The following is a 115,343-nucleotide window of genomic DNA, read 5'->3' as shown; positions in this document are numbered from 1 at the left end:
CGGCCGTAGCAAAGCGCTTGCCCAGGGTGGTGGCCTGCGCGGCCACGTTATGGGAGCGGCCGGCCATAACCAGAGACTGGTACTCGGCGGCATGACGGCCGATGCGGGAGACCACGGCAATGGCCTTATCGCGGATGATCTCCAGCGAGGTGTGGATTTGCAGCTGTTCCACGTTCTCGGTGAGATCACGGCTGGTCATGCCCTTGTGGATATGCTCATAACCGGCCAACGCATTGAACTCCTCGATGCGGGCCTTCACATCGTGGCGGGTCACGCGCTCGCGCTCCGCGATGGACTCGAGGTTCACGTCTTCCACCACGGCCTCGTAGGCATCGATGGCTTTGGAGGGGATGTCTACGCCCAAATCCTTTTGGGCGCGCATAACCGCAATCCAGAGCTTGCGTTCCAGGATGATTTTATGCTCCGGGCTCCAGATATTGGACAGCTCTGCGGAGGCATAGCGGGAGGACAGGACGTTGGAAATCTTCTTCTTTTCAGCCACGTGGCTATTATTCCATGCCTGCCCCACCGCGGGGTGAAGGGTTAGAGAGAAATCTCACCGTCTTCTGCTCGCTTGCCGATGTCCCGGCGGACAAAACCACCCGCAAACTCGATGCCGTCGACGGTGGCGTAGGCGTCTGCTCGCGCTTCAGCCAGCGTGGATCCCTTTCCCAGCACGCTAAGCACGCGACCGCCCGCGGTGTGGTAGGCCCCGTCGGTGTGAACGGTGCCGGCGTGCAGGACGCGTTGCGGATCATCCAGCGCAGCTCCGGAGATGGCATCGCCCTTGCGCGGGGAGGCCGGGTAGCCTTCTGCCGCCATGACTACGATAACGGCGAAGCCATCCTCCCATTCCAGCGGCGCGAGCTCGGCCAGGGTGCCAGTCGCGGTGGCGTGGAGGGCCTCTGCTAGTGGGGACTTGAGAAGGGAAAGCACGGCCTGGGTCTCGGGATCGCCGAAGCGGCAGTTGAACTCGACTACGGCCGGGCCTTCTTCGCCCCACGCCAAGCCGGCATAAAGCAGGCCGGAATATGGGGTGCCGCGGCGTACCATCTCCTTGGCCACAGGGACGCAAACCTCGTCCACGATGCGCTGCACGCCCTCCTCCGGCAGCCACGGCAACGGGGTGTACGCCCCCATGCCGCCGGTATTGGGGCCTTCGTCGTTGTCATAGGCGCGCTTGTGGTCCTGAGCTGGCAGCAGCGGGACGACGGTCTCGCCGTCAACCAGGCAGAAAAGCGAAATTTCAGGTCCATCGAGGAAAGACTCCAGCAGCACCGGATTGCCGGCGGCAAGGACGGTATCTACGTGAGCGCGGGCAGCGGCGCGGTCCGCGGTGACCACCACGCCTTTGCCGCCGGCAAGACCATCGTCTTTGACCACAAACTGTGGGCCGAAGCGGTCGAGCGCGGCCTCAATGTCTTCCTCGGCCGCACCTGGGCGCAGCTGTTCCGCGCGAGCGGTCTTAACGCCTGCCGCCTCCATGACGTCCTTGGCAAAGGCCTTGGATCCCTCGATCTGGGCTGCTTCCTTGCTGGGGCCGAAGACCGCGATGCCGGCGGCGCGCAGGGCATCTGCCACGCCAGCAACGAGCGGCACCTCGGGACCGATGACGACGAGATCTGCGGCGATATCCCGGGCCAGTTCTACCATGCGATCCACGTCATCTACATGGGAGTATTCCGGGTGGACCGTGGCGAGAGTGGACATGGCCGCGCTGCCCGGCGCGGCGTGGATTTCGGTGCTCTGGGGGTCGGCGGACAGGCCCTTAACAAGGGCGTGTTCACGGCCGCCCGAACCAATTACGAGAATGCGCATGCCCACCATCATAACCAGCGGGTAGCCTGGCACACATGGCTTCTGTATTTAGCAAGATCATTAACGGTGAACTACCCGCTCGCTTTGTCTACCGCGATGAGACCTGCGTGGCTTTCCTCTCCATCGAGCCGCTGCGCTACGGCCACACCCTGGTCGTGCCCATCGAGGAAGTAGATAAGTGGACCGACCTGGATCCGCAGACCTGGGCCCACCTCAACGAGGTCGCCCTGGAAATCGGCGGTGCCATCAAGACCGCGTTCAATACCCCGCGCACTGGCTATATCATCGCCGGATTCGACGTCCCGCATACCCACATCCATCTCTTCCCTACCGAGAAGATGGAAGAGTATGACTTTGCCAAGGCCTTCGACGCCGATAACACCGACGATGCCGCGATGGATGAGGCGGCCGCCCGCATCCGCCAGCACCTGGGCTGCAACGAGGAAGGCTTTCGGGAGGAGGACTAGGACTCAGAGGGGGCGTCGGCAAGCGCGGGCAGGCGCACCGTAAAGGTGGTGCCGCGGCCGAGCTCGGAGTCGACGCTAATGCTGCCATCGTGCTGTTCCACTAGGGAGTGGACGATGGCCAAGCCCAAGCCGGAACCGCCGGTATCGCGGGTGCGCGAGGTATCCGCGCGGTAGAAGCGCTCGAAGATATGCGCCGCATCTTCTTTGGACATGCCTTTGCCATCATCGATGACATCGACCAGCACGTCATTAGCTTCACGGCGCAGGCGCAGCGTCACCGTGGCCCCCTCGCCGCCGTGGCGGATGCCATTGGTCACTAGGTTAAGCAGCACCTGGTGCAGGCGGCTGGCATCACCATTGACCACGGGGATGGACTTGGCATCATTGGCCACCGAAATCTCGCGGCCGGGGAAGGCCGCACGCGCGGACGAGCCTACGGACAGGGCCAGTTCCAATAGATCCACCGGACGCAGGTCGAGGCGTGTACCCTCAGCGCGGGTAAGCGCCAGCAAATCCTCCACCAGCAGGGACATGCGCTTCGATTCATCATCGATCTTAGAAAAGACCATGTCCACGTCCTTGGTGGCACCGGAGCGATAAAGCTCGGTATAGCCGCGCAGGCTAGTAAGCGGCGTGCGCAGCTCGTGCGAGGCATCACCTACGAAGCGGCGCATCTGTTCCTCTTTGTCCTGCGCACGCACGACGGAGCGCTGTAGCTGCCCCAGCATAATATTGAGCGCGGCGGCCAGCTGGCCCACCTCGGTATGCAGCGGCCACTTGGGAACGCGCTTGTCCAGGTCGCCCGCCGCGATTTCCGACGCCGTCTTTTCCACCACCCGCAGCGGCCGTAACGCCCTGCGGATAAACCAGAAACCCACGGCCGCAATGGCGGCCAAGGCGATGGCGGCGATAGTCACCTGCACCATCGCCAGGCCGTGCAGGATTTCCTTTTCATGGGTCATGTCCTTGGCGATGACCGTGATGACGCCATTAGAATCCGCAAAAGCCAGCGCGCGCCACTTGGTATTGTTCTCGATGGACCCAACGGTGGTGGGATAGCCGCCAAGCGGGATATTCTCCGCATTCGGTGTGGTCGAAGACGGCCCCGAATAGCGGATGGTGCCATTGGGCAGGTAGTTCAGCACCACGTATTCGGTAGGCGGGCGCTTAGTGTGATCACCGATAAAGAAGTCATTGCTGATATCGCGTGCCCACGTAGTCGATGCGGAGCGCAGCTCATCATCGACGTTATTAAAGAGCACATTGCGCATAATGGAGTTCACCGCAAAGGACGAGCCTGTAATACCCAGCCCAGAGACTACGACAAGGAGGATGACCAACCACGTTCGCAGCGGCATTGCCTGCGGAATCTGGGAAAACATCCGCCGCTTGGAGGACTTGTCCTCCCCCTCGTCTTGCCCTAGGCCTTCATGCCACATGGATTGCGGGCGCGCTGCCGCTGGCGCAGGCGCCTGGCCCTGGGTCTCCTGTGAATCTTCCATTACTACAGCACTTTAGGAGCGCGGGGTGCGCAGTACATAACCCACGCCGCGCACGGTGTGGATCAACTGGGTATCGCCCGTATCAATCTTACGGCGCAGGTAGGAGATATAGGACTCGACCACGTTGCCATCGCCGCCGAAATCGTAGTGCCACACGTTATCCAAAATCTTGGACTTAGACAGCACCACTTCTTTGTTCTGCATGAGGTAGCGCAGCAGATTGAACTCGGTGGGGGAAAGCTCGATGAGCTCACCGGCCTTGGTGACCTCATGGGTGTCATCATTAAGCGTCAAATCTGCGTAGCTCATGGTGGCGTCGTTGGTGGATTCTTCCGCCGCACCACCGCGGCGCATGATGACACGCAGGCGGGTAATGACCTCTTCCAGGCTAAATGGCTTGGTCACATAATCATCCGCGCCGATGGTCAGGCCGTGGATGCGCTGGTCCACCCCATCCTTTGCCGTGAGGTACAGCACTGGGCCGTCCAGCCCCTCCTGACGCAGCTTTCCTAGCAGCTCGAAGCCGTCCATGCCCGGCATCATCACGTCCAGGATGTAGGCATCAGGGTTTACCTCACGGGCTACGCGCAGCGCCTCGTGGCCGGAATTGGCGCTGAAGACCTCGAAGTTCTGGAACTTCAACGATACGGTGAGCAGCTCCACGATATTGGGCTCGTCATCGACGACAAGAACCTTGGCGAGTTTTTTGTCTTCCATGTTCTCCTCAGACTCCCTTAAAGGTTGCGATTTTCTATCACGCAATCATGACACGCTTGCTTCCCAGCCTACTGAAGAGTTTCTGGCTGAATCCTGTGAACATAGATGCTCGCTCTGGTCGCCGCAAAAGAAAACCACGCCCCTCCCCTAGTGAGGAAGAGCGTGGTAGTTAGCGCGGCGCGCTATTTAGAAGTCCTGCGGGCGTGGGATATTGCGCAGGTTGGACTTTGCCATGGTGATCATCTGGCCCACACCACCGTCCAGAACGGTGCGGGTTGCAGCCTTGGAGAAGCCCATGAGCTGCTCGATGGTCAGCGTTGGTGGCAGGGACAGGGCGTTGGGGTCAGTAACGACGTCGATAAGAGCCGGGCCGTTGTAGGCCAACGCCTTCTTGATCTGCTCCGGAGCTTCCTTCGGATCCTCGATGCGGAAGTGCTTGATACCGGAAGCCTCTGCAATCTTGGCAAAGTTGACAGACTCGTGGTCGGTCTCGTGCTCTGGCAGGCCCTGCACCAGCATCTCCAGCTTGACCATGCCCAGGGAAGAGTTATTGAACACGAACATCTTGATAGGCAGGTTGTGGAGCTTTACGGTCAGCAGCTCACCCATCAGCATGGATAGTCCGCCGTCACCAGAGAAGGTGATGACCTGGCGGCCAGGGTTAGCGGCCTGTGCACCCAGCGCCTGTGGCAGGGCGTTGGCCATGGTGCCGTGGCGGAAGGAGCCAATCTGCTCGCGCTTGCCGTTGGCAGTGATGTAGCGAGCGCCCCACACGTTGCACATGCCGGTATCGACGGTGAAGATGGCATCTTCATCCGCGTTCCTATCAATGAGGTCTGCAACGTACTCTGGGTGGATCGGGGTGTGCTTATCCACGTTGGAGGTGTAGGCCTCTACAACGTGCTCCAGCTTGCCGTAGTGCTTCTTGAGCATCTTATCCAAGAAGGAGCGGTCCTTCTTCTCATCCACGTGCGGCAGGATGTTCTCGATGGTAGCGGCTACATCGCCGGTAACCGGATAAGAAATCTTGGTGCGGCGGCCGATGTGGGAGCCGTTGATGTCCACCTGTGCCACATTGGCATCCGGCAGGAAGTCGTTGTACGGGAAGTCGGTGCCCAACAGGATGAGCAGGTCAGCCTCGTGGGTGGCCTCGTGTGCTGCGCCGTAGCCCAGCAGGCCGTTCATGCCCACATCGAATGGGTTCTCGTACTGGATGTACATCTTGCCACCCAAGGCGTGGCCGATAGGAGCCTTAATCTTCTCCGCCAGCTTCAGCACCTGTTCGCGGGCATCCTTGACGCCAGCGCCAACGAAGAGGGTGACAGTCTTAGCCTCGTTGATGGCCTGGGTCAGGGCCGCAGCCTCGGCTGGGTCTGGGAAGACAACCGGGCGACCGGTAGAGATCTTGGACTCCACAAAGGAGTCATCGTCGGCGTCCTGCATGGAGACGTCGCCCGGGATGACCAGCACGGAAACACCGTTGCCCGCCATGGTGGACTGAATGGCGTGGTGCAGGACAACACCGCCCTGCTCAGCGGAATTGACCATCTCGCAATAACCAGAGCACTCCTGGAAGATTGCCTCTGGGTGGGTCTCCTGGAAGAACTTGGAGCCGATCTGGCGGGATGGAATGTGGGAAGCCAGCGCCAGAACCTTGGCGCCGTTGCGGTGGGCGTCATACAGGCCCTGGATGAGGTGAGTGTTGCCCGGACCGCAGGATGCAGCACATACTGCCAGCTTGCCGGTGGTCAGGGAATCTGCCTCAGCGGCGAAGGCTGCAGCCTCCTCATTGCGGACGTGAATCCACTCGATGGAGGAGCGACGAACTGCATCCACGATCGGATTCAGAGAGTCACCGACTAGGCCATAAATGCGCTCGACACCCTGCTTTTCTAGGGTGTCAACTAGCTGTTCTGCATAGTTACGTGCCATTAATTATCATCCTTAACTCTTAATTGGTGCTAATACCACTGTGCTACTTACACCGCAGGAAAGTCCACTATTCTCCTATACACTCACACACTGCGTCCAGCTGTGAGGAAGGTAATACTAACCTATCTTCGACTGTAAACTATAACGACCGTTCGGTACTGTTTACTCTGCTATGAGTATCCACCCGCCCCGCGCACGAAGCCGCACCGCTCCGGCCTCCACGGCCGCACAACGGTGGTCTTTCTGCGCCGTCATCTCTCTGGGGTTACTCATGGTTGGGCTGGATAATTCCATCCTCTACACCGCATTGCCGCAACTATCGCAGCAATTGCATACCACCGATACCCAGCAACTATGGATTATCAACGCCTACGCGTTGGCACTCTCCGGTCTCCTTCTCGGTACCGGCACGCTAGGTGATCGCACCGGCCACCGGCGGATGTTCCTCATTGGTCTGGCCATTTTTGGCGGCGCCTCCCTACTCGCCGCCTATTCCCCCAGCGCCTGGACGCTGGTCCTAAGCCGGGCCTTCCTCGGCTGCGGCGCCGCCATCATGATGCCATCGAGCCTTGCGCTTATCCGCCTTACCTTTCCCGATGAGGTGGAGCGCAACACGGCCATTGGCATTTGGGGTTCCGTCGCCGTCATCGGCGCGGCGGCCGGCCCCACCGTGGGCGGCTTCTTTTTGGAGCACTTCTGGTGGGGCTCAGTATTCCTACTCAATGTCCCGGTCGTGGCCCTTGCCCTCGCGTTGACCTTGCTCCTAGCTCCGCCAAACGCCCCAAATCCCCTTAAACACTGGGACTTTCCTTCGTCCCTGTATTCCCTTATCACTCTTACCAGCCTGGTACTGGCCATTAAATCCCTGCCACACGCGTGGCCGGTGAGCGTCGCTGCGGCTGCCGTCTTCGTCTGCGGCGCGCTCGCCTTTGCCCACCGCCAGACCCGCTTGGCAGATCCCCTTCTGACCTTCGACATCTTTGGTTCCCGCGTCTTCAGCGGCGGGGCCTTAGCGGCCGGCGGCGCCATGTTCGGAATGTCCGGCCTGGAGCTGCTCAGCACCCAAAAGCTGCAGCTTGTCGACGCCCTCTCCCCCCTCCACGCCGGCCTTATCATCTCCGCCATGGCGCTATCTGCCATCCCTACCTCCATCTTGGGCGGCGCCACATTGCATCGCCTGGGATTCCTCCCGCTCATAAGCGGCGGATTCCTCCTTATGGCCACCGGCATGATCCTGCTGCTCGCAACCCGAGGCGAGGCGCTTGCCCTACTCGTTGTCGCGCTCGTCCTCACCGGCCTAGGCGCGGGCCTTGCCATGTCCGTATCCTCAACCGCCATCATCAATGCCGCGCCCCTCCACCGCACCGGCATGGCCGCTGGCGTAGAGGCGGTCTCCTATGAATTTGGCACCCTGATTTCCATTGCCCTGACCGGCACCCTCGTGCCTTTACTCATGGCCCGCGAACTCCCACCTCACCTCGCAGAACTAGGAACCGACGCGCTGCATCACCCCGCTTCCCACGCGACCGCCGCCAGCGCCTACAATGCCGGGTATCTTTCCACCATCGGCGGCCTGGCTTGCTTCGCCTTACTCCTAGCCGCGATAACCGCCTGGTGCTTCCGCGATAACCCCAAATCAGGAGATCCCCATGCCGCGAATCAACAAAAAGACCGCAGCCCTTGAAGCTGCGCTCGACATCATCGCCGCCGAGGATGTCTCCGGCCTTACCTATGACTCCCTGGCGCAGGCGACCGGCATGTCCAAGTCCGGTCTCATCTACCACTTTCCTACCCGCCACAACCTGCTGGTAGATTGTCACCGCTTTTGCGCTGAGCGCTGGGAAGAAGAGCTCGAGCAACTAGCCGGCGGCCACCCTGCCAGCGAGCTCAGCTTGGCCGAGCGCTCCCGCGCCTTGGTGCTATCCATGGGTAAAAAAGATCCCCTCGTCAAGCTGTTGATGTGCGTGCACTCCCAGACCCACCCAGATTTTTCTGCCCAGTGGGCAGATGTGGATGCACGGTGGATGGTGGATCCTTCCGCCGCCGAGACGGACGAGGATGACCTACTCGTCATGTTGCTTAGTACGGGGCTGTGGGTGCACGATCACCTCAACCAGCGCAAGCTCTCCCCCGCTAACCGCCAACGCATGGTTGACCGGCTTTTGGGCTTATTGATGCCCCCACAAAACACCACGAAGGCTAGGCCCACGCTGGACCCAGCCTCCTTTTGAGCTGGAGACGAGACTTGAACTCGCAACCTACGCATTACAAGTGCGTTGCGCTACCAATTGCGCCACTCCAGCACCGCGGGAGATATCCCGCTCGTTGCATAGTACCCGAGCACCAACGCTAAAGGGAAAGCCGGTCCCCCATCTATGCATTGACAGGGTACAGGGGCTAAAGTTCAGGCAGAATCTATCCCACTTTCTCAGCGCTTTTTCGAGGGTTATTTCCGTGTCATTTTTGTCCGCTATGCGGGAGCGCCTGCGCGCTTCCTCGGGCCAAGTAGCCATCATCGACGCGGCTAAAGCCGCACCGCCGCCATCGCCACTCGCCCCGGTCGATCTCCATGATGCCGCCCAGGTCACCGGCGTCATGGAGATCGCCGCCCGCATTGGTGAAATCCTCATCGGCGCCGGTACGGCTAACTCGGATGCCCGCGCCCAGGTACACCTGGCGGCATCTTCCTATGGCTTGCACTACTGCCACGTGGATATCTTGATGAATACCATCACCATCCACACCACCATCGGCACCGGCGAGCAGCGCCAAAACCTGCACGTCTTCCGTGTGGTGCCGAGCATTGGCGTGGATTTTTCCAAGCTCTCGGCCGTCGATAAGCTCATTCGCTCTATCCACTCCGGCCAGATGCCACCGGCCATGGCGGAGCAGCGCCTCGACGAGATTGACCGCATGCCCGCCCCTTATAAGCCGGCCACGGTCATGCTCGGCTGGGGCGCGATGGGTGGCCTGATTTCCATGATGCTCGGCGGCGATCTGCTCGTCGGCGTGGTGGCCTTTGTGGTTTCCGCCTTCATCATGGGTCTGAACGCTTGGTTGGCCAACTATCGCTTGCCGCCCTTCTATCAGAATGTGGTCGGTGGCTTCTTCGCTGTCTTCCCTGCCGCCATTTTGTACAACGTGGCGGCCTCGTTCGGCATTAATTTCTCGCCGGCACAGATCATCGCCTCCGGCATCATCGTGCTGGTAGCGGGTCTAACCTTGGTGCAATCGCTGGTCGACGGCATCACGCGCGCCCCCGTAACCTCCTCCGCCCGCTTCTTTGAGGCGCTGCTGTCTACTGGTGCCATCATCGCCGGCGTAGGCGTGGGCATCCAGCTGGCTGATTCGCTGGGCTTTAATCTTCCGCCGCTGGCCACGCTGGCCCCGCCGGTCTACCACGAGATTCCGCTGCTGGTGGTGCTCGGTGGCACTGGCTCCGCCGCCTTTGCGCTAGCCTGCGGGGCTGCCTGGATCGAGATCACCATGTCGGGGCTTACCGCCGCGGCCGGCATGATCTTCTATTACTTCGTGGTGGTGCCGTTTGGCATCGGCCCGGTGATTGCCTCGGGCCTGTCCGCTGTGGTCGTCGGCCTGGCCGGCGGCTTGATGTCGCGCCGTTGGGGCATCCCGCCGCTTATCACCATGATCGTGGGCTATACGCCGATGCTCCCCGGCCTCATGCTCTACCGCGGCATGTACGCCTCGCTCAATGAGCAGATGATTACCGGCTTTACCAACATGGCAATGGCGCTAGCCATTTCCGGCGCTCTGGCCGCCGGAGTGGTGTTAGGCGAGCGCGTGGCCCGCCGCCTGCGCCGCCCGCAGTACTTCCGCCCCTACTCCGCTTTCAAGCGCATCGGCCGCTTCTCCTTCCACAAGGCCACGCACTTGGCCCGCAAGGCCCCACGTATCCCGCGCGTGCCCATGTCCCCGTTCGCCCCGCGCGTCAACCGTCCGGAGCTGCCCCCGCGACTCGGGCCGAAGCCGCCGCAGCAGCACCCGCGCCACGAGGCCCAAAACCACGGGCCGCATACCCGCTCCGCCGCGGACCTGTGGCCGGAGGATTCTCAGTGGCCGGCGCAGCCGCAGCAGCACGAGAAGACCACCTATACCGTGCCGGGCACCGAAACGTTTCGTGCCCAGAAACCGGAGCAGCCGGGCACCGAATCCGGACCCGAGCGGCTCTAAACGCCGCCGGTAGCGTACAATATTTGCTCTGATAGCTTTTCTTGCAAGCGCTTAAGTAGTTTCCACAACGTTCAGGAGGACACGTCGTGCCACCCAAGGTCCAAGACACCCACCCACAGGCTGACCAGAATCACGCCCTTGAGGAGGAGACCTCCCGCGCAGCCCGCCGCATCGTGGCCACCTACGCCCAGGACTTCCTCGACGGCGTGACCCTGATGTCCATGCTGGGCGTGGAGCCCAAGGGCTTGGTACACAAGAAGGTTCTGGCGGAACAGGCCGATGCCGCCCCGAAGAAGTCGACCAAGAAATCCAGCAAGAAGTCCACGAAGAAGTCGACCAAAAAGTCCACCAAGAAATCGACAAAGAAGTCGACCAAGAAGGCCACGAAGAAAGCGATGAAGAAGGCCTCTAAGAAGGCAACAAAGAAGTCTGCTAAGAAGTCTTAAGTTATTCTTGCACCATGAGTGAGCATGGCAATGACTTCGTGGTGGTGGCCAACCGCCTGCCGGTTGATCTAGAAACCCGGCCCGATGGCAGCCATACGTGGACACCCTCGCCAGGCGGACTGGTCACCGCCTTGTCCCCGGTCCTGGAGTCCCATCAGGGCTGCTGGGTAGGGTGGCCCGGCGTGACTGACACCGCACCTGAGCCCTTCCGCACCGATGCCGGCGTGCTGCTGCATCCGGTCAAGCTCACCGAGTCCGATTTCGAGGGTTTTTATGAGGGCTTTTCCAATGCCACCCTGTGGCCGCTCTACCACGATCTCATCGTCACCCCTACCTACGACCGCGATTGGTGGCACGCCTATCGCGAGGTCAACCTGCGCTTTGCAGATGAGGTAGCCGAGGTCGCCGCCGAGGGTGCCACCGTGTGGGTCCAGGACTACCAGCTGCAGCTTTTGCCCGGCATCCTGCGCCAAAAGCGCCCCGATCTCACCATCGGGTTCTTCTTGCATATCCCCTTCCCCTCTGCCGATCTCTTCCGCCAGCTGCCGTGGCGCGAGGAACTCGTGCGCGGGCTGCTCGGCGCGGATCTCATTGGCTTCCACTTGGAGGCCAATGCCCGCAACTTCCTCGAGCTCGCCCACCGCCACGGCCTCGACGTGGAAGGTGAGGCCAGTACCCGCGAGGTCACCGCACATATTCACCTACCGCAGGGACGCACCATCGGCGTGGGGGCTTTTCCCATCTCTATCGCCGCGAAGGACTTTGCCAGGCTCACTGCGGAGGATGAGCGGGACGTCGCCAAGCTGCGCGAAGAGCTGGGCTCGCACCAGCGCATTATCCTGGGAGTGGATCGCCTCGATTACACCAAGGGCATCCTGCAGCGGCTGACTGCTTTTGAGGAGCTGCTGGAGTCCGGAGCACTCGACCCGGAAGAAGTAGCAATGGTGCAGCTGGCCACGCCGTCGCGCGAGCGACTTGATCATTACAAGGCCACCCGCTCCAAGGTGGAAGAGGCCGTCGGCCGCATCAACGGGCGCTTTGCCCGCGTGGGACACCCGGTGGTGCACTACCAGCACCGGGGCGTGGCTAAAAGCCTGCTGCGCAGCTATTACCGGATGGCCGATGTCATGCTGGTCACCCCCTTCAAGGATGGCATGAATCTGGTGGCCAAGGAATACGTGGCCTGCCACGACGATGGTTCGGGCGCGCTAGTGCTCTCTGAGTTTGCCGGGGCTGCCGATGAGCTCAGCCAGGCCTACCTGTGCAACCCCTTCGATATCGAGTCCGTCAAGGCCGCCTTGCTCAATGCGCTCACCGCGCTTGACGACGCCCCCTCTGCCATGTCCCAGCGCATGCTCGCCATGCACCAGCAGGTCACTGAGCACGACGTACAGCTATGGTCCCAGTCCTTCCTGAGCTGCCTGCGCCATGCCGACGCCGAGGAGGCTGGCGCATGATGCCTCGCTGTGCCCGCCTCATTACTCCGCTCGCCGCTGCGTGCGCCGCCACGCTGCTAGTTGCCTGCGGCTCCGGCGAAGAAGAGCCCCAGGCCCCTGGTGATGAGCAGATCCTGGATAAACAGTGGCAGGTAGTCTCCATCAACACCACCCCGGATGCTGCCTCTACCATCCCCGAATCCATCCCGCAGGCACCCACGTTGAGCTTTGGTGAATCTACGCTGGTAGGCACCACCGGCTGCACCCAAATGGTGGGAAAGGTGACCTATTCCGCCGATGAGGAGCGCCAAAATATCCAGGACGGCAACCGCCTGCACTTTGATGAGGTGGATTATGACGAGACCGCCCAGGATTGCCATGGCGCGTCCGTGTGGGCCGATAACCTGCTGCGCAACTTGATTTCCACTGGCCGCGATTTCCACTACACCGTCAATAGCAATAACCAGCTGGTCTTAGAGCTGGTTACAGATGAGGTGGACTCGCCGTCTATCAAGTTGGTTTCCCTCGGCAATTAAATACGTAGGCTGGAAGCCATGACGCTTTCCACCACTATCAAGGCTCTTGCCGCCGCCGAGCACCTCGCGGTGGTCTCGGATTTTGACGGCACGCTCTCCCCCTTTGCCACGGCCATCTACGACGTCGAGATGAACCAAGACTCCCTGCGCGCCTTGGATAAGCTAGCCCACCTGCCGCATACCAGCGCGGCCGTGCTGTCCGGCCGCCACCTCGCAGGCCTGCAGCGCGTGTGTCCACTGCGCGAGCCCGTGCTATTCGGCGGATCCCATGGCGCCGAATCCTCTTGGGAAGAAACGGATCTAACTCCCGCGATGCGCGAGCATCTGGCCGCCAAGGAAACCGAGATCCGCGCAATTATGGAGCGCTTCCCAGGCGCGGATATCGAGGTCAAGCCTTTCCAGCGCGTACTGCACCTGCGGGCGCTCGAGGATACCGACCCAGAAGCTGCCGCCCAGGCTTATGAAGCCGGTCTCGCACTCGACCCGGGCGGCTTCCCACGCACGGCCGGTAAGTCCGTCGTGGAGTTTTCTGCCACTCAGGCCACCAAGGGCACGTGGTTAGACGAGCTACGCGAGCGTACCGGCGCCACCGCCATGGTCTTTTTGGGCGATGATGCCACCGACGAGGACGGTTTCCGCGCCCTCCACCAGCCGCCGGACGTCGGCGTCAAGGTCGGCGAGGGCGATACTGCAGCCGTAGTACAGCTTGCCGACGTCGACGCCGTCGCCCACTTCCTCACTGAGCTCGCCACCGCCCGCGCGGCCCATATAGGTCACTCCCGCGGCGACGACGCCTAGCCGGTAAACCCCGGCCTGCCCCGACTTAACGCGGTGGTGCCACGGTCCGCCCGGCCGCGAAATTCGTCCGCAGTACCCGCCGCGACACCGCCGGCACGGCCGCGGCCGCATTATCCGCGGCGGCGATGAGGTTAGAGAGCATGTGGCCGGCGGCGGCGCCTTTGGCCTTATTGGGCTGGATGATGGTCGTCAAGCCAAGGCGCTGCGCCGCATCGATGCCGTCGAAGCCGGTGACGGAAAGCTCGCCGGGGATATCGATGCCTCGTTCGCGCGCATAGGTCATCACGCCCAGCGCCATGGAGTCGGTGGTGCACAGGACTGCGGTGAGGTCAGGGTGGGCGTCGAGAAGCAACTGCGCGGCCGCCCGCGTGGTTTGCGCATCATTGATGTGCTGGGTGACCACGGGCACGGTTTCCGGCGCGATCCCCGCCTGCGCAAAGACGTCCATGGCGCCCATGACACGGGCGTGCTGCACGTGCATATCGGCCTCTTGCAACTCCTCCCAGGAAATGGGGCCATCGTGGCGCTCGCGTTTGAGGCGAATGGCCAGCACGCCAATCTTGCGGTGGCCGGCCTCCACCAGCGCGCGGGCGGCCGGAGCAATCGCGGCTCGGTCATCGATCCCTACAAAAGGCAGGCCCGAATCCGTCGGTTGATCGCAGACCACCACCGGCAGGCCGCGCCCGCGCGCCGCCTCCAGGTAGGCATCCCCAGCCGCCACGGAATAAACCACAAAGCCATCCACGGCAGCCGAGCCGACCAAGCTGGTCGCTTCCGCTTCCCCCTCCGGGCCGGCCGGGATGAGGGTAAGCATGCTTTGCGCGCCGGCCGAGGCCTCCGCCATGCCGGCCAAGAAATCCACCGAGGCCATGTCTTCGAAGGCATAGGACAGGTGCTCAGTCAGCAGCACGCCCACCGCGCCCGCACGGCGGGTGCGCAGGCTACGAGCCGTGGGGTCCGGCCCGGGGTACCCCCGCGCTTTCGCCGCTGCCAGAATGCGCTCGCGCGTCGCGGCCGAGAGCTGGTCCGGCCGGCTATAGGCATTGGACACCGTCGTGCGCGAAACACCCAGTTCGGCGGCCAGCGAGGCCAGCGTCTTGCGGGTGGGGCTGCGTTTCACCATGGCCGTAAGCTTACCCCGCGGCCGCGTTTTCAATACATATTCAATTGACAACAATTACCATCAACAGCACACTGGGAGCTATGCATAACTCACTTCGCGCAACCGCCGCCCTCCTCGCGGCCGGCGGCCTCCTCCTCACCGCCACCGCTTGCTCCTCCTCTGACTCTCAAGACTCGGCCGCCGAGCCCGGCGCTCAGAAGAAAATCTCTATCGTCGCTTCCACTTCTATCTGGGCCGATGTTGCCCAAGCCGTGGCCGATACCGCCTCCGGCGTGGACATTGAGGTCAAACCCATCGTGGAGGGCAATGGCGTCGACCCCCACCACTTCGAGCCTTCCGCGGCCGATATCGCCAAGGCCGAAGACGCGGACCTGCTCGTAGTCAACGGCGGCGGCTACGATTCTTGGATTTACCAGGCCGTCTCCGAGCAAGACAACATCATCTCCGCCCTGCCGCTGACCGACCACGGCAAGCTGGCCGATGACCCCAATGTCATGACCATCGACGCCGCCAAGGCCACCGCCAAGAAGGACCCAAAGAAGGTCACCAATATCGAAGGCAACGAGCACACCTGGTACGACCCAGCTGCGCTCGACGAGGTCGCCGGTAATATCGCGGACCAGATCAATGAGCTCAATACCGATGCGCACGCCAGCACCGAGCGCGTGGACTCCCACGTCAACCGCCTGCGCGACAAGCTCAAGGAGCTACCGGGCGATCTCTCCTACGCCCAGACCGAGCCGATTGCGGACTACATCATGAAGTACACCTCCGGCAAGGACGTCACCCCAGAGGGCTACCGCAAGGCCACCATTTCTGAGGGCGAGCCCACCGCGGCCGATCTTGCCGCCTTCACCAAGGCCATCAAGGACCACAAGGTGGACCTTCTCATCTTTAACCCGCAGACCGAAACCGATACCGCCGGCCGTATCAAGTCCGCCGCGGAGGATGCGGATGTCAATATCGTCGAAATCGGCGAGACCCCGCCGGATGGCAAGGAGTTCTGGACCTACTATGACGAGGTCACCGACTCCCTGGGGAAGCTCTAGTGCTCATCCAATTTCATGACGCAGCGGTTGCCCCGCTGTGGTCCAGCCTTAACCTCGCCGTTGACCGCGGCGAGTTTATCGCCGTTTTGGGCCCCAATGGCGTGGGCAAATCCACCCTGCTCGGCACCATCTTGGGCACCCGCAAACTCACGGCCGGCAGCGTCGACGTAGACTGCCGCGTCGGATTCATCCCGCAGCAGCGCATGTTCCCGGCCGACCTGCCCCTGCGCGCCCGCGACTTAGTATCGCTCTCCCTTGCGCACGGCGCTTTCCGACGCCGCCGCCCTCCCCGCCACCGCGTCGACGAGCTCCTCGCCGAGGTAGGTGCCACCGGCCTGCGCGACCGCCGCGTAGGACAGCTATCCGGCGGCCAGCAGCAACTTATCCGCCAGGCCCAAGCGCTGGCCAATGACCCAGAGCTCATCCTTGCCGATGAGCCGCTGCTCTCGCTCGACCCGGCGCGCCAGCAAGACACCGTGGAGAAGCTAGATGCGCTACGCCGCGAGCGCGGCACCTCCATCATCTTTATCACCCATGGCATCAATCCGGTACTCGGAGTGACCGATAAGGTGCTCTACCTTGCTCCCGGCGGCCATACCTTCGGCGCGGTAGATGAGGTCATGCGCTCCGATGTCCTTTCCGAGCTCTACGGTTCCAAAGTCAACGTCTTAAACGTCGATGGGAGGCTTATCGTTGTCTAGCTTCATAGAAGACACCCAGTACCTGCTCAGCGTTGATTTTGTACAATCCTCGCTCATCGCCTCCGCGCTGCTAGGCATTCTTTCTGGCGTGATGACCTCGCTCATCGTGCTGCGCCAGATGTCCTTTTCCGTCCACGCCACCTCCGAGCTCGCGCTCATGGGTGCCTCCGCCGCACTACTTTTCGGTCTCAACTTAGGCTTTGGCGCGGTCGCCGGGGCCATCGTGGCCGCCATCATCCTCGCCGTACTGGGCTTTAAGGGCCAACAAGACAGCGCCATCGGCGTGGTCATGAGCTTTGGCCTAGGACTGTCGGTGCTATTTCTGCACCTCTACCCCGGCAACGCGAATACCGCGATGACGCTGCTGACCGGCCAGATCGTCGGCGTATCCTCGGCCTCGGTATGGCTTTTGGCCGCAACCACCGTAGTCATCCTCTCCGCCGTAGCCATCCTGTGGCGCCCCATGCTCTTCGCTTCGGCCGACCCAGTTATGGCCCAGGCGGCCGGCGTGCCGACCCGTTTCATCTCGGTCGCCTTCGCCGTACTCGTGGGCCTAGCGGCCGCGCAGTCGGTACAAATCGTTGGTTCACTGCTCGTCATGGCGCTGCTTATCACCCCCGGCGCAGCGGCCGTGCAGATTACTTCCTCGCCCCTGCGCGCGGTCATGTGGGCCACCATTTTCGCCGAGGTGTCGGCCGTAGGCGGCTTCATCTTATCGCTCGCGCCTGGTCTTCCGGTCTCGGTCTTCGTCACCACCATTTCCTTTGTCATCTATCTGGTGTGCCGGCTCATCGGCTGGCGGCGCAATAAAAGCGCAGTGCGCGACGAGGTCGCCGCTAAACGCTTCCACGCCGACTGCCACACCACGGCCGAGGAGCACCACGCCGACTAAACTGGGCGGCTATGCACGTACACCGCCGCACCGCGGATGTGGATGGCCGCACCCGCCGCTTCCTCATCATCACGCCGGATAATCCCGGCCCGCATCCAGACCTGCTGCTCTTCTTCCACGGCTCGTTGCAATCCGGCAACGTGATGCGCCGCTTTACCAATGGCACCTTCGACGAGCTTGCCGATGCCACCAACACCATCCTCGTCTACCCCGACGGCGTGGATCGCCATTTCAATGATTGCCGCAGCATCCTACCGGTCACCGCCCGCACGGAGAACGTTGATGACATCGCCTTCGCCACGTATCTCGTTGAAGCTATGCAGCGCGAGTTCGGCACCGCGCGCACCTTTGCTTGCGGCTATTCCAATGGCGGTCAGATGGTGCTCCGCCTGCTTTTCGACGCTCCCTTTACCCTCACCCGCGCCTGCATCTTCGCCTCCACCTTGGGCGAGGGCGATAACCACGCGCCCAGCAACCCGGATGGCTACCGGCCCACGCCGCTGCTGTTTTTCCACGGCACCGCGGACCCATATGCGCCTTATGAAGGCGGTGTGGCCGGGCTGGACGCCGAGCGCACCCGCGGCCGCGTGCTCTCCGCTCCTGCCACCGCGGAGTACTTTGCGTTGGCCAATGGCTGCCAGCCACCGCGCGACTACCACCCCGCCCCGGCTGTCACCGCCACCGAATACGCCGGCGATTTTCCCGTCGAACTATGGACCATGGAGGGCCTTGGCCACGTGATTCCCTCTAGCATGAGAACCGACCCGCGCATAGGCCCCAATACAGATTCCTTCCGCGCTGTGGATAAGGTCCGCGACTTTTTCGGCCTCGGCACCGCGCAGTCCTAGTTATCCACAGCGGCGCGCCTTATCCCTCGCCTCTGGTCGCGTCCCGCACCTAATGTGTGGAGCCATGAACGCGCTGCACACTTTCTTGACAGGCCTAGCCGCCGGCATGGACATCATCGCCGACTGCCACGGCCTTTCCAAGCGCGCGCTTATCGACGCCGGCTGTCCCGATACCACCGCCACCCGCCTGCTCGCCCTCGCCGATACCTACTTCGGCCCAACCGCGTTTAGCCGCCTCCAGCGCGAATCCATCGCCGCCGCTCGCACCAATGGGCACAGCCTTACCGCGCTGCTGACCATCGAGCGCTACGCCACTCGGCTGAGAAATAAGCGTCAGGCCTGGGCGCTGCGTCGGGAGTTGTGTGGGATGAAGGGGGATGCCTCGGACGTCGAAAAACGGGGGCGTAAACGCGTGCGCGAGATTAAAGGCCCGCCGCAGCGCACACCCGGTGTCAAGCTCTACCGCCGCGCCGAGGGCCCCTGGACTATGACGATTACCGGCAAATCCGCCGATATTGCGGATATGCATGCCGCGCTGGATAAAGATGCCCCGCTAGATTCGGTGCGCAAGATTTTCCAGGGCAAGACCGCCGCCTCCGGTGCGTCCGTGACCACCAATGTGGTGCTGCGCTTGGACGAGCTCGACCGCGTCGTCGACTGCGCGGGCGATGACGTGACACTGCAGCTCACCAATGGCGCCCGGATGACCGGCGCAGACCTCGTGCGCCGCGCATTTACCGAGCATGGCTATGTCACCCTCATCCATCCCGTTAAAGGCCCGGTGAATCTGTATCGCACGGAGCGGCTCGCCTCACCCAAGCAGCGCACCATGGCGGCCGCGGAAAATCCCACTTGTCCTTGGCCCCAGTGCAATTATCCCGCCGACGAATGCCAAGTCCACCACCTCACCGCCTGGCGCCACGGCGGCGAGACAAACCCCGAAAACCTCACCATCGCCTGCCCGTACCACAACGGCGTCAACGACGATGACCCCAACGCCCCGCCAGTTCGCGGCCGCCTGGCCCGGGTGAATGGCACCATTAGGTGGCTGCCGCCCTGGGCAGAAGGCGGCTAGAAACTCTCGCTAGAGACTACTGGGCCGCGCGGCGCTGGCGTGCGAATTCGGAAAGCACAGAACCGGCCGCGACGGAAGCATTGAGGGACTCGACCCAATCCGTCATAGGGATGGACATGATGACGTCGCAGTTTTCCCGCACGAGGCGAGAAATCCCCTTGCCCTCGGAACCGATGACGATGACCACGGGGTCCGTCGCGCCGTTATATGTATCCAGCGTGTGCTCGCCGCCGGCATCTAGGCCGACGACCTGGTAGCCGCTCTTTTGGAATTGCTGTACGGTGCGGGTGATATTCGTCGCGCGGGCGACCGGCAGGCGCGCCGCCGTGCCGGCCGAGGTACGCCACGCCACGGCAGTCACGGATGCGGAGCGGCGCTCTGGGATGATGACGCCGTCGCCACCAAAAGCTGCCACAGAGCGAATCACCGCGCCGAGGTTGCGCGGGTCGGTGATGTTATCCAAGATGACGAACATGCCCGGACGGGCACTTTCGGCCGCACGGGAGATGAGCTCGTCGACATCGGCGTATTTATACGGCGGGATCTGCAGCCCAATGCCCTGGTGCATGCCGTTGCCGGTCATGCGGTCCATCTCGTGGCGCTGCACCTCGATGATGGGGATATTGCGGGTATTGCACATGGCCACGGCCTCAGACAGGCGCTTATCGTTGCGGGTACCGGCCACGATATAGAGCGTGGTGGCCGGAACCTTGGCATGCAGGCACTCGATGACTGGGTTGCGGCCCACGACCATCTCGGCGGTCTCCTTTTGGTGACGGCCGGAGTTGCGGCGGTCGCGCTCCAGCTTGGCCTTGTGCTTGGCGTGGTAAATGCGGTCCTCTGCCTTGGGCGTCGGGCCCTTGCCGGCCAAGCCCTTGCGGCGCTGGCCGCCGGAGCCCTTGGTTGCGCCCTTCTTATTAGTTTTGCGGATTCCCGCGCCACCGCGGCCGTGGGTACGTGCCATAGTTTATTGTCCTTTCGGAGTGCTTAACGCTGCGCCAGCGACCAGGTCGGGCCGTCTGGGGTATCGGTGATGGTGATGCCGGCGGCCGCGAGGCGGTCACGGACGGCGTCGGCAGTAGCGAAGTCCTTGTCCGCGCGCGCCTGGGTGCGCCGCTCCAGTTCAGCCTGCACCAGCGCATCCAACGCGGCATCCGCCCCGCTAGCTTGCGCTCCATCTTCCCACTCCAGCGGGTCAAAGCCAAGTACGTGTGCCATCGCCCGTACCTGGCCGGCCAGCGTGCGCGCCCCGGCTTCATCGCCGGCGGCAAGGGCCTTATTGCCGGCGCGAACGGTGGTGTGGATTTCCGCCAGCGCCTTGGGCACCGCGATATCATCATTCATCGCGTCTTCAAAGCCCTGCGTCCACTCGCCCAGCTCCAGGTCATCGAAGTGAGCGAGGAAGTCCTCGATGCGGCGGTAGCCTGCGGCGGCCTCGGTCAGCGCGGCCTCGGAATACTCCAGCACGGAGCGGTAATGCGCCGAGCCCAGGTAGTAGCGCAGCTCCACCGGACGCACCAGCTCGAGCATATTCGGAATAGAGAGCACGTTGCCCAGCGATTTCGACATCTTCTCGCCCGACATCGTCACCCAGTGGTTGTGCATCCAGTAGTTGGCAAACTTATCGCCGGCCGCGTGCGACTGAGCAATCTCGTTCTCGTGGTGCGGGAACTGCAGGTCCAGCCCGCCGCAGTGGATATCGAAATTGGAGCCCAGGTAATAGGTAGACATGGCCGAGCACTCCAGGTGCCAGCCCGGTCGGCCGTCGCCCCAGGGGGTGGGCCAGCTGGGTTCGCCCGGTTTCGCGGCCTTCCACAGGGCAAAGTCTTGGGCACCGCGCTTGGCGGAATCTTCGCCCTCGCCCTGTTCCATTTCTTCTACCTTGTTGCCGGACAGCGAACCATAATCCGAGCCTTCGGCCTTGGTCCATGCGGCAACGTCAAAGTAGACGGAGCCTTCGGCGGGGTAGGCAAAGCCGGCGTCGATAAGCCGCTGCATATAGTCGACCATCTGGGTGACAAAGCCGGTCGCGCGCGGCTCTACCGAAGGCGGAAGCACGCCCAGGGTGTTATAGGCCTTGGTGAACTCGCGCTCATACGTGGATACCCACTCCCACCAGGGGCGATTATTCTCGGCCGCCTTGGTGAGGATCTTGTCATCGATATCGGTGACGTTGCGCACCAAGGCTACGTTATAGCCCTGGGCGAGCAGCCAGCGGCGCAGGATGTCGAAAGCGACGCCGGAGCGCAGGTGCCCGATGTGCGGCTGGGCCTGCGGGGTGGCGCCGCACAGATAAATCGAGGCATGGCCGGGGCGGATCGGCTCGAAATCGCGTTGGCTGCGGGTGGCTGTGTCATAAATGCGCAAAGTACTCACGCCACTTAGTCTAATTGACGCGTGCGCGGGGTTAGTGCGGTGGGCTAGGCGCGCCAGACGACGGCCGTAGCAACCGCCGCACGCCCCTCCTTACGGCCGGTGAACCCCAGGTGGTCCGTCGTGGTAGCAGATACGGACACGGGGGCACCAAGGATTTCGCTCAGTACGGCCTCGGCCTCTTCGCGGCGCGGACCCATCTTGGGGGTCTGGCCGATGAGCTGGGCGGCGGCGTTGCCGATGATAAAGCCCTCAGATTCGAGGAGCTGGCGGCATTCGCGCAGCAACTTCGCGCCGGAAACGCCATCGTATTCGGGGCGGCCGACGCCCACGAAGGAGCCGAGGTCACCGAGGTGGGAGGCGGATAAAAGGGCGTCGACGAGCGCGTGCGCTACAACATCCCCATCGGAGTGGCCCTCGCACCCGTCAACGCCTTCGAAGAGCAGGCCGGCGATCCAGCAATCCTTGCCGGCCTCGATTTGGTGGGCGTCGGTGGCAATTCCAACGCGCGGGATAATCGGATTAGTCATGGGTCTCCTCGGTCAGGGCGTGGGCCAGGGTGAGATCGATGGGCGTGGTGATCTTGAAAGCCAGGGTATCGCCCGGCACGGTTGCCACGCGCTCGCCGTGCCATTCCATGAGGCTGGCGTCATCCGTGGCGGTAAATTCGGGCTGCTGGGCCCAATAATCGAGGTTGGCCTGGCGCAGCGCGGACAGGCGGAAGGCCTGCGGGGTTTGCACTGCGCGCAGGCGGGAGCGATCGGGGGTGCTCAACACGGCCTCATCCGCGACTTCCTTGATGGTATCGGCCACCGGAACCACCGGCACGGCCGCGGGAGCGCCTTCCAGCACCCGCTTGGCGACGCCCCGCACCATCGCCGGCGGCGTCAACGCACGGGCCGCATCGTGGATGAGCACCACGGCATCCTCGTCCGGGATTGCTTGCAGGCCGGCCCACACGGAATCGGCGCGCTCGCTGCCACCGTGAACGAGGCGAATCGGGGCGGCGCTTGCAGCGTCAGTAGCACCAACGGCGTCGATGCGGCCGATAATACGCGCGGCCTCAGCCTCCATGTCCGGGCTGACCAGGACGATAATTTCATCGACTACCCCGGAGGCCAGCAATGCTCGCACGGAGCGTTCCAAGAGGGTGCGGCCGCGCAGCTCGACATAAGCTTTGGGCACCTCGGCGCCGAGGCGAGTTCCCTGGCCTGCGGCCGCGATGAGCGCGATGACGCGCGGTTTAGTCTTCGTCGTCGAAGGAGAGGTCATCGAGATCGATGTCGTTGTCGATATCGGTGGTGATGGACTTATCATCTACCAATCCGGCGGCGCGGTGGCGCTCGATGGTGGCATCGATTTCTTCCATCATGGTGTCGGCCTTCTTCTCATCGACCGGCTTGGCCAGTGCGAGCTCACCTACCAGGATGGTGCGGGCCTTGCCAAGCATGCGCTTCTCGCCGGCCGAAAGGCCGCGATCCTGGTCGCGGCGCCACAGGTCACGCACGACCTCGGCGACCTTATTAATATCGCCGGAAGCCAGGCGCTCCTGGTTAGCCTTATAACGGCGGGACCAGTTGCCGGCCTCTTCGACGTCCTCGTCACGCAGCACGGAAAAGACCTTTTCTAGGCCTTCCTTGCCCACGACGTCGCGCACGCCGACGTTATCGGCGTTCTTGATGGGCACGCGGACGACCAGGTCGGACTGGTTGATGTGCAGCACCAGGTATTCGAGCGTCTCGCCGCCCATTTCGCGGGTCTCGATATCCTCGATGACGGCCGCACCGTGGTGCGGGTAGACGACGACCTCGCCGACCTTATACTCCATTGCCACTCCTTGTGTTCCCGATTTATCCCGGTTGACTAAGGCCGCTATTTTATCACGCACGGTCGCCCCGACTGCGGATACCCCCGTATACCCCCACGGTCTACCCGCCCGATTTGGGACAACTGTGTACTTTATTGCGAAAGGGACTAGGCTAAAGCGTTGACAAGCCCTGTGATCGCAATTGATGGAGGATGCTCAACGTGCAGTCCCTGAAGTCCGCCGCCCGCCGCGGTGCCATTATTTCCGTTACCGCCGTCTCCGCTCTGGCGTTGGCTTCTTGCTCGGCGGGTCATGTCACCCAGACCGCTGAAAAAGTGGCTGCGGTCGATGGCGCTTCTGCAAGCACGGAAGATAATAAGGCTGCAGTTCGCGATGTCACCATCCTGGTAGAGCCGGACGGCACTGCTGCACTGAAGTTCAGCGCCATTAACCAGGGCTACGACACCGATGTCATTTCCTTGGAGTCCGTGAAGGTCGATGGCCAGCGCGTTGAGATGAAGCAGCCACAGCCGCTGCACCGCGATGAGTCCATCATCGCTGATTCTCAGAAGAACCTGGAAGCTAACCCCCAGCAGGATTCCGAAACCGTCCAGTACATCGCCACCAAGTTGAAGAATGATGACTACGGCTACGCCGGTGACCGCCCGGTTACCTTCGAGTTCTCCAATGGCTCCATCGACGTAAACGCCACCATCGCTGCCACCCAGATGCAGTCCGGCGAGTTCGACCGCGACGTCGAGTCCTCCGAGGGCTACACCTCCGAGGCTCCGAAGAACTAAGACACACTACTTTCCAGCCCCGCTCCCAGCCCGTTTCGGGCTGGGAGCGTCTGTGTGTTTTAGGCTAGAAGCCATGGCCAAGAAAACCCGCCCCATCCATACCTGTTCCGAATGCGGCTACGTCTCGCCCAAATGGCTCGGGCGATGCCCGGACTGCGGTGCGTGGGGCACGTTGGAGGAAAAGGCGCCCGTGGTGGCGGGGACGGGGGCGTCGGCAAGCAAGGGCGTAGCCCCGTCGAGTCCGGCACAGCCGATTACCAAGATTGGGGCGCAGGCAACAAAGACGGTGCGCACCGGTATCGGCGAGTTGGATCGCGTGCTGGGAAGCGGCATCGTGCCGGGCTCGGTGGTGCTTATGGCCGGCGAGCCCGGCGTGGGCAAATCCACGCTACTGCTGGAAGTAGCCTCGCGGTGGGCACAGCTCGGCCGCACCGTGCTCTACGCGACGGCCGAGGAATCCGCCGGCCAGGTCCGCTCCCGCGCCGAGCGCACCGGCGCCTTGCAGGAAACTTTGTATTTGGCGGCCGAGTCCAACTTGGATGGGGTCTTCGGGCACGTCGATAAGCTGCAGCCTAGCCTCATCATCGTCGATTCGGTACAGACCATGCATGCCGTAGGTGTGGAGGGTGTATCCGGTGGCGTGGCACAATCGCGCGCGGTAACGGCCGCGCTGACGTCATTGGCGAAATCCACGGGCATTCCGGTGCTACTGGTCGGCCACGTCACGAAGGACGGCAACGTGGCCGGGCCACGCGTGCTGGAGCACCTTGTCGACGTCGTCTTAAACTTCGAGGGCGACCGCCAATCCAGCCTGCGCATGCTGCGCGGCATCAAAAATCGCTTTGGTGCCACCGACGAGGTGGGCTGCTTCGAGCAGACCTCCGGCGGCATTCGGGAGGTAGCGGATCCCTCCGGGCTATTCCTCTCGCACCGCGGTTCTACGCCGGATGGCTCGGCCGTGACGGTCGCGATGGACGGGGTGCGGCCGATTCTGGCGGAGGTGCAGGCGCTGACGGTGGACCCGGTGGCGAAAAACCCGCGGCGGGTGGTTACCGGGCTAGATTCCAACCGCGTGCCGATGGTGCTCGCGGTGCTCCAGGCCCGCGCCGGCCAGCGCACCAATGATAAAGATGCCTACGTCGCCACGGTCGGCGGCATGCGCATTACGGAAACCGCGACGGATTTGGCGGTGGCGTTGGCGACGTGGTCCTCGTTGCACGAGCAACCGCTGCCGGCCAAGACGGTTGTCATTGGCGAGGTGGGCCTGGCCGGCGAGTTGCGTCCAGTGCCCAATGTGGAGCGGCGCTTAATGGAGGCCGCGCGGCTGGGTTATAAGAACGCGATTGTCCCACGCGGGGAAATCGAGCCAGTAGACGGCATTCGCGTCCACCAAGCTGGGACGCTAGGGCAGGCCATCGCTGCGGTGGCGGGCTAGCGCCTAGCGCAGCGTGAAGTCCTGCGGCGGGGAGGAGTTATCGCCGATGATGGTGTGGGCGAAGTAGGCGCCTGGTTCAGCCGTTGGGCGATTGGTGCATTCGCCCGGCTTGGAGGCTTGGCGGGACCATTCGGCCTCGAATTTTACGTCCTTGCCGGCCGGGAAGGTCTGCGAGCCGGTCTGCACGGAAGCATAGCAATCCGTATCGGACCACACGCGCTCGTTATCGGCCATCTTGTAGACCTCGAAGCGCAGCAGGTTCTTGTCTAGGTCGATCTTGCAGTCTGCGGCCGTGGGGTTGGTGACTGTCATGAAGAACTTCGGCAGTTCGCCCTCCGGCACGGAGTAGTTCAGCATGGAGGTGCGCACCTGGAGGTCTGCCAGGTCGCAGGTCTTCTTTGCTGCCTCGGAGCTCGCGGCCGCGGAGCTGGAGGGCTCGCTTTCGGCAGACTCGCTTTCCGACGCCCCCTCGGCCAACGTCTCCGCGGAGGTTGCGGAGGTTTCTGGGGCAGCAGAAGATGAGGTCTGCTCCGGCGTAGGCGCGGGTGCGGCGGTATCGGCCGGCTCATCGCTGCTGCCCCCGAAAGCAGCCACAGCCGCCCAGATCAGCACCACGACCAGCACGAGTACGATGATGAGCGCCGCTACTCGTCGGCGCTTGTAAATCTCTTCTGGTAGGGGCTTTTTCTGCGTCACGCTGTCAATTTTAAGCGGTGGGCACGGGCCGGTGCGCTAAGCCCGCGCCGCGTGTCAGGCAGGCTAGTCCACCCCGAAGGTCTGCAGGGTTTCCACGCTGGAATCTTCCAGCAGGTAGCGCGCGCCGATAACGCCCAGGGCACCCTCGTCGAGCAGACGGCGGACGTTGGGCACGCTGGCCACCAGCTGGGCGACGGTCTGGCGGGTGTGCTCCCGCTCGACGTCGTCAGTCGTGGCATTTGGGCCCGCCACCAGTGCGGAGGCGGCAACCTTCTCGATGATGGGGCGCTGCAGGCCGGTGGGCAGCTCGCCGCCGGACACGAAACCGGTAGCCGCGCCCACCGCGCCGCAAGATTGATGGCCGAGGACTACCAGCAGGTTGGGCTTGAGGGCGGCGAGGGCGTAGTCGAGGGAGGCTAGGACGGCGTCGTCAAGAATGTGGCCGGCAGTGCGGATGACAAAGGCATCGCCGAAGCCGATATTGAAGACGTGCTCGATAGGGGCGCGGGAGTCGGAACAGGAAATAACCACCACGCGAGGGTCCTGGCCGTGAGTTAGGCCCTCGCGGTTATAAATCTCGCGCACGTCGACGGTCTCGCCGTCCAATACACGCTGATTTCCCGCCTTGAGGGCCTCCCATACGGCCTGCGGTTCGTGGGCAACATTACGTAAAGGCATAGGCCACATTCTAATGCCCTAGACTATCTCCCACGATGGATTCGCAAGCTCTTCTTTCCTGGTTCGATGCCAATGAACGAGACCTGCCCTGGCGCCGGCCTGGCACGAGCGCGTGGGGTGTGCTGCTCAGTGAGGTCATGAGCCAGCAGACCCCAGTCGCCCGCGTGGCTCCGGTGTGGGAGGACTGGATGCGGCGCTGGCCCACCCCGGCAGATTTTGCCCAGGCCACTCGGGCGGAGGTGCTGCGCGCCTGGGGCAAGCTGGGCTACCCGCGCCGCGCGCTGCGCCTGTGGGAGTGCGCGGCGGCTATTGGCGAGGGCGAGGTACCGGCGGACGTCGATGAATTGCTGTGCCTGCCTGGCATTGGGGATTACACCGCGCGCGCTGTGGCCTGTTTTCACTTCGGGGTAAACGTACCGGTGGTCGATACCAATGTGCGGCGGGTGTATACCCGCGCAGAAGAGGGCCGGTTCCTTGCGCCGCAGCCATCGAAGCGGGAGCTGGCGGCCGTGGCAGAGCTTTTGCCGGCCGAGAATGGGCCGCGCTTTTCGGCCGCACTCATGGAGTTAGGCGCGCTGGTGTGCACGGCGAAGAATCCCGCCTGCGAGCAGTGCCCGCTGCGCGCGAGCTGTGCGTGGCAGCTCGCTGGCCGGCCGCAGCCCAGTGCAGAGGAGCAGGCACAGGCGAAAAAGCGCGTGCAGAAATTCGTCGGCACGGACCGACAGGTGCGCGGCAAGATTCTGGACGTGCTGCGCGCGGCGGAGCGGCCGGTACCACAGTCCGAGATTGACGTGGTCTGGCCCGATGCGGCACAGCGCTCCCGGGCGTTGGCTTCGCTGCTTGCCGACGGCCTCGCCGAGCAAAACGACGCTGGCCTGTTCCACCTCCCTATTTAGGAGGTTAATAATGGCCAGCTATAATCGCAGGTCGCGATCCAGGGCGTGTGAGCTGGTTAACGCCAGCGGCCGCGGAAATTGAATCCGCCCGGCAGGTTCACCCACATGCCGCCGCGGGAATTAAAGGTGACCGGCCCTACCTTGGTAGACATCGACGCGCCGGATCCAGAGACGTTGATCCAGCTATTCTTGCCGGTCTTTTTTCTTGAACGATACTGAAGTCCCATAAGCATTTATTTTAGCAATTCCACTTCCACCGTTCCTACTGCGCAGTAGGTTTTGGATATGGAAAAGATTTGTATGAGACTCCTCACAGTTTGTTCACTAATCCTCGGGTCGCTCTTTCTGCCGCCAGCTGCAAACGCGGCGGTGACTTCAGCTCACCCGGCGCCGCACCTGGCAGAATCGGCGGGCCAGGCGCAGGTGTTTACATATGACACCACCACCGATGCCGGCAAGCCGGTGCAAGCCTCGGCTACCTTGTACGAGCCCACTGCACCGTGGCGTGGCAAGGGCGAGCGCCCGACCATCGTCTTCGGACCAAGCACGCGTGGGCAGGGCGACCAATGCGCGCCGTCGCGCGCGGGCATGCAGCTGGGGTCGGTGGGCCTGAGCAAAGTGGGCTCTCCCACCATTAATGCCAGCTACGAGTACTCATTTTATATGATGGCCCTGCGCCACGGGGCACGCGTTATCGTTGCCGACCTTATTGGGTTGGGCATGCCAGGACACCACACGTATGTAAACCACATTGAAGAAGCACACGCGCTTCTCGACGCCGCCCGCTCCGGCCTAGAACTCGCGCACGCCCCGAAGGACGCCCCTATTGGCTTTGCGGGCTATTCGCAGGGCGGCGGCGCCTCGCTCTCCGCAGCCGAGTATGCCGAACGCTACGCTCCTGACCTCAACGTAGCCGGCACATACGCTGGCGCGCCGCCAACGGACCTGCCGGAGACTATGCGCAGCATTGACGGTTCAGCTATCGCCCACGTGCTGGGCTATGCCATTAATGGCTTTTCTGAGCGTAGCCCAGAATTCCGCGATGCAGTGTTGGCGGAACTCAACCCACGAGGCATTGACTTCTTACGTTCCGCGGCCACCAGCTGCACGGGCGATTCTGTTCTCATGTGGGGCTTTACAAATACCCGAATGCTTACCCGCACCGGGGAATCCTTGTCCGAGATTGTGGAACGCAAACCTGTCGTTAAGGAAACTTTAGAGCGCCAAAACCTGGGCAAAGCGGTGCCAAATGCACCGGTAATGATGGCTAGCTCACCTAGTGATGATTTAATCTCTCATGACCAGGTACGCAGGACTGCTGGAGCGTACTGCTCTATGGGCGGAACCATCGATTTCGTAGCCGCACCCGGTACCGCAACGATTCCACGCACTGGAATCGACCACGCCGTGCCCTTGTACCTAGAGATGCCGGTCGGGTTGCAGTATCTCTTTGACCGCTTTGAGGGCAAACCGGCACCCACTAACTGCACAGCATAAATAGATTCCTGGGCGCAAATAAAGCCGCCCAGTTCTCGCAGGGAAAGCGAGGGCTGGGCGGCTTTAAGGCGCTATAGCGCCACTACATCGGCTGGCCGGCGCCTGCTGGCGGCGGGTTATGGCCATCATCATCGGAGTCGGAACCGGAGCCGGACTCTAGGTCGGTTCCGGCGGCGGTGGAGCCGCCATCGCCCGGAACGTCCGGGGTGATGGTGTCGGGCTCGCCGGCATCGGTGGAGTCGGCGTCGTTTTCGCGCACCTCGGCGTCGTCAAGCTGCGGCTCCTCGGTGTCCTCCGGCAGAGGCTTCGGGCGTGGGCTGAAGGTGAACTTCGCGCCAGTGTTGTCCTTGGACTCGCCGTCCCAGCCCTCGACGTCGACGGTGATGATCTCACCGGCGCCGATTTCGCCGAAGAGGATCTTCTCGGAGAGCTGATCCTCAATCTCGCGCTGGATGGTGCGGCGCAGCGGACGAGCACCCAATACTGGGTCGAAGCCTCGCTTAGCCAGCAGGTCCTTGGCCTTCTGCGTGAGCTCGATGCCCATATCGCGCTCCTCCAGCTGCTTGGCCACGCGGCCGATGAGCAGCTCGACCATTTCCACAATCTGCTCCTGAGTGAGCTGGTGGAAAACAACGATGTCATCGATACGGTTCAAGAACTCCGGGCGGAAGTGCTTCTTCAGCTCGTCGTTGACCTTCTGCTTCATCCGATCGTACTGAGCATCCGCATCATTTTCGGAAGAGCCAGTAAAGCCCAAGCCCACCGGCTTCGAGATGTCCTGGGTACCCAAGTTCGACGTGAAGATGAGAACGGTGTTCTTGAAGTCAACAACGCGACCCTGGCCGTCGGTAAGCCGGCCATCCTCTAGCACCTGCAACAAGGTGTTGTAGATCTCCTTGTGAGCCTTCTCAATCTCATCAAAAAGCACGACGGAGAATGGCTTGCGGCGAACCTTCTCGGTCAGCTGGCCGCCCTCTTCGTAGCCAACGTATCCCGGAGGAGCACCGAAGAGACGAGAAGCGGTGAAGCGGTCGTGGAACTCACCCATATCGATCTGGATGAGGTCATCATCCGAACCGAAGAGGAAGTTAGCCAGCGACTTCGACAGCTCGGTCTTACCCACACCGGACGGGCCAGCGAAGATGAAGGAGCCGGATGGACGGCGCGGGTCCTTGAGGCCTGCACGGGTACGGCGGATGGCGCGGGAGACGGACTTGACCGCCTCGTCCTGGCCAATGATGCGCTTGTGCAGCTCTTCTTCCATGTTGAGCAGACGGTTGGATTCCTTCTCCGTCAGCTTCAGGACAGGGATGCCGGTCCAGTGCGCCAGCACCTCTGCGATCTGGTCCTCGCCAACCTCGGCGATTTCCTCGAGGTCACCGGAACGCCACTGCTTTTCCTTCTCAGCGCGCTCCTCGCCCAGCTTGCGCTCCTTATCGCGCAGGCCAGCTGCCTTTTCGAAGTCTTGGGCATCGATGGCCGCTTCCTTTTCTTTGCGGACCTCCGCGATGCGGTCATCGACCTCGCGTAGGCCCTTTGGCGCGGTCATGCGCTTGATGCGCATACGCGCACCAGCCTCATCGAGAAGGTCGACGGCCTTATCCGGCAAGAAGCGGTCATTGATGTAGCGATCCGAGAGGGAAGCTGCAGCGTGCAGCGCCTCATCGGTATAAGACACGCGGTGGTGAGCCTCGTACTTATCGCGCAGGCCCTTCAGAATCAAGAAGGTGTCATCCAGGGAAGGCTCGTCTACCTTAACCGGCTGGAAACGACGCTCGAGGGCGGCGTCCTTTTCGATGTGTTTGCGGTACTCATCCAAGGTGGTAGCACCGATGGTCTGCAGCTCGCCACGGGCCAGCTTTGGCTTGAGCAAGGAAGCTGCATCGATAGCACCTTCAGCAGCACCAGCACCGACCAAGGTGTGGATCTCATCGATAAACAAGATGATATCGCCGCGCTGGTTAATCTCCTTGAGGACCTTCTTCAGGCGTTCCTCGAAGTCACCGCGGTAACGAGAGCCGGCCACCAGGGAGCCTAGGTCAAGCGAGTAGAGCTGCTTGTCCTTGAGGGTTTCCGGGACCTTGCCGTTGACGATGTCGAGCGCCAAGCCCTCGACCACGGCGGTCTTACCAACGCCCGGCTCACCGATGAGGACCGGATTATTCTTTGTGCGACGAGAGAGCACTTGCATGATGCGCTCTACCTCGGACTCGCGGCCAACGACAGGATCAAGCTTGCCGTCCTTGGCAGCCTGGGTGAGGTTGCGGCCGAATTGATCAAGCACCAGGGAATTGGAACGCTCACCGGAACCACCGGAGCCGCCACGAGCGCCGGCGCCAGCACCTGCACCGACTGGACCGGAGCCTTGACCATTGGAGGAGCCGCCCTCCTGCTGTCCACCTTCGTAGCCGGACAGCAACTGGATAACCTGCTGGCGCACGCGTGGCAGGTCGGCGCCGAGCTTGGTCAGCACCTGCGCGGCGACGCCATCGCCCTCGCGAATGAGACCCAGCAGCAAGAACTCAGTACCGATGTACTTGTGTCCCATCTGCAGGCCCTCACGCAGGGAGAGCTCAAGAACCTTTTTGGCACGTGGAGTAAAGGGGATGTGGCCAGTATGCGGCTGGCTACCCTGGCCGATAATTTCCTCGACCTCACGGCGGACATCCTCCAGGGAAATACCCATGGATTCCAGTGCCTTGGCAGCGACGCCTTCGCCTTCATGGATAAGGCCGAGCAAGATGTGCTCGGTGCCGATGTAATTGTGGTTAAGCATGCGTGCTTCTTCCTGCGCCAAAACGATGACGCGGCGAGCACGATCGGTAAACCTCTCGAACATGATTCCCCTATACTTTCGCTTCTAATGTGTCACCCACTCTAACGCGGCAATCCGCCGATCATTTCCGGTTTTACTCCCAGATGCCCGCAATACCGCGATAATTCCCCATCTTCGCAGCTCACACGGGTGTACGCCGGTAGCGAACAGGGGCACGGGCATGTAATCTGGAATCGTTTTATTGTTCCCCGCCCCTCTTCCGCACTGTTTAAGGAAATCTCCACCGTGCCGCAACTTCCTGAGTTCTTCGCCACCCAACACAACCTGCACGAATTGGCAGTAGTGGATGAAGCTCCTTCCTCCACGCTCTTCGCCGTGGAAGACGGGGCCACGCATCAGCCGTTGAGCGTGGAGATTTTCGCCCCAGGAATCACCGGCATGGTGGAAAAGTCCACCGCGTTACATGGATTGCATCACCCGGCTATCGCACCGCTGGTAGGCACGGGCACTACCGCAGACGGGCAAGAGTTTATTGTACGCGAGGGGTTTGTCGGCACCCAGCTTTCGCAAATACCCAATAATCTCAGCCGCACGGACGCGGCGGAGATCTTTGGCCCCCTGGCCGGTGCGGTGGACTTTTTGATCTCTCGCAAGCAGGCAGACTTTGCGGTCCATGGGCTGAGGGAGGCCCGGGTGGGCGTCGACAAGCAACGGCAGATTTCGGTACTGGCCGCGGCCGGCCCGTCTCCCGAGGAGCACGGCGAAGCGGTAGAGGCATTCGAGCAACTCGTCGCGCGCAAGTGCCCGGACTATAAGGCCACCGGCACGGCGGATAGCGCCAAGGATGTGGTGGCGCATCTGCGCCCGCAGGGAGAGTTCGATACCGCACAGATCCCGCGCGTGCAAGCCCCCGAACCGCGCCCCCAGCAGCAATTCGCCCCGCCGCAGCCACAGCCACAGCCGCAGCCGCAGCAGCAGGCGATGGCCCAGCCCATGGGGCAGCAACCCATGGGGCAACAGCCCATGGCGCCAGCGCCGCAGAAGAAGGGCAAGGGCGGTCTCATTGCGTTGATTAGCGTGTTGGCGGTGGCCGCGATTGCCGCCGCGGCGGCGCTGTGGTTCTTCTTGTCCTACCCCAGCTGGAATGACAAAGAACAAAACCTGGCGGATGCGTACCCGAACCTGGTGAGCTCCCGTAGCGGCCAGGAGGGCTTCGATGGGGCAAAGTGTTCCTCGCGTGAGCCGGAGTCTGGCCAGGAGGCCAAGATTTCCTGCGTGGGCGATGGGTTTAGCTATATCGTGACCTACTACCCCAGCATAGAAGAGCGCGATGCCATGCTTCCCGACGCCGAGCCGGTGGAGCTTTCCAATGACCAGTGCACCATCCAAAGCTATGAGACCACCGCGGATGTTCCTACCTACGTCATGGCCGTTGAAGGCACCCAATCCGCGTTCCTCGTGTGGGGCGATAAGGCTGAAAACGAGCGGCTGAACCTGCCGCTGTGCGCCTCTTAAATCGCACTCTCAGAGTTTCCGGCCCGCCGCGCATAGCGTGTGCGGGCCTTATTCCTGTCCTAGTGGCTACTCCGTCGACGGAACGCGCTTGAGGAAGGGGGCCAGCACAATAACCACCAGCGAGAGCACGCCTGCAAAAAGGAATGCCCAGTGCGCACCGTAAGCTGTGGCAGCAGCATCATTCATGCCTTGTGCCAGGCCAGACTTGGTGCCACGGCTAAGGAACGTCATCAAAAAGGCAGTGCCGGCCGCGCCCGCCAGCTGCTGCAAAGTATTAAGGATGGCGGAGCCGTGCGAGTAGAGCTCATCCGGCAGGGAGGCCAGGGACGTCGTCATCAGTGGCGTCATCATGAGCGCAATGCCGAGGGCGAATAGGACGTGCATAGCAATGACCATCCACACAGCGCTGTCCTCAGTGAACAGGGTCATCAGCCACGTGCCCGCGGCAAGGAGAAGGGCACCGGGAATCATCAGCGGACGGGGCCCGTGGACATCATAGAGGCGGCCTACCATCGGGGAGATGCCGCCTTGCAGCAAGCCGCCGGGCATGACGACGAGCCCGGTGACCAGGGAACTTACCGCCAAAGAGGTCTGCAGGTAGATGGGCAGGACATTGACCACGCCAAGCAATAGCCCGAACATCAAAAGCATGCCGAGTACCGCCACGGTGAAGTTCGGAACCTTAAATGGTCGCATATCCAGCAGGGCGCGATTGTCTTTAGCCAGGCGCACTTGCCGGAGGGTAAAAAGCGCCAAGGCCACAAGTCCTATGGCGAGGACGAGGATGTCTATGAGGCCTTCGCCCTCCAGAATATTTTCTAGGGACGATACGGCATATACCAACCCGCCAAAGGCAAGGACGGACAAAATAACTGAGGGGAAATCCAGCGGGGTATCGCGTTTATCGCCCACGTTGACTAGGCGGAGGTAGCCGGCGACGCCGATGAGGCCGAGCAGCGGAACCATGGTCCAGAAGATGACGTGCCAGGTGAACATGCTAAGAACCAGACCACCCACCGTAGGTCCGAGCGCCGGGGCCACGGAAATGACCACGGAGATAATGCCCATGACGCTGCCGCGACGCTGTGGCGGGACGAGGGTCATCGCCACCGTCATCAAGGTGGGGATCATCAACGCAGTACCCGCCGCTTGGAAAACGCGCCCCACCAGCAAGATGCCGAAGGCTGGGGCGAGTGCCGCAAAGACTGTACCGGCAAGGAATACACCCGCGGAGGCGAGAAAGATCTGGCGGGTGGTGAATTTATCCATGAGAAAGCCGGTGGTCGGGATGACCACGCCCATGGTGAGCAGGAAACCGGTAAGCAACCACTGGGCGGAGGTAGCCGGGATGTCAAAGTCCGCCATGATGGCAGGCAATGCCACCGAAAGGGCGGTCTCGTTCAGGATCATCACCATCGCACCAAGAACGAGGATGGTGAGGTTGATTTTTACCTCTGCGGAAATGTGCGGATCTGGTTTCTGAGACACCCAGATAGGATACTGAGGCCGCCGATATGGGGAAAGTCGGGGAGTATAATTTTAGTGTCTTCCTCCGCGCGGTCAGACCGCGCCACCCGAATATATAGAGAGGCCATCCCAGTGCGTTTTCTCCAGGATTCCCGCCCGCCGTACGAATTGACCTATTCCGATGTGTTCATGGTGCCCAGCCACTCCGAGGTGGGCTCGCGCCAGTCGGTGGATCTCACCACTGAGGACGGCACTGGCAATACCATCCCGCTCATCGTGGCCAATATGACCGCCGTGGCCGGTCGCCGCATGGCCGAGACCATCGCGCGCCGCGGCGGGCTCACTATCCTGCCACAGGACCTATCCCTGGATGCGGCCGCAGAGACCATCGCCTCCGTGAAAGCGGCTGACTTGGTCTATGACACCCCCATTATCGTGAAGCCGCACCATACCGTGGGCTATACCAGCAACCTTTTGCACAAGCGCGCTCATGGCGCGGCCATCGTGGTCGACGGGGACATGCCCATCGGCATTATCACACCGAAGGATCTGCGCGGGCAGGATAATTTCACCGCCGTCGGCCAATTGATGACCACGGATCTGGTGACGCTGCCGGTGGGCATTGACCCACAGGAGGCCTTCACCAAGCTGCGCAAAACCTCGCGGAAGTTGGCACCGGTGGTCAACCCGGATGGCACCCTGGCCGGAATCCTCACCAGGAAGGGGGCGGTGAGGGCGAAGATGTATAAGCCGGGCGTCGACAAGCAGGGCCGGTTACACATTGGTGCGGCCGTAGGCATCAACGGCGATGTGGAAGGCCGCGCCCGTGCGCTGGCGGAAGCCGGTGCTGACGTTCTAGTCATTGATACCGCGCACGGCCACCAAGCCAGCATGCTCAGCGCGCTGCGCAAGGTAAAGGCGCTGAATCTAGGGCTTCCCATTGCTGCCGGTAATATCGTCACAGCGGAGGGCGTGCGCGAACTGGCGGCCGCCGGCGCGGACATCATCAAGGTCGGCGTGGGCCCGGGCGCGATGTGCACCACCCGTATGCAAACGGGTGTGGGCCGCCCGCAATTCTCGGCCGTCCTGGAGTGCGCTGCGGCAGCCCGCGAGGTTGGCGCCCACGTCTGGGCCGATGGCGGCGTGCGCGACCCGCGCGATGTCGCCCTCGCCTTGGCCGCCGGTGCCTCCAATGTCATGATCGGCTCCTGGTTCGCCGGGACCTTTGAATCCCCAGGTGACCTGCACAAGGACGCCGATGGCGCCTTCTACAAGGAATCCTTTGGTATGGCTTCGCGCCGGGCAGTGCGCGGCCGCAACTCCGATACGGAGGCCTTCGAGCGCGCCCGCCGCGAGATGTTTGAAGAGGGGATTTCTACCTCTCGTATCTACCTCGACCCCGAGCACGGCGGCGTGGAGCATCTAGTGGACCGAATCATTTCTGGCGTCCGTTCCTCGTGCACTTACGCCGGCGCCAATTCCTTGGCTAGCTTCCACGAACGCGCCACTGTGGGCGTGCAGTCCGCCGCCGGGTTCGCGGAGGGGCAGCCGCGCGCCACGAACCGTTAATAGGCTGCATGCTACGTTGACAGATATGCTAACTCGCTATGACCAAGCGGCCTCCCGCGCGGCCGCACAGGTTATGGGGCGCTACTCCACCAGCTTCTCGCTGGCCACGCGGCTCTTGCGCGGGCGGGTGCGCGCCGATATCCGCCACTTATACGCGGTGGTGCGCATTGCCGATGAGCTTGTCGACGGCGCCGCTGCCCAAGCCCACACCGACCCCGCCGCCGCATTGGATGCCTACGAGAAAACCATCCTGGCCGCACCGCAGCAGCGACTGCACACGGATCTCGTGGTCCACGCTTATGCCTTGACCGCGCGTCGCTGTGGCTTCCCCCGCGAGTACCTTGCTGCCTTCTTTCACTCCATGCGCGCGGATCTTAAACAACGCGAGTATTCTTCGGCCGAGCTGCAAGACTATATCTACGGCTCGGCGGAAGTCATTGGGCTTTTGTGCCTACAGATTTTCCTAGCCGAGGAAAGCGTTTCACCCGCCGACCGCACTGCCATGGAACGCGGCGCCCGCGCGCTAGGTTCGGCATTCCAGAAGATAAACTTCCTGCGTGATTTGGGCGAGGATAGCTCTACTTTGGGGCGCACCTATTTTCAGCAGGCCCCATCCGGCCGGATTGATGAGGCCACCAAGTCCGCGCTCATCGCAGAGATCCGCCAGGAGCTTGCTACCGCCGCGCTCACCATCGACTTGCTACCTGCCTCCGCACGGGTTGGTGTGAGCGCGGCGGCGGATATCTTTGCCGAGCTGACCAATCGCCTCGCCGCAACCCCTGCTACGGACCTCGCCACCACGCGCGTATCCGTGCCCAACCACACCAAGGCTTGGTTAGCGGCCCGCGCAGTGCGCCGCCGCGGCCACAGCAAGCACGCCCCACACCCAGCCGAAGATTAAGGAGAACGTCATGCACGCCGTCGTCATCGGAGCCGGCATCGCTGGACTCGCCACCGCCGCCTTGCTCGGCCGCGAAGGATACGAGGTCACCGTGGTGGACTCGCTGGATGAGGTGGGAGGCCGCGCCGGCAGCTTTGCAGAAGACGGCTTTCGCTGGGATACGGGCCCGTCCTGGTATCTCATGCCCGAGGCTTTCGATCATTTCTTTGCGCTGTGCGGCACCTCTACCGAGGCGGAGCTAGATCTGGTGGACCTCTCCCCCGCCTACCGTGTTTTTCATGGGGATGCGCCCGTAGACGTGCACTCCGGCATCGAGGAAGTCACCGCGCTGTTCGAGTCCTTGGAACCCGGCGCGGGAGACAAGGTCCGGCAGTACTTGGCGCAGGCCAGCGATACCTATGACATGGCACTCGAGCACTTCCTCTACACCACCTTCTCCGCGCCGCTCAATTTGGTGCACCGCGATATTCGCGCTCGGCTTTCTCGCCTCGTGGCTCTGCTTTCGGCAAACCTGCAGCAGCACGTGGGCCGTAGCTTTGCTGATGCCCGCCTGCGCCAGATTCTGAGTTATCCGGCGGTCTTTTTATCCTCCGAGCCGGCCGCCGCCCCGGCCCTGTATTCCCTGATGAGCCACACCGACCTGGTGGAGGGGGTGCGCTACCCACAAGGTGGTTTCGCCGCCGTGGTCCAGGCCGTCTACCGACAAGCGAAGAAGTTTGGCGCCACCTTCCGTTTGGGCGAGGAGGTTACCTCCATCAAGGTATCTAATCGGCAGGTAACGGGCGTGCGCACGAACAAGGGCGCCATCCACGCCGATATCGTGGTCTCCGCAGCGGACTTGCACCACACCGAGACCCAGCTTTTGCCGCCGCAGCTGCGCACCTACCCGGAGCGTTACTGGGGCCGGCGCAATCCGGGCCTGGGTACCGTGCTCATCTTGGCCGGGGTGAAGGGCAAGCTGCCCGAGCTGGCACACCATACGTTGCTCTTTAGCAAGGACTGGGATCCGGATTTCCGCGCCGTCTATTCCGGCCCAGAGCCCTCCCGGCCGTTGGGGGCCTCCGAGTCCATCTACGTGTCCAAGACCTCCGCCACCGACCCAAGTGTCGCCCCCGAGGGCCACGAAAATCTCTTCATTCTGGTGCCGGTGCCGGCCGCGGAGGCGCCCGGGTTTGGCAATGCCTATCACGCTGAGGAGTCCGAGCGCGTTGCTGCGATTGCCGACGCCGCCCTCAACCGCATCGCGGCCACGGCCGGGGTGCCGGATTTGGTAGACAGGGTCGTCGTCAAGCGCACGCTCGGCCCCGCCGATTTTGCCGAGCGCTACCATGCCTGGTCGGCCGGCTCCATCGGACCGGCGCACACGCTACGGCAGTCGGCGTTTTTGCGCGGACGCAATGCCTCACGCAAAGTAAACGGCCTCTACTATGCGGGGGCTACCACCGTGCCAGGCGTCGGTGTGCCAATGTGCCTGATTTCGGCCGAGAACATCATTAAGCGCCTGCGGGGCGATAAATCCACCGGCCCACTCGTGCGCTAAAAACTTAGATATCCAGGAGAACTACTCGCCCGCTGCCACTCGAATCCACGCATTTGGGCAAGCGGTTTTCCGGCTTTGCGTCATCTAAGAACTTTGGCGCGGATACATCGCACGCCCAACCTTCGAGCCTGAGGAAGCCGCGGGTATTTACTTCCTCCGGCTTAAAGTCGTGGTTCACGTAGCTATCTACGACCTGCATAGCTTTGGTGCAGTTCGTGCCATCGACTTGCACGTAGACGTTCTTTCGTCCCCATTTTGTATCCATCTGCCCACAGATAGTGCCCATTTTGGCGTTGCCATTGGAATCGGGCTTAGGTGGGAAGGTATCGGAGTAGTACTGACCGTTGTCTTTTACGGTGAAATGATGTCCCTTCGCTGTGACCGTGAACTCATCCGAGTTTGGTGCCTCGAAGGTAACGCCTTCAATTTCTACCTTCTCCCCTGCCTTGAGCTGTTTCGACGGAGTCATATCACCTGGATCCACCGCGCCAGATGGGAAGAATCCCTCCCTCTTTTTGAAGCTGACCATATTAGCCTCCCACTGCGGCTGGTTTGGGTCTGGCATTAGGGGTGGATCTGCGAACTGCACGGTGCACCACGGGCCTGCGGAGAGCTCTTTAAAGGAGCACGAAACTTTTCCATCGGGACTTTTAACTCCCCACGCCTTCGACTGCGCGTATTCGGGGCCCTTCGCCAAAAAGTCCTCGGCCGAACGCATGGTCAGCCCCGAGGAATCCACCTTCTTTTCTGATTCGGTAGTTTCTTCCGCTGTGCTCTCTGGGGAGGAAGCTTCCGCCGAGCTAGTTGCGGTGCTTTCGGTCATCCGTGGACGGAATTGGGGCGCTTCCTCGTTACTGTCAGCAGAGGAACATGACGCAAGCCCAACGGCCAATACAGGTAGGGCAAGGATAGGGAGAATTCTTTTCATGCCTCGCATTTTTCCATGCGGTGAGAAACTGCGCTGGTCTTTTGCAGCAGGGGTGCAGGAACGAACATGAGCAGGAAATAGCAAAGCCGTCAGCCCGCGCGGGCTGACGGCCAAGCGATAGGACGCTAGGTGCTACTTCTGCTCGGGTTTGACCAGCGGGAAGAGCACGGTTTCGCGGATGCCCAGGCCAGTCAAGGCCATGAGTAGACGGTCCATGCCCATGCCCGTACCGGCTGTAGGCGGCATGCCCTGCTCCATAGCCGCGAGGAAGTCCTCATCCAGCACCATGGCCTCATCATCGCCACCGGCGGCCAGGCGGGCCTGATCCTCAAAGCGCTCGCGCTGGATAACCGGGTCCACGAGCTCGGAGTAGCCGGTTGCCAGCTCGAAACCGCGCACGTAGAGGTCCCACTTTTCGGTCACGCCCGGCTCGGAACGGTGCTGGCGGGTCAACGGGGAGGTCTCAACCGGGAAATTCTTGACAAAGATAGGGCCTTCGAGCTGGTCCTCGCACAGGACCTCCCAGATTTCCTCGACCAACTTGCCGTGGCCCCAGCCGCCGTCCTTAGGGACGTCGAGACCAATGACGTCTGCAATGCCCTTGAGCGTCTCGACGTCAGTATCGATGGTGACCTCCGGCTGGCCCGGGAACTTACGCTGCAGGGCCTCATTCAGGGAGGGGTACATCTCGATTTCCGGCCATTCTTCGCCACCGAAATCGAACTCGGTGCCATCGGCAAGGGTGACGGTGGTCGAGCCGAAGACATCGCGGGCAACAGCCTGGATGGACTCACGCGTCATGCGGGCACAATCGTTGTAATCGCCCCACGCAGCGTAGGTCTCCAGCATAGCGAACTCTGGCGAGTGGGAGCGGTCAACGCCCTCATTGCGGAAGTTGCGGTTGATTTCAAAGACGCGGTCAATGCCGCCCACGACCGCGCGCTTCAAGTACAACTCTGGAGCGATGCGCAGGTAGAGATCAATATCCAGCGCATTGGAGTGGGTGATAAACGGGCGAGCGGCTGCGCCACCGTGCAGGGTCTGCAGCATCGGGGTCTCGATTTCTACAAAGTCCTGGCTTTCCAGGTAATTGCGCAGCGCGCGCATAACCTTGACGCGAATCATGGCGTTCTTGCGGGCATCTTCGCGGATAATGAGGTCGTTATAGCGCTGGCGCACGCGGGTATCTTCAGCCATATCAGCGAAGGACACCGGCAACGGACGCAAGGACTTAGCGGCCATGGTCCATTCGGAGACCATGATGGACAGCTCGCCGCGGCGCGAAGAAATCACGCGGCCGCGCACGGAGATGAAATCGCCCAAGTCGACGTCGGACTTCCAGGCGTCGAGGCGCTCCTTGCCTACCTCGGCCAAAGAAAGCATGGCCTGCACCTGGGTGCCATCGCCATCTTGCAAGGTGGCGAAGCACAGCTTGCCGGTATTGCGCATAAAGATAAGGCGACCAGCAATTGCGTGGGTGACCTCGGTTTCCTCACCAGGGGCCAGGTAGGTTACGCCCTCTTCGTTGCCAGGCTCTTCGCCTTCAGCCACGACGCGGAAATCATGGCGCAAATCCTTTAAAGAGATGGTGCGCTCAACGGTTACCGGGTAGGCCTCTACGCCGGATTCCAGCAGGCGATCGCGCTTTTCGCGGCGGATGCGCAGCTGCTCAGGGACATCGTTTACTTCATTATTCTTCTGCTCGCTCACGTTAGCCAAGGGTAGTCGATCCCCACCGCAGCACGCGATTTAGCCCACGCCACCCTCTCCCGGGAAAGGATTTACGCATAATTCACTTCACTGTCACCTCGGGGTCAACACACAGTTACGAAGATGACCTTTTATATATGACTGTCCCCATATGTAATCAATATTTTTCGACATTTTTGGAGCACTACCCATGGCGCTTAAGGGCCGCAATCTTCTCTCTAGTCTCTTCACATCCTCTCGTTCCAGCCTGACTTGCACCTACAAGTGCGGTAATGCCTGCTTTGGAGAGTGCGAGAACAAGTCCGATAACCCGTACTTCGGTGACCAGTTCTCCCGTCGTACCGCCCTGCGCGCGGGCAGCCTGTCCGTCGTAACCGTCGGCGGCGGCGCCGCGCTGGCTGCCTGCTCTAGCCCAGACGATGCTTCTACTGAGGCGTCTTCTTCCGAGGGCAAGGGCGGCAAGACCTCTGAGGCGAACGTCGAGCTAACCTCCGCAGAGGGCATGAAGTTTGGCCCAGTACAGCCGAATGAAAAGGACGAAGTAGTCATCCCGGATGGCTACGAGCAGTCCGTGCTCATCGCGTGGGGCGATCCGCTGTTTAAGGACGCGCCGGAATTCGATGACAAGAATCAGACCGCCGAGGCAGCAGAGAAGCAGTTCGGATTCAACAATGACTTCGCCGGCCTCATCGAGCACCCGGACGATGACAACCGCCTTATCTACGTTTGCTCCCACGAGTACACCACCGAGCCGCAGATGTTCCCCAACTACGATGCGGACAACCCCACCGAAGAGCAGGCCAAGATTGGCTGGGCTGGCCACGGCCACTCCATCGTGGAAGTATCCAAGGTAGGAAACACCGGTGAGCTCAAGCGCGAGTTTGGCCCGCTCAACCGCCGCATTACCGCCACCACCGAATTCACCTTGGTCGGCCCGGCTGCCGGTTCCGATTTTGTAAAGACCTCCGCCGATAAGACGGGCAAGAAGGTCAAGGGCACTCTGAGTAACTGCTCCGGTGGCATCACCCCGTGGAACACCATGCTCTCCGGCGAAGAGAACTTTGACCAGTACTTCGCTCACGCCAAGCTGGATGACAAGAAGGCGCAGGAGTCCCTAGAGCGCTTCGGCATGGAAGATGGCGAGTCCCAGCGCAAGTGGGAGCGCTTTGATAAGCGTTTCGACGTCTCCAAGGAGCCGAACGAGCCGAACCGCTTCGGCTGGATCGTCGAGATTAACCCACTAGATCCTAAGTCCACCCCGGTCAAGCACACCGCTCTGGGCCGATTCAAGCACGAGGCCGCCAACATCCACATCGCCTCCGATGGCACCGTGGTGTGCTACGCCGGCGATGACTCCCGCTTCGAGTACATCTACAAGTTCATCTCCACCAAGAAGTACAAAGAGGGCGACATCGAGCACAACCTCACCATCTTGGACCACGGCACCTTGTACGTAGCCAAGGTAGAGGGCAACTCCCCAGCCGACGAGATTGACGGCTCCGGCGTACTGCCCGAAGACGGTGCCTTCGACGGCGAGGGCAAGTGGATTAAGCTGCTGACCTCCGATACGGAAAACAATAAGTTCGAGTCCCACGTCGACGGCATGTCTGCAGAAGAGGTTGCGGTCTACACCCGTGAGGCCGCCGATAAGGTGGGCGCGACCAAGATGGACCGCCCTGAGGATATGCAGGTCCACCCAGACTCGGAGAAGGTCTACGTTGCCCTGACCAACAATAAGTACCGTGGCGCTACCGGCGAGAACGCCAAGAAGAACAAGGAAGAGCCTATGGAATGGGCTCCTATCAAGGAGAACAAGAACGGCCTGGTCATGGAGATTGAAGATGACCACGCTGGCGAGAAGTTCACCTGGAACCTCTTCTTGGTCTGTGGCGATCCGAAGGAGGCTAATACCTACTTCGGTGGTTTTGACAAGGAGAAGGTCTCCCCGATTTCCTGCCCGGATAACCTGGCCTTCGATAGCCACGGCAATCTGTGGATCTCCACCGACGGTAACGCGTTGGAGTCCAACGATGGCCTCTACGCGGTGACCACCGAGGGCGATACCCGTGGTGAGCTGAAGTGCTTCCTTACCGTTCCGGCAGGTGCCGAGACCTGTGGCCCCATCGTCACCGATGAGCGCGTGATGGTCAACGTCCAGCACCCAGGTGAAACCGATGATGCCACCTTTGAAAAGCAGACCTCTCACTGGCCTGACGGTGGCAAGTCCACCCCACGCCCGGCAGTGGTTGTGGTGTGGAAGAAGGACGGCAATATCGGCGTCGATAAGAAGTAACCACCACCTGGTTTAAGTACCCACCGCGCGGCCCTTGTTCCTGCTCGAGCAAGGGCCGCGCTTTCGTCTATCCACGGCGACTGAACCAAAAGTCTCCGGGTACCCTTCAAATATAAATCCACCCATCGGTCTCCCCCACAGGCAAACACATATGTGAGTTATGACATACTATTCGCACGTGTGATGCACGACACCTGCCCGTCTATGAGGAGACACACACTATGAACTCTCTTGTCCTCGCCATCATCGGTATCGCGATGATGGTCGCCGGCTATCTGCTCTACTCCAAGTTCCTAGGGCGAAGAATTTTCCGGCTATCCCCGAAATACTCCACCCCGGCCCACACGATGGAGGACGGCGTGGATTATGTACCCACCAATAAATACGTCCTGTGGGGACACCACTTCACTTCCGTAGCGGGTGCAGCACCGATCATCGGTCCTGCCGTAGCCGTTATCTGGGGGTGGGTACCGGCATTTCTCTGGGTCACCATCGGCACCATATTCTTCGCAGGCTTGCACGATCTCGGCGCTCTGTGGGCCTCCCAGCGCCACAAGGGCCAATCCATTGGTACCTTGTCTGGGCGCTATATCGGCAAGCGCGGGCGTAACCTCTTCCTCATCGTCATTTTCCTGTTGCTTTTGATGGTGAATACTGCCTTCGCAGTGGTCATCTCCAACCTGTTGGTATCCACTCCCACGGCCGTCATTCCCACGTGCGGCGCCATCGCCGTCGCGCTGCTTATCGGCCAGGCCATCTACCGCCTGAAGTGGAACCTACCGCTGGTATCTATCGTGGGTGTGATCGCGCTCTACGCGCTGATGATTATCGGCGACCGCGTGCCCGTGGTCTTGCCAGATACCGTCCTGGGGATTCCCGCCAATGGCGTGTGGATCATCTTGCTATTCATCTACGCCTTCATCGCTTCGATGCTGCCAGTATGGGTGTTGCTGCAGCCACGCGATTACATCAACGGCCTACAGCTTTTCGTAGGTTTGGCCATCTTGTACGGGTCTTTCCTTATCACTCGGCCCTCGATTATGGCGCCAGCGTTGCGCGATAACGTACCAGACGGCACCCCGGGCATCTTTCCGCTGCTCTTTGTCACTATCGCCTGCGGCGCCGTCTCCGGTTTCCACGGCGTGGTGGCCTCCGGCACCTCTTCCAAGCAGGTGGATAAAGAAACCGACGTGCGCTTTGTGGGCTACTTCGGCGCCGTGGGCGAGGGCCTGCTCGCACTGGGCACCATCATCGCTACTACCGCTGGCTTCAAGACCGCCGCGCAGTGGGAAGAAATCTACTCCGAGTGGAACGCCGGCGGCGTGGACGCCTTCGTGCAAGGCGGCGGCGCGCTCATGAATGAGGGCTTGGGTATTCCTACCTCGCTTTCCGGCACCATCTTGGCCACCATGGCCGTGCTTTTTGCGGCCACCACTATGGACTCGGGTGTGCGCCTGCAGCGTTTGGTGGTCCAAGAAATCGGCGAAATCATAGGCGTACGCATCAAGGCTTTGGCCGCCACCGTCATTGCGGTGGGCTTGGCCTTTGGGCTGACCTTCTCCGCCGGCGTGGATGGCTCGGGCGGCATGACCATCTGGCCGCTATTCGGCACCACCAACCAGCTCATGGCAGGACTCTCCTTGGCCATCGTGGTAGTCATCCTCACCCACCTACGTCGGCCGACGTGGCCAGTGGTCATCCCGCTCATCTTCGTTACCGCCATGTCCCTGTGGGCCGCGCTCCTGCAGCTAAAGTCGCTATTTACTAGCCAGAACTGGCTGCTGTTCTGCATGGACGCCATCATCGTGGTCGCCACCATCTGGGTCATTGTGGAGGCCGTCGGTGCCATCTCTCGTGCCCGCAAGGAGGCCCCACTGGAGTGGTCCGATGATGATCTTGACGCCCCGCTGCCCGAGCATGCTCGACAAGCTTAGGGCGTTCGGGGCTGGTCTCAATGAGTTCTACCAGGCCCCGTACCGCGCCAGTTTTGCCAAAGCCCAGCAGCAGGAAGACGATCTCTTCATGATGCTGGTGGTCTCGGAGGCCCTGGGCATTCCCAACCCGGCCAGTTACTACACCCTGGAGCTTTTGCCGTTGGTCTATGAGGATTTCCACGCCTGGCATACGCGCATGGGAATGGAAAGATCCCCGCTGGAGAATATTCAATGTTGTTAGAGACTGCACCCATCATGTTCTTTGGGGGCAAGGGCGGGGTGGGAAAGACCACCCTGGCTACCGCCACCGCGCTGCGCCTGTCCCGCGATCACCGCGTCTGCTTGGTCTCTACGGACCCAGCGCACAACTTGGGGCACATCTTTGGCACCGCGCTTGGCGATGCCCCCGTGGCCCTCACCCCTTCCCTCTCCGCCATCGAGATCGACCCGGCGCGCGCCACGGAACAACATCTTGCGCAGGTAGGTTCTGCGATGCGCCGTTTCATGCCCGAGCATCTGCATGGCGAGGTCACAAAGCACCTGGACTTGGCCCGGCAATCGCCCGGCACGCAGGAGGCAGCACTATTGGAGCGTATCGCGGCGCTCGTCGGCGAAGAGTCCGACGTCGATTTCCTCATCTTCGATACCGCCCCGTCTGGGCATACCTCGCGGCTGATGGCTTTGCCAGAAATCATGGCCGCCTATACCGATGGCTTACTTTCCCGGCGCGAGAAATCCGATAAATTCGGCTCGCTAGTACGCGGAATGTCGCCCGGCAACAGCGCGAATAATGACCCCGTGGACCGGCGCAATCAGGAAATTCGCGCCACTCTTTTCCAGCGGCGCGAGCGCTTTTCCCAGCTGCGCGCGGCGCTGACTTCACCGCGCACGGTCTTCCATATTGTCCTTACCGCCGAGCGCCTGCCCGTACTCGAGTCAGCCGAGTTCCACGCGGACCTCACAGGAAATGGCGTGCGCGTGGGGTCCATGCTGGTTAACCGCCGTACCCCTGCCAACCAGGGAGAATTCCTCGCCGCCCGTCGCGCGGCCGAAGATGAGGCGCTCGCACTTCTCCGCGCCAAGCTCCCGCAGACCCCAGTGCGCGAGGTTCCGTGGCTGCCGGAGGAAGTGGGGACTCCGGGGGCCGTCGAAAAGCTGGCGGAATTTCTCTAGCTCTTCCCCCAACCAGCCCCATCAGGATTTCTAGTCTGCTAAAACCGAAATATGACTTTGCTCACCAAGGAATACCTGTCCCAGTTGCGCAAGGAGGCTGCGGCCGATTCACGGCAGCGGCTGGCCCGCAACGCCATCACCAACGTTGGCGCGGCCAAGGCGGCGCTTGACCGCGACCGCATTACCGCCTTATACCCCACCACGGAAACCAAGCTGGATAGCTTGGATGTAACGGATCAAAAGCGTTCCGGCCGCTGCTGGATGTTCGCTGCGTTAAACGTCTTCCGCCACCGCGCTGCGCAGGAACTCAACGTAGATAATTTCGAGTTTTCCTTCACCTACCTGCAGTATTTTGACAAGCTGGAGCGGGCCAACCTGGTTCTCAATCAGCTGCTGGATAAAAAGGACGCTGGTTGGGATGAGCGCACCGTGGCCGCAGTGCTCGACCACGCTGGAGCCGACGGCGGCTGGTGGTGCTTCTTTAGCAACCTGGTGGCCAAGTACGGCGTGGTACCTGCCGAGGTCATGCCGGAGGTCCGCTCGTCTGGACATACCGCGGAAATGAACCGCGATCTCGCCACGGTGGTGCGTCGCGCCGCCGCGCTAGATGGCCCGCGCGAGGACATCCTTGCTCAGGCACGCAAAGATTTCCACCGCATCCTGGCCATCCACCTGGGCACCCCGCCCGAGGAATTTACCTGGGCGTATCGCACCAAGGACGAGCAATTCGTGCGCCTGCACTCCACCCCGCGCGAGTTTGCCAAGAAATACCTACCCCACCTCGACGAGTTCGTGGTGCTGGCTGATGACCCCCGTTCCACCAACCCCAAGCATCGCGTATTTAGCAGCGCTGATGAAAGCAATGTGCTGGGTGGCGCGCCACAAGAGTACTTAAACATCACCGTGGAAGAGCTCAAGGAGACCGCCAAGCGCAGCCTAGCCGCCGGCGAGCCGGTGTGGTTTAGCTGCGACGTCAACCGTCAATTCTCTTTCCTCAACGGCGTATGGGACGAGGGACTGGTGGATACCGATGGCCTCTACGGCATCGATTCCACCATGACTAAGGAGGAGCGTTTTACCTCCGGCGAGACCGCGCCTACCCACGCGATGGCGCTCACCGGTGTGGATGGGGACCGAGCTTGGCGCGTGGAGAACTCTTGGGGCTCCAAGCCACCACGCAAGGAAGACGGCGAGGATGTGCCCGGCAAGGGCTTTGCCACCATGTCCGATGCCTGGTTTGACCAGAACGTCTTCCACATCGCCGTGCGCAAGGAGCACCTGAGCGATGAGCTTTCTCAGGCGCTAGATACCGAACCGATTGAGCTTCCCCTCTGGGACCGGATGAACTAAGGAGAATCGAGAAATGACCGAGATTAACCCGAACGAGGTTCATGCCGCCAATGCTGAGCTCGCCAGTGATGCCACGCTGCGCTTGGTACGCAATGGGGTGGCTCAGGAAGGCGTCGATAAGCTCAGCCTCGACCGCGAGGTACTGCACACCCTTAACCGGGTGACCAGCCATAAGCTAGATTCCTGGGGCGTGGCCGACCAGAAGGCTTCGGGCCGCTGCTGGATTTTTGCCGGCCTGAATTCCCTGCGCGGTGGGCTGATGGACAAGGCCAAGCTTAAAGATTTTGAGCTTTCCCAGACCTATATTTACTTCTTTGACAAGCTCGAGAAGGCCAATTGGTTCCTTAGCGCCATGGCTGAGCTGAAGGACCGCGATATTACGGACCGCACCGTAACCAAGCTCATGGATGATCCGATCGATGACGGCGGCCAGTGGTCCATGTTTGTCGCACTGGTGGAAAAATACGGTGTAGTACCGCAGTACGCCATGCCGGAAACCGCTTCTTCGGAGGCCACGGCGATGTTGAACCGTAACCTGCAGACCGTGCTGCGCCGCGCCGCGCACCGGATCCGCAGCGGCGAAGAGGGCGCGCACAAGCAGGCGCTTGCCGACGTCTACCGTATCCTCACCGCCAACCTGGGCCTGCCGCCGGAGGACTTTGTCTGGCAATATCGCGATAAGGATGATGAGTTCCACCGCGCGGGCACCTTTACCCCGCAGGAGTTTGCCAAGGAATACCTGCCCGCAGACCTCAGTGAGTACGTGTGCGTGGTCAATGATCCCCGCAATGCCTACGGCAAGCTCTACACCGTGGAATACCTGGGCAATGTGGCCGGCGAGCGCGTAACCTATCTGAACGCGCCGGTGGAGGTGCTGCGCGATGCCGCGCGTGACTCCATCAACGATGGCCAGCCAGTGTGGTTCGGCTGCGATACTGACCAGCAATCCGATGATGAGCACGGCGTGTGGGCCAAGCACCTGCACGATTATGAGGCCTTCTACGGCGTGGAGATGGATCTGGACAAGGCACAGCGTTTGCGCCTGCACGAGTCCATGATGACCCACGCGATGGTGTTTACCGGCGCCGATATCGCCGAAGGCGGCGCAGTACAAAGCTGGCGCGTGGAGAATTCCTGGGGTCCAAAGAAGGCCGATAAGGGCTTTTGGACCATGGCCGATGACTGGTTCGACGAGTTCGTCTTCGAAATTGCCGTACACCCTTCCCGACTGCCGGAACAATACCAAGCGGCTTTGCAGTCCGAGTCCGTGACTACCCTGCCGGCCTGGGACCCGATGGGTGCCTTGGCGCGCTAGGTCTGCGGTGAGCCCAAGCGCCGCACATAGAGCATGCACACCAAGTCGCGGTCCTCGTTGACCGCGATGGTGCGCTCGCCTACCTGGTTAAAGCCGCGGCTGTCATAAAACTGGTACGTACAGCCATCATCGGTAAACAGGTAGATATTCTTTCCCGCGTGGCGGGATTCGAAGGTCTCAAGCAGCGCGGTGCCCACGCCGCTCACGCCGGAGTTAGGGTCGGCAACGAGGAAACCGATCTCGCCATCAATGGGATGCTCGCCTAGGTACTTGAGCAGCATGTCCTTATTGGCAGCATCATAGTCATCGCGGTGCCCGCCGGGGCGTAGGTTATTGAAGATTTCCACCGCGTGGACATAAGCCTTTCGCCACCACGGATAGGGCAGCGCCGGCTTGCCTTTCATGGAGGCCAAAAGCACGCCGAGAAAGCGGTCACCATCATAGGCGGCCAAGATATCGGTGGCCTTGGCGCGCTCTAAATCCCAAAAATAGCGGCCATAGGCGCGCTCGAAGCGAGGATTTTTCACAAACCAGTGCAGATGCATGCCTTCAATGGCAAAGGAAATGGCCTGGGGTTCATCGCGCGGGTCTAGGTCGCGGATCTGGATATCGGTCATTTCTCCTCCGATAGCTGCTGAAAAGCGGCATCTTGTGCGCGCTGTTGCTCGCGTTGCTGCTCGCGCTCGAGCTCGGCCTTGGCTTCGTGTTCTTCGATGTTATTAAAGCCGATGCCCAGCGGCAGGCCCACATTATCGATGAGCCGGACGCCACCGATTGTCGCGGCAACAAGCAGGCGGGCATCACCTTCTACGGGAGGGGCCCCTAAATCTCGGCCGCGCACTTCGAGATACTCGGGTTCAACGCCTACGGCGCGAAGCACCTCCGCGGCAACCTCACGTACCTTCTGCGCACCGGTCTCGGCGGCATGCGCGCCAGCGGTGAGCGCGGCAGATAGTGCCGCGGCCTGCTCGCGGGATTCGGCCGGCACGTGGGTATTGCGCAGGCTCATTACCACACCGTCGGGCATGCGCACAGCGGGTACGCCTTGCACACGGACTCCTAGGTGAAAGTCCTGGACCGCGTGGTGGAGGGCAAGGAGAAGCTCGTAGTCCTTCTCGCCTAAAAGGACGTCGGTAGGCGAAAGCGTCAGGATGAGCGCAAGGTACAGCGAGAGATCCTCGCTAAGGTCCGGCTCGAGAGCGGTGGCGGCGTCGGCCGGTGCTACGGCGATGCGGCGTCCGTGTGGCCACAAGGACTCGGGCGAGTACTCCCACACGATGTCCACGCCCTCCGCCCGCAGAAGCTCAAGGTCCTGTTTCTGCGGGGACTGCAGGGCCACGACGGTAACGGCGCCCCGGATGCGCTTCGCTGCGCGCACCAGCGCGATATGACCGGCGTGCACGCCGGTAGTCAGCGGCACGAAGGCGACCGGGCGGCCAGTCTTGTGAAAAGCACTACCGACCATGCGGATGCGCTCAATATCGTTGATGACGGTAGCGTTTCCCAGCTCCAGGCTCATCGGCTCTCCTCTTGTAGGGCCCACATTTCTAGCTCTTCGCGGCCGTCCACCTCTCCTAGGCGGCGGGCAACTTCCACGTAGCTGCGCCGCAAGCCGGGGTCAGTGGCGCCGCGGTAGGCGGCGATAATTTCTTCGGTGTCCATGTCCTCACCCACCAGGGGTGGCTCTTCTGAGGGCGAGAGGAAATGAGCATCAACCGCCGCAGAGATATGCAAGCGCCGCAGCATTTCGGCATAGTAGGCGCGGGCGGCAAAGGGGGCACGTTCGGCGTCGGAAAGCGCTACGGTCTCTGCGTAAAACTCGGCGATATTAAGTTCCACCACGGTCTCGCCCAACTCATCCAGGGTGGTCACCGCCCAGCGCTTCAGTGTAAATGGGGCGAGCGCCGCGACAACGCAGCCGTGGGTTTCCAGGGGATCCAATACCTGCACTCCGCGCGAAAGGCAGGTGTGGAAGACGATTAGTCCGCGATGGACGTGTGGCTCGAGTAACTCCACGGTAGCTTCCAGACGGGCATCGCCCACGGCGATAATGAGAGTCTCGAAGGAAGAAAGCTCGGCTGGATCCGAGAGCATCTGCACCTCATGGCCGGCGCGTTCCATGGCATTGGCCAAGGTAAAACCAGCCAAGCTACGGCCAAAGAGAGCTACCCGCATGCGTGGCGGGCGCATTTATTTATCCTTCTTATTCTTTGCCTGGGCCAGCAGCTCGGCCACGGAGACCGCGCCCTCGCGCTTATCGTCGCTGCGGCGGCGGCCACGCGACTCCGGCTCCTCAGCAGCCGCGCGATGATGCGAGCGGGCCGCCTTCTGGCGTACTGGCTCGGACTTTTCTGGGGCCACGTGCTGGCCGGAGCCCGGGTACTCCGCGCGCTCATCGCGCTGCGATGCCGGCTGCTGCGGGATGTCCTGGGTCTCGTCATTGGCCGTGGTCGCAGCCTCCGGCTTACGGTGGCTGCCGTGGTGCTCGCTGGAGGCGGAAGCGTGGGTGGTCTTCAAGGAGTCATCGCCACCGGTATCCCAGCGCACGGCCTGGAAACCGCCGGTATTAAAGGTAGAGGCGCCAGAAGACTTGCCGGAGGTACGCTGCGCGCGCGTCTTTTCACTAATGATGTCATTGAGTGGGTTGGACTCAGCGTGCGCCGCGGACGGCTGGTTCCCCAGGCGGCCGGCGATAGCATCGGCGGACGGGGCGCCGGAAGAAGACTGGGTGAAGTCCACGTTGCCTTCCTCCGCATCCGGGCGCGCGGCGGCCGCGGTCTGGGCCTCCAGCTGCATGATGCGGCGGGCTTCTGCGTGTAGGGCGGCCGGTTCATAGGTGAAGTCGTGGCCGGAGAGATCCTCAATCTGCTTGCGGATGGAAGCGAGCTCGGTGCGGATCTCATCGAGTAGTTCCTGGTCCGGTAGGGGCTGGCCATCGGCCGCGCGGGCTTGCTTCAGCTCGGCGCGGTGGGCGCGCTCCTGCAATTCCAGCTTGGTCACGGATTCTTCGGCCTGGCGGCGGTAGCGCATCACCAGGAAAAATCCGAGCACGGCGGCCCACAGGGCAGCAATGAGCGCGATCTTAAGCGCTGCGGCAGAGCCGGAAATCAGCATGACGATGCTGGCTAGGACGGCCAGCACCACGAGGACGATGAGCCCGATCTGGCCCAGATCCGGCTTGGACGTCTTGGCGGAAGTAGTGTGCGAAGAAGAGCGCGGCTCAGTCATGCTCACTAATGTACCGTTTGTACCCCATCTGGTGGGGGCGGGGTCTCACAGTGTCGCTCCAGCCGCAGGCCAGCAGCGCACATGGCAAGGCCACCGAGCGCCGAGGCAATGACCCCCACCAGGTCATCGGAGGCGGCCGCAAGCGTGCCGGCGTTGGGGATAACGTAGACGGCCACGCCTGCATAGATTCCCCCCACGATGGCTCCGGTCCACGCCGAGGCCTTGCCCACCAGCATGAACTGCGTGATGGTCATGGGATTAAGCTGCGAACTATCTAGGCCGATGCCATGCTCGTCCTCGGTGGCTTGGTCCACCTTCCAGGTCAGCACTAAGCAGATGACCGCCATGAGCCACAGCGTGGCCGAAACCGTCACTGGGATGTGCAGCATGGAGCCATAAAAGCGCGTAGTGAGGATGGCCGCGGCGGCGGCAAAGAAGACCCCGGTGCCAATGAGGGCACCCAACGAGGTCCGTTTCATAGCTCCTCCATCATGCCCAACCGGCGAATATCGGCGCGCTCCTTCGGGTCGAGTGCTGCCACCCGCTTGGCGACACCCTCCCCACTCAACCTAGCACCACCATCGGCCGCCAACCAGGGAATCAGCACGAAGGCGCGCTCGTGGGCATAAGGATGCGGGACGGTGAGCTCCGGGTCATCGGAGGTGTATCCCTCGATGTCCACGATGTCTACATCTAACGTGCGCGGGCCCCAGTGACGCACCCGCACCCGCTCCGCGGCCTCCTCGAGCTTCTGCCCGCGGCGCAGCAGTTCCTTGGGTGACTCGTCCACATCCACAATGAGCACGGCATTGAGGAATTCATCCTGGTCCGTTACTCCCCACGGCGGGGTGGCATAGACCGGCGAGGCGGCAACAATGTCGCCGGCGAATTCGTCGAATACCGTGCGCAATAGCTTCACGCGGTCATCCATATTGGATCCGATGGATAGCACCGCGCGCATTAGAGCGTCCTCGCGTGCTTGCGGGAGCGGCGGGCGACCACGGCGACATCGGCAAAAGTGCGCGGAATCGGTGCCTTCGGCTTATGAAGCGTGACCTCGACGGCGTGCAGGCCCTCGAAGATGGCCATGATGGTATCGGCCACCTCGCTAGCGACGGTCTCGATGAGGTCGCGGGCGGGGCCTTCGATGATGTTTGCAGCGACGTCGGCAAGCTCGGCGTAATTGATGGTCTTGGTCAGATCATCGGTAGCGGCGGCCTCGGCGAAATCGGACCAACAGGTGATATCCACGATGAAAGGCTGGCCGGTACGCTTTTCTTCCTCAAAGACGCCGTGGTAGGCAAAGCATTCCAGGCCGGTGAGTTCAATGCGGTCTGCCATGATTTACTCCTCAGGTTTACGTGATAGAGCCGTGGACTTCATAATTCCATTGCCATCAGCGCCATTGCTATAGCTGCCGCTGGCGTTGACCCCGCCTGTGTAGTCATTGCCGGCGTTCCAAGCGGCCGCCACATCCACGGCGTCGCGGGAGACGGCAACCTCATGCACGCGCACACCCCACGCCCCCATCTGGGCGGAAATGGCGGTTACGGCCGCGGTAGCGGGATCGGCCAGCAGCGGGCTGGACTCCACGCCGCGATCCTCCCGAATGGCGGCCAGGAAGCGTTTACGGGATGCTCCTACCAGGAGGGGGAATTCGCCGCCGAGGAACTCCGGCAGGGCCTTGAGCAACGCCCAATTATCCTGCGGGGTTTTGGCAAAGCCCAAGCCCGGATCGAGCACGATATTATCGCGGCGCACGCCGGCGTCTAGCGCGTTATTCGCCAGGCGTTCTAGGGTTTCTCGCACATCGCGCACCACATCGCCGCCGTGATCCGCGCTGCCGGCCGCGGAGCCGAATGCGCCCTCCTGCAGCGTACGCCAGTGCATGAGGCACACGGGCACGCCGGCCTCGGCCATCGCGCGATACATCTCAGGATCCGCCAGGCCACCAGAGACATCATTAATCATGTCCACGCCGGCCGCTGCCGCCGCACGTGCCACCGAGGCGCGCATCGTATCCACGGAGGTGCGGATGCCGAGCTTGCTCAAGGCCTGAATGACGGGCACCACGCGGCGCTCCTCGACGTCCGCCTCCACGCGGACCGCGCCCGGGCGGGTGGATTCGCCGCCGACGTCAATCATGTCAGCACCCTGTGCCACGAGCTCGCGGGCGTGATTAATGGCGGCATCAAAGTCCAACCACCGGCCGCCATCGGAAAAGGAATCCTCCGTAACGTTGACGATGCCCATCACTAGAGTGCGATTGCTCCTGGTGAGATCCGAAACCGAGGTTGCCTGCTGCATGGCGTGCTCCTTAAGGCTTTTAATGGTGAACCGAATTTAGCTACGAATCAGGCTGAGTACCTCTGCACGAGAGGCGGCATTATTTTTGAAGCCTCCGCGCACCGCGGAGGTGGTTGTCGTCGCACCGGGCTTGCGGATGCCGCGCATGGCCATGCACAAATGCTCGCACTCGATGACCACGATGACGGACTGCGCGCCAAGGACCTCCACCAGGGCATCCGCGACCTGCTGGGTCAGGCGCTCTTGGACCTGGGGGCGCTTGGCGTACATATCCGCTAGGCGGGCAAGCTTGCTCAAGCCGGTGACGTGGCCGTCTTTACCCGGGATATAACCAATGTGCGCCACGCCGTAGAACGGCACCAAGTGGTGCTCGCAGGTGGAATAGATAGGGATATCGCGCACCAGGACCAGTTCTTGGTGGTCCTCGGCGAAGGTCTTGTGCAGGACCTCGGTTGGGTCTTCGTGCAGGCCGGCAAAGACCTCGCGGTAGGCGCGGGCCACACGGGCCGGGGTTTCGCGCAAACCCTCGCGGTCGGGGTCCTCCCCCACTGCAAGGAGCAACTCGCGTACCGCCGCCTCCGCCCGGTCCTGGTCGAAGGGGGCACGGGCGGGAATGTGATTATCAGGCATTAGTTATCTTCTTGCTTGTCGTCCTCGCGCGCATAGGGATTCTTGCGGCGATCCTTCTCGTCCCAGCCAGGGCTAAACCACTGGCTGGTCTCAGCCTCAGCATCCGCGCCGGCATCCGGCTTGTGATGCTTACCGCCGCCCGTAGCGGGGCGTGCGGCAGGGCGTGCCGTCGGACGCTCAGCGGGTTCGGAAGGCTGAGCCGGCCGATCAGGCTGTGCGCCAGCTCGTTTGGTGTCTGTGGACTCCTTGCCCTGGTTTGTTGGGGTGCTTCCCAACTCGCGGGCGGTGTCCGGATCGACGTAATCGCCAGCGTGCTGGCCAAAGTTGAAGCCCACTTCACCCTTCGGTTCTTCACCGGCGAGGCGGCGCTCACGGGCGGCCCGGGAGGCATCGAGAAGCGTCATGCGCTTAGGCAGCTCCTCGCCGCGCTCCTTAGCCAGCTCGACCGGGGTCTTGACCGGCGCATAACCAATCTGGCGGGGGAAGCGATCATCCTCGCCTGGGAAAACGTCGAAGGCTTCGCGTGGCTCGATGCCATCGAAGATTCGCTCCAGGTCGGGGCGGCGCAGGGTTTCCTTCTCCAGCAAGGCCTCTGCCAGCTTATCCAGGTAGTAGCGGTTATTGCGCAGGATGTCATAGGCCTGCTCGTGCGCGCGCTCGAGCAAGTAGCGCATCTGCTCATCGATCTTGGAAGCAACCTCATCGGAGTACTCGATGGAGCCGCCGCCACCCATCTGGCTAAAGGGATCGCCCTGCTCCTTGCCGTACTTCACGGTGCCGAGCTCCGGCGAGAAACCGTACTCGGTGAGCATGGAACGAGCGATCTTGGTGGCGTTTTCGATATCGGAGGACGCACCGGTCGTCGGCGCACCGAAGACCAGTTCCTCGGCCGCGCGACCGCCCATGGCAAAGACCAGGCGGGAGAAAAGCTCATCGCGGGTGTACATGCCCTTGTCATCTTCCTGCGAAGTCATGGCGTGGCCGCCGGTGCGACCGCGGGCCAAGATGGTGACCTTGTAGACGCGCTCAATATCCTTAAGGGCCCACGCGGAAAGGGTATGCCCGCCCTCGTGATAAGCAGTGACCTTCTTCTCGTGCTCGGAGATGATCTTGCCTTGGCGGCGCGGGCCACCCACCACGCGGTCAGTGGCCTCTTCCAAAGCGTCATAAGTAATGACGTTGCCGCCGATGCGAGCGGTAAGCAGGGCGGCCTCGTTGAGCACATTGGCCAGGTCCGCGCCGGACATGCCGGCGGTGCGCTTAGCTAGCTGCGCTACGTCGACCTCTTCTGCCAGCGGCTTATTCTTCGCATGCACGCGCAAGATCTGCTCGCGGCCGGCTAGGTCGGGGTTGGTAACCGGGATCTGGCGGTCGAAGCGGCCTGGGCGCAGCAGCGCCGGATCGAGGATGTCTGGGCGGTTGGTAGCGGCGATGAGGATAACGCCCTCGCGGTCACCAAAGCCGTCCATTTCTACCAAGAGCTGGTTGAGAGTCTGCTCGCGCTCATCGTGCCCGCCGCCGGTGCCGGAACCGCGCTGGCGGCCAACGGCGTCGATCTCATCAACGAAGATAATGCAGGGGCTGTTTTCCTTCGCCTGCTTGAACAGGTCGCGCACGCGGGAGGCACCCACACCAACGAACATCTCCACAAAGTCAGAGCCGGAGATGGAGTAGAACGGTACGCCGGCCTCGCCGGCCACGGCGCGGGCAAGCAAGGTTTTACCGGTGCCGGGAGGGCCGTAGAGCAGCACGCCGCGCGGGATCTTGGCGCCTAGATCGTGGTAGCGGGTGGGGTCTTCCAGGAAGTCCTTGATTTCCTGCAACTCGTCTACGGCCTCGTCCGCGCCGGCCACGTCCTCAAAAGTATTGGTCGGCATATCCTTGGTCAGTTCCTTAGCCTTGGAACCGCCGATGCCAAACATGCCGCCTGCACCCTGCTGCATGCGGGACATGAGCCAGAAGAGCACGCCGAAGAGGATGAGCATAGGCAGCAGCATGCTGAGCATGGAGCCGAGGAAGGATTCCTGCGTGACATTGGTCTGGTACTTCTGGGCACCAGAATCCTTAACAGAGTTAAAGACCTGCTCGGAGGCGCGGGCCGGGTACTTGGCCACAATCTCCTTCACGCCTTCGCGCTCATCTACCGTGATTTCGTCCTTGAGCTTGATGCGCAAGCGCTGCTCGCGGTCATCAATTTCCACCTCATCGACGTTTTTGTCTTTAAGCTGGGTCAGTGCAACGGAGGTATCCGCTTGCACGTAGCCGCGGGCATCGTTGCTAAAGAAGGTAAAGGCGTACAGCGCGATAAGGATAAGTGCCGCTATCCCGCCGTAGCGAATAATCTTGTTGTTTTTCATTACTGCGCGATTTTAGTCGGTGGTGTAGACATCAGGGTGAAGGGTGCCCACGTAGGGCAGATCGCGGTAGCGTTCCGCATAATCTAGCCCGTAGCCGATGACGAATTCATTAGGGATATCAAAGCCCACATCCAAAAGGTCAATATCGGCCTTTACTACCTCCGGCTTGCGCAGCAGCGTGACCACATCAAGCGAGGCTGGGTTTCGCCCCTTCAGGTTCCGGATAAGCCATGACAGGGTAAGGCCGGAATCGATGATGTCTTCCACGATGAGCACGTTGCGCCCCGCAATATCGCGGTCCAGGTCCTTCAAAATGCGCACCACACCGGAAGAAGAAGTGGAGGCGCCATACGAGGACACGGCCATAAACTCCAACTCGGAAGGGATGGATAGCTTGCGCGCGAAGTCCGTAAGGAAGAAAGCCGCACCCTTGAGCACGCAGACCAAAAGCAGGTCTTGCTCAGCGTCGGCATACTTTTCAGAGACCATATCCGCGAGTTCTTGGACGCGGTTTTGCAGTTCCTCTTCTCCAATGAGGATTGCTTCTACATCGTCACCGTAGCGGTTTGCGGGAACGGCGAAGTCTTTCTTGTCGTGCACGAGTGGGCTCCTTTAATGACCAGACAACAGTGCCAGTTTGCCACCTATACGGGCTACTTCCAACCTCTGCCCCACCTGCCGCGCCGATCGCACAGCCACCGGCCCTTGCCCATGCCAGTGGGTACACAGCTTAGCGACGTCCCCCACTCCCCTCCGCGTCACCTCTACCCCTTCGCTGACTAGCCACGCCGCGATCGCTCGCCGACGCCGCGGTTCTGCCATTGCCGCCAGCTCCGCGCAGTCCGTGGTGGGTGGGGTGTAGAGGGCGGCGTCGTCAAGCGCGGCGTCGGTGGCCGCTTGCGCCAGCGCTGGCACCGCATCCCCGCCAATGATGCGGCTCAGCTGCGGGATTACCTCGCGGCGCAGCGCCACGCGGCGGAAATTCGTGTCCGCATTCTGCGGATCCTGCCACACCGAAAGCCCCAATTCCGCGCAGGTGCCCTCGGTATCGGCGCGGCGCACGCCTAATAGTGGGCGCACCACGCGGGCGCCTTCCACCTCGCTGCGCTCGCTCATGCCGGTCACTCGCCCGCGCAGCGCCCCCAGCAGCAGCGTTTCCGCCTGGTCATCGGCCGTGTGCGCCACGGCTACTTCTAGCTCTTCGGCCGCACTGGCGGCGGCTAGGGCCCGGTACCGCGCCACCCGCGCGGCCGCCTCCATCGACTCTGGACCCGCCCCGCCGGCCTCAACGCTGAGCACCCGCGCCCGCGCGCCCAGTTCTCGGGCTTGCTCAGCAGCGCGCTCGGCTTGCGCCCGCGACCCCTCTTGCAAGCGGTGGTCCACGCATAATGCGAGCACGTCGTGCCCCTCAGCCACCAGCGCCGCCAGCAGCGCCAAAGAATCCGCGCCTCCGGAAAGTCCCACCGCCACGGTGCGGTTGAGGGAGGCGGCGCGCACGCCGCGTCGACAAGCTAAAAAGTGCGGTGAGACCCGCGGCCAAAAGGGCTTTTTAGAACTCATGCAGCGCAGAAGCCAACGCGTCTTGGGCCTGGCGAGCGGCCTGGATATCGCCGCCATTGACGAGGAAGGCAAAAGCATACACACGCCCCGAATTGCCCTGCGCGGTACCGGCCAGGGCCGAAACACCCGTCAGCGTGCCGGTCTTGGCGCGCACATAGCCCTTGGCCGCGGAATCGCCGTAGCGTTCATACAAGGTGCCATCGCCACCTGCCACCGGCAGGTAGGACACCAATGGGCGTAGGTGCGGATCCTTGACCGCACCATTAATAAGTTGCGTCAAAAGCCCGGCCGTGAGCCGATTGTCTTCCGATAACCCGGAATTGTCCTTAATATCCACGCCCTCAACGTCGAATCCCTGCTCCCGCAGGACCTCAAGCGTGGCCTGCGTATCGCCTTCAAAGCTGGCCTCTTTACCGCGGGACACAGCCAACTCGCGGGCAATGGCCTCGGCCATGACATTATCGGAATGACGCACCATCTCCCGGGCGCGGTCCGACAGCGGCGCCGAGTCCACACTCGCTACTTCCTGCGCATTCTCGGCCACGGAGCCCATGCCTGCCTCGCTTGCGCCGAGGCGTTCGCCCAGCTGCTTAGCGACGTCCAAAGCCGGCGTATGGCTGCGCGGCACATCCCCCGTCGTCGCCCCCAAACGTCCGCCGTAGAGCATGGCCGGTTCCATCGGCGCGACGAAACCGCCGTCCACGTTTTCCGGGTCCCAGCCCGGAGCCTGCGGCTCGCCTTTCCACGCAGAGGTATCAATGAACACGCCATCGACCTGATCGATGTTCTGAGAAATCTGCTCAGCTAAGTCATCGAGCTGCTCGTGGGTCATCCATACATCACCCGCAGCCTTGATGACCACGTTCTTCTCATTCGCACCGCGGTAGACCTTAGTGGTGATTTTCTCGTTCTCATCCAGCGCCAACGTCGCCGCCGCGGTAGTGAGCACCTTCGTGGACGAGGCCGGGGTCAGCCGCTTATCCGCGTCCCGCTGCCACACCACGTCCCCGGTCTCGGTATCAATTACCTCGCCGCCGAACGTGGCAAGGTCCTTATTCTTAGAGAGCTCGTCCAGCTTCGCGCTTAGCGCATCCAGATCCGCTTCCCCCGGCTCGGCGTTGCGCAAAGGCTCCTCAGGAGCCTGCACCGCCTGTGCTTCTCCGTGTGAGAGATCGCCGTATTCGCGCTGGAGGGTAACGCCCAGCGCAGCCGTACCTCCGACCGCTGCCGCTACCACGAGCGCGGTCGCTGACCACCAAACATGCTTTGTTTTCATTGCCTTTAACCCTAGCGCGAATCCGCAACGCGCTAGACTATGGGCAGTAATTGATACCCAATCCCCCATGGAGGACATCGCTGTGAGCGTTGAAGTAACCATTGAAATCCCGAAGGGCTCCCGCAACAAGTACGAGGTTGACCACGAGTCCGGCAAGGTCTACCTTGACCGTTATCTGTTCACCCCGATGGCTTACCCGGCTGACTACGGCTTCATCGACCACACCCTGGGCGAAGACGGCGATCCTCTCGACGCCCTAGTCATCCTGCCGGAGCCGGTCTTCCCGGGCGTTGTCGTTGAGGCCCGCATCGTCGGCGTGTTCAAGATGACCGACGAGGCCGGCGGCGACGACAAGCTGCTCGCCGTCATCGATGACCCACGCTGGGAGCGCTACCAAGACATCAACGATGTGGAGCAGCACATCAAGGACGAAATCGAGCACTTCTTCGTCCACTACAAGGACCTGGAGCCGAACAAGGAAGTCACTGGCTCCGGCTGGGGCGACAAGGTTGAGGCAGAAAAGATCCTCGACGAGGCTAAGGCTCGCTTCAAGTAAGCTTTTGAGCCCTGGCGCGGGGCCAGGGCCGGCCCCAGGGCGCCTCCCGGGCGTTTCGATCAAATAGCACCGCGAAAGCGGCGGTTTCCCAGACCGTATTTGATCGAAACGCCCTTTTTCCTGCTTCCCCTCCTCCGTACGCTCTCCCCGCGACACCGACCCGCCCCGGCAGTACAATTCGATCACATAGCAGGCCGAAACCACCGGCCTCGGGGGACCTAAATGATCGAATTAAACGCCTAGGGGTGGGCGCATGAAAATCTTCACCACGCGCACGGCCGCGCGCCGTGCTACCAATAACCAAGCCTTGAAAATCTGCCACGGCCTCTACACCGAAAGGGAGCCTTCGCCGCGCGAACTCGCGGAAATCGTCTCTCAGCACTGGCCGGACTCGGCACTCGACGGCTACTCGTGCGCCCACCATCACCTAGGCAAAGCCCTACGCTTGCCGCTCTATTTCCTGCGCGCGGGAACCATGGCTTCCAGCCCGTACTTTCGCAGCCGCCGCGCCCGGCCGAAAGCGCTCGGCCAGCTAAATGGAATTAATGTGTGCAATCCACTACAAGCCACAGAAATCATGGCCGAAGAAGACGCTGTCGCCTTCCTGGAGGCCTACTTTTCCGGCCAGTACGGGGCTGCACAAATGGAGGGCCACATGCTCGACTTCCAGCGCTTCCCGCGACACACCCGGTGCGTAGTGGAAAACACCATCCTTGGCGCCGATAGCGTTCCGGAGCGCAGCCTCACCCGCGCGCTCCGGCGGCATGTCACCGTCCGCAATAACAGCTACATCGGCCCTTACCGCTGGGACTTACTCTTAGAGGAGCACAAGCTGGCCATAGAGGTTGACGGCTACGCCTACCACCACGGCGAGAACCGGCAACGGTTCGAGATTGACCGCCAGAAGCTTAACGACGCCGTCCAAAGAGGTTACAAGCCCCTCCACTTCACCGCCGCCACGATTGAGCACCACCTCGATGTGGCCGTCAACCAGGTACTCGCCATTGTGCGGGGGGAAGGGCGAGTTCATAAACCCACCCTGGCAGTGGCACCACTACTGGCGGTTCCAGCACTAGCGCAACGACACCGCGCGGCTGATCCACAAGCACACGAGTAACTAAGGTAAATGGCATGAAAAACGTTCAACCACATGAAGTACCAGAAGGCGCACAGCTTATTGACGTCCGCGAAAATGACGAGTGGGCAGTGGAACGTGCGAAAGGCGCAACCCATATCCCGATGAGCGAGATTACGGGTCGCATCCAGGAAATCGACCCAGATAAGGATATCTACGTAATCTGCCACGCAGGCGGTCGCAGCATGCAGGTCTGCCAGTATCTAGAACATGCGCTGGGCTGGGACACCATCAATGTGGATGGCGGCACGGATAAGTGGAAGGCTTCTGGGCTCCCCATCGAAACGGATTAATTGGCCTTAACCAATCTTTTGGGATTATGATGATGGTATGGCTTCCACGAATAATTCTGTAATCCCAACGACCCTGCTCGAGTCCCCGTCGTTCCAATTGGAGCGCCTCCGCCGCCGCACCCGCGATGGCGTAGAGGCTGCTTTGCAGACCAAGCAGACAACGCTGCGCGAGTACTGGGTCCTTACCTGTCTGGTCGACGCGGATGCCGCGTCGCAGTCTTATCTGTCCGAAACCCTGGCCATTGACGCCTCTGACATGGTGCGTCTTATCGACGCCCTCGAGGACCGCGGCTGGGCAAAGCGCGAACGCGACCCAAAGGATCGCCGCCGCCAGATCGTCGCTTCCACCAAAAAGGGCACAAAGGCCCACAAGGACCTGGCGGTGCTGGTCGCTACCGCCGAGGACGAGGCATTGGATGAGTCCACCAATAAGCAGCTCAAGCATCTGCGAAAGTTGGCTAAGTCCATCATTGCCGCGGACGAAGAAGAGGCATAAATGGCGGGTCCCGAATCGCTCGTCCCACAGCAGTACCTTCTAAGAAGCGCGGCACCGCGGCCGCGCACGCTGTGGGACATCATTACCACCACCGCGGAAATGAACCCCGATGCCGCCGCGCTTGATGACGGCGAAATCATCACCTATTCCGAGCTCATCCACGAGGTCGAGGCATGGGCTGCCGAGCTGCACGCCAATGGCGTGCGCCGCGGCGATCGCATCGGCATTAGGATGACCTCCGGCAAACGCGAGCTCTACCTCGCCATTTTGGCGACCTTGGCGGCAGGCGCAGCCTATGTGCCTGTCGACGCCGATGACCCTGACGAGCGCGCCGAGATGGTTTTCGGCGAAGCCGATATCGATGGCGTTTTCACGGACGACGGATTCCGCTTCCTGCGGGACTCCGCGCGCCCGGACGCCCCTGCCGAGGAGACGAATGCTCCGCGCCCGGAGGACACCGCGTGGATCATCTTCACCTCAGGTTCGACCGGCAAGCCCAAGGGCGTGGCCGTCAGCCATCGTTCCGCGGCCGCCTTCGTGGACGCGGAAGCGAGCCTCTTTTTGGTCAACCACCCGCACGGGCCCTTAGGTCCTGAGGATCGCGTGCTCGCCGGCTTGTCCGTCGCCTTCGATGCCTCCTGCGAGGAGATGTGGCTGGCCTGGGGCCACGGCGGCTGCCTGGTCCCAGCACCGCGGTCTCTGGTGCGTTCCGGCATGGATTTGGGCCCATGGCTCATCCGCCGCGACATCACCGTCGTGTCTACCGTGCCCACCCTGGCGGGCCTCTGGCCGGCCGAGGCTCTCGACAATATCCGCCTACTCATCGTCGGCGGCGAGGCCTGTTCGCAAGAATTGGTGGACCGTTTGGCCACCGAGGACCGCGAGATGTGGAATACCTACGGCCCCACCGAGGCCACCGTCGTCGCCTGTGCGCAGCAGATGCTGCCGGGCCGGCCGGTGTCCATTGGATTGCCGCTTAACGGTTGGGACCTGGTGGTCGTCGATAAGCAGGGCATGCCCGTGGAAATGGGCGGCGTCGGCGAGCTGGTAATCGGCGGCGTGGGACTGGCGTCCTATCTGGATCCGGCCAAGGACGCGGAAAAATACGCACCGCTGGAGTCCATGGGCTGGCAGCGCGCCTATCGCACCGGTGACCACGTTCGCCTGGAAGAAGACGGGCTGTACTTCGTCGGCCGCGTGGATGACCAAGTAAAGATTGGCGGGCGCCGCATCGAGCTCGGCGAGGTCGAAGCTAATGTTGCGGCGCTAGATAACGTCTACAACTCGGCCGTGGCCGTGCAAAAGACTCCCGGCGGCGAGTCCGTTCTGGTGGGCTATGTTTCCCTCGAGGATGAGTCCAAGGGCTTCGATCATGAGGCCGCGCATGCGCGCCTGGCCGATACCATGCCGGCTGCACTCGTCCCGCGCATCTGCGTGATGGAGGAGCTACCGGTGCGCACCTCCGGCAAGGTGGATAAAAAGGCCCTGCCGTGGCCGCTGCCTGGAGTGGGCGTGGAATCGACCACGCTGACCGAGACCGAAAAATGGCTCGCGGAGCTATGGGTGGAAACCCTCGGTGTATCCGTGGAGGACGAGAACGCCGACTTCTTCTCGCTCGGCGGTACCTCCCTGGCGGCCGCGACCCTGGTGGGGCATATCAGGGAGCGCTACCCCACCGTGGCCGTGCGCGACCTCTACGATCACCCGCGCTTGGGTTCTCTGGCGGAGCTCATCGGCGGCGCCGAGCCGCGCCCCGCGGCTGCCGACGTCCCCCTGCGCGAGGTCACCAAGGTCGGCTTTGGCACCCGCCTCGCCCAGACCTTGATTCAGATTCCGGTCATGACCCTGGCCGCATCCAGCTGGCTGGCTTGGCTTATGTTGGGCTCCACCGTGGCGGCATCACTGGGCTTCGAGTGGGCCACTGCTTTCCCGTGGTGGCTGGTCATCGCCATGCTCATTGTCTTTGTCACCCCGGTGGGGCGCATCCCCCTCGGCGGCTACGGTGCGCGGCTCATTACGGCCGGCATTAAGCCTGGAGACTACCCGCGCGGCGGTTCTACGCACCTACGCATCTGGGCGGCTGAGCGCTGGGCTAATGCCGCTGGCGCGAGCTCCCTGGCCGGTGCCACGCGCGTGAATAACTACGCCCGTGCGCTCGGAGTCAAGGTCAAGCGCGGCGTGGACCTGCACTCCCTGCCGCCAGTTACCGGCCTGCTCACCCTGGGCAAGCACGCCGCCATCGAGCCCGAGGTGGATCTTTCCGGCTACTGGCTAGACGGCGATATCTTACACGTGGGCGCCATCGACGTGAAGGAAGGCGCCCGCGTGGGCGCGCGCTCCACGCTGCTGCCTGGCACCGTGGTGGGCAAGTACGCCCACGTGGAGGCCGGTTCCACCGTTACCGGCCGCAAGAAGATCAAGGACGGCCAGCGCTGGTCCGGCTCCCCTGCCCAAAAGGTGGGCCGCTCCAAGCACCGCTTCCCGTCCCATACGCCAAAGCGTCGGCCGTGGTGGGTGGCCATCTATGACGCCACCTCCGTCCTGCTGGCCATCCAGCCGGTCGTGGCGCTGGCGGTTGGCGCGGCCCTTGTTCTCACCCTCGTGCAGTCCACCGGCGGCGATGGCTTTATCGGCGCGATCTTCTTCGCACCTGTAGGTGCGCTGGCGGCCTTTGCCACCTATATGCTGCAGACTTGGTTGGGCGTGCGCATTCTCTCCCTCGGCATTAGCCCGGGCGTAACGCCTGTGCGTTCGGTCAAGGGCTGGCGCCTGTGGGCCATCGAACGCCTCATGGACGAGGCACGCACCAAGCTCTTCCCGCTCTATGCCTCGCAGCTCACCCCGACGTGGCTGCGCACGCTCGGCGCGCAGATCGGCACCAACGTGGAAATTTCCACCGCGGTGATGATCCCCAAGCTCACCGAGGTCAAAGAAGGCGCCTTCCTGGCCGATGACACCATGATTGGCGGCTACGAACTCGGCGGCGGCTGGATGCGCACCGGCGAAACCAAGGTAGGCAAGCGCTCCTTCGTGGGTAACTCCGGCATCACCGCACCCGGCCGCAAGCTATCGAAGAACTCGCTCGTTGCCGTGCTTTCTTCTACTCCGAAGAAAACCAAGGCCGGCGCCAACTGGTGGGGTGCTCCTCCAGAGCGCATGCGCCGCGTGACGGTGGAGGTAGACTCCCCCGCCAACTCGGGTGAGGCGCTGACCTATAACCCGGGCTTTGCGGTGAAGGCCGCCCGCGGCGTGGTGGAAACCATGCGCCTTCTGGCGCCCATGTTTTCTGCCATGCTGCTCGCCGCGACGCTTGGCGTGTACTACTCGCTTCTCGACGCCCTCGGTTTCCCCCTCACCTGGCTCCTCTCCGGCCTCATCCTCATGGGTATGGGTGCCGTGGCCATGGCCGTCACCGTCGCCGTCAAGTGGATCTGCGTGGGCAAGCACCGCGCGGCCGACCACCCACTGTGGTCCGCTTTTGTCTGGCTCAACGAGCTGCAGGACGCCTTCGTGGAAGTTGTCGCCGCGCCGTGGTTCTTCCAACACACCTACGGCTCCGGCGAGATCAACCTGGGCCTGCGCGCCCTCGGCGTGAAGATCGGCCGCGGCGCGTGGATCGATTCCTATTGGTTCCCGGAAACGGACCTCATCCGCATCGGTGAGGCCGCCACCGTTGGCCCTGGCACCGTGGTGCAAACCCACCTTTTCCAGGACCGCGTGATGAGCTTGGATACCGTTACCATCCAGGACGGTGCCACGCTGGCCGCTCACTCGGTAGCTTTGCCGGCCTCGCTCATTGGCACCGCCTCCACCGTGGGGCCCGGCTCGCTGGTTATGCGCGGTGACCGCGTGCCCACCAACGCCGTGTGGCAGGGCAACCCCATCGAGCCATGGCGGCGGTAGGGCTACAGGAGCCACCTTCTCCTATGTCGCGGTAGGCCGCACCTGCTGCCTACCGCGCAAAATCTTGAAATTTAATCATCTCGCCGGACTTGAAGTCCCAGGCCTCCACCCGGACACGGTCAGCAAACACCTTGACCCGCAGTCCGGTGGAGGCCTCTTCCTTTTCCTTAACAATTTTTTCGTCGTTATCGCCATCCGGTAGGTACTCATTGAGAATGGCGCCGGTGTTGACCACGGGGAAGCCGGTACGGCCAGCCTCACCAGTGCCGTCATAGCGGCGGGTTCCCCACCAGTTATTCTGACGCAGCGAAGAGTGGCTGTGGCTGCTAAACCACACGATGTTGTTGTACTTATTGACCACGTTGGATAGCGCCTCGAGGTCCTCAAAGTCATTCTGGTACCACGCCGAATGAGACATCGATACCGTCTGCGGCAATAAAGGATGGCTAAAGACCAACGCCGGAGTGCCCTTAGCATCCCAATAAGCCAGGCGCTCATCTAGCCAATCGAGCTGCTCCTTGCTGATGCGCTGGAACGGCTCCTTGCCGTGGCGCAGAATATCGGAATAAAACTCGGTATTTACCGAAATGAGCGGCACCCCATCCACCACTTCTTCCTTCCACGGTTTATCCTGGCCGGAGTATTTGAGAAAGCGATCCAGGTAAGTCTTAGAGCCTTCCTTGCCATACATTTCGTGGTTGCCGATGGTCCACAATTCCTTGCCCGAATCGTGCGGCACCTCGCTGTGCGCGGCCAAGAAATCATCCCACTGCTGCTGCGAGCCATCGTCCACGAGGTCGCCGTTGAGCACCAGCGCCCCGGCCTTGTCCTCCATACCGTTCAACTGGCGGACCGCGTCTTTGTAGTCTTGGGGGTCGCCCTGGACGTCGGAAAGCACGTCCACGGTAGCCTGCGGCGAGCCCTGAAGCTCACCGAGCGGCTTGACGACGCCCACGTTATCCACCGCCCACCACCAGTCATCATTGCCGTTGTTGTAGCTGAAGCTAACCTGCATATTCTTCGCGCCGGCTGGCACGTCCACGCCAATGGACTCGTGCTTGGAGAAGACATCCTTATCAAAGACGGCGATTTCCTGGGCTTCCCCGCCATCGAAGGAGACAGTCACCTTGGCATTTTGCCCGTCCTTGCCCTGGCGGTAATGGTGGTCGAATTCCACATTCACCCGCTCCTGCCCCGCCACCGGGATGGCCGGGCTCTTTAGACCCGCGGTCATGGAATCGCCTTCGGCCAAGCGCTGCTGCTTGTTGTCGATGATGGCGAAGGTGTCATGCGCCTGGGTGAAATAGTGGCGCATATCGGTACCAGATGCCCAGGTCCAATGGCGCATATCGCCAAAAGTCCAGCCCTTCCAGCGGGCCTCGCCCGAGTCCACGCCGTGCACGTCGGTCTTCCACCCCTCCGGCGCGCGGTGAGTAAACCATGCCGGGGTATCCACCCCGTCGAAGCTTTCCAGCCACAGCACCCGCGATTCTGTGCCTTCCCCCGGCTGCACATCGTCTCCCGCCGAGGACCCCTCGGACGAGCTCTGGGAAGACCCCCAAGAAGAGCCTAACGATGACCCCAAAGAAGAACCAAAGAAGGAACCCGGAAGCGAGGACTGGGCCGCCGCAACAGGTGCGCCCACCATTCCGGTGAGCGCCAGGATAGATGAGAAAGCACAGAGTTTATTTTTCATAATTCAATTTCTATCCGTCCTGGGCAACGACGCGGTTACATATACGTAAACTCTTGGCAAGCACTACATGCCTGCCAAGAGTCCTCACTTTGAGGTCCGCGTGAATTTAGGCGTGGCGGTCGAGCCAGTCCACGACGGTATCGAGAGCCTGATCGGCAGCCGGCTCATTAAAGACCTCGTGCTTCTGCCCCTCCCAGGTCACGTACTCCACGTCCTTGGAGGAGATGGAGTTATACCAATCCTGGGAGAAGTACGGCGGAACGATGCCGTCTTTGGTGCCGTGCATGATGAGCGTCGGTGCGGTGAAGAGGTCCGCATTGACGGCGTCGTAATTCGCAATTGCCGCCAGCTGCAAGGCCGTGCCGGCACTGGTCTTCTGCGCAATGAGCGGGCTAGAGGCATACTCGTCCTTCACCGCTTGGTTAGTGGAGATACCATCCGTAAATGGATTAGACAGCTGAATGTCCTTGCTCCACTCCGGCGATTGTGCGCCGATTTCGGTGCGGTGCGGAATCAGGTTCTGCGCATAGTTCACATTAAAGCTGGTGAGTTGGGCTAGCGGCAAGCGTTCAAAGATGGTGGGATCCAGCTTCTTCTGGGTCTCAGAAATATCATCCGGCGTGATGTTCTTTCCCGCAACATTCTTGCCCGAAAGGTTCAGCGGCGCGCCGCCACCGTTAGTGATGATGCCATCGACCTTGCCCGGCTCACGAATGCCATAGGCCTCCACGGTCAGCGAGCCCATCGAGTGGCCCAGCAGGAAGGTCTTTACTCCCTGATTTTCTTCCTTCGCCATGTCCACGACACGGTCGAAATCATCGAGGATGTACTGGAAATTATCGATATGCCCCATCGGTACGCTGCCGCCGGCGGATTTGCCGTGGCCGCGGTGATCTACGCGGTAGACGTTGTAGCCTGCATCGAGCAAGCGCTTGGCGACGTAATCGTAACGCCCCGAGTGCTCAGATACACCGTGCGCCAAAACCACCGCACCGCGTGGGTTTGCCACCTTCTGCTTCCGGTAGTAGATCTTTACACCCTGACCGCGCTGGCTATCGAAGTAGCCATCCTCGTCAGAAACCTGCTTGTCAGAGACGGTCGGGCGTCCCAATACATCTGGCTTCTGGTCTGCCGTTGGGGCCGGTGCCTCTTGAGCAGCTGCGCCAACTGTAAACGTTCCAGATACCGCCACTGGTGCCGCCATGACAGCAGCCGCCGTCAAGCAAGCGGTTACATGCTTCTTCATCATCACCGTCTCCTCTTTAGTGTTGTAGCTCATAGTGCTTTCCTGGATGAGATTGAGATAACAGTGATGCTAAATACGCGACGATATAAAGCACAAATAACTTCCAATTATGTAACCTACGGTTCCGTAAAATAACCGCACGGAAACGGACTTTTAGGAAGAACAAATTTTGCCAAAACTATTGCCCAAATCCACCCCCGTTACCCCCTTAATACAAAAAGCGGGAAACTCGAAGTTTCCGAGTTTCCCGCCGTCGTGATGGCTAATCCAGCTAAAGCTTAGTCACCAATCTGGTCGCGACCACGCTTAACAATATTCTCATCAACCTCGCCCACCAGCTCGTGATCCTTGTTCGTATACTCGAACTTGGACAGTACATAGCGCATAGCGTTAATGCGGGCACGCTTCTTGTCGTTGGACTTAATGGTAATCCACGGCGACTCTTCCGTATCCGTATAACGGAACTGCTCTTCCTTAGCACGGGTGTAGTCGTCCCACTTATCCAGCGAGGCCAAGTCCATCGGGGACAATTTCCACTGGCGCACTGGGTCAATCTGGCGAATAGCGAAGCGAGTGCGCTGCTCCTTACGAGTAACCGAGAACCACAGCTTGGTCAGGGAGATACCCGAGCCCAGAATCATATTCTCCAGCATCGGAACCTCGCGAAGGAATTCCGCGTGCTGACTTTCGGTACAAAAGCCCATAACCCGCTCCACCCCGGAACGGTTATACCAAGAGCGGTCAAAGAAGACGATTTCACCACCGGCCGGGAAATGCTCGATGTAACGCTGGAAGTACCACGAGGTGGACTCACGCGGCGACGGCTTTTCCAATGCCACTGTGCGGGCACCGCGCGGGTTCAGGTGTTCGTTAAAGCGCTTGATAGTGCCGCCTTTACCGGCTGCGTCGCGCCCCTCAAAGATAATAATATGACGCTGACCAGTTTCCTTGGTCCAGTTCTGCCACTTCAGCAATTCAATCTGCAGCGCACGCTTAACGGACTCGTACTCATCGCGAGTCATGCGTTCATCGTAGGGGTAATTTTCACGCCAAGTCTGAACCGGGGAACCATCCGGCATGATCAGCGAAGGGTCATCCTCATCGGTTCCGTCGACGACGTAGCCGTCTGTTTTTGCCAGGTCAATCTCGGGAAGATCGTCGTCTTTAATATCAGCCATGCATTAAGTGTAACCCGAATATAGACAGCAAGCGCGTTAAACTTTCGAAGTTATCCCTTCCCTAAGAAGTTATCCCTTCCCTAAACAGCCACCAAAACGAAAAGAAGGCCTACCGAGACGGTAGACCTTCTTGCTTCAGTGAGCTTTAAAGCTCAGAACTGGAGGATGTTCTTATACGAACATGCCGATCAGCTTGGAAGCGCCTTCAGCAATGGACAGCAGCGGAGAAAGAACCTCGTGGATAGAGTTGAACAAATTGCTGCTCAATTCTACGAAGCTGCCGAAGTTGGAGGAAAGTTCCTGCATTTTAGTGTCTCCTTATTGAAGGTTGGTTGATGGAAAGGTCTTGCTTACTTGGAGCTCAGTTCTTCCAAGCCGTTACCGAAAGTCTCGAAAGCTTCCTTCAGGGCCTCAAATCCTTCAGCGACGCCTTTCCAGTCCTGGATGCCCTGAACAATCTTGCCCCAGCCTTCCCAGGTAGTTACGAAGTTATCCAAGTGCATCTGAATGGTGGAGAGATCCATGTTTGAACTCCTAAAATAGATCCGAAGCTACTGCCGCGGAGGGGTTTGCAGTTTGCAGACACCCTCAGCGGGCGTCACAAAAGATATTTTGACACTAGTTTGAACGAAATCAAGTCAAATTTGCATAGATGCCCCATCACGCAGGCAACTTGATAGGGATAAGTTTATGGCTTTTGGAGGCATTAAAATTTTTTACCTTAACTGAAAGGCTACTAAACTGGGCTTTTACATTACGCTTTAAATAGCTAGGTTAGCTCAGGCTTAACACTGTAACGCTTCCGGAGTAACGAACGATAGGTAGGCGCAAAACCCACTCTCCGAGAGCGAAAAACCTTTTTAAATTCCGCCCCTTCAGCTACCCCTATACGGGGTCACTGGGGTGCATGGTTCGCATGTTAAAAGCTGTGGCGGAGAATCGCGAGCCATATAGCGCGGTGAATTTCCCAAAAGCTCTCCGATCTCCAGCCCCAATTGAAACCGACTATGACGAGCACATTCGGAAAGTCATCTCGTAAAGACGCAGCGTTCACATATCGCATCACTTAAAGAAAATGGTGCAGACACGCCGAAGCGCCCCGTTTCATACGCTCTAAAGCACAGAAACGGGGCGCTCAGGCTGATGCTAGGCCCGTTGTTATTGGCGGCCTATGGGGTATAGGGCGTTAGAAGCCCATGCCGCCCATGGCGTCAGCGTCCGGCATGCCGTTGTTGGCTCCGGCCGGCTCAGGCTTGTCGGCAACGACGGCCTCGGTGGTCAGGAACAGAGCTGCAATGGAAGCAGCGTTCTGCAGTGCGGAGCGGGTGACCTTGACCGGGTCATTGATGCCAGCCTCCATGAGGTTGACGTACTCACCGGTAGCAGCGTTCAGGCCCTCGCCTGCTGGCAGGGAGGAAACCTTGTCAGCAACAACGCCCGGCTCCAGACCAGCGTTGTGTGCGATCTGCTTCAGCGGTGCGGACAGGGCCTCGCGGACGATCTTGACGCCGGTAGCCTCATCGCCCTTGAGGTCATCCAGGGAATCCAGGACGGAAGCAGCCTGCAGCAGGGCTACGCCACCGCCGGCAACGATGCCTTCTTCCACGGCAGCCTTTGCGTTGCGGACTGCATCCTCGATGCGGTGCTTGCGCTCCTTGAGCTCGACCTCGGTAGCGGCGCCGACCTTAAGGACGGCAACGCCGCCGGAGAGCTTAGCCAGGCGCTCCTGGAGCTTCTCACGGTCGTAATCGGAATCGGAGCTTTCGATCTCAGCGCGAATCTGCTTGATGCGGCCGTCGATCTGCTCCTGGGAGCCAGCACCCTGAACGATGGTGGTCTCATCCTTGGTGACAACGACCTTGCGTGCCTGGCCCAGGTACTCGAGCTCGGCGGTCTCGAGGGAGAGGCCGACCTCTTCGGAGATGACCTGGCCGCCAGTGAGGATGGCCATGTCCTGCAGGGTGGCCTTGCGGCGATCGCCGAAGCCAGGAGCCTTAACGGCAACGGACTTGAAGGTGCCGCGGATCTTGTTCACCACGAGGGTGGACAGGGCCTCGCCCTCAACGTCCTCGGCGATGATCAGCAGCGGCTTGCCGGACTGCATGACCTTCTCCAACAGCGGAACGAGGTCCTTGATATTGGAGATCTTGGAAGAGACCAGCAGGATATATGGGTCCTCCAGGACTGCCTCCTGGCGCTCCATATCAGTAGCGAAGTAGCCGGAGATGTAGCCCTTGTCAAAGCGCATGCCCTCGGTTACCTCGAGGTCAACACCGAAGGTATTGGACTCTTCCACGGTGATAACGGAGTCCTTGTTTACGGAGCCGTTGCCCACGGTGTACATAGCCTCGGCGATCTTCTCGCCGATGGCCGGGTCAGCAGCGGAGATGCCAGCGGTGGTAGCAATCTGCTCCTGGGTTTCTACTTCCTTGGCGGAAGACAGCAGGGAGTCCACAACCTTCTTGGTTGCGGTCTCGATGCCGCGCTTGATGCCCATTGGGTTGGAACCTGCGGCTACGTTGCGCAGACCCTCGCGTACTAGAGCCTGTGCCAGCACGGTTGCGGTGGTGGTGCCGTCGCCTGCGACGTCGTCAGTCTTCTTGGCAACTTCCTTGACCAGCTCGGCGCCGATCTTCTCGTAAGCATCCTCGAGCTCGATTTCGCGAGCGATGGAAACACCGTCGTTGGTAATGGTCGGGGCGCCCCAGGACTTTTCCAGGACGACGTTGCGGCCCTTAGGGCCGAGGGTGACCTTGACGGCGTCGGCAAGCGTGTTTAGGCCGCGCTCAAGGCCGCGGCGGGCCTCTTCATCAAAAGCGATAATCTTTGCCATTGTGTTTGTGCTCCTTGGTTTATTGAGGACGACACTCACGTCTTTCTCGCTGCGGACGCCCGCGACGGCATGGCTGGTGAGTGTGAACCAACCTCAACCACAACGATGTAGATTTATCTAGCACTCATACTGTGCGAGTGCTAACGACCATTCTGGCACTCTCCCACCGCGACTGCAAGAAAAAATGGCGCCCCCGCGAAGGGACGCCATTATATAAGGAATGGATCAGGAACTAGGAGCTCTTCACCGTGCGCTTGGTCCAGCGGTAGATGAACGTTAGCGCGATAATGAAGAGGATCACGCCTACCACGGTGGCGGAGGCACCACCCTCAAAGATTTCCAGCGGGCTCTCGCCGCCAGCGGCGGCGATGATGCCGGCGTTGACCACGCCGAAGAGGGACTCACCCACAATGAGGCCGGTGGCCAGGAGGGTACCCATACGCTTGGCAAACTCTGGGTGGGATTGCTTCGCGGCCCACTTGTCGTAGAAGGTGCCCAAGATGGCACCGATGGGGATGACGATGGTCAGGGCGGCCGGTAGGTACATGCCCATGCCGGCGGCCAGTGGGGACAGCGAGTACTTATCGGTGAACTTGCGCAGGAGCTCGTCAATAATAATAAGAACAGCGCCAATGGCCATACCGATGAAGATGAGGTTCCAATCCAACGAACTATCGAAGATGCCGGAGGCAACGGAGAACATCAGGGCGGCCTGCGGGGCGGCCAAGGCGTCTTCGCCGGCGCCTTCCATACCTTGGAAGCCGAAGCCGTTGAGCATGACCTGAAGAATCGGCGGGATAACGAGAGAGCCGAAGACCACGCCGATAATGAGCGCTACCTGCTGCTTCCACGGAGTAGCGCCGACGAGCTGACCGGTCTTGAGATCCTGCAGATTGTCATTGGAAATTGTGGCAATGCCAAAGACGATGGCCGCGGTGAAGAGCGTGTAGGCCACCAAAGACAAAGGATCCGCAGTGGTGCCGCGGGTGACGGCCGCGATGAGCAGCGAGGCGGCGAGCACGGCGATGATGCCGATGGAGGAAATTGGCGAGTTAGACGCACCAATCAGGCCGGCCATGTAGCCGCACACGGAGGCGATAATCAGGCCTACCAACAGGGTAAAGAGGACGGAGACTGTAATGAGCACGGCCATGTGGTCGTGAATATCAGTACCGCGCACAAAGTCCCACAACAGCAACGCGATAGGCACCATGAACGCCACGATGGTGGTGGCGACATAGGGGAAGGGAATATCGCGCTCGGTGACATCGACGACGGAGCCGGACTTGCGGGCGCGCGAGGAGGCCAGGGACTGGCGGATGCCCACTGCAATGGGAGCGGCAATCTTCAGCAGGGTCCAAATGGCGGCAATGGCCATGGTGCCCACGCCGATGAAGCGGATGTCATCGGAGAAGGTGGTATCGACGACGTCGGCAAGAGCGGTGGCGCCCGAAATATCACCGGTGGTGAAAATGGGCAGCAAGATGAAATAGGAAATCACTACGCCAACCAGCATGGCGATGCCCACCGGCAGGCCCACCAAGTGGCCCACGCCGATAAGGGCGGTAGAAAGGCTCGTGCCCAGGGTGGTCGCGCCGGCGCCGAGTTTGAAATAGGCGGTGACCTCAGAGGCGGCCGCCTTCATTGCGGTCAGCAGCGCCATGACGGCCGAGGTAATACCGCCGGCGACGATGATGCGCAGACCCTTGGCATTTTCTTCCTGGCTGGCGCCGGAAGCATTTTCATCGCCCACCTTGAGGACCTCGGCCGCGGCCACGCCCTCCGGGTAGGGCAGATCGGAGCCCGTTACCAAAGCGCGGCGCAACGGAATGGAATACATCACGCCCAGCACGCCGCCGATGATGCACACGCCGGCCGTCTGCAGGAAGCCGAAGCCCTGCCAGTACCCCACCATCACTAGGCCCGGGAGGACGAAGATGATGGCGGACAAGGTGCCCGCAGCAGAGGCGATGGTCTGGACAATATTATTTTCTTTAATGTTATGACCTTTGAAATGGCGCAATACTGCCATGGAAATCACGGCAGCGGGAATGGAGGTAGCAAAGGTCAAGCCCACCTTCAGGCCTAGGTACACGTTGGCAGCGGTGAAGATGAGGGTAATCAGGCCGCCGATGATAATGCCGCGCAGAGTCAGCTCGGGCAGGGTGGCCTTGGAACCTGCGGCGGATGATGCGTTCGCCATGCCAGGTCCTTTCTATTCTCGGCTATGAAAGTTTCTCGTTTCACCCCGCGTAACAAACCGCAGCCTGCCACGTCCGTTCCTGTCTGTTTGGCCCCGATTCCTCGCCGGAATAGGGTCCGAACGGACAAAATCCGCACAGGGTGGAATGAATAAATTTTAGTTCACCACCCCAGCGTTTTCCTATTCCGGTTGCTCTATAGCTTGGGCAGGGCGGGTACGGTAGTACACATGACTGCACTTAATGAAAGCATCCGCAACGACCGCGAGACCATTTTCCGCCAGCTCAGCGAGCTCGTAGCCTTCAACTCCGTCCACAATGAGGAAGGCTTGGAGGACCAGACCAAGGGCGCGAGCCAGTGGGTTAAGTCCGCACTCGAAGAAGCCGGAGTGAGCGTGGAAACCATCACCACGGCCGATGGCTCCACCGCCATCTTGGGCGAGCGCAAGGGCGACGAGGGGGCCAAAACCGTCCTGCTTTACTCCCACTATGACGTAGTACCGGCGGGCAACCGCGAAGCGTGGGATTCTGATCCTTTTACCCTTGCTGAGCGCCAGGCCGCCGATGGCTCTACTCGTTGGTACGGCCGCGGCGCCGCCGATTGCAAGGGCAACGTGGCCATGCACCTAGCGGCCCTGCGCGCGGTGGACAATAACGGCGGCACCAAGGTCAACCTGAAGTACCTCATCGAGGGTTCTGAGGAACGCGGCGGCGAGGGCCTGTCCCAGCTCATCAAGGACCGCCCGGAGCTTTTTGCGGCCGATGCCATCCTCATCGCCGATGCCGGCAACTCCGCCGTAGGCCAGCCGACCTTGACCACTTCCCTACGCGGCGGCGCGCAGATTGGTGTGCAGGTCGATACGCTGGCCGCCGGCGTTCACTCCGGCCAATTTGGTGGCGCGGCCCCGGACGCCGCCAAAGCCCTGATGCGCGCCATCGACTCCCTATCCGATGAGTACGGCCGCACCGTTATCGATGGCGTAGATACCACCGCCGAGTGGTCCGGCCAGGAATACTCGGCCGAGGCCTTCCGTGCCGATGCACAGCTGCTGGAGGGCACCAAGATCATGGGCGAAGATGACCCGGCTGGCGCCACCCCGGTGGCGAATATGGTCTGGTCCCGCCCAGCCATTACCGTGACCGGCTTTACCTCTACCCCGGTTGCAGAAGCAGTCAACGCCGTGCCCGCTACCGCTTCCGCCCAGCTCAACCTGCGCGTTCCGGCTGGCGCCGCTGCCGCCGCGATTGCCGACGCCGTCTGTGCGCACCTCCGCAGCCACACCCCTTGGGGCGCCCACGTCAAGGCCGAGGTGCTCGAGTCCAATGCCGGCTTTGCCACCGATCCGGAAAAGCCAGCCGCTGCTCTGCTAGGCGAATGCCTTTCCGAGGCCTATAACGCAGAGACCGCCGCACAGGGCATGGGCGGTTCCATTCCGCTAACCACCGAGCTGCAAGAGGCGCATCCTAACGCGGAGATCGCCCTCTACGGTGTGGAGGAGCCCAAGTGCACCATTCACTCCGCCAATGAGTCGGTGGATCCCACCGAGATCGAAAATATTGCCGCAGCCGAGGCACTCTTCCTGCAGCGCTACTCCTAAGGCTTGCGCCCCTGGCCCAGCCTGGGTCCTGGCTATTGCCGCGGCACTGCGGCGTACCCCGCTCCCCACGGAGCGGGGTTTCTTTATGCCGCAAAACAGCAGCATATAATACAGCGCCAAAAATAGTTCTTTCAAAGCCGTAGAAAAGCCGGTAAAGTGGCAAAAAGTTGGCCCCGCGCTCGGCCATGTTGCTTGCACTATGCCCCCGCGGCGTACTCAGCGGCGTGCGGCTCGTGAATGTTCTCGTCTCTCAGTAGTTGTGATGCTCGTGGTGTTCGCGGCAGCGGGGCAAGAGAACGCGATACAACCAAAAGGAGCGCAGTAACCAACGTGCTAATACTCCTGGGTACTCTCATCGCCGCCACCGTGGTGGCACCGCTGCTCATCATGCGAATGGGTCGCCCGGCATTTGGAATTTTGGCCCTAGTCCCCGGCGCAGGCTTTGTGTGGACGCTCATGCACTTTCTGCGCGGCACCTTCGCAGACGGTGGCGCGGTTGAGCATACCGTGGAATGGATGCCCTCCGCGAACCTAAGTTTTGACCTCCGCTTAGACGGACTAGGCGCGCTGTTTAGCCTCATCATCTTGGGCATGGGCGCGCTGGTATTGATCTACTGCTGGGGCTATTTCGACGGCACGCGACGCCGCTTGGCCATGTTCGCGGCGCAAATGGTGGGCTTCGCCACCGCCATGTTTGGTCTAGTGGCCGCGGATAATTTCCTGCTGATGTACGTGTTCTGGGAGATTACCTCCCTGCTGTCTTATCTCTTGGTTAGCTACTATGCGGAACGAGCCTCCTCCCGCCGCGCGGCCCAGCAGGCGCTGATGGTCACCGCGCTGGGCGGGCTAACCATGCTCATGGGCATTATCTTGCTCGGGCGACAAACTGGGGCGTGGACCTTTAGTGATATCTCCGCCTATGAGAACTTTGCGCAAACACCCTATGTCACGGTGGCCATCGTGCTCATCTTGGCGGGCGCACTGACAAAGTCTGCAATCGTACCGGCGCACTTTTGGCTCCCCGGCGCGATGGCGGCGCCGACTCCGGTCTCCGCTTATCTCCACTCCGCCGCGATGGTTAAGGCCGGCATCTACCTCGTCGGGCGCTTGGCGCCCTCGATGTATGAGGTGGCAACCTGGCACGTGGTGGTTATCTCCTTAGGCGTATTTACCATGCTGCTCGGTGGCTGGATGGCGCTCAAACAGCGCGACCTGAAGCTGATTTTGGCCTATGGCACCGTCTCCCAGTTGGGTTTTATCACCTCCATCATGGCCGTAGGCTCGCGGGAAGCCATGCAGGCCGGCCTCGCGCTGACCTTTGCGCACTCGCTATTTAAGGCGGCGCTTTTTATGGTCGTCGGAGCTATCGATCACTGCTCGGGCACGAGGGATATCACCAAGCTATCCGGCTTGGGGCGCAAGGAGCCCTTCCTTTTCGGTATTGCGATCATTTCCGGGTTCTCCATGGCCGGCGTCCCACCACTGTTTGGCTTCGTGGCTAAAGAGGCCGTGCTGGAAGCCACCATGCACGAAGAGCTCTTGACCGGCATGCCGCGCAATATGATGCTTGTGGCCTATGTCCTCGGTTCTATCCTCACGATGGCCTATACGCTGCGCTTTTTGTGGGGCGCCTTTGCCACCAAGAAGGAGGTCAATGGAACGGAGCCCGCAGAGGCCGTCGCCAAGATGCATCCGGTCAACCTGGGGCTATGGCTCTCCCCTGTCTTACTTACCGTCCTGACAGTGGTACTTGGTGTATTCCCCAAGCCGCTTTCGGCAGCCTTTGACCAACACCTCAATTCCACCTTCGGCCCGGAGGAGCATAGCGAGCTAGCCCTGTGGCATGGCTTGACGGTGGCGCTGGGCCTCTCCGCACTCATTATTGTGGCCGGTATTATTATGCACTGGCAACGCCAGGTCCTGGTCAAGTGGCAATTCTCCTACCCCGCACTGGGCAATGCGGATGACGCCTACGATTCGGTCATCGCTCTTTTGCGCCAGCTCTCGCTGCGCACGACGGCAACCACGCAGCGCGGCTCCCTGCAGCTGAACTTGACGGTTATCTTTGCCACGTTGATGCTGCTGCCACTGGCTATGATCATCAAAGGCGATCTCACTGATATCCGCATGATAGTGGCGGAAAATCCTTGGCAGATCGTCGCCGCCTTCATCATCATGGTGGCCGCCGTGGCTGCCACGGTCACCGATAATCGTTTATCAGCCGTCATCATCGTCGGGGTGACTGGCTATACGCTCGCCTTCATCTTCGCTCTGCACGGTGCGCCGGACCTGGCGCTGACGCAGCTGTTGACCGAGACCATCGTGATGGTTCTTTTCATGCTGGTTCTGCGCCGCATGCCGGCCTCCACCGAATGGAAGCAGGACCCCAAGATGGGCCGCCTGCGTGCCTGGCTTTCCGTGGGCACGGGTCTTACCGTCACCGTAGTAGCGATGTTTGCTATTAACGCGCGTCAGTCCAAGCCCATCTCCGAGTTCATGCCGGATCTGGCCAAAGAGATTGGACACGGTGCCAATACTGTCAACGTCTTGCTGGTGGACCTGCGCGCCTGGGATACCTTTGGCGAAATCACGGTGATTATCATTGCCGCACTGGGCGTGGTCTCGCTGGTTTATCGCACCCAATCTTTCGGCCGTGAAAGCCGCCGCCCCACCCTGCGGGTTACCGGCCGGCGGTGGCTGGCCGCCGGGGTGGAATCTGAGCAAGCACTCAACCGCTCGCTGATGATCGATGTCTCCACCCGCGTGCTCTTCCCGTCCATGGTCGCACTGTCCTTCTATTTCTTCTTCTCCGGCCACAATGCTCCTGGCGGTGGCTTTGCCGGCGGCCTCGTGGCAGCGCTAGCACTCATCCTGCGTTACCTGGCTGGTGGGCGCGCGGAGCTGGAAGAAACCCTGCCTATTGACGCCGGCCGCACCATGGGCACCGGTCTCTTGCTGTCCGCACTAGCCACGGTGACCCCGATGTTCTTTGGTCACCCGCCGCTTACCAGCGGATACACCTCACCGGAGATTCCGCTCATCGGCAAGGTTTCGCTACCTTCAGCGTTGGTCTTTGACGCAGGTGTCTACCTCATCGTCGTGGGGCTCACGCTCTACATCCTAAATTCCTTGGGCGCCAAGCTGGATGAAGAAGAGGATATGCGTAAGCAACGTGCCCGCGATCGCGCCCGCTCGCTGGCCCGGCAGCAGCGCCAACGCACCGCCAAGCAAAAAGCGCAACGGGCCCAACGCAAGGAAAAGAAACAAGCCGCTACAGCAAGCACAGCCGCCACCACAGGGAAGGAGAAATAAATGGAAGCCAACCTCTTCCTCCTCTTGGCCGCCGGTGTGCTCGTAGCCGCGGGCGTCTACCTGCTCTTGGACCGCGCCATGACCAAAATGCTGCTTGGACTGCTGCTTTTGGGCAATGGCGCAAACCTCTTCCTGCTGCAGTCCGGCGGTTCGGCCGGTTCTCCGCCTATCGATGGCCGCGACTCGGAACCTTTCGGCACCGAGATTGCAGATCCGCTGGCACAAGCAATGATTCTGACTGCCATCGTCATTTCCATGGCGCTGACGGCCTTCATCCTTACCCTGGCCTACCGCCAGTACCGCTACCGCACGGATGATGTCATTGAAGATGACGCGGAAGATACCGCTATTGCCGCCAAGGCCGCGCGCCCCGGCAATGCGGCCGCCAGCCCGGACCACGATGCGTCCAATGATCCGGCTACCGGCCGCGCCACCAAGCAAGGCGATAACTTCGGCCCTGCATCCTTCGAGGAACCAGTAAAGGGGGCCCGCGATGAGTGAGACCGTACAGCCGCTTGTCGATGCCCTCTTTCCCTACATCGGCTACCTCATTCCGCTGCCCATTATTATCCCGGCAGTGGCCGCGGCCCTCGCCTTGATCTTTTGCCGCATTCCCAATGTGCAGCGCCAGATCGTATTTTTCTCACTGCTCATTACCGCCGTGGTCAATGCCGTACTCATCCTCATCGCAGATTTTGAAGGCATCCAAACCCTGCAGGTAGGAGGCTGGGACGCCCCGGTGGGTATCACGCTCGTGGCGGATCGCCTCTCTGCGGTCATGCTCTTTACGTCCTCCGTGGTGCTGTTTTCTGTCATTTGGTACGCCATTTCTCAGGGCGTTCGCGACGGCACCAAGGACGAACCGGTGGCCGTCTTCTTGCCCACCTACATGCTGCTGACCATGGGCGTTAATATCTCCTTTTTGGCTGGCGATCTCTTCAACCTCTACGTGGGCTTCGAGGTCTTCCTCGTGGCGTCCTATGTGCTGTTGACCTTGGGGGCCTCGGCTGGTCGAGTGCGCGCCGGTGTGGGCTACGTGATGGTGTCGATGGCCTCATCCATGATCTTCTTGCTCGCGTTGGGGTATGTGTATTCCTCCGTGGGCACGATGAACATGGCACAGATTGGCCAGCGCATGCAGGACATTCCGGAAGGAACTCGCACCGCTATCTTTGCCACGTTGCTCGTCGCCTTTGGCATTAAGGCCGCCGTGGTCCCGCTGGATGCCTGGCTGCCGGACTCCTATCCCACGGCACCTTCGCTGGTTACGGCCGTCTTTGCCGGCCTGCTGACCAAGGTGGGTGTCTACGCCATCATCCGCGCCCGCACCTCCGTCTTTACTGCGGGTGGGCTCGATACCGTGCTCATTTGGGTAGCCCTCGCCACGATGCTGGTGGGTATTTTGGGCGCCATCGCGCAATCCGATATTAAGCGCCTTTTGTCTTTTACCCTGGTCAGCCACATTGGTTATATGATCTTCGGCGTCTCTTTGGGTACCGCGCAGGGGCTTTCTGGCGCCATCTTCTACGCCGTACACCACATTCTGGTCCAGACTGCGCTATTTCTGGTGGTCGGACTGGTTGAGCGCCAGGCCGGAACATCTTCGCTGCGCCGTTTGGGCTCGCTGATGTATTCCGCCCCGCTCATCGGAATCTTGTATTTCATCCCCGCCATCAACCTGGGCGGCATCCCGCCGTTCTCCGGTTTCCTGGGCAAGGTCATTTTGCTGCAAGCCGGTGCGAATGAAGGATCCTGGATGGCCTGGGTACTTATCGTTGGAGCCGTGGCTACCTCCCTGCTTACCCTCTACGTGATGATGCTGGTGTGGGCTAAGGGCTTTCAACGCGACCGCGCCGATGCCCCTGAAGGCAACGTGGCGCTCGCCCGCCCGGCCCCGCTTTCCGATATCACCGATGAGGTGGAATTTTCCTCCCGCCAGGATGTGGGCAGGGTGCCCTTTGGCATGATCGCCTCTACGACCCTGCTGGTGGCCGCGTCTACGTCCATTACTTTCCTGGCCGGACCGATTTCCGGTGTAACCTCGCGCGCGGCCGAATCCGCGCAGGATACGTCCATCTACCAGTACGCCGTGCTGGGCGACCGCGCGGATGATCCCACCCGCCACCTCAACCAGAAGGAGCGCTACACCGGCGGCGCTGATTCCTATGAAAATAGGCGCAGCCACTCTCCTGAGGCGGAGCCCCCGGCCTCGCCGGGCCTGGATTCCCGCACCGATCCAGAAGCCGGTGGACGCGATGCGCATTCCACCACCGTAAAGTCCCCGGACGCCGCCAAGAGGAAGGATATTAGCGATGACTAACTCGCGCTTTTCCGGCCTGCACCACCGCTTCCGTCCGTGGTTCATCGTCTGGCTCATCATCATGTGGTGCATGCTGATGGGCGAGGTCACCGTGGGAAACTTGGTGGCGGGACTTATCATCGGCGTCGTTATTGTCTTTGCCCTACCGCTGCCGGCCATGCCGATTACCGGCATCGACGTCTCCTGGGGCAAGCTCATTGCTTTTATGCTCCGCTGGTTCTGGGAGTTGTTCTACGCCTCGCTCAAGGTGGGATGGCTGGCCGTGCGCCCGCAGCCGGTGCCCAAGACCGCCATCTTGGAGCTGCCCATGCGCTTGGATAATGAGTTTGCCATCTCTTTGGCGGTGACGCTGTACAACCTGCAACCGGGTGGCACGGTAACCGATATTGATATTGCTAACCGCATGCTCACCGTCCACATCTTAGATGCCCACGATGAGGAGCAAATCCAGCGCGAGATCAATGCCGTGGCCCGTATGGAGGCCTCATTCATCGAAATCTTTGAAAGGAGCCACCCCTAATGGATCCTCAGATCTACAATGCGATTTTGCTGGTGGCCGCCGCGCTGCTGGTCGTCTCCTTCCTCATTACCGTCTGGCGCATTATCACCGGGCCTAATTCGCTGGACCGTTTGGTGGGTATGGATGGCTTTACCGCGATGTTCCAGTGCGCGCTTGCTACCTACATGTGCTGGTCGCTCAACACCACGGTGGTCTCAGCCATGCTGGTCATTGCACTCTTGGGCTTTATCTCTACCGTGTCGGTTACAAGGTTTAGGAAGAGGGATAACCAATGAGCTGGTCCTTTATCACTGATGTACTCTCGCTCATCCTCATTATTAGCGGCAGCCTCCTCACCTTGGCCGCAGCCATCGGCATCGCTCGATTCAAAGACACAATGTCGCGCGTACACGCGGTGAGCAAGCCGCAGACCACCGGTCTTATCCTCACCATCCTGGGCGCGATCATCCGCCTCACGGGCGCGGAATCCTTCAGCGTGGCCGAGCGGGGGGATTTAGGAATGCTCATTTTGCTGGTACTGTTTGCCATGTTCACTAGCCCGGTAACCGCGCAGCGCACCTCACGTATTGCACGCCGTGAGGGACTGTACGGCACCGAGGAAACCATGTCCCGCAACGACCGCCCCGCCGCGAAGTCGCTGCGCCGCAAGTAGGAGACGCTTTTCACCGTGAAAAAGCTTTATGGGCTTCCCACTGTGGTGACTTTGCTCGCCGCCCTCATCGGCGTCATTGTCTATCGCTTCAGCATCTACGATGGCAATAGCGCCTTTGTGTGGCGCGTTCCGCTAGATCTGAAGATTTATTGGCTCGCCGGTGGTGAGGTAGCGCAGGGCGCAAACTTGTACGATAACGCCTATATTGGTGACCTGCCTTTTACCTATCCGCCCTTTTCCGGCACTCTTTTCACGTGGCTTTCCTCGCTTGCCGACGACCCTTTGATCCTCCTTTGGCAAGGCGGCACCGCCCTTGCCCTGTTTACGGTCATCATGCTGGTTCTGCGCGAGCGCGGGCTCAAGCTCTCCCCGGCAATGTGGTTATTGGGCATCTTGCTTTTGTGCTGCACCCCGGCAAATGAACCGGTACACGGCACCCTATTCTTTGGCCAGATCAACATCTTTTTGATGTTGCTGGTTGCCTTGGACCTCCTCCCGCGCAAGCGGGCCCTGCCGGGCATCGGCATCGGTTTGGCTGCGGGTATGAAACTTACCCCCGCTTATATGGGACTGGTTCTGCTCTTCCAAAAACGCTGGTGGCAGGCGATTATCGCCATCTTGACGTTCGCGGTAACCGTTGCCATTGGCTTTGTAACCATCCCGGATGCCGCCGAATTCTGGACCGATGCCATCTTTAAATCCTCCCGCGTGGGCGAGCACACTAACCCAGGTGCGCAGTCCATCCGCTCCGTGATGGTCCGCGCATGGGGCATCGACGGCGGCTGGGTATGGCTTGCCGCCGTGGTCGTGGTCTTTATTCTGACCTGCTTGGCGCTGCGTACCGCGATGAAACACCGTAATAACTCGGCCGCGCTTGCGCTCGCCGGTATCAGTTCCTGCTTGGTCTCCCCCTTCTCCTGGTATCACCACTGGGTATGGACGGTGCCGTTGGCCGTCGTCGTACTGGTTTCCGTTAACCAGGCGCTGGGCAGGCGCTTGCACGGCTTCCTCGGCGCACAGTTCGCTGGTTTCGTATCCGTGCTGGCCATGTGTGCGGTAACCATGCCGTTCATTTCCGCCCCCGTGTGGCTATCTGCTGCGAGCCGTTCCCTCAACCACTGGGATCTGCAGCCCTGGGGCATGTTGGCCTTTACCGGCGCCGGCGTTATCTATATCGCCTTCTACGCGGTGTGGGGATTTATCCCTGGCACCCAACCGGCCAAGGAAACGACCGCCCCTGGTAGCCCCCAGCAGCCCGCTGCCGCGCAACCTGCTGCCACCACGACCGCGGCCCGTCCGGCGCATTCAGTGAACACCGAGTCTACGACCCGTGGTGGTCATTCACGGGCAGCGCGCACTATCAGCGATGAAACGGCAGAAATGCCCGCGGTGGGTCCCGAAACGCGCGCTTTCCCCGCGTCCCAGGACATCACCGATATCCCCGATACCCCGGCTTATGGGCGCCACTCGCGCTCCGAGGACTAAGCCCGAGGCGGCTACCGGCCCCTGCCCTCCCGCTTTAGAGCGGGCGGAAGGTGCGCAGCTCGCGGCAGGTCTCCTCAACCACCTCGCGCCAGCTGCCAGTTTCTTTGAACAAGCGGCGCTGCCGCTCATAGCCGGCGCCGCCATCAATAATTTCGTGGATAAGCTGCAGCTCATTAAAGCATCCCAGCTCGCGGGCGATGGGGGCGAGTTCTTCCACCATCTGCGCTAGCTCGTCTTTGACCCAGGCTTCATCGGTCTCGCGGGAGGTAATTACCAGCGCATCCATGCCGTAGCGGGCGCCGCGCCACTTATTTTCTGCCACGTGCCAGGGCTGCAGGGTGGGAAGGGGTTCCGCGGCGTCGATAAGCCGGTCGTAGTAGACCACCAAGCAGTGAGTAAGCGCAACGATGGCGGAAAGCTCGCGCAGATTCGACGTCGCATCGCTCACGCGCACCTCCACCGTGCCCCACTTGGCGGCCGGCCGAATATCAAAGTGCATGGAGCCGGTGTGGTTGATAACGCCGGAAATCGCTTGGTCGCGCATATAGGACTGCCACTCGGCCCAATCGCGGAATTGATATGGCATGCCTGCGGTAGGCAGCTGCTGGTAGAGCATGGTGCGGTTGGAAGCATAGCCGGTATCCAGGCCCTCCCACCCCGGCGAGCACGCTGATAAGGCCAGCAAGTGGGGGTACTTGGTCATTAGCGCATTGATGATGGGCCACACGCGGTCCTCGTGGCTAATGCCCACGTGCACGTGCGTGCCCCAAAGCAACATCTGCTTGCCCCAGTACTGGGTGCGCGCGATGATTTCTTGATAGCTGGGTTTATCCGAAAGCGGATTCTCGCGGAAATCCGTAAATGGGTGCCCACCGGATGCCCAGACATCTACCCCCAGCTTATCGGCGGCTTCTTCCACCGCGTTCAGGGAATTTTTCAGGTCAGCGATTGCTTCCGGAACGGTGTGGCAAATGCCTGTAACTAGCTCCACCGTATTTTGGAGAAATTCCTTTTCCAGATGGATATCGGGATAGGTCGCATTAGCCAGATCGATAAGTTCCGCACCGCGCGGGACGAGGTCGCGCGTTTCGCGGTCCACGAGCGCTACCTCCCATTCCACACCTAGCGTTGGTTCGGGAGAGCGGGCGAATTGTTCTGCCGGGATCTTCACCCATTCAGCTTAACGGCTGACAGGTATTAAGACGTGAATTTTATTTAACCCATTCTCAGCGGCGGCCGTGCGGGTAGGCAATATCTCAGATCATAAAAGTCCAAGGGCATCCGGCCACAGAACAATAAAGTTTCTTTCTGGCCGGATGCCCTTGGACTTTAGGTCAGGTACGCAGCTAGCTTAGGCCTGCGGCACCGCTAGGGCGACAACGACGGCGCCGTCATCGGTTGCTTCCTTAGGCAGGTCGCGATTCATGGGCGCGATATCGGCCTGATAGCGAGCGGCTACCTCTTTGGCCAGTGCTTCAGCAGAGGTATCGCCTTCCGGGTAGAAGACGGTGGTCTTCGGGACGGTAAGGACATCGCCAGGCAGGTTGCCCACGTAGCCCACCTTGAAGCCGCCGCCTTTGAGGGAATCGGCTTCCTTCTTGGCTTTGTCTACCTCACCGGAGTTATTGAGGACGCTGACCTTAATATCTTTGCGGTCGCGCGCGGCGGAGTGGGCGTTTTCCTCTCCTGCAGCGTCATTGCCCTGAGGCGCAGCAGCCTCGTCGGCAGCACCGGAAGCAGCCGAATCACGTGGGGCATCGCCCTTTCCTGGCGCCGGTGCAGGGGAAGGAGCGCTTGCGCCCTCGGAAGCGCCTGGGGCACCGGGGGCACGGGAACCTGCGGCATCGGGACCAGCGGAGCCTTCGGGTGCGGCACCAATGGTGGAACCGGTGGAGTTTTCTTGCTTGTTCTCGGAGGCCACGGTGGAATCATCGTCGCCCGAGGTTATGGAGTACAAAGCCCAGAGGCCGAGCATGACGGCCACCGCGATGAGGACCATCGCCAGGCCGCGCAGCGGGAGTCCGCCCTTTTTAGCGTGCGCGCCGCCACCAGCGGGGCGCTTAGCGGCACGGGAAGCGGACGCACCGGCAGCGGAGCCGGCGCGGGTTTCGTCGGGTACCTTGTCGGTCGAATTTTCCGGATTCACATTAGTCACATACGCAACACTAGTACCCAGAATTAACTAAAAGGGGTATTTCCCCGCGCGGCGCGCCGCGTGTTTTCTCTCTCCTCGCGCACGCGGCGCAGCCGGGCGACTAGGAGCGGGTGGGATTGGGCGGCCGCGGGGGCGTCGAGAAGCAGGTTAAGGCGCTGATGGTAGCGCACCGGGGAGATATCCAGTTGCGCGCGGATGGCCTCTTCCTTGCGGCCGATGCTGCGCGGCGCGGTTTCTTCAAAGTCCAAAATGGCGGCGTCTAGGTCAGACAAGGGGTTCATGCCTAAACTGTAAGGCATGACTATTCGCCCCATCGTTATCCACGGCGAGCCCGTGCTTCACAACCCCACCCAACCGGTGGAAGAATCCGAAATTTCCACCCCGGAAATGCAGCAACTCATCGCGGACATGTATGAAACCATGGATGCCGCCCATGGCGTGGGCCTAGCCGCAAACCAGGTAGGAATTGGCAAGCGCCTCTTTGTCTACCACTGCCCTGATACGGACGGACCCAATGGCACCGAGCTGCCGTCCGAAAAGGCAGGCATGCGCAAGGGCTGCGTTATTAACCCCGTGTTGGAGACCTCTGAAATTCCGGAGACCATGCCGGCTGACGACGGCTCCGATGACGAAGGCTGCCTCTCCGTTCCAGGCGAGGGCTTTCCCACCGGCCGCGCCGACTGGGCACGCGTGACCGGCAAGGACGAAAACGGCAACGACATCTCCGTCGAAGGCTATGGCTTCTTCGCCCGCTGCCTGCAGCACGAGACCGGCCACCTCGATGGCTTCCTGTACACCGATACCCTCATCGGCCGCTATAAGCGCCAGGCCAAAAAGGCCATCAAACGCAATGGGTGGACCGAGCCGGGTTATTCCTGGGTACCGGGCGAGGACGCCGATCCCTTCGGCCACGACGACTAATGTCACGTATCTTCCGCTCCGATGCCGTCCAGGTGGGCGAGCGCGTGGTGGCCCGGCGCGATTTCGGCGGCGTACATAGCGACGTCATCGGGCACGTACTGAGCCTCAATCCGCTGGTTATCCGCCCGCAGGAGGTCGGTGGTTTCCCCTCTGACCTGGATGCGGTAGAGATCCCGCCGGAACAGCTGAAGATTATCAAGAGGCTCTCCCCGCGCATGGTCCGCAATTCCGATATCCGCGCCGTGGAGGTTGCAGCGGCCGCGGCTTTCCGCGGCGGGGAACACGCCTGGACAAGCGATGGTTCCTGGCTCCTGCGCGCCGGCGACGGCGCTACCGGCAGCTCCAATTCGGCCGTGCCTTTGGGCCCTTCGGCCGGCTTTACCCCGGTGCCGATGGAAGAGATTAAGGACTTCTTCGCCCGACGCGACCTGCCGGTGCGCCTATTGGTTCCAGAGCGCATTGGCAAACCCGCCGAGCGCCTGCTTGCCGACGCCGCCTGGGAAACCGAACCAGAAACGCTCGCTATGGTCTTGCGCGATCTGCCCGCGCTTGCCGAAGCCCCCTCTGCTTCCCCCACCTTCCATGTCGAAGACCATCCCGATGACCGGTGGCTGGAGATGTATCACTCCCGCAGCGGAACCCTTTCGCCTCAGGCACTGAAGCACCTGAGCGCCCCCATCGAGGGCACACTTGGCTTTGGCCGCCTAGCGCTCGAAGGCATAACCGTCGCCATTGCCCGCGGTGCCATTAGCGAATCCGGCGATGGCACCGCGTGGCTGGGCCTTTCTAATGTGGAGGTAGCTGCGAACTCCCGCCGCCGCGGATTCGGCACCCTGCTAGGCCAGCACCTGCTGCACTGGGGCCGCGATAATGGCGCGGAGCATGCCTACCTCACCGTTCCGGCTTCCAATACCGCAGGAGTGCGGCTGGCTGAGAAGCTCGGCTTCATCGAGCAACACCGCCGCGTCTACGCCCGCCTGCGGGGCTAGGCCCCGCGCAGCACCCTTTCGGGCTGGGTGGTGAGCCTTATGGGACTGCCCACTGACCTCGCTGCAGCGGGCAGGTACTGTATGTGGCATGCGCATCGCCACGTGGAATATTAACTCCGTTCGTACCCGCACACAGCGGGCGCTGGACCTTATCTCCAAGCACGATATCGACGTTTTGTGCCTGCAGGAAACTAAGGTAAAAGACGATAAGTTTCCACGCGAGCCCTTCGAGGAAGCGGGTCTGCACGTCACGTGCCACGGGATCAACCAGTGGAACGGCGTGGCCATCGTGTCCACAGACGCGCCCGAGAAGGTATTTGTAGGTTTCCCGGGACAACCCGGCTTTGCCAAAGATCCAGATAAGCCACAAGACCGTGAAGCACGAGCGCTAGGGGCCCGCATCCGTGGCGTAGAAATGTGGTCCCTCTACGTGCCCAACGGCCGCGAGATCACGGACCGCCACTATGACTACAAGCTGGACTTTCTCTATCACCTGGCGCACTATGCGGAAAATAATGCGCAGTCTAAACTTCTCTTGACCGGTGATTTCAATATTGCTCCGCGCGATGAAGACGTATGGGACATCGAAGCCTTCCGCGGCAAGACGCATGTCACCGAGCCAGAGCGCGCCGCATTCCAGATGCTGGAAGAGTCCGGGCTCGAGGAGGTCACCCGCCGGTTCACGGAGGACCAACGCTATACCTACTTCGATTACAAGGGCATGCGCTTCCAAAAGAACGAAGGCATGCGCATCGATTTCCAGTTGGCTTCCGCCCCACTTGCCCAACACGTAACCGGCGCACAGGTAGACCTGGTTGAGCGCGCCGGCGATAAAACTTCCGATCACTGCCCGCTTCTCGCAGATTTCGATCTGCCCGATTTCGATTCCGTGCGATAAATGTCTTGGTCGCTTGATCTCAGCTTCTGGCAGCTATTATTCCTAATCCTGGATTACGGCATCAAGATTATTGCCGTCGGCTTCGTGCCCGAAGGCCGCCGCCCGTCCAGTTCCACCGCGTGGCTGCTGGCTATTTTGGTGCTGCCGTTTATCGGTCTGCCGCTGTTTTTGCTTATGGGCTCGCCGTATATCAACCGGCGCCGCCACCGCATCCAGCAGCAAGCAAATGAGAAGATTGAAAACGTCACGGCCCACACCCCTGACCACCCACAGGGCATACTTTCGGCAGAAACTGAGTCGGTCATCCGGCTCAACCGCGAGCTGACCGGATTCCCAGCGTTGGTGGGCCACAACCTGGGTCTGCACGCGGATTATGACGAGTCCATTCGCGCTATCGCCGCCGCCATTGACCGCGCCAAGAAGTACGTGTCCATCGAGATCTACATCCAGTCCTGGGACGAGGTCACGGACGTCTTCTTCGAGTCACTGCGCAGGGCTACCGCCCGCGGCGTGAAGGTGCGGCTACTGCTGGATCAGATCGGCAGTTTTAAGTACAAGGGCTATTTCAAGCTGGGCAAGCAGCTGACAGAGATAGGCGTGGACTGGCATCTCATGCTGCCCATTCAGATACACAAGGGCCGTTTCCGGCGTCCGGACCTGCGCAACCACCGCAAGCTGGTGATCATCGATGGCAAGGTGGGCTTTATCGGCTCGCTGAATATGATTAAGCGCCAGTACAAAACCAAGGACCGCTACTGGATCGACTACATGGTGGAACTCTCTGGGCCAATTGTGACTTCTATGTCCGCGGTCTTCGCCGTGGATTGGTACCTAGAGGCAGACGAGAACCTTCCCCTCGATGAGCTGCCTTATGACGACGCCCAGACTGCCGACGCCAATCACCTCCAAATCATCCCCTCCGGACCTGGTTATACCACTGAGCCAAACCTGCGAATGTTCAACTCCCTGGTTCACCACGCCAAGGACCGGCTAGTTTTGTGCTCGCCCTACTTTGTCCCGGATGAGTCCTTGCTGGAGGCCGTGACCACCGCTTGCTACCGCGGCGTGGATGTGGAGCTTTATGTATCGGCAAAGGCGGACCAGTTTATGGTCAACCACGCCCAGTCCTCCTACTATCAGGCCCTGCTAGAGGCAGGCGTACACATCTACCAATTCCCCTATCCCTTTGTGCTTCACTCCAAGTTCATTATTACCGACCCGGACGATCCCGGCCGCGATCCGCTGTGTATGTTCGGCTCCTCCAATATGGACCCGCGTTCCTTTGGTCTGAACTATGAGTCCACCATGCTGGTGGCCAAGGGAGACCTCATTGACCAGTTCAACCAGCTCGTAGCCAATTACCGCGCCGTGTGTCACGAGCTAACTTTGGAGGAATGGAATGAGCGCGGCTTTATCCGCCGCTACGTGGATAATGTCATGCGACTTACCTCCGCGCTGCAGTAGAGCGAACACGGACCACCGCGGCTGCAGCGAAAACGGTCCGGAAACAAGACACCGCCCCGGTGAGCAGCGAATGAGCTGCCGGCCGAGGCGGTGAAGCGCCTAAGCAATGGGGGCTTAAGCGTTAGAGGTGTTTAGGCGTCGCGCTTTTGCAGGACGATGACGCCGAGGACCCACAAAAGGAGAGCCCAGGCAATAAATACCAGGCAAAATACCCAGTTATCTTTCCAGGGAGCATCAACCGGATCTATCTCCCACAGCCAAGACTGGAAAGACTTGAACGGCATAAAGTTGACCAGCTTGCTACCAAACTTGGGAAGGGCAGCCACAAGATTATCCACGCCGAGGAAGAGGATGAGACCAATGGCCACGGAACCAGCCGTCGAGCGCAATAACAGTCCGAGACCTTGGGAGAAAAGGACGAGCAGCGCGGCGGCTAGAGGATACTTCCACAGCTGCTTCTGCCCCATCTCATCGTCCCAAGGCTGGAATTGCGCGGCTACCTCATCGTGAGCAAAAAACTCGGTGAGCAGGTAGGCACCCACCACGGCCACAAAGGTCAATGCTGCGGCGATAACCGCGTACATGAGCAACTTGACCACAGCGACCGACCAGCGGCGTGGGGTGGCCATGAAAGTGATGGTCTGCGTACCAAAGCGGTACTCAGTGGTGACAATCATGATGGCTTGGATCATGAGTACAGGCAGGCCAAGGGAAAAAAGGAAAGTCACTGCGCCATCTGGGGTAATAATCCCCATGCCCAACTCCACATCCTCGGGGGTTTCCGCCGGTTGGGTAAGGCGAGCATTCAAGATGGCCCAACCCCAGACAAAGAAGAGGAAGATGAAGGTAGTCCACCAGAAGGAGCGGGTGGTGTGCAGCTTGGTCCATTCGGACTTCAAAGTATTCAGCATGGCGACTTAAACCTCCTGCTGGGTGGGTCGAGCGAACGGAGTGGCGGCGCCAGCGGTTCCGGGGGTGGGGGCGCCGGTGGAGCCGTGGTACTGGACGGCGTCGCCAGTAAGCTCCATGAAAGCATCCTCTAGGGAGGCGCTCTTGAGGCTTAGCTCATTAAGCGGCACACCGGTGGAGTACGCCAGCTGGCCCACGAAATCCGTGGTCTGGTTGGCAATCACCAAGCGGGGGCGGCCTTCCTCGTCGGTGGACTCGGTAAAGGAGATTCCCTCGGCGCGCAGAGCAGAGCCAAAGGCATCGAGGTGATCGGAGCGCACCAGCACGGAGGACTCCGAGTGGTCCTTCACAAAGTCATAGGTGGGCTGGTCCGCTACCAAGCGGCCCTTACCAATGACCACGAGGTGATCTGCGGTTTGGGACATCTCCGACAGCAGGTGGGAAGAAATCAAAATGGTGCGGCCCTCTTTGGCTAGGGCACGTACCAGCTGGCGGACCCAGCGAATGCCCTCCGGGTCAAGGCCGTTGACCGGCTCGTCCAAAATGAGGATGCCCGGGTCACCGAGCAGTGCGCCGGCGAGGCCCAAGCGCTGGCCCATGCCGAGGGAGAAGCCGCCGACTTTCTTACCGGCGACGTCGGAAAGCCCTACCAGCCCCAAGACCTCGTCAACGCGGGAAGTAGAAATGCCATTGGACTGTGCGATCCATTTCAGGTGATTAGCGGCGCTGCGGTTGCGGTGCACTGCCTTGGCATCGAGCAAGGCACCCACCTCACGCAGGGGCTGCTTGAGCTCGTGGTAGTGCTTGCCGTTAATGCGCGCCTTGCCGGCCGTAGGAGCATCCAAGCCGAGGATCATGCGCATGGTGGTGGATTTGCCCGCGCCATTGGGGCCTAGGAACCCGGTGACCATGCCGGGTTTTACCTGAAAGGTGAGATCATCAACGGCGCGGACAGACTTATATTGTTTAGTCAGTCCTTCTACTTCGATCATGGCACTAGAGTGCCATAAATCTGGCAACTTTACCTGTTCAATGCCTCCATACTCTCCCGCAGGGTGGGAAAGGAGCGGCGAAAGGCAGCCAATAATGGGAGGGTCTCCACCTCGTCGAAAGGCACCCAGCGCAGCTCATAGGACTCTTCATTAGCTGTAGTAGGAAGCGGAACACCGGTGCGCGTGCGCGCGAGCACGGTGGTATAGGTCCACTCCCCCGGTAGATCCCCCGCTGCGGGATAAGGCCCGGCCGTGACTTGCGCAGCGAGTACCTCTACATCGTGGGGCGCAATCGCGCATTCTTCCTGAGTTTCGCGCAACGCGGCCTGGGTCGGCGTCTCCGTAAAATCACGGGCGCCACCCGGAATCCCCCATGTATCGCCGTGATTGGTCCACGCGGCACGGTGTTGGAGAAGCACCTTGCGCCCGGCAACAAGAAAGAGGCCAGCGGCACCGAATTTTCCCCAGACCCGAATGCCGCCAGGACCTGCCGCCCAGCCGTCTCCACTGTGAGGATTATGCATGCTGCCTATCCTAGCCACACACGCGGGTATATGGTGGCGCCCAGCACACTGCGGACGCTATTCTGAGTTAATGACCGAGCAGGCAGTCCGGGCAGAAAGCGTGCACAACGAGCACGCTCACCCGAGCGATCACTGGCTCGATGAGGTCACCGCGCCCACCGGCCCGGCCTTCAGCGGGCTCAGCAGCCGCGCCATGCAATGGTTCGCAGGCCCGGCGCGCCTGATGCGCCGCTTTTACTACTTTGCCTCCACCACCCCGGGCAAGCTTTTTACGGTCACGCTCATCCTCACCGTGGCCCTGGGCGCTGCCGGCTTATCGATGTCCCAATCTTCCGCCGCCCGCCACTCCGATTTGGACGAGCTGCTAAGCACTACCGAACCGATGTCGAATGCGGCGCACCACCTTTATAGTTCGCTTTCGGTGGCCGATACCGTGGCCACCACCGGCTTCGTACAGGCCGGTGTGGAATCAGAGCAAAATCGCGATAGCTATAACGAAGCTATTGATGCCGCTTCGGTGGCAGCCACCGAATCCGTGCTGGGTACCACACAGGAAGATGGCCGTGTGCGCGAGCTGGTGACCTTTATCCAGCGCGAGCTGCCCGTCTATACCGCGATGGTGGAAAAGGCCCGTTCTAATCACCGGGCGGGCAATGCGGTAGCTAACTCCTATATGTCCAATGCCTCTGCACTAATGCGCGAGCATATCCTGCCGGCCGCCTCCGAGCTTTTCCAACTGACCACCGCCAAGGTAAACCAGCAGCAGCAAAAGCTCACTTCGCCGCAGTGGGTGCCGCTCTCCGGCCTCTTTGCCGCGCTCTTTTTCCTCGTTGTGGCCCAGTGGTGGCTGTGGCGCCAGACCCGCCGGCGTTTTAATCGTGGCTTTTTGACGGCCAGCGTGCTGCTCTTCCTGGCCATTTCTTGGGTAGCACTATCCAACCTCGCTACCTGGTCCACCGGCCACCAGGGCTTTGAGACAGCCTCGCGCCCATGGGATTCGCTGACGGCTTCGCGTATTGAGGCGCAGCAGGCGCGCACCTCTGAAACCCTGGCGCTGGTGCTGCGTTCCTCCGAGGAGGATACGATGGTGCGCTTTTCCAGCTCGATTAACTCCATCGAAATGGCCTTGCAGGATTATGAGGATGCCCTCAATGATGAAGACGTGGAGGTCACCGACCCCGAACTCATCCACAGCGCCCGGGCGGCCGCCGAGCAGTGGCGTGGCACCCACGATAAGCTCATGGGCGCGCTGAAAGACGGCGACTATGATGAAGCCATCTACCAGGCCACGGCCACCGAGCCCAAGGACGGTGAGATGACCACGGCGCGTTCCTATGACGAGCTCGACGCGGAGCTCTCCGATCTCATTAGTCAGGCGCGCGTCGCTATGCGCAGCTACCTGGAACGCGGCCTGACCGCCATGACCGCGGTGTCCTTGGCCGTATTCTTGCTGACCTTATGCGCCATTATCGCCGTGTGGCTGGGCATCCGTCCCCGATTGCAGGAGTACCTCTAATGCGCCGCCCACGCCTCGTCCTCGCTTCGCTTGCCTGCGTCTGCGCCGCGCTGCCTCTGGCTTCCTGCGATGTCCGCTCTACCCCGCCACTGGAGGCGCCCGCCGAGCAGGCCCTTGACGCAAAGCCGGGCCCGCCGCTGCCAGATGGGGCAAAGATTGAAAAGGCAGGAACCACCCCCGCGCACCGCGCCTCTGGTGAAGACATTAAAGGCAGCTACCGCCCAGATGACAAGAAAGCGAAAGAACGGGTGCCGGACATCGTCAAGCGCGGCCGGCTCATCGTGGGTGTGGACCGTTCCAATAACTTGCTGAGTTACCGCGACGCCGCCTCGGGTGAAGTACGCGGCTTCGAGGTAGATATCGCCCGCGAGGTTGCCCGCGATATTTTTGGTGATCCCAATAAGGTGGACTTCCGCTTCGTGGAATCCTCCAACCGAGTCGATGCCCTTAATTCCGGCGCGGTGGACATGATTGTGCGCACGATGACCATTAGCCCGGAGCGAGAGCGGGAGGTGGCCTTTTCCATCCCCTATATGCGTACCCAAACCCGCATGCTGGTGCTCAGCAAATCTGGCATCAAATCCATCAAGGACACCGCTGGGAAGACGCTGTGCGGTGTGGGCGAATCCACCGCACTCGATACCATCCGCGAGCACGCCCCCAAAGCCGATATCTTGGTCACCCGTTCCTGGGGCGATTGCCTCATGGCACTGCAGCTCAACCAGGCCGATGGCATCGTCGTCGATGATGCCCTGCTCTCCGGCATGGCCGCCCAGGATTCCTATACCTCCATCGTGGGCGAACCGCTGGAAACCGAAAACTACGGCGTGGCCGTGCGCCTGCCCAGCAAGCAGCATGACACCCGCCCACTGCTGCGCCAAATAAATTCCACGCTAGAGCGCATACGCCGCGATGGCACGTGGTCTTCCCTTTTTGAGGAGTGGCTCGGTGCCTACTTAGAAGAGCCCACGCTGCCGGCCGGAAAGTATATCGAGGAGGAGGCTAAACCATGAGCCATAACCCGAACTTTAGCGATGATGAGCTCGAATACATCGAGCCGGAAAACCTTGATACCCAGCGTGCCTTCCGCCAGCCCACCAATGCCACCAATTCCGCGCAGGAGCCGGATGCGCTAGGCGATGCCTCCTCGGACGACGGCCCCGCCACCGCAGCCGTAGCTTTTGACCCGTTTGCGGACGAAGACGAGGAAGCAACCGCGGCGGTGGCCTTTGATCCCTTCGCAGACGATGACGAGGATGGCGATGGTTCCATCGACCCGGACCATATCTCTAGCCTCTTGGCGGACCTAGACAATATCCGGGCTAAGCGCGAACAGCAGCGCGCCCAGCAGGCCCAGGAGGACTCCTCGCAGCGCTCGCGCCGCCGCGCACTCGATACCTTCCGCGAGCGCCGTGGCACCCACCGCACCGAGCGCCGCGTGGCCGATGGCATGGTGCGCCTGCCGTTTATCACCCCCTCCGAGCCGACCGACGCCCTGATCGACCCACACGAGGCATCCTCCGGTAAAAAGATCCCGCCACCGCAGTTACAGCCTGGTGACATGGTGGCCGGCCAATATGAAATCTTGGGCGTCATCGCCCATGGCGGCATGGGCTGGATTTACCTGGCCAATGACCACTTTGTTTCTGGAAGAGTGGTGGTCCTCAAAGGTATGCAGGCACAAAAATCGGCCGATGAAACCGCCGCTGCGGTGGCAGAACGCGAGTTCCTCGCGGATATTACCCACCCGGGCATCGTCAAGATTTTCAACTTCATCGATGACCCCCGGGTACCCGGCGGCTTTATTGTCATGGAGTACGTCGGCGGGCCGTCGCTTAAAAACAGGCGGAAAAAGCAGACGGACAAGCTACTGCCGGTCGATATCGCAATCGCTTATATCCTGGAAGTCCTGCCCGCGCTGGAGTACCTGCATTCGCGCGGGGTGGTCTATAACGACTTAAAGCCCGATAACATCATCGTCACCGAGGACCAGGTCAAACTCATTGACTTGGGCGCGGTCTCCGGCATCGGCGCCTTTGGCTATATCTACGGCACCAAGGGTTATCAGGCCCCGGAAGTCGCCACCGAGGGGCCTTCCATCGCCAGCGATATCTACACCATCGGCCGTACCTTAGCCTCGCTGTGCCTCAAGCTTCCTACCGAAGACGGCGTTTATCTGCCAGGTATCCCCACCCCCACCGAGGAGCCGGAACTGCGCCGTTTCTTGTCCTTATACCGCCTGCTACAGCGCGCCACGGACCCGGATCCGGAGCGCCGCTTTACCTCCATCAAGGAGCTGCGCACCCAGCTCTACGGCGTGCTGCACGAGGTCATTGCCATCCGCGACGGCCTGCAATATCCTTCCCAGCACTCGCTCTTTTCGCCGCAACGTACCACCTTTGGCACCAAGCACTTGGTCTTTCGCACCGACCAGCTTATTGACGGCATCGATCGCACCGTCCAGATCACCGCCCCCGAGGTAGTCTCCGCCCTGCCCACCCCGCTGCTAGACCGCGACGATGTGGGCGCCGGCCTGCTGCAGGGTGCTTCCTACGCGGAGCCACAAGAAGCCCTCGAAACCCTCCGCCAGGCCATGCAGACCCCCGAGTACGAGCACTCGGCCGAAATTCCACTCGGCGTGGTGCGCTCCATGATCGACCTGGGCTATACCGGCCAGGCGCGGCAGTGGCTCAGCTCCATCGAAAACCGCCTCGGCCGGGACTGGCGCTTCCAGTGGTATGCCGGCATCACGGAACTGCTCCTCGATGACTACCGCGACGCCCAGAAATACTTCTCCGCCGTCCTCGATCTCCTTCCGGGCGAGGCGGCACCCAAACTCGCCATCGCCGCCATCAACGAGCTCATCCTGCAGCAACTGGACTACAGCGAAATCTCGCTCATTGATCCCAGGGTGGCCCGGGCCTGTTCCAATATGCATTCCACCTTGGCCGATCTCCCCAACTCCGCCTTTGAGGGCCAGCCAGAAATCTGGAACCACGTCACGCAAGACCCAGCTGCCCTGCGGTTTAACTCCATGCGCCTCTACGGCATCGTGTGGTCCACCAACCCCACCACCGTGTCCTCCTCCTTTGGCCTCGCCCGCCAGCTGCGCTCCGAGGGAGAGGTGGAGGTCGCCGTCACCGTACTAGACAAGGTTCCTAATGCCTCGCGTCACTACCGCATGGCCCGCTTGACGACGATTCTTCAGCTCATCGTCCACGATCTCTCCGAGTCCCGCATCCGCCGCGCTGCCCGACGCCTCGAAGAGGTCCCCACCAACGAGCCGCGCTTCCTCCAGATCAAGATCGCCGTCATCTCCGCCGGCCTTAACTTCCTGCGCAACGCGGATCTTTCCCATGCCGCCTCCCCCAACGATCTTTTCGAATACGCCTTCACCCAACGCGGTCTGCGCACCGGCCTGTCCGAGACCCTCCGCGCCCTCGCCCGCCAGGCACCGTTTAGCCGCCACCGCTACGCCCTCGTGGACCTTGCCAACCAGGTCCGCCCCGTGACCACCTTCTAGCTTGCGTTCTTTCATCTACTCGCACAGCGCAGAAAAACAAAAGAAGGGGGCGTGCGGTCTTTTTACCGCACGCCCCCTTGTTCACTGCTCGGCCGCTTTCGCTGGCCGGGGAGGAACCTTTCTATTTGTAAAGCCCAGCCTCACGCGCCATAGCGGCGATTTCGGCAGACTTCTGCGCGATAGCCAGCTCCTCATTGGTCGGAACGACAAAGACCTTAACCGGGGAATCCTCAGTGGAAATCATGCGCGGCTGATCGGAGCGGACCAAGTTGCGCTCCTTATCAAAGTGGATGCCGTACATATCCAGGTTGTACAGGGAGTCCTGGCGCACCTCGGTATCGTTTTCACCCACACCGGCGGTAAAGGTGATGGCGTCAACGCGGCCCAGGGAAATCATGTAGGAACCGATGAAGCGGCGCAGCTGGTGGATGTAGATATTGTAGGCCAGCCACGCGTCCTGGTCCTCGTTGTCGATGCGCTCGCGCAGCGTACGGAAGTCATTGACACCGGAGATGCCTTTGACACCGGACTGCTTATTGAGCAGGTTGTCAATCTCATCCACGCTCATGCCCGCTTGGCGGACAAGGTGGAAAATGATGCCTGGGTCAATATCGCCAGAACGGGTCCCCATGGCCAAACCGGCCAGCGGGGTCAGGCCCATCGAGGTATCAATGGCGCGGCCGTTGCGGATGGCCGCAGCGGAGGCACCGTTGCCCAGGTGAAGGGTGATCTGGTGGGTGTGCATCGGATCGCGGCCCAGCAGGCCTGGAACCTGCTGAGAGACGAACTCGTGGGAGGTGCCGTGGAAGCCGTAGCGGCGGATATCGTACTTGGATGCCACCTCATTATTGATGGCATACAGCGCGGCTGCCGGCGGCAGGGTGTTGAAGAAGGCGGTATCGAAGACGGCAACGTGTGGAATATCCGGCAGCATCTTGCGAGCCACGCGGATGCCGTCCAAGTTGGCCGGGTTGTGCAGTGGAGCCAGCGGGATGAGGTCCTCGATCATGGACTCGATCTGGTCCACGATGAGCTGTGGCTCGGAGAAGAGGCGGCCGCCGTGGACAACACGGTGACCAACGGCGATGACATCCACGTCGGTCGGGCCAACGTTGTGCTCGCTCATGATGGCAAAAGCGCGCTCAAGGCCGAAGGAGTGAGTAGGAATTTCCAGCTCTTCCTTGTACTTCTCGCCACCGGTCTTCACGGTGACAGCGCCGAGGGGCTCGCCAACCTGCTCGACCAAACCAGAAACCAACGGGGTATCCGTGGCGCTGGATTCGGGATCGACCAGCTGGAATTTAACGGAGGATGAACCTGAGTTAAGGACCAGAACGTATGACATTTATTTCTCTCCAGCCTGAATAGCGGTGATTGCAACGGTGTTGATGATGTCCGGAACGGTCGCGCCACGCGACAAATCGTTAACCGGCTTGTTCAGGCCCTGCAGAATCGGGCCCACGGCGAGCGCGCCGCCGGTGCGCTGTGCCGTCTTGTAGCCAATATTGCCAGCCTCCAAGTCCGGGAAGACGAAAACATTTGCCTGTCCGGCAACCTCAGAATTCGGCATCTTCTTCGCAGCAACGCCTGGATCGCAGGCGGCATCGAACTGCAGCGGACCATCCACCTTGACGGAGGAATCCAGCTTCTTGGCGGCCTCTACGGCGGCCACGGCGCGCTCGACGTCCGGGCCGGAACCGGAAGTACCGGAGGAGTAGGACAGCATGGCCACGCGCGGGTCGATGCCGAACTGGGAAGCGGTCTGTGCGGAGACAATCGCGATCTCACCCAGCTGCTCGGCGGTGGGGTTCGGGTTGACGGCGCAGTCACCAAAGGCCCACAGGCGGCCGCGCATGACCATCAGGAAGATGGAGGAGACGACGGAAGCATTCGGCTTGGTCTTGATGATCTGGAAGGAAGGCTTGATGGTGTGGGCGGTGGTGTGAGCAGCGCCGGAGACCATGCCATCGGCCAAGCCCTTGTGCACCATCATGGTGGCGAAGTAGGAGATGTCCTTCATCGTCTCGCGCGCCTGCTCGAGGGTGACACCCTTCTTCTTGCGCAGCTCGGCAAAGTCGGCGGCGAACTCCTCTGCCAGCGGGGACTCGAGGTGGTTGATGATCTCGGCACCAGCCAGGTCGAGCTTGAGCTCTTCGGCGCGGGCCTTGATATCGGCCTCGTTGCCCAGGATGGTCAGCTTGGCAACCTTATCGCGCAGCACCACGTGGGCGGCCTCGAGGATACGGTCATCATCGCCCTCTGGCAGAACGATGTGCGAACCGGCGGCGCGGGCCTGGTCAATGAGCTGCTTCTGGAAGAGGTCTGCGGACATGACCGGGGTGACGTCGCCAAGCGAGGCAAGTGCGCCCGGAACTGCTTCGAGATCGGTGAAGATGCCAGCAACGGTGGCACCCAAGGATTCCGCATTGTGCTGTGCCAGCTCGCCGGTGCGCTGCGGGGCGCCGGAAATGATGGCCAAGGGCAAGCCGAGGGCGGCAGCTACCTCAGCATCAAAAGAGATATCGCCGGTGCCCTGCGCCACGATGTTCTCGGCAGCAGGAGCCTCAGCGAGTACAGCGGCGACGGTGGGGCCAAAGTCTTCGAGACGGATGAACTCCGCCCCCAAGTCTTGGGCTAGGGCCGACACGTCGAGGCCATCAAAGCCACGGCCGATAGTGCTGATAACTGCGGAATGGGATGCAGACATGCAAATTACCTTTCATTCACGGTCACTTGAACACAATTAACGCGTGTCATAACTTCATGTCATCCATCACAGTTATTAACACGCGGTGACTCTTCCACTGTACGCGATTTACCCCCTCCTATGCCCTATCGTGACCGCCCTAAACTGGGGTTAGTAATGCTGTGGTTTTTATCGCATAGTGACCGCGTAGAATATGCAGCACAACGAAAGAAAGGACACCCTAAGCACATGACTAACCCAGTGCGCGTCGCCGTGGTCGGCTCCGGCCCGGCAGGCATTTACGCCTCTGACCTTCTAGTGAAATCCGACCTCGATGTGCAGATCGATCTTTTTGAAAAGATGCCAACGCCGTTCGGTTTGATCCGCTACGGCGTGGCACCGGATCACCCGCGTATTAAGGGCATCGTGCAGTCCCTGCACAACGTTATGGAAAAAGAAGAGATCCGCTTCCTGGGCAATATCGAGGTGGGCAAGGACATCACCGTCGAGGAGATGCGCGAGTATTACGACGCTATCATCTTCGCCACCGGCGCCACCGCCGATAAGCGCATGGGCATCCCCGGTGAGGATCTTAAGGGCAATCACGGCGCGGGCGAGTTCGTAGGCTTTTATGACGGCAACCCCAACTTCGAGCGCGACTGGGATCTCTCCGCAGAATCCGTCGCCGTCGTGGGCGTGGGCAATGTCTCCCTCGACGTCTCTCGTATCTTGGCCAAGACCGCCGACGAGCTGCTCGTTACCGAGATCCCGGATAATGTCTACGCAGCGCTGAAGAAAAACCGCGCCAAGGAGGTCCACGTCTTCGGCCGCCGCGGCCCGGCACAGGCCAAGTACACGCCGAAGGAGCTCAAGGAGCTAGACGAGTCCCCGACCATTGAGGTCATTGTCAACCCCGAGGACATCGAATATGACGCCGCCTCCGAGGAGGCACGCCGCGCCGCCAAGTCCACCGACCTGGTATGCCAGACGCTAGAGTCCTACGCTATGCGCGAGCCGGGCGATGCCCCGCACAAGCTCTACATTCACTTCTTCGAATCCCCGGTAGAGGTACTGGGTGAAGACGGTCATGTCACCGCCATCAAGACCGAGCGCACTGAGCTCAACGGCGATGGCACCGTAACCGGTACCGGCAAGTACACCGAGTGGCCGGTCCAGGCCGTCTACCGCGCGGTGGGCTACCACCCACAGTCCGTCGACGGTGTGCCCTTCGACGAGACCAAGGCCACCATGCCAAACGACGGCGGCCATGTGCTGGCCAATGTCGACGGCGAAAAGCTGCCTGGCCTCTACACCACCGGCTGGATTAAGCGCGGCCCAGTAGGCCTGATTGGCAATACCAAGTCCGATGCCAAGGACACCACCACCATGCTCATCGCCGATTACAAGGCCGGTGACTTGGAGCCTGCCACCAAGCGCGATCCGCAGGACATCCTGGACTTCCTGGCTTCCCGCGATATCGCCGTGACCACCTGGGAAGGCTGGCACCGCCTGGATGCCGCGGAGCGCGCCGCCGGTGAACCGCACGGCCGCGAGCGCATCAAGATCGTCGAGTGGGACGAGATGGTCAAGCACGCCGGTCCGCAGACCTAGCCCATGCCGCATTTCATTTCCGCCGCGCCCTTGGGTCAACTGGCAGCCTTGGACGTCCACCAGCTCTACAAGCTGCGGGTGGATGTCTTTGTGCACGAGCAGCGCTGCCCGTATGCCGAGATTGACGCCACCGACGCCGACCCCCAGACCGTGCACCTGCTGGCCTGGGATACGGACTCCCACGAATTGCTCGGCACGGCCCGCGTCTTTCCGGCTGCGCCTACTGACGCCGCGCTTGCCGACGCCACCGGCGCACAAATCGGCCGCTTCGCGCTCGCGCCCGCCGCGCGCGGCACGGGCCTCGGCCGCGAACTTCTCCAGGCGGCCGTCGACCTAGGCGAGCGCATGCACCCAGGCAAGCCGCTCTACCTAGAGGCGCAGGCCGGCCTCGTGGACTATTACGCCGGCTTTGGCTTTACTCCGGTAGGCGAGCTATTCGACGACGAAGGAGTCCCCCACCAGCCGATGCTGCGCCCCGCCAGCTAGACGCTTGGACAGCTGGCCGCCTCCTAGTCGGCGTCGTCCACGCCGGAGGCGAGCTTCGGATCGAGCTCCACGCCGCCTTCGTACTCCACGACCTCAATATCGGGAACATTCTCGGTTTCTGGATCGATGCCGCGGGCGCCGCCTTGCGCCAGCAGACCCGGCGTGGTGGTCACCTCGATCTTGTGTGCCGCTAGAGCCGCACGGTCGCGCGCTTCTTCCACATTTTCTGCAGTAGAAGAGACCAAACCCATGCGGCGGCCCTTATAGGCCCCCGGCTTACCAAAGAGCTTCACGTCTGTCTCCGCGTAGCTGAGGGCTGCGGCGATACCGGTATAGGCAACCTCCCCCAGCTCCTCGTCCGCGTGAATCACCACGCTAGCGCCCGGGGTGACCAAGGTGGCATCGATGGGGTAGCCCAAAATCGCCCGCGCATGCAGGTCAAATTCGGAAAAACGCTGCGTATAGCAGGTAAGCATTGCCGTATCCGAGGGCCGCGGGGAGACGGAGGAAAAGTACACGTCATCGCCGGCGACGAACAGCTCCACGCAGTACACGCCGCGCCCACCCAGCTCATTGGAGATGCGCGCCGCCACAGAGCGGGCATTTTCCAGCGCAATCTCGCTCATTCCAGTAGGCTGCCACTCCTCCACGAGGTCACCGCGCTCGTGGCGGTGACCAATGGGCTCGCTAAACCACGTTGCCAGCTTGCCCGTGGCCGGGTCGATGGAGCGGATAGCTAGCAGGGTGACCTCAAGATCAAAGTCCACGAAACGCTCGGCCACCACGCGCTGCGAGTCCGAGGACACCCGCCGCACGGTCTCCCAGGCCACACGCACATCGTCCTCATCTCGGGCAATCATGTGGCCCTTGCCGGAGGTGGAGACATCCGGCTTAATGATGCACGGAAAGCCCAGCTCCCCGACTGCTTCTTCTAGCTCCTCCAATGAGCTAGCAAAGCGATACGCGGAGACCGGCAATCCAATATTCTCGGCCACCTCGCGCACGCACTGGCGATCCTGCGTCATGGCGCAGGCGCGAGCCGAGGGGACCACGATGGCGTCACTCTGCGCTTCCATCTCTTCCAGCGCTTCTACCGCTACGGTCTCTACCTCTGGAACCACAAAGTGCGGCTGAATCTCTCGTGCTAGCTGCAGGATGCGCCCGGCGTCCTTGATATCGGCGACGTAGCTATACTGCGCCACCTGGTGTGCCGGCGCCCCCGCATACGAGTCCACCGCGTGGACCTCAAGGCCCAGGCTCTGGAAGGACATGGCCAGCTGCTTGCCCAGCTCGCCTGAGCCCAGCAGCAATACCTTGGTGGCATTGCTGGTCAGCGGCGTGCCAATATGACCGGCGATCTCGCCTGGATTATCCATGAAAATGCTCCTTCTAAGCCGCAGGCAGCGGCGGTTACTGCCTTAAATTATTTCATATTTAGGCCCCAACCCCACTACCCACATGCCAGGTGCCACGGATAAGAAAAGGCGCCCTGTGGGCAATTCCACAGGGCGCCTGAAAGGCTTCCGCCTAGGCTGCAGGGGCCTCAGCCGGGGCCTCGGCTGGGGATTCAGCCGGCGCCTCCCCCGCCGGTTGCTCGGCGGGCTGCTCTGGCTCGCCTACTGGCTCCGCCACGGTAATGATGTTGTCCTCATAACCCAGCGCGCCGCCAACGAACTGGCCGCCGCAGGTAATAAGAACCAGGCGGTTCTCGCCTTCCTTATCATTGACCACATCCGGGAAACCGGAACCCTTGGGCAGGCGGTATGGTGCTTCGGTCACGCGGAAGGTGCGCTCCTGGCCGTCGATGACCACGGTAAATTCCTGGTCCTTCTTCAGCTTGGTGAACTTCTCCGCATAGCCGGTGCCCTGGCCCTGGTAGTTAATGTGGCCAGTAATCACGCTCGAGCCCACATTGCCCGGCTCACCTGGCACAGCGGAGGCGGAGTACCAGCCCACGCGAGTGACGTCGTGTGGCGGCAGCAGCACGCCCTGGTCCGTGACCTGTACGGGGTCTACGGCCGCGTACTCGCCGTCGATGCCTACCGACATACCCGCAAAGCCCTTGAACTCACCAGGCGCGGCTTCGTACTCGTGCTCCTGCTGGCCCGAATCATCCACGAAGGCATCCGACTTCGGCCCGGATTCCTCAGGGGCACTCTCGCTGGCCACCGTCTCCGGCGCCGAGCCGGCCTCATCCTCATCATCGCGCGCCAGGTACAGCACTATCTGCAGCAATACCAATGCCACGACAACAATTGCCGCAATAATGGCGATCAGCTTGCCACGGCCCATGCCCTGCTTGCCGACGCCCCCTTCTTCCCCACTCGCCGGATACTGCGAAGTGCCGTTCTCTTCCGGCTGCTGTGGTTGCGCGTGCTTTCCCATAGCTAGCTTCCTTTACTTCCTCGTTTTGTCTACCTTGTGCAGGTTATATGCAAATCCCCTCCAGCGTGTGCAGTCACACCCTGGAGGGGATTTTTGGTGTTTAAGTCTCAACCCCGGTGGGGCGACCCGCGGGCCGCCTCACCGATGCTTATGGACTACTTGATGTAATCCTGCATACCCGGCTCAAGCTCGGTTGCGCCGGACGGTACGGACTTAATCTCAACGCGCTCGGCGTTGGATGGCAGTGCGTTGCCAGTCTCTTCAGGTTCCTGACCCTGGACCTCGACGCCGCGGCCGTGTCCATTGTCAGAGTTGCCGCCCTTAGGAGCGTCCTGACCCTTGACCTCGTGACCATTGCCACCATTGTGGTTACCGGTGTTGTCACCGTGGCCACCATTGTGGTTGCCGGTGTTGTCACCGTGGCCACCGTTGTGGTTGCCATGATCCTTGTGGTCGAAGTGATCCTTGATGATCTTGCCCAAGCCGATTCCCGGAATCAGGATGAGCCACCACTTATTGTCCTTGGAGGAACCGTTAGAGGATCCACCGTTGGAGGTGTCATCGTCAGGATTGTCCTGATCCTCAACCTCGTGGGAAATCACGGTCTGGTCATCATCGTCGATGTCCTTATGCTCAGCGATGTGGTTCGGCTTCTCCGGAGTAGTACCCGGAGTCTCCTCACCCTTGTCATTGACCTCGGTGGAGGTGAGCTCCTCGAAGGCAACCGCAGCCTGGACAGGCTCCTTCACATCATCGTTCACGGTAATGGTCACAGGGACCATGCCGTGGGACTTCTCCGGAGTGAAGGTCTTCTCACCGGTACCCAGAACAGACTTGCCATCCTTCTTGTTAATGAGCTCAGCCTTCAGGGTGTATTCCTTACCCGGAACCAGACCCTCGTAGGTCACCTCATCAACAATCTTGGCACCAGCAATAACTGCGTGGGAACCCTTCTCGAAGTCAGCGTTAGTGGTGATCTTCGGGGTCTTCTCAGAGCCCTCGGAGGTCACAGTCTGGTCATCATCGTTGATGTCCTTGTGCTCACCAACGTGGTTCGGGTTGTCCTCATCGGCAGGCTTATCCTCACCGTGCTTATCCACCTGAGTGGAAGTCAGCGTCTCGAAAGCAACCGCAGCCTCAACCGGCTCAGTTACCTTCTCATCGACAACGATGGTGACAGCCTCAGTGCCATTAGCCTCATCCGGAGTGAACTTGTGGCCCTTGGTCTCACCCAGAACAGTCTTACCGTCTTCCTTGGAAATCAACTGAGCGTCCAGAGTGTATTCCTTGCCTGGAACCAGACCCTCGTAGGAAACCTGGTCCACAACCTTGGCACCAGCAACAACCTCACGCAGGCCGCCCTCGAAGTCCGCATTAGTGGAAACCTTCGGGGTGTCCTTCTCGTCGTTGTCACCAGGGGTGCCCGGTTCGTTAGGCTCGGTCGACTCAGAAGGCTCGCCCGGCTTCTCCGGAGTAGTCGAACCGCAATCCGAAGGCTCGTCAGACTCAGAGGTCTCGGAAGCCTCAGAGGACGTGGTCTCTACAGACTCAGACTCAGACGGCTCGCTGGACTCAGAGGAAGACGGTTCCTCAGACTCGGAAGGCTTCTCGCTCTCAGAGTTACCCGGCTCCTCAGACTCACAAGTCTCGTCGCCGTCACCAGGCGTACCCGGAACTTCTTCCTTCGAGGTGGTGGTCTCCGGAGCAGACGTCTCCGGCTCATCCTCGGAGGTCACAGTCTGATCCTCATCATCGATGTCCTTGTGCTCAGCAATCTCATTCGGATTATCCGAAGAAGCATCCGGAGTCTCCTCACCGAACTCATCGACCGCAGTAGAAGTCAACTCCTCAAACGCAACCGCAGCCTCAACCGGCTCAGTCACATCGTCGTTGACGGTGATGGTGACAGGCTCCTTGCCTTCGGACTTCTCCGGAGTGAAGGTAGCTTCACCCTTGCCCAGGACAGTCTCGCCATCGGCCTTGGAAATGAGCTCAGCCTTCAGAGTGTATTCCTTGCCCGGAACCAGACCCTCGTAGGAAACCTCATCAACAATCTTGGCACCAGCAACAACCTCATGAGAACCATCCTCAAAATCAGCATTCGTGCTGATCTTCGGAGTCTGCTTAGAAGTTACAGTCTGATCCTCATCATCGATGTCGCGGTGTTCGGTAATCTTCTTCTCTTCGTCAGAGTTCGGAGTTTCCTTACCGTTCTCGTCGACCTGCTTGGAGTACAGGTCCTCGAATGCGACAGCAGCCTTGATGACACCCTCAACATCGTCGTTGACCTTGATGTCAACAACCTGCTCGCCGGCAGACTTCTTCGGGGTGAAGGTTACTTCGCCCTTGCCGACGACATCGTGCTCACCCTCAGCATTCTCTGCCTTGTTACGCAGCTCAGCCTTCAGGGTGTATTCCTTACCTGGCACCAGGTCGGTGTAGGTAACGGTGTCCTTGACGGTGACGCCAGCCTTTACCTGCTTAGCGTGGTCAAAATCAGCGTTGGTCTTAATGGACGGGGCCCACTTGGTGTTAACGGTCTGCTTCTCATCGTTGATGTCTTCGTGAGTAGCAATCACGTTTTCATCGGTGGAGCCAGTGGTCTCGTTGCCGTCCTTATCTACCTCGGTAGATACCAGCTTCTCGAAGGCAACCGCAGCGTCAACAGCAGGATCTGCCTTGTCGTTGACAGTGATCTCGACGTCCTTCTTGCCGGCGGACTCTTCCGGAACCAGTTCCTCGGAGCCTTCACCCAGTACGGTTTCGCCATCTGCCTTGGAAATCAGCTTCGCCTTCAGGGTGTACTTCTTGCCCGGAACAAGGTCCTTATACGTCACAGTGTCAATAACCGTGGCGCCCTTCTCTACACGGTCGCCATCCTTAATCTTGGCCTCCGTGTGGATCTCAGGGTTCCACTTGGTATTGACGGTCTGCGCCTCGTCATTAATGTCCTCATGCTCCGCAATGAAGTTGCCATCGCCAGAGTCGTTCGGGGCATCCTTGCCGCTCTCGTCCACCTCGTGGGAGTACAGCTTCTCGAAAGCAACGGCAGCAGCAACTGGCTTCTCCAGCTGCTTATCGACGTCAATCTCTACCTCAACGTCGCCAGACTCACCCTTAGCTTCAAAGGTCTCAGAACCGGTACCAAGAATAGCGTGCTCGCCGTTCTCGTCAGCAGCCTTGTTACGCAGTTCAGCCTTCAAGGTGTACTTCTTACCCGGAACCAGATCCTCGTAGTGAACTTTGTCCTTAACGGTGGTGCCAGCAACAACCTGCTGCTTGTCGCCTTCAAAAGAAGCCTCGGTTCCAATCTTCGGCTCGAGGTTCTTCTCCTGCTCTTCAGTACCGGGAACCGGAGCGGTCGGCTCGGTTACCTTGGTGGTCTCCTCAGGGGAGGTCGGTTCAGTAGTGGAATCTTCAGGAGTGGTTTCCTCAGTGTTAGACGGCTCAGAATCGGAAGTCGTCTCACTATTAGGGGTAGTCTCCTCACCCGGATTCTCAGGAGTGGTCTCATCGGACGGATTTTCTTCCGTCTTCGGAGTCTCCGGAGAAGTAGTAGGTTCCTCAGTTTCACCTTCATCGTCGGGCAGACCCGGCTGATCCGGCGGCATTACTCGCTGCATGCCTGGAGCCCTGTTCCCACTCTTATCAACCGGAAGAACCACAGTGACGAAATAGTCTTCAGGTTGCTCAGGAATCTCTGAAACCTTCTTGAAAGAAGGGCCGCCACCATTTTCGTTAGTTCCCGGATTATAAGCGCTCTCAATCTCAAGACCCGTTAGATCTGTAAACTCTTCCATAGAGCCATTAAAGGTCGGAAAGTTGACTAGACCATAAGGGTTCATGTACTTGGGATTTTGCCCGTTGATGGTATAGGCGGCCGCAGTCCTGTTATCCGGACGTTCACTTACCAGCGCTGTCATGTATACCACATACGTACCCGCAGCGGCCTTATCCCCAGCCTCGATGGCCTTTTGCCACTCGAGAGCTAACCGAATCACAGCGTCCCGATACTCGGAAGGAATGCTCAATTTTGTCGCGTTGTCCTTCGAGTACAAAACGCTAGTTTTGTTATTTGGGTACTTGTCAAGGGGATCTATACACCAAGCCCATCCCACGTCGTTATTTGGGTTTGCCTGCGTGCCATCCTTAGGGGGACCTGCCCACGTCAGAGAGCCCCACGCCTGGGCGTCGGTGCCTACATTAACCCTACCGCCCATCTCTTCGTTTGGCGTAAAGTCTGTCGGCTCAGCAGCCTCTGCTTTACTACCCGGAACGGTGACCATGGCCGCGATTACCGCAATTGCAGCAAGCACTGCGGTAAAGACCATCCACCCCTCTCGGGATATGCTTCTTAATTTACTCATTCTTTCCTCTTCGAGCGGTACAAATACTTACATTCGTTTTCCTGTACAGCGAGTGTTTTCGCTGAGCAGAACCTGAAATTGAGACTTGAACACACTGCGGTTAATCAGGGTTTTGAACCCGAACCTGAATTAACCCTTATTGTGCTCTCAAGATAGTATCACGGGAAAATTTAAGGCGCCAGCCAGAAAATATTAGAAAACTACACGTTATGCAGGATTTCTAATCTCATACCCGCAGGTAGATGCGTTTATTTTTACGGCCAACCTAGTATTAAATACATATGTTCGACGCCCGCTACGCGCTTTCTAAGGCTAAAGAGTTACGCCGGTAGCTTAACCAATACTAAGATTAGATTTAACTAAACCCATGTAAACACTTCCATACGCTGCGTTTTATCTAACTTCGTGCAAATTCAAGAGAGAGATTTGCACGGACTTTCTTCGCATTACTCCGGAATTATCCATAGAAAGTTGGTGTTACAGGTGTGACTGGAGAGCGTTCGATAGGGTGCACGCACGTTCGACATACTAGACATGCAGTAAGCCTTAACCCCCATTGCCATTCACCTTCAAGAAGGCATATGTGAGCAAAAACTCTACCTAGGGTTGCCACAATCACACTTAGGGGTCTCGCACATGGGTGAGGGAAAATTGGGCAAAGAAAAATCCGCACGGGCGTCGGCAAGCGTATGCTTTACCGAGGCCGCAGTGCGGATCCTGAAATGAATTAAGTCTTAAAGAACAGCAGTGACCTGGTAGCCCTTTTCCTGCAGGAGCTGGGAAACTGCCTCAAAGGTATCGCCGTCCTTGTCCGAGTTGTAGGTCTCCGGGTTCAGAGCAATATTGGCGGTGTCGCCCTCGTAGCGGACGCTGATGAACTCGTAGCCGGCTTCGGCATGGGCGGCGTCGATAAGAGCCTGCACGTCGTCGGTGTTGCCCTGCTCAGCAACAGCAACCTGCTCCTGCTCAGGTGCCGGCGCAGCCTCCTGTGCCGGGGCGCCCAGCCCGAAGAAGCCCATAATCGTGGCTAGCAGGCCGCTCAAAAGCTTAACAATCATTGAAATAACTCCCTGTGTTGAAATACGCGGGAATTGGGCCCGCGAAAGCTGAAAACTCTCTGCACTTAAAGCGAACTTAACTTTAGATGAGTTTTTGGTTATGTTCAACAGGGAAGGACCTATGCCGGCATGTCACGGTCTTGCGAGCAGCTTAAAGGGCACTGAAATGCCACAGCGCCCGTGCTCCGTCTCAGGGGCGGTACACGGGCGCTTTCGCTCAATTAGGGCTAAATCCCTTAGAGGGACCAAGAGCTAGGTGGGGATAGGAACCTTTGTTGTCTACTAGGAGGGCTAAAAACATCGTGCAGAGAGCCAAGTCAGCTGTGCTAGAGGGTGGGGCTCTCACACCACGCTAATAAGGACTACATCCTTACTGGTCTTCCATCACATCGTGACGCACGATGGTCTGGTCGCGGCCAGGGCCGACGCCGATGTAGGAGATGCGGCAGCCGGAGAGTTCCTCTAGGCGCAGGACGTAGTCTTGGGCCTTTTGCGGCAGCTCTTCAAAGGTGGAACATTCGGTAATGTCCTCGTCCCAGGCCGGCATGGTCTCGAAAATGGGCTCGGCGTGGTGGAACTCGGACTGGGTAAGCGGCAGTTCGTCGTAGCGCTTGCCGTCGACGTCATAAGCCACGCAGATAGGAATCTCACCAATGCCGGTAAGAACGTCCAGCTTGGTCAGGAAGTAATCGGTGAAGCCGTTCACGCGGGTGGCGTAGCGCGCAATGACGGAGTCGTACCAACCACAACGGCGCTTGCGGCCGGTGTTCACACCAATCTCGCCGCCGGTGGTCTGCAGGTACTCGCCCCACTTATCAAAGAGCTCGGTGGGGAACGGGCCAGCGCCCACGCGGGTGGTGTAGGCCTTCATGATGCCCAGCGAGGTCTTGATGCGGGTTGGGCCAATGCCCGAGCCCACGGAAGCACCACCGGCGGTCGGGTTAGACGAGGTCACGAACGGGTAAGTGCCATGGTCCACATCCAGCATGGTGGCCTGGCCGCCCTCCATGAGTACGTGCTTACCGGACTCGAGGGCTTTGTTGAGCTCGAGCTCAGCATCGATAACCATCGGGCGTAGGCGATCGCGGTAGCTCAAGAAGTAGTCCACAATCTGGTCTGCCTCGATGGCCTTGCGGTTGTACATCTTCACCAGCATCTGGTTTTTAATGTCCAGCGCAGACTCGACCTTCTGGCGCAGGATGGACTCATCAAAAATGTCCTGGACGCGAATGCCAATGCGCGCGACCTTATCGGCATAGGTCGGACCAATGCCGCGGCCGGTGGTACCAATCGCGCGCTTGCCCAGGAAACGCTCCTGCACGCGGTCGAGCGTCTGATGGTAAGGGGCTACTAGGTGCGCATTGGCGGAAATCTTCAGGCGCGAGGCATTCGCACCGCGGGCTTCGAGGCCATCAATTTCATCAAAGAGCGCCTCGAGGTTAATTACCACGCCATTGCCCAGCACTGGGGTAGCGTTCTCAGACAAGATGCCGGCCGGCAGGAGCTTCAGCTCATATTTATCGCCGCCTACCACGACGGTGTGGCCGGCGTTATTACCGCCGTTCGGCTTGACCACGTAGTCAACCTTGCCGCCGAGGATGTCGGTCGCTTTGCCCTTGCCTTCGTCGCCCCATTGGGCGCCGACAATGACGATCGCTGCCATTGTTTAGTCACTTCCTCATTATTGAAGCCAAAATACTCTCCAACTTTACACTTTCCCGGCCAAAAAAGCGCGCGTAGCATGGTGCGCATGCGTTTTTTGTTCCTCCGCTGCGGCGCCCCGGACATCCCCATGCCCGCTGAGGCCCATGATCTCTCGGCCATTCCTACCCGCAAAGAGCTCGCGCTTATCGACGCCTTCCTATCCCCCCTCCTTCCCACCGACCCCACCCC

At 60.8% G+C, this 115,343-nt stretch carries 100 protein-coding genes and 1 tRNA gene (1 of these 101 running past the window's edge); 49 read left to right on the top strand and 52 right to left on the bottom strand.

What is annotated here, in order from left to right:
• Nucleotides 1–502, bottom strand: partial view of an adenylosuccinate lyase gene (purB, locus tag MHK05_RS06170; RefSeq protein WP_023019883.1) — the beginning only. The gene continues 929 nt to the left of window position 1, outside the view; the window shows 502 of its 1,431 coding nt (coding positions 1–502); it begins with the start codon at nucleotides 500–502; its stop codon lies off the left edge, out of view.
• A 41-nt stretch (nucleotides 503–543) separates the two neighbouring features.
• Nucleotides 544–1,818 carry a phosphoribosylamine--glycine ligase gene (gene purD, locus MHK05_RS06165; protein ID WP_239205523.1) on the bottom strand — a complete coding sequence of 425 codons (1,275 nt, stop codon included), beginning with the start codon at nucleotides 1,816–1,818 and terminating at the stop codon, nucleotides 544–546.
• Between the two features lie 35 nt (nucleotides 1,819–1,853).
• Between purD and MHK05_RS06160 the strand changes: the two genes are divergently transcribed.
• Nucleotides 1,854–2,285, top strand: coding sequence for an HIT family protein (locus MHK05_RS06160; protein ID WP_023019885.1), 432 nt, complete (start codon nucleotides 1,854–1,856; stop codon nucleotides 2,283–2,285).
• Here the strand turns inward: MHK05_RS06160 and MHK05_RS06155 are convergent.
• From MHK05_RS06155 to MHK05_RS06145, 3 genes are all read right to left on the bottom strand, one after another.
• Nucleotides 2,282–3,787: a sensor histidine kinase gene (locus MHK05_RS06155; protein ID WP_239205521.1), complete on the bottom strand. Its 1,506-nt coding sequence runs from the start codon at nucleotides 3,785–3,787 to the stop codon at nucleotides 2,282–2,284. The genes MHK05_RS06160 and MHK05_RS06155 overlap by 4 nt on opposite strands.
• 12 nt (nucleotides 3,788–3,799) lie before the next feature.
• The gene (locus MHK05_RS06150) at nucleotides 3,800–4,504 is read right to left on the bottom strand and encodes a response regulator transcription factor (protein WP_023019887.1); all 705 of its coding nucleotides are present in this window, start codon (nucleotides 4,502–4,504) and stop codon (nucleotides 3,800–3,802) included.
• A 186-nt stretch (nucleotides 4,505–4,690) separates the two neighbouring features.
• A complete protein-coding gene (locus MHK05_RS06145) occupies nucleotides 4,691–6,436 on the bottom strand; it encodes a pyruvate dehydrogenase (RefSeq protein WP_239205519.1) in 1,746 nt (581 codons plus the stop codon).
• 172 nt (nucleotides 6,437–6,608) lie between these two features.
• On the opposite strand from MHK05_RS06145, the gene MHK05_RS06140 reads away from it, so the two are divergent.
• Together MHK05_RS06140 and MHK05_RS06135 are read left to right on the top strand one after the other, a co-directional pair.
• Nucleotides 6,609–8,120: an MFS transporter gene (locus tag MHK05_RS06140; RefSeq protein ID WP_239205517.1), complete on the top strand. Its 1,512-nt coding sequence runs from the start codon at nucleotides 6,609–6,611 to the stop codon at nucleotides 8,118–8,120.
• Nucleotides 8,086–8,667 carry a TetR/AcrR family transcriptional regulator gene (locus tag MHK05_RS06135; RefSeq protein WP_239205515.1) on the top strand — a complete coding sequence of 194 codons (582 nt, stop codon included), beginning with the start codon at nucleotides 8,086–8,088 and terminating at the stop codon, nucleotides 8,665–8,667. The genes MHK05_RS06140 and MHK05_RS06135 overlap by 35 nt, the downstream gene beginning before the upstream one ends.
• Here MHK05_RS06135 and MHK05_RS06130 read toward each other — a convergent pair.
• A tRNA-Thr gene (locus tag MHK05_RS06130) sits at nucleotides 8,667–8,739 on the bottom strand. The genes MHK05_RS06135 and MHK05_RS06130 overlap by 1 nt on opposite strands.
• Before the next feature lie 151 nt (nucleotides 8,740–8,890).
• Between MHK05_RS06130 and thrE the strand changes: the two genes are divergently transcribed.
• The 5 genes from thrE (at nucleotide 8,891) to otsB (ending at nucleotide 13,843) form a co-directional block, all read left to right on the top strand.
• Complete coding sequence (gene thrE, locus MHK05_RS06125; RefSeq protein WP_239205513.1) at nucleotides 8,891–10,627, top strand: threonine/serine exporter ThrE; 1,737 nt, start codon at nucleotides 8,891–8,893, stop codon at nucleotides 10,625–10,627.
• Between the two features lie 86 nt (nucleotides 10,628–10,713).
• Nucleotides 10,714–11,073: a hypothetical protein gene (locus MHK05_RS06120; protein WP_239205511.1), complete on the top strand. Its 360-nt coding sequence runs from the start codon at nucleotides 10,714–10,716 to the stop codon at nucleotides 11,071–11,073.
• 14 nt (nucleotides 11,074–11,087) lie between these two features.
• Nucleotides 11,088–12,530, top strand: coding sequence for an alpha,alpha-trehalose-phosphate synthase (UDP-forming) (locus MHK05_RS06115; protein WP_239205509.1), 1,443 nt, complete (start codon nucleotides 11,088–11,090; stop codon nucleotides 12,528–12,530).
• Complete coding sequence (locus MHK05_RS06110) at nucleotides 12,527–13,045, top strand: META domain-containing protein (RefSeq protein WP_239205507.1); 519 nt, start codon at nucleotides 12,527–12,529, stop codon at nucleotides 13,043–13,045. Before MHK05_RS06115 ends, MHK05_RS06110 begins: the two co-directional genes overlap by 4 nt.
• 18 nt (nucleotides 13,046–13,063) lie before the next feature.
• Entirely contained in the window at nucleotides 13,064–13,843 is a 780-nt protein-coding gene (otsB, locus tag MHK05_RS06105; RefSeq protein ID WP_239205505.1) for a trehalose-phosphatase, read from the top strand.
• A gap of 25 nt (nucleotides 13,844–13,868) precedes the next feature.
• On the opposite strand, the gene MHK05_RS06100 is transcribed toward otsB, so the two are convergent.
• On the bottom strand, nucleotides 13,869–14,966 hold the full coding sequence (locus tag MHK05_RS06100; protein WP_239205503.1) for a LacI family DNA-binding transcriptional regulator: 1,098 nt from the start codon (nucleotides 14,964–14,966) through the stop codon (nucleotides 13,869–13,871).
• A gap of 80 nt (nucleotides 14,967–15,046) precedes the next feature.
• Here MHK05_RS06100 and MHK05_RS06095 point away from each other — a divergent pair, with 80 nt between their 5' ends.
• From MHK05_RS06095 to MHK05_RS06075, 5 genes are all read left to right on the top strand, one after another.
• On the top strand, nucleotides 15,047–16,015 hold the full coding sequence (locus MHK05_RS06095) for a metal ABC transporter solute-binding protein, Zn/Mn family (RefSeq protein ID WP_239205501.1): 969 nt from the start codon (nucleotides 15,047–15,049) through the stop codon (nucleotides 16,013–16,015).
• A complete protein-coding gene (locus MHK05_RS06090) occupies nucleotides 16,015–16,716 on the top strand; it encodes a metal ABC transporter ATP-binding protein (protein ID WP_239205499.1) in 702 nt (233 codons plus the stop codon). Before MHK05_RS06095 ends, MHK05_RS06090 begins: the two co-directional genes overlap by 1 nt.
• Entirely contained in the window at nucleotides 16,694–17,608 is a 915-nt protein-coding gene (locus tag MHK05_RS06085) for a metal ABC transporter permease (protein WP_239205497.1), read from the top strand. Before MHK05_RS06090 ends, MHK05_RS06085 begins: the two co-directional genes overlap by 23 nt.
• 11 nt (nucleotides 17,609–17,619) lie before the next feature.
• Nucleotides 17,620–18,456 (top strand): CE1 family esterase, encoded by an 837-nt coding sequence (locus MHK05_RS06080; RefSeq protein ID WP_239205495.1) that lies wholly within the window; start codon nucleotides 17,620–17,622, stop codon nucleotides 18,454–18,456.
• 64 nt (nucleotides 18,457–18,520) lie between these two features.
• A complete protein-coding gene (locus MHK05_RS06075) occupies nucleotides 18,521–19,531 on the top strand; it encodes an HNH endonuclease signature motif containing protein (RefSeq protein ID WP_239205493.1) in 1,011 nt (336 codons plus the stop codon).
• Between the two features lie 16 nt (nucleotides 19,532–19,547).
• Here the strand turns inward: MHK05_RS06075 and rlmB are convergent, their stop codons facing one another.
• The 5 genes from rlmB to MHK05_RS06050 are packed head-to-tail and all read right to left on the bottom strand — an operon-like array spanning nucleotide 19,548 to nucleotide 23,732.
• Nucleotides 19,548–20,495 carry a 23S rRNA (guanosine(2251)-2'-O)-methyltransferase RlmB gene (gene rlmB / locus MHK05_RS06070; protein WP_023019902.1) on the bottom strand — a complete coding sequence of 316 codons (948 nt, stop codon included), beginning with the start codon at nucleotides 20,493–20,495 and terminating at the stop codon, nucleotides 19,548–19,550.
• A gap of 23 nt (nucleotides 20,496–20,518) precedes the next feature.
• Nucleotides 20,519–21,907, bottom strand: a complete 1,389-nt coding sequence (gene cysS / locus MHK05_RS06065) for a cysteine--tRNA ligase (protein ID WP_239205491.1) — start codon at nucleotides 21,905–21,907, stop codon at nucleotides 20,519–20,521.
• Nucleotides 21,908–21,951: 44 nt separating this feature from the next.
• Nucleotides 21,952–22,434 (bottom strand): 2-C-methyl-D-erythritol 2,4-cyclodiphosphate synthase, encoded by a 483-nt coding sequence (ispF, locus tag MHK05_RS06060; RefSeq protein WP_023027768.1) that lies wholly within the window; start codon nucleotides 22,432–22,434, stop codon nucleotides 21,952–21,954.
• Nucleotides 22,427–23,176, bottom strand: a complete 750-nt coding sequence (ispD, locus tag MHK05_RS06055) for a 2-C-methyl-D-erythritol 4-phosphate cytidylyltransferase (protein WP_023019905.1) — start codon at nucleotides 23,174–23,176, stop codon at nucleotides 22,427–22,429. Before ispD ends, ispF begins: the two co-directional genes overlap by 8 nt.
• Nucleotides 23,148–23,732, bottom strand: a complete 585-nt coding sequence (locus MHK05_RS06050; RefSeq protein WP_005325718.1) for a CarD family transcriptional regulator — start codon at nucleotides 23,730–23,732, stop codon at nucleotides 23,148–23,150. Before MHK05_RS06050 ends, ispD begins: the two co-directional genes overlap by 29 nt.
• Nucleotides 23,733–23,923: 191 nt before the next feature.
• Here MHK05_RS06050 and MHK05_RS06045 point away from each other — a divergent pair, with 191 nt between their 5' ends.
• Complete coding sequence (locus tag MHK05_RS06045) at nucleotides 23,924–24,511, top strand: hypothetical protein (protein ID WP_034655526.1); 588 nt, start codon at nucleotides 23,924–23,926, stop codon at nucleotides 24,509–24,511.
• A 73-nt stretch (nucleotides 24,512–24,584) separates the two neighbouring features.
• Nucleotides 24,585–25,946: a DNA repair protein RadA gene (gene radA / locus MHK05_RS06040; RefSeq protein ID WP_239205489.1), complete on the top strand. Its 1,362-nt coding sequence runs from the start codon at nucleotides 24,585–24,587 to the stop codon at nucleotides 25,944–25,946.
• 3 nt (nucleotides 25,947–25,949) lie between these two features.
• Here radA and MHK05_RS06035 read toward each other — a convergent pair whose 3' ends face one another.
• Complete coding sequence (locus MHK05_RS06035) at nucleotides 25,950–26,642, bottom strand: hypothetical protein (protein ID WP_239205487.1); 693 nt, start codon at nucleotides 26,640–26,642, stop codon at nucleotides 25,950–25,952.
• A gap of 63 nt (nucleotides 26,643–26,705) precedes the next feature.
• Nucleotides 26,706–27,320: a carbonic anhydrase gene (locus MHK05_RS06030; RefSeq protein WP_239205485.1), complete on the bottom strand. Its 615-nt coding sequence runs from the start codon at nucleotides 27,318–27,320 to the stop codon at nucleotides 26,706–26,708.
• A 35-nt stretch (nucleotides 27,321–27,355) separates the two neighbouring features.
• Here MHK05_RS06030 and MHK05_RS06025 point away from each other — a divergent pair, with 35 nt between their 5' ends.
• On the top strand, nucleotides 27,356–28,216 hold the full coding sequence (locus MHK05_RS06025) for an iron-sulfur binding domain-containing protein (RefSeq protein ID WP_239205483.1): 861 nt from the start codon (nucleotides 27,356–27,358) through the stop codon (nucleotides 28,214–28,216).
• 56 nt (nucleotides 28,217–28,272) lie between these two features.
• On the opposite strand, the gene MHK05_RS06020 is transcribed toward MHK05_RS06025, so the two are convergent.
• Entirely contained in the window at nucleotides 28,273–28,443 is a 171-nt protein-coding gene (locus tag MHK05_RS06020; protein WP_080970400.1) for a DUF4236 domain-containing protein, read from the bottom strand.
• A 142-nt stretch (nucleotides 28,444–28,585) separates the two neighbouring features.
• Between MHK05_RS06020 and MHK05_RS06015 the strand changes: the two genes are divergently transcribed.
• Nucleotides 28,586–29,713, top strand: a complete 1,128-nt coding sequence (locus MHK05_RS06015) for a lipase family protein (protein ID WP_232212554.1) — start codon at nucleotides 28,586–28,588, stop codon at nucleotides 29,711–29,713.
• Nucleotides 29,714–29,795: 82 nt separating this feature from the next.
• Here MHK05_RS06015 and MHK05_RS06010 read toward each other — a convergent pair whose 3' ends face one another.
• Nucleotides 29,796–32,552: an ATP-dependent Clp protease ATP-binding subunit gene (locus tag MHK05_RS06010; protein ID WP_239205481.1), complete on the bottom strand. Its 2,757-nt coding sequence runs from the start codon at nucleotides 32,550–32,552 to the stop codon at nucleotides 29,796–29,798.
• A 222-nt stretch (nucleotides 32,553–32,774) separates the two neighbouring features.
• On the opposite strand from MHK05_RS06010, the gene MHK05_RS06005 reads away from it, so the two are divergent.
• Nucleotides 32,775–34,004, top strand: a complete 1,230-nt coding sequence (locus MHK05_RS06005; RefSeq protein ID WP_200288640.1) for a serine/threonine protein kinase — start codon at nucleotides 32,775–32,777, stop codon at nucleotides 34,002–34,004.
• Nucleotides 34,005–34,070: 66 nt separating this feature from the next.
• On the opposite strand, the gene MHK05_RS06000 is transcribed toward MHK05_RS06005, so the two are convergent.
• Entirely contained in the window at nucleotides 34,071–35,492 is a 1,422-nt protein-coding gene (locus MHK05_RS06000; RefSeq protein WP_239205479.1) for an MDR family MFS transporter, read from the bottom strand.
• Between the two features lie 111 nt (nucleotides 35,493–35,603).
• On the opposite strand from MHK05_RS06000, the gene MHK05_RS05995 reads away from it, so the two are divergent.
• From MHK05_RS05995 to crtI, 3 genes are read left to right on the top strand one after another with little or no spacing between them, the layout of a single operon-like run.
• Nucleotides 35,604–37,040 carry a GuaB1 family IMP dehydrogenase-related protein gene (locus MHK05_RS05995; protein ID WP_239205477.1) on the top strand — a complete coding sequence of 479 codons (1,437 nt, stop codon included), beginning with the start codon at nucleotides 35,604–35,606 and terminating at the stop codon, nucleotides 37,038–37,040.
• A gap of 25 nt (nucleotides 37,041–37,065) precedes the next feature.
• Entirely contained in the window at nucleotides 37,066–37,941 is an 876-nt protein-coding gene (locus tag MHK05_RS05990; protein ID WP_239205475.1) for a phytoene/squalene synthase family protein, read from the top strand.
• 10 nt (nucleotides 37,942–37,951) lie between these two features.
• Nucleotides 37,952–39,481, top strand: coding sequence for a phytoene desaturase family protein (gene crtI, locus MHK05_RS05985; protein ID WP_239205473.1), 1,530 nt, complete (start codon nucleotides 37,952–37,954; stop codon nucleotides 39,479–39,481).
• Between the two features lie 4 nt (nucleotides 39,482–39,485).
• Here the strand turns inward: crtI and MHK05_RS05980 are convergent, their stop codons facing one another.
• Together MHK05_RS05980 and lysS are read right to left on the bottom strand one after the other, a co-directional pair.
• Nucleotides 39,486–40,304 (bottom strand): hypothetical protein, encoded by an 819-nt coding sequence (locus MHK05_RS05980; RefSeq protein WP_239205471.1) that lies wholly within the window; start codon nucleotides 40,302–40,304, stop codon nucleotides 39,486–39,488.
• Between the two features lie 237 nt (nucleotides 40,305–40,541).
• A complete protein-coding gene (lysS, locus tag MHK05_RS05975) occupies nucleotides 40,542–42,119 on the bottom strand; it encodes a lysine--tRNA ligase (RefSeq protein ID WP_086588204.1) in 1,578 nt (525 codons plus the stop codon).
• 190 nt (nucleotides 42,120–42,309) lie between these two features.
• Between lysS and MHK05_RS05970 the strand changes: the two genes are divergently transcribed.
• The 6 genes from MHK05_RS05970 (at nucleotide 42,310) to MHK05_RS05945 (ending at nucleotide 50,184) form a co-directional block, all read left to right on the top strand.
• Nucleotides 42,310–44,412 (top strand): PhoX family protein, encoded by a 2,103-nt coding sequence (locus MHK05_RS05970; RefSeq protein WP_239205469.1) that lies wholly within the window; start codon nucleotides 42,310–42,312, stop codon nucleotides 44,410–44,412.
• A gap of 221 nt (nucleotides 44,413–44,633) precedes the next feature.
• On the top strand, nucleotides 44,634–46,346 hold the full coding sequence (locus MHK05_RS05965) for a carbon starvation CstA family protein (RefSeq protein WP_239205467.1): 1,713 nt from the start codon (nucleotides 44,634–44,636) through the stop codon (nucleotides 46,344–46,346).
• A complete protein-coding gene (locus MHK05_RS05960) occupies nucleotides 46,330–46,587 on the top strand; it encodes a cory-CC-star protein (RefSeq protein WP_239205465.1) in 258 nt (85 codons plus the stop codon). Before MHK05_RS05965 ends, MHK05_RS05960 begins: the two co-directional genes overlap by 17 nt.
• Nucleotides 46,578–47,519 carry an ArsA family ATPase gene (locus MHK05_RS05955; protein ID WP_023019923.1) on the top strand — a complete coding sequence of 314 codons (942 nt, stop codon included), beginning with the start codon at nucleotides 46,578–46,580 and terminating at the stop codon, nucleotides 47,517–47,519. Before MHK05_RS05960 ends, MHK05_RS05955 begins: the two co-directional genes overlap by 10 nt.
• Before the next feature lie 51 nt (nucleotides 47,520–47,570).
• On the top strand, nucleotides 47,571–48,869 hold the full coding sequence (locus MHK05_RS05950) for a C1 family peptidase (RefSeq protein ID WP_239205463.1): 1,299 nt from the start codon (nucleotides 47,571–47,573) through the stop codon (nucleotides 48,867–48,869).
• Between the two features lie 13 nt (nucleotides 48,870–48,882).
• Nucleotides 48,883–50,184 (top strand): C1 family peptidase, encoded by a 1,302-nt coding sequence (locus MHK05_RS05945; protein WP_239205461.1) that lies wholly within the window; start codon nucleotides 48,883–48,885, stop codon nucleotides 50,182–50,184.
• On the opposite strand, the gene MHK05_RS05940 is transcribed toward MHK05_RS05945, so the two are convergent.
• From MHK05_RS05940 to dacB, 13 genes are read right to left on the bottom strand one after another with little or no spacing between them, the layout of a single operon-like run.
• Nucleotides 50,181–50,801, bottom strand: coding sequence for a GNAT family N-acetyltransferase (locus MHK05_RS05940; RefSeq protein ID WP_239205459.1), 621 nt, complete (start codon nucleotides 50,799–50,801; stop codon nucleotides 50,181–50,183). The two genes, MHK05_RS05945 and MHK05_RS05940, sit on opposite strands and share 4 nt — an antisense overlap.
• Nucleotides 50,798–51,703, bottom strand: coding sequence for a pantoate--beta-alanine ligase (locus MHK05_RS05935; protein WP_239205457.1), 906 nt, complete (start codon nucleotides 51,701–51,703; stop codon nucleotides 50,798–50,800). Before MHK05_RS05935 ends, MHK05_RS05940 begins: the two co-directional genes overlap by 4 nt.
• On the bottom strand, nucleotides 51,700–52,374 hold the full coding sequence (locus tag MHK05_RS05930; protein WP_239205455.1) for a 6PGD fold domain-containing protein: 675 nt from the start codon (nucleotides 52,372–52,374) through the stop codon (nucleotides 51,700–51,702). Before MHK05_RS05930 ends, MHK05_RS05935 begins: the two co-directional genes overlap by 4 nt.
• The gene (locus MHK05_RS05925) at nucleotides 52,375–53,412 is read right to left on the bottom strand and encodes a DUF6779 domain-containing protein (protein WP_239205453.1); all 1,038 of its coding nucleotides are present in this window, start codon (nucleotides 53,410–53,412) and stop codon (nucleotides 52,375–52,377) included.
• Nucleotides 53,413–53,417: 5 nt separating this feature from the next.
• Nucleotides 53,418–53,891 carry a DUF3180 domain-containing protein gene (locus MHK05_RS05920; protein ID WP_023019930.1) on the bottom strand — a complete coding sequence of 158 codons (474 nt, stop codon included), beginning with the start codon at nucleotides 53,889–53,891 and terminating at the stop codon, nucleotides 53,418–53,420.
• A complete protein-coding gene (folK, locus tag MHK05_RS05915; protein WP_023019931.1) occupies nucleotides 53,888–54,373 on the bottom strand; it encodes a 2-amino-4-hydroxy-6-hydroxymethyldihydropteridine diphosphokinase in 486 nt (161 codons plus the stop codon). The genes MHK05_RS05920 and folK overlap by 4 nt, the downstream gene beginning before the upstream one ends.
• On the bottom strand, nucleotides 54,373–54,753 hold the full coding sequence (gene folB / locus MHK05_RS05910; RefSeq protein ID WP_239205451.1) for a dihydroneopterin aldolase: 381 nt from the start codon (nucleotides 54,751–54,753) through the stop codon (nucleotides 54,373–54,375). The genes folK and folB overlap by 1 nt, the downstream gene beginning before the upstream one ends.
• Before the next feature lie 3 nt (nucleotides 54,754–54,756).
• A complete protein-coding gene (gene folP / locus MHK05_RS05905) occupies nucleotides 54,757–55,719 on the bottom strand; it encodes a dihydropteroate synthase (protein WP_200288624.1) in 963 nt (320 codons plus the stop codon).
• Between the two features lie 36 nt (nucleotides 55,720–55,755).
• Nucleotides 55,756–56,349, bottom strand: coding sequence for a GTP cyclohydrolase I FolE (folE, locus tag MHK05_RS05900; protein WP_023019934.1), 594 nt, complete (start codon nucleotides 56,347–56,349; stop codon nucleotides 55,756–55,758).
• On the bottom strand, nucleotides 56,349–58,706 hold the full coding sequence (gene ftsH, locus MHK05_RS05895) for an ATP-dependent zinc metalloprotease FtsH (RefSeq protein ID WP_200288623.1): 2,358 nt from the start codon (nucleotides 58,704–58,706) through the stop codon (nucleotides 56,349–56,351). Before ftsH ends, folE begins: the two co-directional genes overlap by 1 nt.
• Nucleotides 58,707–58,718: 12 nt before the next feature.
• Complete coding sequence (gene hpt / locus MHK05_RS05890) at nucleotides 58,719–59,306, bottom strand: hypoxanthine phosphoribosyltransferase (RefSeq protein ID WP_023019936.1); 588 nt, start codon at nucleotides 59,304–59,306, stop codon at nucleotides 58,719–58,721.
• 12 nt (nucleotides 59,307–59,318) lie between these two features.
• Nucleotides 59,319–60,266: a tRNA lysidine(34) synthetase TilS gene (tilS, locus tag MHK05_RS05885; protein WP_239205449.1), complete on the bottom strand. Its 948-nt coding sequence runs from the start codon at nucleotides 60,264–60,266 to the stop codon at nucleotides 59,319–59,321.
• Nucleotides 60,256–61,542, bottom strand: a complete 1,287-nt coding sequence (gene dacB / locus MHK05_RS05880) for a D-alanyl-D-alanine carboxypeptidase/D-alanyl-D-alanine endopeptidase (protein ID WP_239205447.1) — start codon at nucleotides 61,540–61,542, stop codon at nucleotides 60,256–60,258. Before dacB ends, tilS begins: the two co-directional genes overlap by 11 nt.
• Before the next feature lie 82 nt (nucleotides 61,543–61,624).
• Between dacB and MHK05_RS05875 the strand changes: the two genes are divergently transcribed.
• The 5 genes from MHK05_RS05875 (at nucleotide 61,625) to MHK05_RS05855 (ending at nucleotide 67,925) form a co-directional block, all read left to right on the top strand.
• On the top strand, nucleotides 61,625–62,098 hold the full coding sequence (locus MHK05_RS05875; RefSeq protein ID WP_239205445.1) for an inorganic diphosphatase: 474 nt from the start codon (nucleotides 61,625–61,627) through the stop codon (nucleotides 62,096–62,098).
• A 253-nt stretch (nucleotides 62,099–62,351) separates the two neighbouring features.
• Nucleotides 62,352–63,215 carry an endonuclease domain-containing protein gene (locus MHK05_RS05870; RefSeq protein ID WP_239205443.1) on the top strand — a complete coding sequence of 288 codons (864 nt, stop codon included), beginning with the start codon at nucleotides 62,352–62,354 and terminating at the stop codon, nucleotides 63,213–63,215.
• 14 nt (nucleotides 63,216–63,229) lie between these two features.
• Nucleotides 63,230–63,526, top strand: a complete 297-nt coding sequence (locus MHK05_RS05865; protein ID WP_086588224.1) for a rhodanese-like domain-containing protein — start codon at nucleotides 63,230–63,232, stop codon at nucleotides 63,524–63,526.
• A 37-nt stretch (nucleotides 63,527–63,563) separates the two neighbouring features.
• Complete coding sequence (locus MHK05_RS05860; protein ID WP_023019947.1) at nucleotides 63,564–64,022, top strand: MarR family winged helix-turn-helix transcriptional regulator; 459 nt, start codon at nucleotides 63,564–63,566, stop codon at nucleotides 64,020–64,022.
• Nucleotides 64,023–67,925 carry a Pls/PosA family non-ribosomal peptide synthetase gene (locus MHK05_RS05855; protein ID WP_239205441.1) on the top strand — a complete coding sequence of 1,301 codons (3,903 nt, stop codon included), beginning with the start codon at nucleotides 64,023–64,025 and terminating at the stop codon, nucleotides 67,923–67,925.
• Nucleotides 67,926–67,974: 49 nt separating this feature from the next.
• Here the strand turns inward: MHK05_RS05855 and MHK05_RS05850 are convergent, their stop codons facing one another.
• From MHK05_RS05850 to MHK05_RS05825, 7 genes are all read right to left on the bottom strand, one after another.
• Nucleotides 67,975–69,621: a metallophosphoesterase family protein gene (locus tag MHK05_RS05850; protein WP_239205439.1), complete on the bottom strand. Its 1,647-nt coding sequence runs from the start codon at nucleotides 69,619–69,621 to the stop codon at nucleotides 67,975–67,977.
• Nucleotides 69,622–69,727: 106 nt separating this feature from the next.
• Nucleotides 69,728–70,900 carry an alpha/beta hydrolase gene (locus MHK05_RS05845; RefSeq protein WP_239205437.1) on the bottom strand — a complete coding sequence of 391 codons (1,173 nt, stop codon included), beginning with the start codon at nucleotides 70,898–70,900 and terminating at the stop codon, nucleotides 69,728–69,730.
• Between the two features lie 245 nt (nucleotides 70,901–71,145).
• Complete coding sequence (ppk2, locus tag MHK05_RS05840; protein ID WP_023019951.1) at nucleotides 71,146–72,045, bottom strand: polyphosphate kinase 2; 900 nt, start codon at nucleotides 72,043–72,045, stop codon at nucleotides 71,146–71,148.
• Between the two features lie 171 nt (nucleotides 72,046–72,216).
• Nucleotides 72,217–72,351: a hypothetical protein gene (locus tag MHK05_RS11845; protein ID WP_023019952.1), complete on the bottom strand. Its 135-nt coding sequence runs from the start codon at nucleotides 72,349–72,351 to the stop codon at nucleotides 72,217–72,219.
• Nucleotides 72,352–72,395: 44 nt separating this feature from the next.
• On the bottom strand, nucleotides 72,396–72,569 hold the full coding sequence (locus MHK05_RS05835; protein ID WP_023019953.1) for a hypothetical protein: 174 nt from the start codon (nucleotides 72,567–72,569) through the stop codon (nucleotides 72,396–72,398).
• Nucleotides 72,570–73,231: 662 nt separating this feature from the next.
• Nucleotides 73,232–74,878: a chaperonin GroEL gene (gene groL / locus MHK05_RS05830; RefSeq protein ID WP_023019954.1), complete on the bottom strand. Its 1,647-nt coding sequence runs from the start codon at nucleotides 74,876–74,878 to the stop codon at nucleotides 73,232–73,234.
• A gap of 232 nt (nucleotides 74,879–75,110) precedes the next feature.
• Entirely contained in the window at nucleotides 75,111–77,081 is a 1,971-nt protein-coding gene (locus MHK05_RS05825) for an OPT family oligopeptide transporter (protein WP_239205435.1), read from the bottom strand.
• Nucleotides 77,082–77,309: 228 nt separating this feature from the next.
• Here MHK05_RS05825 and MHK05_RS05820 point away from each other — a divergent pair, with 228 nt between their 5' ends.
• The 8 genes from MHK05_RS05820 (at nucleotide 77,310) to MHK05_RS05785 (ending at nucleotide 86,966) form a co-directional block, all read left to right on the top strand.
• The gene (locus MHK05_RS05820) at nucleotides 77,310–78,677 is read left to right on the top strand and encodes a M20/M25/M40 family metallo-hydrolase (protein ID WP_239205433.1); all 1,368 of its coding nucleotides are present in this window, start codon (nucleotides 77,310–77,312) and stop codon (nucleotides 78,675–78,677) included.
• Nucleotides 78,678–79,007: 330 nt separating this feature from the next.
• Nucleotides 79,008–81,989 carry a Na+/H+ antiporter subunit A gene (locus tag MHK05_RS05815; protein WP_239205431.1) on the top strand — a complete coding sequence of 994 codons (2,982 nt, stop codon included), beginning with the start codon at nucleotides 79,008–79,010 and terminating at the stop codon, nucleotides 81,987–81,989.
• On the top strand, nucleotides 81,990–82,490 hold the full coding sequence (locus tag MHK05_RS05810) for a Na(+)/H(+) antiporter subunit C (protein ID WP_200288613.1): 501 nt from the start codon (nucleotides 81,990–81,992) through the stop codon (nucleotides 82,488–82,490).
• Entirely contained in the window at nucleotides 82,483–84,309 is a 1,827-nt protein-coding gene (locus MHK05_RS05805; RefSeq protein ID WP_239205429.1) for a Na+/H+ antiporter subunit D, read from the top strand. Before MHK05_RS05810 ends, MHK05_RS05805 begins: the two co-directional genes overlap by 8 nt.
• A complete protein-coding gene (locus MHK05_RS05800; protein WP_239205427.1) occupies nucleotides 84,302–84,829 on the top strand; it encodes a Na+/H+ antiporter subunit E in 528 nt (175 codons plus the stop codon). Before MHK05_RS05805 ends, MHK05_RS05800 begins: the two co-directional genes overlap by 8 nt.
• A complete protein-coding gene (locus MHK05_RS05795; protein WP_086588236.1) occupies nucleotides 84,829–85,104 on the top strand; it encodes a monovalent cation/H+ antiporter complex subunit F in 276 nt (91 codons plus the stop codon). Before MHK05_RS05800 ends, MHK05_RS05795 begins: the two co-directional genes overlap by 1 nt.
• Nucleotides 85,101–85,481 carry a monovalent cation/H(+) antiporter subunit G gene (locus MHK05_RS05790; RefSeq protein ID WP_239205425.1) on the top strand — a complete coding sequence of 127 codons (381 nt, stop codon included), beginning with the start codon at nucleotides 85,101–85,103 and terminating at the stop codon, nucleotides 85,479–85,481. The genes MHK05_RS05795 and MHK05_RS05790 overlap by 4 nt, the downstream gene beginning before the upstream one ends.
• A 15-nt stretch (nucleotides 85,482–85,496) precedes the next feature.
• Complete coding sequence (locus MHK05_RS05785; RefSeq protein ID WP_239205423.1) at nucleotides 85,497–86,966, top strand: glycosyltransferase 87 family protein; 1,470 nt, start codon at nucleotides 85,497–85,499, stop codon at nucleotides 86,964–86,966.
• 34 nt (nucleotides 86,967–87,000) lie between these two features.
• On the opposite strand, the gene MHK05_RS05780 is transcribed toward MHK05_RS05785, so the two are convergent.
• From MHK05_RS05780 to MHK05_RS05770, 3 genes are all read right to left on the bottom strand, one after another.
• Nucleotides 87,001–88,137, bottom strand: a complete 1,137-nt coding sequence (locus tag MHK05_RS05780; RefSeq protein ID WP_023019965.1) for a glutamate--cysteine ligase — start codon at nucleotides 88,135–88,137, stop codon at nucleotides 87,001–87,003.
• A gap of 180 nt (nucleotides 88,138–88,317) precedes the next feature.
• The gene (locus tag MHK05_RS05775; protein WP_023019966.1) at nucleotides 88,318–89,121 is read right to left on the bottom strand and encodes a LytR C-terminal domain-containing protein; all 804 of its coding nucleotides are present in this window, start codon (nucleotides 89,119–89,121) and stop codon (nucleotides 88,318–88,320) included.
• A gap of 23 nt (nucleotides 89,122–89,144) precedes the next feature.
• Nucleotides 89,145–89,420: a DUF3263 domain-containing protein gene (locus tag MHK05_RS05770; RefSeq protein ID WP_086588240.1), complete on the bottom strand. Its 276-nt coding sequence runs from the start codon at nucleotides 89,418–89,420 to the stop codon at nucleotides 89,145–89,147.
• On the opposite strand from MHK05_RS05770, the gene MHK05_RS05765 reads away from it, so the two are divergent.
• The 4 genes from MHK05_RS05765 (at nucleotide 89,419) to cls (ending at nucleotide 93,393) form a co-directional block, all read left to right on the top strand.
• On the top strand, nucleotides 89,419–90,042 hold the full coding sequence (locus tag MHK05_RS05765; protein ID WP_023019968.1) for a peptide deformylase: 624 nt from the start codon (nucleotides 89,419–89,421) through the stop codon (nucleotides 90,040–90,042). The genes MHK05_RS05770 and MHK05_RS05765 overlap by 2 nt on opposite strands.
• Nucleotides 90,042–91,031 (top strand): N-acetylglutamate synthase, CG3035 family, encoded by a 990-nt coding sequence (locus MHK05_RS05760; RefSeq protein WP_239205421.1) that lies wholly within the window; start codon nucleotides 90,042–90,044, stop codon nucleotides 91,029–91,031. The genes MHK05_RS05765 and MHK05_RS05760 overlap by 1 nt, the downstream gene beginning before the upstream one ends.
• A gap of 88 nt (nucleotides 91,032–91,119) precedes the next feature.
• Complete coding sequence (locus MHK05_RS05755; protein ID WP_239205419.1) at nucleotides 91,120–91,929, top strand: exodeoxyribonuclease III; 810 nt, start codon at nucleotides 91,120–91,122, stop codon at nucleotides 91,927–91,929.
• Entirely contained in the window at nucleotides 91,930–93,393 is a 1,464-nt protein-coding gene (gene cls / locus MHK05_RS05750; protein ID WP_023019971.1) for a cardiolipin synthase, read from the top strand.
• A gap of 131 nt (nucleotides 93,394–93,524) precedes the next feature.
• On the opposite strand, the gene MHK05_RS05745 is transcribed toward cls, so the two are convergent.
• From MHK05_RS05745 to MHK05_RS05735, 3 genes are read right to left on the bottom strand one after another with little or no spacing between them, the layout of a single operon-like run.
• The gene (locus tag MHK05_RS05745; RefSeq protein WP_023019972.1) at nucleotides 93,525–94,304 is read right to left on the bottom strand and encodes an ABC-2 transporter permease family protein; all 780 of its coding nucleotides are present in this window, start codon (nucleotides 94,302–94,304) and stop codon (nucleotides 93,525–93,527) included.
• Between the two features lie 6 nt (nucleotides 94,305–94,310).
• The gene (locus MHK05_RS05740; RefSeq protein WP_023019973.1) at nucleotides 94,311–95,294 is read right to left on the bottom strand and encodes an ABC transporter ATP-binding protein; all 984 of its coding nucleotides are present in this window, start codon (nucleotides 95,292–95,294) and stop codon (nucleotides 94,311–94,313) included.
• 29 nt (nucleotides 95,295–95,323) lie between these two features.
• Nucleotides 95,324–95,818 (bottom strand): NUDIX domain-containing protein, encoded by a 495-nt coding sequence (locus MHK05_RS05735; protein WP_239205417.1) that lies wholly within the window; start codon nucleotides 95,816–95,818, stop codon nucleotides 95,324–95,326.
• 70 nt (nucleotides 95,819–95,888) lie between these two features.
• Between MHK05_RS05735 and MHK05_RS05730 the strand changes: the two genes are divergently transcribed.
• Genes MHK05_RS05730 through MHK05_RS05720 form a run of 3 tightly spaced genes read left to right on the top strand, consistent with a single transcriptional unit; the run spans nucleotide 95,889 to nucleotide 100,857 of the window.
• The gene (locus MHK05_RS05730) at nucleotides 95,889–97,334 is read left to right on the top strand and encodes a GlnX family signal transduction membrane protein (RefSeq protein WP_239205415.1); all 1,446 of its coding nucleotides are present in this window, start codon (nucleotides 95,889–95,891) and stop codon (nucleotides 97,332–97,334) included.
• The gene (locus MHK05_RS05725) at nucleotides 97,334–98,347 is read left to right on the top strand and encodes a glutamate ABC transporter substrate-binding protein (protein WP_023019976.1); all 1,014 of its coding nucleotides are present in this window, start codon (nucleotides 97,334–97,336) and stop codon (nucleotides 98,345–98,347) included. Before MHK05_RS05730 ends, MHK05_RS05725 begins: the two co-directional genes overlap by 1 nt.
• Nucleotides 98,344–100,857, top strand: coding sequence for a serine/threonine protein kinase (locus MHK05_RS05720; protein ID WP_239205413.1), 2,514 nt, complete (start codon nucleotides 98,344–98,346; stop codon nucleotides 100,855–100,857). Before MHK05_RS05725 ends, MHK05_RS05720 begins: the two co-directional genes overlap by 4 nt.
• Before the next feature lie 121 nt (nucleotides 100,858–100,978).
• Here the strand turns inward: MHK05_RS05720 and MHK05_RS05715 are convergent, their stop codons facing one another.
• A complete protein-coding gene (locus MHK05_RS05715; protein ID WP_239205411.1) occupies nucleotides 100,979–102,202 on the bottom strand; it encodes an acetate kinase in 1,224 nt (407 codons plus the stop codon).
• Nucleotides 102,203–103,564 (bottom strand): phosphate acetyltransferase, encoded by a 1,362-nt coding sequence (pta, locus tag MHK05_RS05710; protein ID WP_239205409.1) that lies wholly within the window; start codon nucleotides 103,562–103,564, stop codon nucleotides 102,203–102,205.
• Nucleotides 103,565–103,792: 228 nt separating this feature from the next.
• Here pta and MHK05_RS05705 point away from each other — a divergent pair, with 228 nt between their 5' ends.
• Together MHK05_RS05705 and MHK05_RS05700 are read left to right on the top strand one after the other, a co-directional pair.
• Complete coding sequence (locus MHK05_RS05705) at nucleotides 103,793–105,154, top strand: FAD-dependent oxidoreductase (protein ID WP_239205407.1); 1,362 nt, start codon at nucleotides 103,793–103,795, stop codon at nucleotides 105,152–105,154.
• 3 nt (nucleotides 105,155–105,157) lie between these two features.
• Nucleotides 105,158–105,640 (top strand): GNAT family N-acetyltransferase, encoded by a 483-nt coding sequence (locus MHK05_RS05700; protein WP_023019981.1) that lies wholly within the window; start codon nucleotides 105,158–105,160, stop codon nucleotides 105,638–105,640.
• A gap of 23 nt (nucleotides 105,641–105,663) precedes the next feature.
• Here the strand turns inward: MHK05_RS05700 and purT are convergent, their stop codons facing one another.
• From purT to MHK05_RS05675, 5 genes are all read right to left on the bottom strand, one after another.
• On the bottom strand, nucleotides 105,664–107,016 hold the full coding sequence (gene purT, locus MHK05_RS05695; RefSeq protein WP_239205405.1) for a formate-dependent phosphoribosylglycinamide formyltransferase: 1,353 nt from the start codon (nucleotides 107,014–107,016) through the stop codon (nucleotides 105,664–105,666).
• A gap of 151 nt (nucleotides 107,017–107,167) precedes the next feature.
• The gene (locus MHK05_RS05690) at nucleotides 107,168–108,025 is read right to left on the bottom strand and encodes a class F sortase (protein ID WP_239205403.1); all 858 of its coding nucleotides are present in this window, start codon (nucleotides 108,023–108,025) and stop codon (nucleotides 107,168–107,170) included.
• A 155-nt stretch (nucleotides 108,026–108,180) separates the two neighbouring features.
• Nucleotides 108,181–112,392: a VaFE repeat-containing surface-anchored protein gene (locus MHK05_RS05685; RefSeq protein ID WP_239205401.1), complete on the bottom strand. Its 4,212-nt coding sequence runs from the start codon at nucleotides 112,390–112,392 to the stop codon at nucleotides 108,181–108,183.
• Between the two features lie 734 nt (nucleotides 112,393–113,126).
• On the bottom strand, nucleotides 113,127–113,450 hold the full coding sequence (locus MHK05_RS05680; RefSeq protein WP_239205399.1) for a malonyl-CoA-ACP transacylase: 324 nt from the start codon (nucleotides 113,448–113,450) through the stop codon (nucleotides 113,127–113,129).
• A gap of 370 nt (nucleotides 113,451–113,820) precedes the next feature.
• A complete protein-coding gene (locus MHK05_RS05675) occupies nucleotides 113,821–115,113 on the bottom strand; it encodes an adenylosuccinate synthase (protein ID WP_239205397.1) in 1,293 nt (430 codons plus the stop codon).
• Between the last annotated feature and the right edge of the window lie 230 nt (nucleotides 115,114–115,343).

Source organism: Corynebacterium nasorum (assembly GCF_022347325.1).
Classification (GTDB): domain Bacteria; phylum Actinomycetota; class Actinomycetes; order Mycobacteriales; family Mycobacteriaceae; genus Corynebacterium; species Corynebacterium kefirresidentii.
The sequence above is the reverse complement of the archived record's forward strand: the minus strand, read 5'-3'. Positions and strand labels throughout refer to the sequence as shown.

Excerpts from the sequence above, each read along its gene's own strand:
- radA (WP_239205489.1), top strand. The coding sequence starts at position 24,585 with ATGGCCAAGAAAACCCGCCCCATCCATACCTGTTCCGAATGCGGCTAC.
- MHK05_RS06150 (WP_023019887.1), bottom strand. The coding sequence starts at position 4,504 with ATGGAAGACAAAAAACTCGCCAAGGTTCTTGTCGTCGATGACGAGCCC.
- otsB (WP_239205505.1), top strand. The coding sequence starts at position 13,064 with ATGACGCTTTCCACCACTATCAAGGCTCTTGCCGCCGCCGAGCACCTC.
- ispF (WP_023027768.1), bottom strand. The coding sequence starts at position 22,434 with ATGACTAATCCGATTATCCCGCGCGTTGGAATTGCCACCGACGCCCAC.
- MHK05_RS05850 (WP_239205439.1), bottom strand. The coding sequence starts at position 69,621 with ATGAAAAATAAACTCTGTGCTTTCTCATCTATCCTGGCGCTCACCGGA.
- MHK05_RS05735 (WP_239205417.1), bottom strand. The coding sequence starts at position 95,818 with ATGCATAATCCTCACAGTGGAGACGGCTGGGCGGCAGGTCCTGGCGGC.
- MHK05_RS06160 (WP_023019885.1), top strand. The coding sequence starts at position 1,854 with ATGGCTTCTGTATTTAGCAAGATCATTAACGGTGAACTACCCGCTCGC.
- MHK05_RS06140 (WP_239205517.1), top strand. The coding sequence starts at position 6,609 with ATGAGTATCCACCCGCCCCGCGCACGAAGCCGCACCGCTCCGGCCTCC.
- MHK05_RS05955 (WP_023019923.1), top strand. The coding sequence starts at position 46,578 with ATGTTGTTAGAGACTGCACCCATCATGTTCTTTGGGGGCAAGGGCGGG.
- MHK05_RS05965 (WP_239205467.1), top strand. The coding sequence starts at position 44,634 with ATGAACTCTCTTGTCCTCGCCATCATCGGTATCGCGATGATGGTCGCC.
- MHK05_RS05690 (WP_239205403.1), bottom strand. The coding sequence starts at position 108,025 with ATGGGAAAGCACGCGCAACCACAGCAGCCGGAAGAGAACGGCACTTCG.
- pta (WP_239205409.1), bottom strand. The coding sequence starts at position 103,564 with ATGTCTGCATCCCATTCCGCAGTTATCAGCACTATCGGCCGTGGCTTT.
- MHK05_RS05980 (WP_239205471.1), bottom strand. The coding sequence starts at position 40,304 with ATGACCGAAAGCACCGCAACTAGCTCGGCGGAAGCTTCCTCCCCAGAG.
- MHK05_RS05945 (WP_239205461.1), top strand. The coding sequence starts at position 48,883 with ATGACCGAGATTAACCCGAACGAGGTTCATGCCGCCAATGCTGAGCTC.
- MHK05_RS06030 (WP_239205485.1), bottom strand. The coding sequence starts at position 27,320 with ATGCCTTTACGTAATGTTGCCCACGAACCGCAGGCCGTATGGGAGGCC.
- MHK05_RS05705 (WP_239205407.1), top strand. The coding sequence starts at position 103,793 with ATGACTAACCCAGTGCGCGTCGCCGTGGTCGGCTCCGGCCCGGCAGGC.
- MHK05_RS05940 (WP_239205459.1), bottom strand. The coding sequence starts at position 50,801 with ATGACCGATATCCAGATCCGCGACCTAGACCCGCGCGATGAACCCCAG.
- folK (WP_023019931.1), bottom strand. The coding sequence starts at position 54,373 with ATGCGCGCGGTGCTATCCATCGGATCCAATATGGATGACCGCGTGAAG.
- MHK05_RS05700 (WP_023019981.1), top strand. The coding sequence starts at position 105,158 with ATGCCGCATTTCATTTCCGCCGCGCCCTTGGGTCAACTGGCAGCCTTG.
- MHK05_RS06075 (WP_239205493.1), top strand. The coding sequence starts at position 18,521 with ATGAACGCGCTGCACACTTTCTTGACAGGCCTAGCCGCCGGCATGGAC.
- MHK05_RS06020 (WP_080970400.1), bottom strand. The coding sequence starts at position 28,443 with ATGGGACTTCAGTATCGTTCAAGAAAAAAGACCGGCAAGAATAGCTGG.
- MHK05_RS05960 (WP_239205465.1), top strand. The coding sequence starts at position 46,330 with ATGCTCGACAAGCTTAGGGCGTTCGGGGCTGGTCTCAATGAGTTCTAC.
- MHK05_RS05680 (WP_239205399.1), bottom strand. The coding sequence starts at position 113,450 with ATGATTGTTAAGCTTTTGAGCGGCCTGCTAGCCACGATTATGGGCTTC.
- MHK05_RS06145 (WP_239205519.1), bottom strand. The coding sequence starts at position 6,436 with ATGGCACGTAACTATGCAGAACAGCTAGTTGACACCCTAGAAAAGCAG.
- dacB (WP_239205447.1), bottom strand. The coding sequence starts at position 61,542 with ATGAAAACAAAGCATGTTTGGTGGTCAGCGACCGCGCTCGTGGTAGCG.
- MHK05_RS05855 (WP_239205441.1), top strand. The coding sequence starts at position 64,023 with ATGGCGGGTCCCGAATCGCTCGTCCCACAGCAGTACCTTCTAAGAAGC.
- MHK05_RS05920 (WP_023019930.1), bottom strand. The coding sequence starts at position 53,891 with ATGAAACGGACCTCGTTGGGTGCCCTCATTGGCACCGGGGTCTTCTTT.
- MHK05_RS06045 (WP_034655526.1), top strand. The coding sequence starts at position 23,924 with ATGCTCAACGTGCAGTCCCTGAAGTCCGCCGCCCGCCGCGGTGCCATT.
- MHK05_RS05845 (WP_239205437.1), bottom strand. The coding sequence starts at position 70,900 with ATGAGCTACAACACTAAAGAGGAGACGGTGATGATGAAGAAGCATGTA.
- MHK05_RS05795 (WP_086588236.1), top strand. The coding sequence starts at position 84,829 with ATGGATCCTCAGATCTACAATGCGATTTTGCTGGTGGCCGCCGCGCTG.
- MHK05_RS05720 (WP_239205413.1), top strand. The coding sequence starts at position 98,344 with ATGAGCCATAACCCGAACTTTAGCGATGATGAGCTCGAATACATCGAG.
- MHK05_RS05820 (WP_239205433.1), top strand. The coding sequence starts at position 77,310 with ATGACTGCACTTAATGAAAGCATCCGCAACGACCGCGAGACCATTTTC.
- MHK05_RS05765 (WP_023019968.1), top strand. The coding sequence starts at position 89,419 with ATGACTATTCGCCCCATCGTTATCCACGGCGAGCCCGTGCTTCACAAC.
- MHK05_RS05935 (WP_239205457.1), bottom strand. The coding sequence starts at position 51,703 with ATGAGCCTGGAGCTGGGAAACGCTACCGTCATCAACGATATTGAGCGC.
- MHK05_RS06135 (WP_239205515.1), top strand. The coding sequence starts at position 8,086 with ATGCCGCGAATCAACAAAAAGACCGCAGCCCTTGAAGCTGCGCTCGAC.
- MHK05_RS05950 (WP_239205463.1), top strand. The coding sequence starts at position 47,571 with ATGACTTTGCTCACCAAGGAATACCTGTCCCAGTTGCGCAAGGAGGCT.
- MHK05_RS06155 (WP_239205521.1), bottom strand. The coding sequence starts at position 3,787 with ATGGAAGATTCACAGGAGACCCAGGGCCAGGCGCCTGCGCCAGCGGCA.
- MHK05_RS05685 (WP_239205401.1), bottom strand. The coding sequence starts at position 112,392 with ATGAGTAAATTAAGAAGCATATCCCGAGAGGGGTGGATGGTCTTTACC.
- MHK05_RS05805 (WP_239205429.1), top strand. The coding sequence starts at position 82,483 with ATGAGTGAGACCGTACAGCCGCTTGTCGATGCCCTCTTTCCCTACATC.
- MHK05_RS06025 (WP_239205483.1), top strand. The coding sequence starts at position 27,356 with ATGGATTCGCAAGCTCTTCTTTCCTGGTTCGATGCCAATGAACGAGAC.
- MHK05_RS06095 (WP_239205501.1), top strand. The coding sequence starts at position 15,047 with ATGCATAACTCACTTCGCGCAACCGCCGCCCTCCTCGCGGCCGGCGGC.
- MHK05_RS06010 (WP_239205481.1), bottom strand. The coding sequence starts at position 32,552 with ATGTTCGAGAGGTTTACCGATCGTGCTCGCCGCGTCATCGTTTTGGCG.
- purT (WP_239205405.1), bottom strand. The coding sequence starts at position 107,016 with ATGGATAATCCAGGCGAGATCGCCGGTCATATTGGCACGCCGCTGACC.
- ispD (WP_023019905.1), bottom strand. The coding sequence starts at position 23,176 with ATGACCTCTCCTTCGACGACGAAGACTAAACCGCGCGTCATCGCGCTC.
- cls (WP_023019971.1), top strand. The coding sequence starts at position 91,930 with ATGTCTTGGTCGCTTGATCTCAGCTTCTGGCAGCTATTATTCCTAATC.
- folP (WP_200288624.1), bottom strand. The coding sequence starts at position 55,719 with ATGCAGCAGGCAACCTCGGTTTCGGATCTCACCAGGAGCAATCGCACT.
- MHK05_RS05755 (WP_239205419.1), top strand. The coding sequence starts at position 91,120 with ATGCGCATCGCCACGTGGAATATTAACTCCGTTCGTACCCGCACACAG.
- MHK05_RS05760 (WP_239205421.1), top strand. The coding sequence starts at position 90,042 with ATGTCACGTATCTTCCGCTCCGATGCCGTCCAGGTGGGCGAGCGCGTG.
- MHK05_RS05800 (WP_239205427.1), top strand. The coding sequence starts at position 84,302 with ATGACTAACTCGCGCTTTTCCGGCCTGCACCACCGCTTCCGTCCGTGG.
- folB (WP_239205451.1), bottom strand. The coding sequence starts at position 54,753 with ATGGCAGACCGCATTGAACTCACCGGCCTGGAATGCTTTGCCTACCAC.
- MHK05_RS05990 (WP_239205475.1), top strand. The coding sequence starts at position 37,066 with ATGCTAACTCGCTATGACCAAGCGGCCTCCCGCGCGGCCGCACAGGTT.
- MHK05_RS05970 (WP_239205469.1), top strand. The coding sequence starts at position 42,310 with ATGGCGCTTAAGGGCCGCAATCTTCTCTCTAGTCTCTTCACATCCTCT.
- MHK05_RS05860 (WP_023019947.1), top strand. The coding sequence starts at position 63,564 with ATGGCTTCCACGAATAATTCTGTAATCCCAACGACCCTGCTCGAGTCC.
- MHK05_RS05730 (WP_239205415.1), top strand. The coding sequence starts at position 95,889 with ATGACCGAGCAGGCAGTCCGGGCAGAAAGCGTGCACAACGAGCACGCT.
- MHK05_RS05715 (WP_239205411.1), bottom strand. The coding sequence starts at position 102,202 with ATGTCATACGTTCTGGTCCTTAACTCAGGTTCATCCTCCGTTAAATTC.
- MHK05_RS05870 (WP_239205443.1), top strand. The coding sequence starts at position 62,352 with ATGAAAATCTTCACCACGCGCACGGCCGCGCGCCGTGCTACCAATAAC.
- MHK05_RS05770 (WP_086588240.1), bottom strand. The coding sequence starts at position 89,420 with ATGCCTTACAGTTTAGGCATGAACCCCTTGTCTGACCTAGACGCCGCC.
- MHK05_RS05925 (WP_239205453.1), bottom strand. The coding sequence starts at position 53,412 with ATGACTGAGCCGCGCTCTTCTTCGCACACTACTTCCGCCAAGACGTCC.
- ppk2 (WP_023019951.1), bottom strand. The coding sequence starts at position 72,045 with ATGGCTGATATTAAAGACGACGATCTTCCCGAGATTGACCTGGCAAAA.
- MHK05_RS06080 (WP_239205495.1), top strand. The coding sequence starts at position 17,620 with ATGCACGTACACCGCCGCACCGCGGATGTGGATGGCCGCACCCGCCGC.
- MHK05_RS06110 (WP_239205507.1), top strand. The coding sequence starts at position 12,527 with ATGATGCCTCGCTGTGCCCGCCTCATTACTCCGCTCGCCGCTGCGTGC.
- purD (WP_239205523.1), bottom strand. The coding sequence starts at position 1,818 with ATGCGCATTCTCGTAATTGGTTCGGGCGGCCGTGAACACGCCCTTGTT.
- MHK05_RS06115 (WP_239205509.1), top strand. The coding sequence starts at position 11,088 with ATGAGTGAGCATGGCAATGACTTCGTGGTGGTGGCCAACCGCCTGCCG.
- MHK05_RS06085 (WP_239205497.1), top strand. The coding sequence starts at position 16,694 with ATGGGAGGCTTATCGTTGTCTAGCTTCATAGAAGACACCCAGTACCTG.
- rlmB (WP_023019902.1), bottom strand. The coding sequence starts at position 20,495 with ATGGCACGTACCCACGGCCGCGGTGGCGCGGGAATCCGCAAAACTAAT.
- MHK05_RS05865 (WP_086588224.1), top strand. The coding sequence starts at position 63,230 with ATGAAAAACGTTCAACCACATGAAGTACCAGAAGGCGCACAGCTTATT.
- MHK05_RS06050 (WP_005325718.1), bottom strand. The coding sequence starts at position 23,732 with ATGGAGTATAAGGTCGGCGAGGTCGTCGTCTACCCGCACCACGGTGCG.
- MHK05_RS05930 (WP_239205455.1), bottom strand. The coding sequence starts at position 52,374 with ATGCGCCCGCCACGCATGCGGGTAGCTCTCTTTGGCCGTAGCTTGGCT.
- ftsH (WP_200288623.1), bottom strand. The coding sequence starts at position 58,706 with ATGAAAAACAACAAGATTATTCGCTACGGCGGGATAGCGGCACTTATC.
- MHK05_RS05835 (WP_023019953.1), bottom strand. The coding sequence starts at position 72,569 with ATGGATCTCTCCACCATTCAGATGCACTTGGATAACTTCGTAACTACC.
- MHK05_RS05790 (WP_239205425.1), top strand. The coding sequence starts at position 85,101 with ATGAGCTGGTCCTTTATCACTGATGTACTCTCGCTCATCCTCATTATT.
- groL (WP_023019954.1), bottom strand. The coding sequence starts at position 74,878 with ATGGCAAAGATTATCGCTTTTGATGAAGAGGCCCGCCGCGGCCTTGAG.
- MHK05_RS05675 (WP_239205397.1), bottom strand. The coding sequence starts at position 115,113 with ATGGCAGCGATCGTCATTGTCGGCGCCCAATGGGGCGACGAAGGCAAG.
- MHK05_RS05740 (WP_023019973.1), bottom strand. The coding sequence starts at position 95,294 with ATGATCGAAGTAGAAGGACTGACTAAACAATATAAGTCTGTCCGCGCC.
- tilS (WP_239205449.1), bottom strand. The coding sequence starts at position 60,266 with ATGAGTTCTAAAAAGCCCTTTTGGCCGCGGGTCTCACCGCACTTTTTA.
- MHK05_RS05725 (WP_023019976.1), top strand. The coding sequence starts at position 97,334 with ATGCGCCGCCCACGCCTCGTCCTCGCTTCGCTTGCCTGCGTCTGCGCC.
- MHK05_RS05810 (WP_200288613.1), top strand. The coding sequence starts at position 81,990 with ATGGAAGCCAACCTCTTCCTCCTCTTGGCCGCCGGTGTGCTCGTAGCC.
- crtI (WP_239205473.1), top strand. The coding sequence starts at position 37,952 with ATGCACGCCGTCGTCATCGGAGCCGGCATCGCTGGACTCGCCACCGCC.
- folE (WP_023019934.1), bottom strand. The coding sequence starts at position 56,349 with ATGCCTGATAATCACATTCCCGCCCGTGCCCCCTTCGACCAGGACCGG.
- MHK05_RS11845 (WP_023019952.1), bottom strand. The coding sequence starts at position 72,351 with ATGCAGGAACTTTCCTCCAACTTCGGCAGCTTCGTAGAATTGAGCAGC.
- MHK05_RS05745 (WP_023019972.1), bottom strand. The coding sequence starts at position 94,304 with ATGCTGAATACTTTGAAGTCCGAATGGACCAAGCTGCACACCACCCGC.
- MHK05_RS06100 (WP_239205503.1), bottom strand. The coding sequence starts at position 14,966 with ATGGTGAAACGCAGCCCCACCCGCAAGACGCTGGCCTCGCTGGCCGCC.
- MHK05_RS05825 (WP_239205435.1), bottom strand. The coding sequence starts at position 77,081 with ATGGCGAACGCATCATCCGCCGCAGGTTCCAAGGCCACCCTGCCCGAG.